General features: G+C 53.0%; 105 protein-coding genes, 1 tRNA gene, 2 pseudogenes and 1 riboswitch (1 of these 109 running past the window's edge). Of the genes and pseudogenes, 75 read left to right on the top strand and 33 right to left on the bottom strand.

Annotated features, from left to right (window positions below):
* The 6 genes from BT142_RS06335 to BT142_RS06310 all read left to right on the top strand — a co-directional run.
* A protein-coding gene (locus BT142_RS06335) for an acetyl-CoA carboxylase carboxyltransferase subunit alpha (RefSeq protein ID WP_072417369.1) crosses the window boundary here: on the top strand, positions 1 to 277 show its 3' portion. It extends 554 nt beyond the left edge of the window; 277 of the gene's 831 nt are visible here — the last part of the coding sequence; its start codon lies beyond the left edge, outside the window; the stop codon is at positions 275 to 277.
* Between the two features lie 79 nt (positions 278 to 356).
* Positions 357 to 593, top strand: a complete 237-nt coding sequence (locus tag BT142_RS06330; protein WP_072417368.1) for an acyl carrier protein — start codon at positions 357 to 359, stop codon at positions 591 to 593.
* A 127-nt stretch (positions 594 to 720) separates the two neighbouring features.
* A complete protein-coding gene (locus BT142_RS06325; RefSeq protein ID WP_072417367.1) occupies positions 721 to 1326 on the top strand; it encodes a response regulator transcription factor in 606 nt (201 codons plus the stop codon).
* Positions 1314 to 2531 carry a sensor histidine kinase gene (locus tag BT142_RS06320; RefSeq protein WP_072417366.1) on the top strand — a complete coding sequence of 406 codons (1218 nt, stop codon included), beginning with the start codon at positions 1314 to 1316 and terminating at the stop codon, positions 2529 to 2531. Before BT142_RS06325 ends, BT142_RS06320 begins: the two co-directional genes overlap by 13 nt.
* A gap of 44 nt (positions 2532 to 2575) precedes the next feature.
* A complete protein-coding gene (locus BT142_RS06315; protein WP_072417365.1) occupies positions 2576 to 3268 on the top strand; it encodes an ABC transporter ATP-binding protein in 693 nt (230 codons plus the stop codon).
* Positions 3265 to 6288 carry an ABC transporter permease gene (locus BT142_RS06310; protein ID WP_072417364.1) on the top strand — a complete coding sequence of 1008 codons (3024 nt, stop codon included), beginning with the start codon at positions 3265 to 3267 and terminating at the stop codon, positions 6286 to 6288. The genes BT142_RS06315 and BT142_RS06310 overlap by 4 nt, the downstream gene beginning before the upstream one ends.
* 46 nt (positions 6289 to 6334) lie before the next feature.
* On the opposite strand, the gene BT142_RS06305 is transcribed toward BT142_RS06310, so the two are convergent.
* The 4 genes from BT142_RS06305 to BT142_RS06290 form a co-directional block, all read right to left on the bottom strand.
* The gene (locus tag BT142_RS06305; protein ID WP_072417363.1) at positions 6335 to 7555 is read right to left on the bottom strand and encodes a HAMP domain-containing sensor histidine kinase; all 1221 of its coding nucleotides are present in this window, start codon (positions 7553 to 7555) and stop codon (positions 6335 to 6337) included.
* Positions 7552 to 8214 carry a response regulator transcription factor gene (locus BT142_RS06300; protein ID WP_072417362.1) on the bottom strand — a complete coding sequence of 221 codons (663 nt, stop codon included), beginning with the start codon at positions 8212 to 8214 and terminating at the stop codon, positions 7552 to 7554. Before BT142_RS06300 ends, BT142_RS06305 begins: the two co-directional genes overlap by 4 nt.
* Before the next feature lie 417 nt (positions 8215 to 8631).
* Positions 8632 to 8883 carry a heavy-metal-associated domain-containing protein gene (locus BT142_RS06295; protein ID WP_072417361.1) on the bottom strand — a complete coding sequence of 84 codons (252 nt, stop codon included), beginning with the start codon at positions 8881 to 8883 and terminating at the stop codon, positions 8632 to 8634.
* A 22-nt stretch (positions 8884 to 8905) separates the two neighbouring features.
* Positions 8906 to 9307, bottom strand: coding sequence for a VOC family protein (locus BT142_RS06290; protein WP_072417481.1), 402 nt, complete (start codon positions 9305 to 9307; stop codon positions 8906 to 8908).
* 257 nt (positions 9308 to 9564) lie between these two features.
* Here BT142_RS06290 and BT142_RS06285 point away from each other — a divergent pair, with 257 nt between their 5' ends.
* Positions 9565 to 11235, top strand: a complete 1671-nt coding sequence (locus BT142_RS06285; protein ID WP_084659357.1) for a GGDEF domain-containing phosphodiesterase — start codon at positions 9565 to 9567, stop codon at positions 11233 to 11235.
* 54 nt (positions 11236 to 11289) lie between these two features.
* Here the strand turns inward: BT142_RS06285 and BT142_RS06280 are convergent, their stop codons facing one another.
* Positions 11290 to 12723, bottom strand: a complete 1434-nt coding sequence (locus tag BT142_RS06280; RefSeq protein ID WP_084659356.1) for a serpin family protein — start codon at positions 12721 to 12723, stop codon at positions 11290 to 11292.
* Between the two features lie 74 nt (positions 12724 to 12797).
* Complete coding sequence (locus BT142_RS06275; RefSeq protein WP_072417358.1) at positions 12798 to 14651, bottom strand: sialate O-acetylesterase; 1854 nt, start codon at positions 14649 to 14651, stop codon at positions 12798 to 12800.
* 228 nt (positions 14652 to 14879) lie between these two features.
* Between BT142_RS06275 and BT142_RS06270 the strand changes: the two genes are divergently transcribed.
* Positions 14880 to 15746 (top strand): helix-turn-helix transcriptional regulator, encoded by an 867-nt coding sequence (locus BT142_RS06270; protein WP_072417357.1) that lies wholly within the window; start codon positions 14880 to 14882, stop codon positions 15744 to 15746.
* A gap of 403 nt (positions 15747 to 16149) precedes the next feature.
* Here the strand turns inward: BT142_RS06270 and BT142_RS06265 are convergent, their stop codons facing one another.
* A complete protein-coding gene (locus tag BT142_RS06265) occupies positions 16150 to 18087 on the bottom strand; it encodes an alpha-glucuronidase (RefSeq protein WP_072417356.1) in 1938 nt (645 codons plus the stop codon).
* Between the two features lie 547 nt (positions 18088 to 18634).
* On the opposite strand from BT142_RS06265, the gene BT142_RS06260 reads away from it, so the two are divergent.
* The 6 genes from BT142_RS06260 to BT142_RS06235 all read left to right on the top strand — a co-directional run bounded on the left by BT142_RS06260 (position 18635) and on the right by BT142_RS06235 (position 24201).
* On the top strand, positions 18635 to 20035 hold the full coding sequence (locus BT142_RS06260) for a hypothetical protein (protein ID WP_072417355.1): 1401 nt from the start codon (positions 18635 to 18637) through the stop codon (positions 20033 to 20035).
* 167 nt (positions 20036 to 20202) lie between these two features.
* Positions 20203 to 21807, top strand: coding sequence for a hypothetical protein (locus tag BT142_RS06255; protein WP_072417354.1), 1605 nt, complete (start codon positions 20203 to 20205; stop codon positions 21805 to 21807).
* 100 nt (positions 21808 to 21907) lie between these two features.
* Complete coding sequence (locus BT142_RS06250) at positions 21908 to 22312, top strand: TIGR04086 family membrane protein (RefSeq protein ID WP_072417353.1); 405 nt, start codon at positions 21908 to 21910, stop codon at positions 22310 to 22312.
* A gap of 97 nt (positions 22313 to 22409) precedes the next feature.
* Positions 22410 to 22553: a six-cysteine ranthipeptide SCIFF gene (gene scfA / locus BT142_RS06245; RefSeq protein WP_072417352.1), complete on the top strand. Its 144-nt coding sequence runs from the start codon at positions 22410 to 22412 to the stop codon at positions 22551 to 22553.
* 66 nt (positions 22554 to 22619) lie between these two features.
* The gene (gene scfB, locus BT142_RS06240) at positions 22620 to 23990 is read left to right on the top strand and encodes a thioether cross-link-forming SCIFF peptide maturase (protein WP_072417351.1); all 1371 of its coding nucleotides are present in this window, start codon (positions 22620 to 22622) and stop codon (positions 23988 to 23990) included.
* Between the two features lies 1 nt (position 23991).
* Positions 23992 to 24201, top strand: a complete 210-nt coding sequence (locus tag BT142_RS06235; RefSeq protein WP_072417350.1) for a hypothetical protein — start codon at positions 23992 to 23994, stop codon at positions 24199 to 24201.
* A 103-nt stretch (positions 24202 to 24304) separates the two neighbouring features.
* On the opposite strand, the gene BT142_RS06230 is transcribed toward BT142_RS06235, so the two are convergent.
* The 3 genes from BT142_RS06230 to BT142_RS06220 are packed head-to-tail and all read right to left on the bottom strand — an operon-like array spanning position 24305 to position 29130.
* Positions 24305 to 26944 carry a transglutaminase-like domain-containing protein gene (locus BT142_RS06230; protein WP_072417349.1) on the bottom strand — a complete coding sequence of 880 codons (2640 nt, stop codon included), beginning with the start codon at positions 26942 to 26944 and terminating at the stop codon, positions 24305 to 24307.
* A gap of 15 nt (positions 26945 to 26959) precedes the next feature.
* Positions 26960 to 28150 (bottom strand): DUF58 domain-containing protein, encoded by a 1191-nt coding sequence (locus BT142_RS06225; RefSeq protein ID WP_072417348.1) that lies wholly within the window; start codon positions 28148 to 28150, stop codon positions 26960 to 26962.
* A gap of 11 nt (positions 28151 to 28161) precedes the next feature.
* Positions 28162 to 29130 (bottom strand): AAA family ATPase, encoded by a 969-nt coding sequence (locus BT142_RS06220; RefSeq protein WP_072417347.1) that lies wholly within the window; start codon positions 29128 to 29130, stop codon positions 28162 to 28164.
* Between the two features lie 158 nt (positions 29131 to 29288).
* On the opposite strand from BT142_RS06220, the gene BT142_RS06215 reads away from it, so the two are divergent.
* The 19 genes from BT142_RS06215 to recN all read left to right on the top strand — a co-directional run bounded on the left by BT142_RS06215 (position 29289) and on the right by recN (position 43958).
* Positions 29289 to 30221 (top strand): hypothetical protein, encoded by a 933-nt coding sequence (locus tag BT142_RS06215; protein WP_072417346.1) that lies wholly within the window; start codon positions 29289 to 29291, stop codon positions 30219 to 30221.
* On the top strand, positions 30218 to 30703 hold the full coding sequence (locus tag BT142_RS06210) for a hypothetical protein (RefSeq protein WP_072417345.1): 486 nt from the start codon (positions 30218 to 30220) through the stop codon (positions 30701 to 30703). Before BT142_RS06215 ends, BT142_RS06210 begins: the two co-directional genes overlap by 4 nt.
* A gap of 13 nt (positions 30704 to 30716) precedes the next feature.
* Positions 30717 to 30911, top strand: a complete 195-nt coding sequence (spoIIIAC, locus tag BT142_RS06205; protein ID WP_072417344.1) for a stage III sporulation protein AC — start codon at positions 30717 to 30719, stop codon at positions 30909 to 30911.
* Positions 30912 to 30914: 3 nt separating this feature from the next.
* Positions 30915 to 31304: a stage III sporulation AC/AD family protein gene (locus tag BT142_RS06200; RefSeq protein ID WP_139182187.1), complete on the top strand. Its 390-nt coding sequence runs from the start codon at positions 30915 to 30917 to the stop codon at positions 31302 to 31304.
* Positions 31297 to 32427 (top strand): stage III sporulation protein AE, encoded by a 1131-nt coding sequence (locus BT142_RS06195; RefSeq protein WP_072417342.1) that lies wholly within the window; start codon positions 31297 to 31299, stop codon positions 32425 to 32427. The genes BT142_RS06200 and BT142_RS06195 overlap by 8 nt, the downstream gene beginning before the upstream one ends.
* A gap of 6 nt (positions 32428 to 32433) precedes the next feature.
* Complete coding sequence (locus BT142_RS06190; RefSeq protein WP_139182186.1) at positions 32434 to 32868, top strand: hypothetical protein; 435 nt, start codon at positions 32434 to 32436, stop codon at positions 32866 to 32868.
* The gene (locus BT142_RS06185; RefSeq protein WP_072417340.1) at positions 32865 to 33398 is read left to right on the top strand and encodes a hypothetical protein; all 534 of its coding nucleotides are present in this window, start codon (positions 32865 to 32867) and stop codon (positions 33396 to 33398) included. Before BT142_RS06190 ends, BT142_RS06185 begins: the two co-directional genes overlap by 4 nt.
* 40 nt (positions 33399 to 33438) lie before the next feature.
* Positions 33439 to 34008, top strand: coding sequence for a SpoIIIAH-like family protein (locus BT142_RS06180; RefSeq protein ID WP_072417339.1), 570 nt, complete (start codon positions 33439 to 33441; stop codon positions 34006 to 34008).
* 165 nt (positions 34009 to 34173) lie between these two features.
* Complete coding sequence (locus BT142_RS06175) at positions 34174 to 34524, top strand: Asp23/Gls24 family envelope stress response protein (protein WP_072417338.1); 351 nt, start codon at positions 34174 to 34176, stop codon at positions 34522 to 34524.
* A gap of 19 nt (positions 34525 to 34543) precedes the next feature.
* Positions 34544 to 34996, top strand: coding sequence for a transcription antitermination factor NusB (gene nusB / locus BT142_RS06170; protein ID WP_242871934.1), 453 nt, complete (start codon positions 34544 to 34546; stop codon positions 34994 to 34996).
* The gene (locus BT142_RS06165) at positions 34989 to 35933 is read left to right on the top strand and encodes a tRNA (adenosine(37)-N6)-threonylcarbamoyltransferase complex transferase subunit TsaD (RefSeq protein WP_072417337.1); all 945 of its coding nucleotides are present in this window, start codon (positions 34989 to 34991) and stop codon (positions 35931 to 35933) included. Before nusB ends, BT142_RS06165 begins: the two co-directional genes overlap by 8 nt.
* The gene (gene xseA / locus BT142_RS06160; protein ID WP_072417336.1) at positions 35933 to 37144 is read left to right on the top strand and encodes an exodeoxyribonuclease VII large subunit; all 1212 of its coding nucleotides are present in this window, start codon (positions 35933 to 35935) and stop codon (positions 37142 to 37144) included. Before BT142_RS06165 ends, xseA begins: the two co-directional genes overlap by 1 nt.
* Positions 37141 to 37347 (top strand): exodeoxyribonuclease VII small subunit, encoded by a 207-nt coding sequence (xseB, locus tag BT142_RS06155; RefSeq protein ID WP_072417335.1) that lies wholly within the window; start codon positions 37141 to 37143, stop codon positions 37345 to 37347. Before xseA ends, xseB begins: the two co-directional genes overlap by 4 nt.
* 33 nt (positions 37348 to 37380) lie before the next feature.
* Positions 37381 to 38271 (top strand): polyprenyl synthetase family protein, encoded by an 891-nt coding sequence (locus tag BT142_RS06150; RefSeq protein ID WP_072417334.1) that lies wholly within the window; start codon positions 37381 to 37383, stop codon positions 38269 to 38271.
* 23 nt (positions 38272 to 38294) lie between these two features.
* Complete coding sequence (dxs, locus tag BT142_RS06145) at positions 38295 to 40151, top strand: 1-deoxy-D-xylulose-5-phosphate synthase (RefSeq protein WP_072417333.1); 1857 nt, start codon at positions 38295 to 38297, stop codon at positions 40149 to 40151.
* Positions 40138 to 40926 carry a TlyA family RNA methyltransferase gene (locus BT142_RS06140; RefSeq protein ID WP_072417332.1) on the top strand — a complete coding sequence of 263 codons (789 nt, stop codon included), beginning with the start codon at positions 40138 to 40140 and terminating at the stop codon, positions 40924 to 40926. The genes dxs and BT142_RS06140 overlap by 14 nt, the downstream gene beginning before the upstream one ends.
* Before the next feature lie 7 nt (positions 40927 to 40933).
* On the top strand, positions 40934 to 41797 hold the full coding sequence (locus BT142_RS06135) for an NAD(+)/NADH kinase (RefSeq protein ID WP_072417331.1): 864 nt from the start codon (positions 40934 to 40936) through the stop codon (positions 41795 to 41797).
* Positions 41798 to 41807: 10 nt separating this feature from the next.
* Complete coding sequence (argR, locus tag BT142_RS06130) at positions 41808 to 42275, top strand: arginine repressor (RefSeq protein WP_072417330.1); 468 nt, start codon at positions 41808 to 41810, stop codon at positions 42273 to 42275.
* A 12-nt stretch (positions 42276 to 42287) separates the two neighbouring features.
* Positions 42288 to 43958 carry a DNA repair protein RecN gene (gene recN, locus BT142_RS06125; RefSeq protein ID WP_072417329.1) on the top strand — a complete coding sequence of 557 codons (1671 nt, stop codon included), beginning with the start codon at positions 42288 to 42290 and terminating at the stop codon, positions 43956 to 43958.
* 65 nt (positions 43959 to 44023) lie between these two features.
* Here the strand turns inward: recN and BT142_RS06120 are convergent, their stop codons facing one another.
* The gene (locus tag BT142_RS06120; protein ID WP_072417328.1) at positions 44024 to 44959 is read right to left on the bottom strand and encodes a GDSL-type esterase/lipase family protein; all 936 of its coding nucleotides are present in this window, start codon (positions 44957 to 44959) and stop codon (positions 44024 to 44026) included.
* A 19-nt stretch (positions 44960 to 44978) separates the two neighbouring features.
* Entirely contained in the window at positions 44979 to 47345 is a 2367-nt protein-coding gene (locus tag BT142_RS06115; protein ID WP_072417327.1) for an ATP-dependent helicase, read from the bottom strand.
* Positions 47346 to 47517: 172 nt separating this feature from the next.
* Here BT142_RS06115 and BT142_RS06110 point away from each other — a divergent pair, with 172 nt between their 5' ends.
* The 13 genes from BT142_RS06110 to BT142_RS06050 all read left to right on the top strand — a co-directional run bounded on the left by BT142_RS06110 (position 47518) and on the right by BT142_RS06050 (position 67474).
* Positions 47518 to 49707 carry a hypothetical protein gene (locus tag BT142_RS06110; RefSeq protein WP_072417326.1) on the top strand — a complete coding sequence of 730 codons (2190 nt, stop codon included), beginning with the start codon at positions 47518 to 47520 and terminating at the stop codon, positions 49705 to 49707.
* A 273-nt stretch (positions 49708 to 49980) separates the two neighbouring features.
* Entirely contained in the window at positions 49981 to 51903 is a 1923-nt protein-coding gene (locus BT142_RS06105) for a ribonuclease J (protein ID WP_084659353.1), read from the top strand.
* Positions 51904 to 51916: 13 nt separating this feature from the next.
* A complete protein-coding gene (locus BT142_RS06100) occupies positions 51917 to 53884 on the top strand; it encodes a DHH family phosphoesterase (RefSeq protein WP_072417325.1) in 1968 nt (655 codons plus the stop codon).
* 18 nt (positions 53885 to 53902) lie between these two features.
* Positions 53903 to 54349 (top strand): 50S ribosomal protein L9, encoded by a 447-nt coding sequence (gene rplI / locus BT142_RS06095; protein ID WP_072417324.1) that lies wholly within the window; start codon positions 53903 to 53905, stop codon positions 54347 to 54349.
* Positions 54350 to 55720 (top strand): replicative DNA helicase, encoded by a 1371-nt coding sequence (gene dnaB / locus BT142_RS06090; protein WP_072417323.1) that lies wholly within the window; start codon positions 54350 to 54352, stop codon positions 55718 to 55720.
* Positions 55720 to 57018 carry a tRNA lysidine(34) synthetase TilS gene (tilS, locus tag BT142_RS06085; protein WP_072417322.1) on the top strand — a complete coding sequence of 433 codons (1299 nt, stop codon included), beginning with the start codon at positions 55720 to 55722 and terminating at the stop codon, positions 57016 to 57018. The genes dnaB and tilS overlap by 1 nt, the downstream gene beginning before the upstream one ends.
* Positions 57019 to 57098: 80 nt before the next feature.
* Positions 57099 to 59138: an ATP-dependent zinc metalloprotease FtsH gene (gene ftsH / locus BT142_RS06080; RefSeq protein WP_072417321.1), complete on the top strand. Its 2040-nt coding sequence runs from the start codon at positions 57099 to 57101 to the stop codon at positions 59136 to 59138.
* Positions 59139 to 59261: 123 nt separating this feature from the next.
* A complete protein-coding gene (locus BT142_RS06075; RefSeq protein WP_072417320.1) occupies positions 59262 to 59750 on the top strand; it encodes an RNA polymerase sigma factor in 489 nt (162 codons plus the stop codon).
* Entirely contained in the window at positions 59743 to 61914 is a 2172-nt protein-coding gene (locus BT142_RS06070) for a hypothetical protein (protein ID WP_072417319.1), read from the top strand. Before BT142_RS06075 ends, BT142_RS06070 begins: the two co-directional genes overlap by 8 nt.
* 190 nt (positions 61915 to 62104) lie before the next feature.
* The gene (locus tag BT142_RS06065) at positions 62105 to 62560 is read left to right on the top strand and encodes a GtrA family protein (RefSeq protein WP_072417318.1); all 456 of its coding nucleotides are present in this window, start codon (positions 62105 to 62107) and stop codon (positions 62558 to 62560) included.
* 57 nt (positions 62561 to 62617) lie between these two features.
* Positions 62618 to 64177, top strand: coding sequence for an NAD(P)/FAD-dependent oxidoreductase (locus BT142_RS06060; protein ID WP_072417317.1), 1560 nt, complete (start codon positions 62618 to 62620; stop codon positions 64175 to 64177).
* The gene (locus tag BT142_RS06055) at positions 64161 to 65918 is read left to right on the top strand and encodes an ArnT family glycosyltransferase (protein ID WP_072417316.1); all 1758 of its coding nucleotides are present in this window, start codon (positions 64161 to 64163) and stop codon (positions 65916 to 65918) included. Before BT142_RS06060 ends, BT142_RS06055 begins: the two co-directional genes overlap by 17 nt.
* 23 nt (positions 65919 to 65941) lie before the next feature.
* Positions 65942 to 67474 (top strand): alpha-amylase family glycosyl hydrolase, encoded by a 1533-nt coding sequence (locus tag BT142_RS06050; protein ID WP_072417315.1) that lies wholly within the window; start codon positions 65942 to 65944, stop codon positions 67472 to 67474.
* A 57-nt stretch (positions 67475 to 67531) separates the two neighbouring features.
* On the opposite strand, the gene BT142_RS06045 is transcribed toward BT142_RS06050, so the two are convergent.
* From BT142_RS06045 to BT142_RS06030, 4 genes are all read right to left on the bottom strand, one after another.
* Complete coding sequence (locus tag BT142_RS06045; protein ID WP_072417314.1) at positions 67532 to 68035, bottom strand: hypothetical protein; 504 nt, start codon at positions 68033 to 68035, stop codon at positions 67532 to 67534.
* A 125-nt stretch (positions 68036 to 68160) separates the two neighbouring features.
* Positions 68161 to 68616, bottom strand: coding sequence for a hypothetical protein (locus BT142_RS06040; protein WP_072417313.1), 456 nt, complete (start codon positions 68614 to 68616; stop codon positions 68161 to 68163).
* Complete coding sequence (locus BT142_RS06035; RefSeq protein WP_072417312.1) at positions 68588 to 69154, bottom strand: hypothetical protein; 567 nt, start codon at positions 69152 to 69154, stop codon at positions 68588 to 68590. The genes BT142_RS06040 and BT142_RS06035 overlap by 29 nt, the downstream gene beginning before the upstream one ends.
* Entirely contained in the window at positions 69144 to 69656 is a 513-nt protein-coding gene (locus BT142_RS06030; protein ID WP_072417311.1) for a MotA/TolQ/ExbB proton channel family protein, read from the bottom strand. The genes BT142_RS06035 and BT142_RS06030 overlap by 11 nt, the downstream gene beginning before the upstream one ends.
* 244 nt (positions 69657 to 69900) lie before the next feature.
* Here BT142_RS06030 and cysK point away from each other — a divergent pair, with 244 nt between their 5' ends.
* Positions 69901 to 70833: a cysteine synthase A gene (gene cysK, locus BT142_RS06025; RefSeq protein WP_072417310.1), complete on the top strand. Its 933-nt coding sequence runs from the start codon at positions 69901 to 69903 to the stop codon at positions 70831 to 70833.
* An 83-nt stretch (positions 70834 to 70916) separates the two neighbouring features.
* Here cysK and BT142_RS19010 read toward each other — a convergent pair whose 3' ends face one another.
* From BT142_RS19010 to BT142_RS06005, 6 genes are all read right to left on the bottom strand, one after another.
* A complete protein-coding gene (locus BT142_RS19010; RefSeq protein WP_175444897.1) occupies positions 70917 to 71057 on the bottom strand; it encodes a hypothetical protein in 141 nt (46 codons plus the stop codon).
* Positions 71058 to 71144: 87 nt separating this feature from the next.
* Positions 71145 to 71315, bottom strand: a complete 171-nt coding sequence (locus BT142_RS19005) for a hypothetical protein (RefSeq protein WP_175444896.1) — start codon at positions 71313 to 71315, stop codon at positions 71145 to 71147.
* A 94-nt stretch (positions 71316 to 71409) separates the two neighbouring features.
* Positions 71410 to 72708, bottom strand: coding sequence for a M20/M25/M40 family metallo-hydrolase (locus BT142_RS06020; protein WP_072417309.1), 1299 nt, complete (start codon positions 72706 to 72708; stop codon positions 71410 to 71412).
* Complete coding sequence (locus BT142_RS06015) at positions 72705 to 73559, bottom strand: metallophosphoesterase (protein WP_072417308.1); 855 nt, start codon at positions 73557 to 73559, stop codon at positions 72705 to 72707. The genes BT142_RS06020 and BT142_RS06015 overlap by 4 nt, the downstream gene beginning before the upstream one ends.
* 49 nt (positions 73560 to 73608) lie before the next feature.
* A complete protein-coding gene (leuB, locus tag BT142_RS06010; RefSeq protein ID WP_072417307.1) occupies positions 73609 to 74691 on the bottom strand; it encodes a 3-isopropylmalate dehydrogenase in 1083 nt (360 codons plus the stop codon).
* Between the two features lie 220 nt (positions 74692 to 74911).
* The gene (locus BT142_RS06005) at positions 74912 to 75631 is read right to left on the bottom strand and encodes a GTP pyrophosphokinase (protein ID WP_242871932.1); all 720 of its coding nucleotides are present in this window, start codon (positions 75629 to 75631) and stop codon (positions 74912 to 74914) included.
* Between the two features lie 184 nt (positions 75632 to 75815).
* On the opposite strand from BT142_RS06005, the gene BT142_RS06000 reads away from it, so the two are divergent.
* Entirely contained in the window at positions 75816 to 76094 is a 279-nt protein-coding gene (locus BT142_RS06000; RefSeq protein ID WP_072417306.1) for a sporulation transcriptional regulator SpoIIID, read from the top strand.
* Positions 76095 to 76152: 58 nt separating this feature from the next.
* Here BT142_RS06000 and BT142_RS05995 read toward each other — a convergent pair whose 3' ends face one another.
* A complete protein-coding gene (locus tag BT142_RS05995; RefSeq protein ID WP_072417305.1) occupies positions 76153 to 76902 on the bottom strand; it encodes an MIP/aquaporin family protein in 750 nt (249 codons plus the stop codon).
* A 222-nt stretch (positions 76903 to 77124) separates the two neighbouring features.
* Positions 77125 to 78375: a serine hydroxymethyltransferase gene (glyA, locus tag BT142_RS05990; protein ID WP_072417304.1), complete on the bottom strand. Its 1251-nt coding sequence runs from the start codon at positions 78373 to 78375 to the stop codon at positions 77125 to 77127.
* 216 nt (positions 78376 to 78591) lie between these two features.
* A riboswitch (TPP riboswitch) is annotated at positions 78592 to 78699 on the top strand.
* A 48-nt stretch (positions 78700 to 78747) separates the two neighbouring features.
* On the opposite strand from glyA, the gene thiD reads away from it, so the two are divergent.
* The 7 genes from thiD to BT142_RS05955 all read left to right on the top strand — a co-directional run bounded on the left by thiD (position 78748) and on the right by BT142_RS05955 (position 85125).
* The gene (thiD, locus tag BT142_RS05985) at positions 78748 to 79557 is read left to right on the top strand and encodes a bifunctional hydroxymethylpyrimidine kinase/phosphomethylpyrimidine kinase (protein WP_072417303.1); all 810 of its coding nucleotides are present in this window, start codon (positions 78748 to 78750) and stop codon (positions 79555 to 79557) included.
* A gap of 1 nt (position 79558) precedes the next feature.
* The gene (gene tenA / locus BT142_RS05980; protein ID WP_072417302.1) at positions 79559 to 80233 is read left to right on the top strand and encodes a thiaminase II; all 675 of its coding nucleotides are present in this window, start codon (positions 79559 to 79561) and stop codon (positions 80231 to 80233) included.
* 196 nt (positions 80234 to 80429) lie between these two features.
* Positions 80430 to 81692: a 3-isopropylmalate dehydratase large subunit gene (leuC, locus tag BT142_RS05975; protein WP_072417301.1), complete on the top strand. Its 1263-nt coding sequence runs from the start codon at positions 80430 to 80432 to the stop codon at positions 81690 to 81692.
* Between the two features lies 1 nt (position 81693).
* Entirely contained in the window at positions 81694 to 81993 is a 300-nt protein-coding gene (locus BT142_RS05970; protein WP_072417300.1) for a Dabb family protein, read from the top strand.
* Positions 81994 to 82007: 14 nt separating this feature from the next.
* The gene (gene leuD, locus BT142_RS05965; protein ID WP_072417299.1) at positions 82008 to 82487 is read left to right on the top strand and encodes a 3-isopropylmalate dehydratase small subunit; all 480 of its coding nucleotides are present in this window, start codon (positions 82008 to 82010) and stop codon (positions 82485 to 82487) included.
* A complete protein-coding gene (locus tag BT142_RS05960) occupies positions 82487 to 83272 on the top strand; it encodes an SMI1/KNR4 family protein (RefSeq protein WP_072417298.1) in 786 nt (261 codons plus the stop codon). Before leuD ends, BT142_RS05960 begins: the two co-directional genes overlap by 1 nt.
* Before the next feature lie 155 nt (positions 83273 to 83427).
* Positions 83428 to 85125 carry a glycosyl hydrolase gene (locus tag BT142_RS05955; RefSeq protein WP_242871931.1) on the top strand — a complete coding sequence of 566 codons (1698 nt, stop codon included), beginning with the start codon at positions 83428 to 83430 and terminating at the stop codon, positions 85123 to 85125.
* Positions 85126 to 85340: 215 nt separating this feature from the next.
* Here the strand turns inward: BT142_RS05955 and BT142_RS05950 are convergent, their stop codons facing one another.
* The gene (locus tag BT142_RS05950; protein WP_092983102.1) at positions 85341 to 85970 is read right to left on the bottom strand and encodes a cytidylate kinase-like family protein; all 630 of its coding nucleotides are present in this window, start codon (positions 85968 to 85970) and stop codon (positions 85341 to 85343) included.
* Positions 85971 to 86298: 328 nt separating this feature from the next.
* Between BT142_RS05950 and BT142_RS05945 the strand changes: the two genes are divergently transcribed.
* The 3 genes from BT142_RS05945 to BT142_RS05935 all read left to right on the top strand — a co-directional run bounded on the left by BT142_RS05945 (position 86299) and on the right by BT142_RS05935 (position 91754).
* Positions 86299 to 87351 (top strand): efflux RND transporter periplasmic adaptor subunit, encoded by a 1053-nt coding sequence (locus tag BT142_RS05945; RefSeq protein ID WP_072417296.1) that lies wholly within the window; start codon positions 86299 to 86301, stop codon positions 87349 to 87351.
* 24 nt (positions 87352 to 87375) lie between these two features.
* Positions 87376 to 90354: an ABC transporter permease gene (locus BT142_RS05940; protein ID WP_072417295.1), complete on the top strand. Its 2979-nt coding sequence runs from the start codon at positions 87376 to 87378 to the stop codon at positions 90352 to 90354.
* Positions 90355 to 90761: 407 nt separating this feature from the next.
* Positions 90762 to 91754: a hypothetical protein gene (locus BT142_RS05935; protein ID WP_072417294.1), complete on the top strand. Its 993-nt coding sequence runs from the start codon at positions 90762 to 90764 to the stop codon at positions 91752 to 91754.
* Between the two features lie 113 nt (positions 91755 to 91867).
* Here BT142_RS05935 and BT142_RS05930 read toward each other — a convergent pair whose 3' ends face one another.
* The 4 genes from BT142_RS05930 to mtaB all read right to left on the bottom strand — a co-directional run bounded on the left by BT142_RS05930 (position 91868) and on the right by mtaB (position 95588).
* Positions 91868 to 92740: a DegV family protein gene (locus BT142_RS05930; protein WP_072417293.1), complete on the bottom strand. Its 873-nt coding sequence runs from the start codon at positions 92738 to 92740 to the stop codon at positions 91868 to 91870.
* Between the two features lie 10 nt (positions 92741 to 92750).
* Positions 92751 to 93254 (bottom strand): tRNA (cytidine(34)-2'-O)-methyltransferase, encoded by a 504-nt coding sequence (locus BT142_RS05925; RefSeq protein WP_072417292.1) that lies wholly within the window; start codon positions 93252 to 93254, stop codon positions 92751 to 92753.
* Between the two features lie 511 nt (positions 93255 to 93765).
* Positions 93766 to 94299, bottom strand: a complete 534-nt coding sequence (locus tag BT142_RS18425) for a hypothetical protein (protein WP_084659349.1) — start codon at positions 94297 to 94299, stop codon at positions 93766 to 93768.
* Positions 94299 to 95588, bottom strand: coding sequence for a tRNA (N(6)-L-threonylcarbamoyladenosine(37)-C(2))-methylthiotransferase MtaB (gene mtaB, locus BT142_RS05915; RefSeq protein WP_084659348.1), 1290 nt, complete (start codon positions 95586 to 95588; stop codon positions 94299 to 94301). The genes BT142_RS18425 and mtaB overlap by 1 nt, the downstream gene beginning before the upstream one ends.
* Before the next feature lie 234 nt (positions 95589 to 95822).
* Here mtaB and BT142_RS05910 point away from each other — a divergent pair, with 234 nt between their 5' ends.
* The 8 genes from BT142_RS05910 (at position 95823) to BT142_RS05875 (ending at position 103823) form a co-directional block, all read left to right on the top strand.
* On the top strand, positions 95823 to 96053 hold the full coding sequence (locus BT142_RS05910; RefSeq protein ID WP_072417290.1) for an HPr family phosphocarrier protein: 231 nt from the start codon (positions 95823 to 95825) through the stop codon (positions 96051 to 96053).
* A gap of 382 nt (positions 96054 to 96435) precedes the next feature.
* Positions 96436 to 97725, top strand: a complete 1290-nt coding sequence (locus BT142_RS05905; RefSeq protein WP_072417289.1) for an O-acetylhomoserine aminocarboxypropyltransferase/cysteine synthase family protein — start codon at positions 96436 to 96438, stop codon at positions 97723 to 97725.
* Positions 97726 to 97856: 131 nt separating this feature from the next.
* Positions 97857 to 97937: transfer RNA gene (locus tag BT142_RS05900), tRNA-Leu, on the top strand.
* A 275-nt stretch (positions 97938 to 98212) separates the two neighbouring features.
* Positions 98213 to 99718 (top strand): amino acid adenylation domain-containing protein, encoded by a 1506-nt coding sequence (locus tag BT142_RS05895; protein ID WP_072417288.1) that lies wholly within the window; start codon positions 98213 to 98215, stop codon positions 99716 to 99718.
* Positions 99719 to 99732: 14 nt separating this feature from the next.
* The gene (locus BT142_RS05890) at positions 99733 to 99963 is read left to right on the top strand and encodes an acyl carrier protein (RefSeq protein ID WP_072417287.1); all 231 of its coding nucleotides are present in this window, start codon (positions 99733 to 99735) and stop codon (positions 99961 to 99963) included.
* On the top strand, positions 99963 to 101153 hold the full coding sequence (locus BT142_RS05885) for an alanine racemase (protein WP_084659347.1): 1191 nt from the start codon (positions 99963 to 99965) through the stop codon (positions 101151 to 101153). Before BT142_RS05890 ends, BT142_RS05885 begins: the two co-directional genes overlap by 1 nt.
* A complete protein-coding gene (locus BT142_RS05880; protein WP_072417285.1) occupies positions 101150 to 102721 on the top strand; it encodes an MBOAT family O-acyltransferase in 1572 nt (523 codons plus the stop codon). Before BT142_RS05885 ends, BT142_RS05880 begins: the two co-directional genes overlap by 4 nt.
* 10 nt (positions 102722 to 102731) lie before the next feature.
* Positions 102732 to 103823, top strand: a complete 1092-nt coding sequence (locus BT142_RS05875) for a hypothetical protein (protein WP_072417284.1) — start codon at positions 102732 to 102734, stop codon at positions 103821 to 103823.
* Between the two features lie 99 nt (positions 103824 to 103922).
* On the opposite strand, the gene BT142_RS05870 is transcribed toward BT142_RS05875, so the two are convergent.
* On the bottom strand, positions 103923 to 104465 hold the full coding sequence (locus BT142_RS05870) for a GNAT family N-acetyltransferase (RefSeq protein ID WP_072417283.1): 543 nt from the start codon (positions 104463 to 104465) through the stop codon (positions 103923 to 103925).
* A gap of 446 nt (positions 104466 to 104911) precedes the next feature.
* Between BT142_RS05870 and BT142_RS05865 the strand changes: the two genes are divergently transcribed.
* The 9 genes and pseudogenes from BT142_RS05865 (at position 104912) to BT142_RS19525 (ending at position 113802) form a co-directional block, all read left to right on the top strand.
* Positions 104912 to 106075, top strand: a complete 1164-nt coding sequence (locus BT142_RS05865) for a low temperature requirement protein A (protein WP_072417282.1) — start codon at positions 104912 to 104914, stop codon at positions 106073 to 106075.
* A gap of 59 nt (positions 106076 to 106134) precedes the next feature.
* Positions 106135 to 106740: a hydrolase gene (locus BT142_RS19000; protein WP_072417281.1), complete on the top strand. Its 606-nt coding sequence runs from the start codon at positions 106135 to 106137 to the stop codon at positions 106738 to 106740.
* 3 nt (positions 106741 to 106743) lie between these two features.
* Complete coding sequence (locus BT142_RS19845) at positions 106744 to 107298, top strand: DapH/DapD/GlmU-related protein (RefSeq protein WP_072417280.1); 555 nt, start codon at positions 106744 to 106746, stop codon at positions 107296 to 107298.
* 271 nt (positions 107299 to 107569) lie between these two features.
* Positions 107570 to 109615 (top strand): McrB family protein, encoded by a 2046-nt coding sequence (locus BT142_RS05850; RefSeq protein ID WP_242871930.1) that lies wholly within the window; start codon positions 107570 to 107572, stop codon positions 109613 to 109615.
* Positions 109563 to 110918, top strand: a complete 1356-nt coding sequence (locus BT142_RS05845) for a 5-methylcytosine restriction system specificity protein McrC (RefSeq protein ID WP_242871929.1) — start codon at positions 109563 to 109565, stop codon at positions 110916 to 110918. The genes BT142_RS05850 and BT142_RS05845 overlap by 53 nt, the downstream gene beginning before the upstream one ends.
* Positions 110919 to 110944: 26 nt before the next feature.
* Positions 110945 to 111970, top strand: coding sequence for a macro domain-containing protein (locus tag BT142_RS05840; RefSeq protein WP_072417278.1), 1026 nt, complete (start codon positions 110945 to 110947; stop codon positions 111968 to 111970).
* A gap of 93 nt (positions 111971 to 112063) precedes the next feature.
* On the top strand, positions 112064 to 112504 hold the full coding sequence (locus tag BT142_RS19535) for an ADP-ribosylglycohydrolase family protein (RefSeq protein ID WP_072417277.1): 441 nt from the start codon (positions 112064 to 112066) through the stop codon (positions 112502 to 112504).
* A gap of 113 nt (positions 112505 to 112617) precedes the next feature.
* A pseudogene (locus BT142_RS19530) lies at positions 112618 to 112713 on the top strand (ADP-ribosylglycohydrolase family protein); the annotation flags it as partial.
* Between the two features lie 36 nt (positions 112714 to 112749).
* Positions 112750 to 113802, top strand: coding sequence for an SseB family protein (locus BT142_RS19525; protein WP_242940024.1), 1053 nt, complete (start codon positions 112750 to 112752; stop codon positions 113800 to 113802).
* A 104-nt stretch (positions 113803 to 113906) separates the two neighbouring features.
* Here BT142_RS19525 and BT142_RS05825 read toward each other — a convergent pair whose 3' ends face one another.
* The 3 genes and pseudogenes from BT142_RS05825 to BT142_RS05820 all read right to left on the bottom strand — a co-directional run.
* On the bottom strand, positions 113907 to 114116 hold the full coding sequence (locus BT142_RS05825; RefSeq protein WP_072417275.1) for a hypothetical protein: 210 nt from the start codon (positions 114114 to 114116) through the stop codon (positions 113907 to 113909).
* Between the two features lie 296 nt (positions 114117 to 114412).
* Positions 114413 to 114613 carry a hypothetical protein gene (locus BT142_RS19985; RefSeq protein WP_347497637.1) on the bottom strand — a complete coding sequence of 67 codons (201 nt, stop codon included), beginning with the start codon at positions 114611 to 114613 and terminating at the stop codon, positions 114413 to 114415.
* Positions 114614 to 114617: 4 nt separating this feature from the next.
* Positions 114618 to 115343 (bottom strand): annotated as a pseudogene (locus BT142_RS05820) (hypothetical protein); the annotation flags it as partial.

Raw genomic sequence — 115343 nt, 5'->3', positions numbered from 1 at the left:
CTGGAAAGACGCTTCCCGCGAGCGTGAGGCTGCCGATATCATGCATATCACCGCGCACGACCTCGTTAAGCTCAAAGTGTGCGATGAGGTCATCGAAGAGTCGGAAGGCGGTGCTCATAACGACCCCGAACAGACCGCAGAGTACATTTCCGAGTATATTTTTGCAGCTTTGCAAAGAAATTTACAAAAAGGACTTGACGAATTGCTTGAAGGGCGTTATAATAGATTCAGGGCTATCGGCGAGTTCGACGAGGGAACTGCAAAAGACCCTGAATAGCCGTACCCGCCAGAGTTAATTTTTGACACAGGCGTGAGTATAAAGCCTTATTTCAAAAAAGATAGGAGGTTGTTTTGTAATGGTATTTGAAAAGGTTCGTGATCTGATCGTAGATCAGCTCGATGCTGAAAAGGATGATGTTACAGCAGAGGCTTCGATCATCGACGATCTCGGTGCTGATTCTCTCGACGTAGTTGATCTTATCAGCTCTGTAGAGGATGAGTTTGACATTGAGATCCCCGACGAAAAGGTTGAGGGCATCAAGACCGTAGGCGACATCGTTGCTTACATCGAGAGTGCTTCCGCTGAGGAGTGATCTCCCATCTTGATATAGTATATCAGGCTTAGCCGTCCGTGTACTGCGGACGGTTTTTTGCTTTGTGGGGCGCTGCTATTGACAACAGCGCTTTTTTAATGTTATAATCAATTTCGGAGGCGAGATGATGATTAAGATACTTGTGCTTGAAGATGATGAAAATATCCGTCTGGGATTGTGCCATATACTCCGCCATGGGGGTTATGAGGTGCTGCCTGCCGAGACCCTTGCTAAGGCGAGGGAGCTTTACAACAGTGCGTCCCTCTGCCTGCTGGACGTGATGCTGCCTGACGGCAGCGGTATCGACCTCTGCCGCGAGATACGCCGCGACAGCGATGTGCCCGTGATCTTCCTCACCTGTGTGGACGACACCGCACGCATCACGAGCGCCCTTGACATCGGCGGCGATGACTATGTTATAAAGCCCTTCGAGAGCGCGGTGCTGATGTCACGGATAAATGCGGCTCTTCGTCGATGCGGCATCACCGACACCGCCGACGATATCGAGCTTACCGCCATCGAACGCGAGCTTCTCGAATATTTTCGTCTGAACCGCAACCGCATCCTCACCCGCGAGCAGATACTTTCGCGGCTGTGGGATTCCCGCGGCGAATTCGTGAACGACAACACCCTGTCCGTCCGCATCAACCGACTTCGCGTCAAGCTGGACAAGAGCGGCAGGCACGGCAGGATAATCACCGTCAAGGGGGTCGGCTACAAATGGGAGAGCTGATACGTACCCTCTGCAACCGCTCGGCGAGGGGATTTATGTGGGTGTGTCTCGCACTGACCCTGCTGACCTTCGGGGCGCAGGCGGCACTGCACCGATATGAGGACCGCTCGGCCGCCATCTGCGTCAATGAGTACCGACTTGCGCTGGCAGGAAGGCTCGCAGAAGAGGGCTTCACCGACGAACAGGCGGCAAAGCTCATCACCGACGACAACACCCCCGAACAGATACAGGCAGGGGAGCGTATCCTTTCGGGCTACGGTTACTCGGCGGACTCGCCCATCGGCAGCGAGTTCACATTCACCTCGCATACCGCGTCGGGTCTGGCTGCGGCTGCGGCGCTGCTGATATGCCTTGCGGCAGGGCTGGCGTTCTTCGGCAGCGCCTTCCGTAATGTGCGAAGGCTCACCGCCCACATCGAACACGGCGAGAAAATGCCGTCGTCTGCCGACCTCGACCTCACGCTCCTTGCCGAAGCGGCTGACGCTCTCAAAAAGCAGACGGCTCACCTTATCACCACGATAGGCGAGGAAAAGCAGTTCCTTGCCGATTACCTCGACGATTTTTCCCACCAGATAAAGACCCCCTGCACTGGTCTGATGCTCAATAATGACATCCTGTCCTCTGCGCCGATGCCTTTCGATGAACAGCTCGGCTACCTGCAGCGTGACAGGAAATGCCTTGAAAAAATATCCCTGCTTGTCCGTGAATCTCTGAAACTCGCACGGCTCGACGCGGGCGCGGTCGCCTACAGCTTCGAGGATGCGGACATAGGTGAACTGACTGCCGAGTCGGTGTCGCAGCTCGCCGCCATAGCCGAGGAGAACGACGCCGAGCTGATAAACGAAGTCGGGCAGGGAACGACCCTTCGCTGCGACCGTCTGTGGCTCTGCGAGGCGGTAACGAACCTCATCAAAAACGCCGCCGAACACACTCACGGCGGACAGGTGCGAATATATTCCGAGTGCGACCCCATTACGCTTCGGCTCATCATCGAGGACAACGGCTGCGGAATCTCCGAGGACGAGCTGCCGAAGGTCTTCCGTAGGTTCTACTCAAAGTCGCGGGCGGTCAATTCAAGCTCGGTGGGCATCGGCATGAGCGCCGCAAAGCGCATAGTCGAGGACATGAACGGACGGATATTCATCGACAGCGAGGTTGGGAAGGGCACAAAAATAATTCTCGAATTTCTGCGGACTGTAACTTAACTGTAATGTTGGCATGGTAATATATAGGGGAAGGAGGGATATTCATGGAAAAAGAGATAATAATTTCCGCACACGACCTTGTCAAGACCTTCGGTAAGGGCGCGAACAAGGTGACGGCAGTTGACGGCGTTTCGCTGGACGTGTGCAAGGGCGAGATGGTGGCAGTGACGGGTCAGTCGGGAAGCGGCAAATCCACCCTCATGAACCTGCTGGGCGGTCTCGATAAGCCCGACAGCGGCAGCATAACCGCTCTCGGCGAGGAACTGACGGCGGTGAAGGACACTCGTCTTGCCGAATACAGACGCAGAAAATCGGGTTTCGTGTTCCAGTTTTACAACCTCATCCCCGTGCTGAACGTTGAGGAGAACATCGCACTGCCGATACACCTTGACGGCAAGCGTCTCCCGAAAAAGGAGCTGGACGATGTGCTTGAGCTGCTGGGGCTTTCTGAAAGGCGCTATCACTTCGCGAACCAGCTTTCGGGCGGTCAGCAGCAGAGGGTGTCCATCGCAAGGGCGATAATCAACAAGCCGCCCTGCATCTTCGCAGACGAACCCACGGGCAACCTCGACAGCAAGAACTCCCGCGAGATAATCTCGCTGTTCAAGCGCGTCATCGCCGAGACAGGGACGGCAGTAGTGCTCGTGACCCACGACGGCAGCATAGCCGCCGAAGCCGACCGCGTGATAACCATGCAGGACGGAAAAATAATTTCGGAAAGGGTGAGGTCGTTTTGAATCAGCTCTTTACGATAATGCTCCGCTGGCTCGTCCGCGACAAGAAGCGCACCGCACTGACCCTCGCGAGCATCACTCTTTCGGTGTTCATGGTGTCATTCGTGGGCGTGTATCTCAGCTCGGCGGTAAGCGCGATGCACATGGAATATATGTACCAGTCCCCCGAACACGCCTCGATACACCTTGACTCGCTCTCGCAGGCGGAGAAGCTCGACAAGAACGCCGCATGGGATTCGCACGCGGTCGTACAGTACGACCCGATGCTGTTTTTCAGCCGTTTTATAAATGAATACGCCGATAAGGAAGGCTGCTGGTTCCCGAACGTTTACATTAACGGCAAGTCGGCGTTTTCGGCAGAAAAACCACCTGTAAGCTTCAGGGCGGAAGCGGTCGGCGGCGACTTCGAGAAGCTGCAAAGCAAGTCGAACTTCAGCTTAGCCGACGGTTCGCTCCCTCAGCACTCCCACGAAGCCGCAGTCAGCCTTGCTTTTTCACGCGAACACGGAATCGGCATCGGCGACCGCCTGAACATCCGATTCGAGGTGAGAGAGGGCAGGTTCTACTGCGCAGGAACAGATATCGCGGAAAGGATCGGAGAAAGAATATCAAAAGACACAGACGGAAATATAATATACACAGAGGACACCGACGGCAGCAGGCTGAGAGACATATATAACTTTGCTGTAGATGACGAGGATTACGGCACGGGCGTGATGCTGAAGATGCTGAATATGATGTACTCAGACGAGGAAGCGCGTAAAAACATGGGCCTCAGTTCCTATAACGGATTCACTATCATCCCTGCACGCGCCGAGCTTTCCGAAGAGGTGGCTGACAGCTTCGAGTATACGGCGGTGGTGACGGGTCTTATCGACGGCGGCTCACAAGGCAGCGCTGCGGATATGCTGTTCAGCTCCGAGGACTCCGACATCACGTCGGCGATGACGGGCAGAATCGACTACCGCGTCCGCGTCAAGGAGAACATCGACGCCGAAGAGACCGTGGCTCACGCGGCAAAGGCGATAGGCGCCTACAAAGACGGCGATAATACGGGCTACTCTATCAACGGCAGTCTTCTTGTCACCGAAGGCAGACAGCTCGAATACGTCCTGAGATCGGAAGGTATGCTGGTCATTTTCATAGTGGTGGTTGGGCTGTTCACATTTCTTGCAAGGCTCATCATCAACAACGCCTTCGAGATAGGCGCAGCCTACCGTACCGAACAGTACGGCGCCCTCAAGACCATAGGCGCGTCCGACAAGCAGATATTCACCATGATAATGTTCGAGTGCGCCATGTATATGCTGGTCGCCATGCCTGCGGGCGTGGGACTTGCCATAGGCATCGGAAAAATACTCATGACGAAAGTAAAAGCCATCGCGGTGTTCGACCCGATCTACGGCGAAGGCATCTCCGACGAGTTCTTCACCCTCGAACTTTCACCTGCGGTCATGTGGATAACCTTCGCGGTGGCGTTGTTCAGCGTGTTCTTCTCGGCGTATGCCGACGCTATGCGAGTTATGCGTCTGCCGCCGATACAGTCGGCACGCTACAGCTCCTCAAAGCGCAGGATAAGAGGCGGCAGGACGTGGATCTCGCGCCGTCTGTTCGGCTATCCCTTCGGCTTCGCAGTCAAGTGCATCTCGAAGCAGAAGGTGCGTTTTGCGGTCACACTTCTCGCGGCGGTAATGAGCGGTATCTTCATCGTCTCGATCTCGGGCATCGCGGAAGCATACGCTAAGAAGGATGATGACACTGTCCCGTTCAAATACGATCTGGAGATCTGGGATTACAACGATCACGGCTCGACCATCGAGCAGTCCTCGAAGTATCTCAACGACACCTATGAAAAACTCCGCGATACGGGCTATTTCGAGACGGTGATCCCTGAATGTATCACCAACATTCGCGGCCAAGACAGCAACATCAGCGAGCTGCTCTCGGACGAGTACGTCAGCTTTTGCAGTAAATACGAATATTCGGCTTCTGACAACAGTCTTTCTATTGTCATGATACCGCGTGAGGATTACGATAAATACATCACCTCGGACATGACCTATGACGAGTTCGCCGCGTCGGGCAAAGTGCTCCTGTGTCAGAACTTTTTCTTCTATGATGAGACCGCTGCGAAGGACGGTTCAGTGGTCAGCTCCTACAAGACAAGAGACGGCATGGTCATAACTGTACCGAACGTGAATCTCTTCAAGGACGAGAACATTGACAGTATCGAGATCACTTCAAATCACTATGACGCTGAAAAAGCTGAGGAATTCAAGATCGAAGAATCCATTCCCGTTGCAGGCTTATACAGCACCGATTTCCCCGAATATATGGGGTGCTACGGGATGACGGCGATAGCACCTATCGAAAGCAGGCTTGATTTCCTGAAACAGTCCGGGGATGAAAGGCTCGCCGAGAACAGGAACATAATGGCTGTTGTCGGCGCTTTCAAGCTCAACGCAGATAAAAGCAAGCTCGCGCAGGCAAGGGCGTTCCTGCATGATGAGTTCGAGCTTGAGAACGGCGATGCCGAGGTCATTGACTACACCGCTCAGGACGCATTTGCCGAGCGCGGCTCAAAGGCGCTGAAAATAGCAGGCTTCGGCTTCGGTGCGGCGCTTGCGGCGGTAGTGCTGCTGAACATTTTCAGCACCATGAGCGCGAACATGATAAACCGCCGCCGCGACCTCTCGATGATGCGCAGCTGCGGAATGTCCATGCGTCAGGTAACGGCTTCGGTGGTCATCGAAAGCAGTTTCTACGCGGTCATAACCTCAGTCGTCAGCACCCTCGCAGGGCGCGCACTGTCGCAGCTGATCCTCGAAATATTCGGCGATGATATGGTCAGCGCGGAGGGCGGTGTCCTGCTCTATCTGCTGAAAAACAAGACTGCATTTATGGCAGAAAGCGCGGCAGTTCTTTTCGCTGTGATAATGCTTGTCATGGCGCTGGCGTATGTTCCTGCGCTCATAATGATGAGCCGCACGAATATTGCCGAGGAAATAAGGACAGACCTGTAATACAGGACAAAACGGCTGTGCAGCAAACCGCTGTACAGCCGTAATTTCATGCAAGTTTTACCACGAGGGTGATGCAGAAGCATCCGTCTCTGATCTCGGCAAAGACCTCGCCGTTCATGAGGGTCATCAGCTTGCGGCAGATGAAGAGCCCGAGGCCGCTGCCCTGTACCTTGTCCGCATTGGAGCCGCGGTGGAAGCTGTCGAATATCTGCGTCAGCTCGGCAGCTTCGATGGTACATCCCGTGTTCGTGACGGTGATGAGCTCGCAGCCGTCAACGCAGTCGAAACCGAGCGAGATGCGTCTGCCGTCGCCGTATTTTATCGCGTTCTCGATGAGGTTTTGCAGGCATTCCGCAAGTCTGTCTGGGTCGCAGGCGAGCAGTCGGTCGGAGAATTCGCCCACATTGAGTTCGGTGTCCGTCAGCGTCAGCTGCCCGACGTAGCGCTCGCAGACGCGAGTGACCATCTCGCTCAGAAAGACCTCGCCCATGACCACCTCAAAGCTCATGAAGTCCTCACTCGCCGCCTGAGTTATCTGCGACATGAAGCCCTCGATCTCATCGGCGCGGGCGTTGATGCTCTCGGCGGCTTCGCGGCGTTTATCCTCGTCGCGGTAGAGCCCCCTCGAAAGCGCCTTTGCATTGAGCTTGATGGCTTGCAGCGGCGTCTTGATGTCGTGGGAGAGCGAGAGGAGCAGCAGCTTTTTTTCGCGCTGTAATGACAGTTCTTTCCTGCGGCTGTTCTCTATGGTCTCGCGGAGAAGGTTCACACCCCATGTGAACTTGCCGAAGAATCTGCTCTTCTCCTCGGGGATGGGCACCGCAAGATTCCCCCTCGCAAGTTCCTGCGGGACTTTGTTGAGTCTTGCGAAAGGTCGGACGATGTGCTGCCTGATGTACAGCAGTATCGCCGCCGTCAGCAGGAAAAATCCGCCGAAAAGCAGGTCGGTCACGAGCAGCAGGTCGCCGCTCTGACTGTCAGCGGTATACTCGACGCGGTAAAGCCCCTTGTCAGTCTCGACGATGACGTAGGGTTCGTTCGAGACATAGAGCCTGCCCTCGCTCTCGGAAAAAACACCCGTAAGATGCGGATAATCCGCAAGGTCGTAGCTGCCCGTGTCGTTGATGTCATCTGCCAGCCGCTTGGCTTCGTAGCGGTAGAAACCGTTCCTGCGGCTGTTATGCCCGATGATGACATAGTTTATCGCCGCGGTCATCAGCAGCACAGCCGCGAGAATTACGGCGCAGAGTCTGTAGTAGGCTTTCATACGAACTTGTACCCAACGCCCCAGACGGTCAGCAGAAGCTTTGCGTTTTTCGGGTCGTCGCCCAGTTTCTGCCGCAGATGGTTGATGTGAACGTGCAGTGTCTGAAGTTCGGAATCACTGTCACTGCCCCACACGGTGTTGAAGAGGTATTCCTTCTTCATCGTCTTGCCCCTGTTCTCGATGAGCAGCGCCAGCAGGTCGAATTCTTTTGAAGTCAGCTCGATAGGCCGCCCGTCAAGGGATGCTGTGCGGTCTGCAAGATTCAGCGTGACACCGCTCGCGGACATCATGTCCCGATGATACCGCCGCTTGAAAATGCCCTTTATCTTCGCGATGAGGATGTCGATATCGTAAGGTTTTTCGATGTAGTCGTCCGCCCCCAGCCCGAGACCGCTGAGCTTGTCGTCCTTCTCGGTGCGGCAGCTGACGATGAGTATCGGCGTGTCAGTCGTTTCGCGGAGCTTCGAGCAGACCGCAAACCCGTTGATGTCTGGAAGATTGATGTCGAGCACCACAAGCCTCGCGCCGTAGCGCTCAAACAGCTCCAACGCCCTCTCCCCCGAGTCAACAGCCGAGACCGTGTACCCCTCGTCGCGCAGAAAATCCGTCAGCAGCCCCGAAAGCTCCATGTTGTCCTCAACTATCAGTACATCTATCATAGTTTATCACCCACTATATTGTACCACATTACGCTGTGTTTGTAAAGGGTGGGGAGCGTTGCGCAGCCGTGGGAAACCTTTCTGAAGAAAGGTTCTACCCTTGCCGTGCGTAGCTAAGGCGGCCCCCATTCCAAAGACTTTTAATATGTCGATCGTTTGGTGTGGTCGGGAAGATAGATTATCACCGCTTAAAGAGAGATCATTTGAAAAATACGCTCAATGATGCGTTACGCTCTCACGAACGTCTTTTTGGCAAGTGACGCACAATTGAAGAGAAGAGCGCCGCTCTTCCCGACCTGCACAAAATCAGGAAGAAGCACCACAAGCCAAAAAGCATTAAAAGTTTTAGGAAAGGGGTTTGGGGGATAACCCTTTTCCTAAAGGGTTTCCCCCAATACACACTCCCCACGCTCAGTCTCACTTCTTCCCGAAAAGGCCTTTCTTTTCGTAAGGTGCGCACTCGGATGAGACTACCTTGTAGCCCGAGCCTTCGAGGGCATGTTCGAGCTGTGCCTGTGTGAGTTCGGTTTCTGAGATGATGATGCTCTCACCTTTTTTGTGCGAGGATTCGACCTTCTGTGCGCCGAGCTTTTCGGTCAGCGTCTTTGTTACGTGTGCCTCGCAGTGTGTACACATCATGCCTTCGATCTTTGCGGTAGTTCTGAACATAACAATTACTCCTTTTCTCTTTTTATCGTCCGAAAGGTCTGTTGAACGAGCCTATCTCGATCAGATTTCCCTCGGGGTCTGCGATGTAGCAGGTACGCTGTCCCCAGGGTTCGGTGGTGGGTTCGAGTATCGGTTCGGCGCCCATTTCCACCGTCCTGCGGAACTCTGCATCCACCTCTTCAAAAGTATCGACGTAGAGCGCTATCTCCGAATGACCGTTGACTCCGCCGAGGTACTCGTATTTCCTGTGGGTCATCTTTTCAAAATCTTCGCGGCCGTAGAGCAGGAACAGTGTGCCGTCCTTTATCAGGTAGACGTTCGAGGTGTCCTCGCTCTCGCTTATCTCAAACCCGAGGACGTCCCTGTAAAACCGTATCATCCTGCCCATGTCCCTGACCAGCAATCCGAATCCGTCCAGTCTCATCATCTCTGACCTCCGAAAAAGTTTTCTCTAATATGATACCACATCCGACCGCTTTTGTCAATTATGCCTGAAATTCTTTCGATTTCTCCGAAAATTGCGTTAATTAAGTGAAAATTTGATTTTTTTACCAAAGACTTGATTTTTTATGAAAAATATGTTATAATATGATTAGATATAGAATGAATCGATTGTAATTATCTGGCAAACACGTAAAAAAAGGGGAGCTGATCGAAGTGACTGATGATTATAATAATGATATGAGATTTAACGAATTGTTCGCCGAGCTTATCTACGAGATGTCGGGTACCGATACTCAGGAGGTCTCAAGGATAGAGCAGATACTGATAGAGATATCGCTGATGTTTCGCCTGTCAAAGGGCGTGACGAGGGTCTACCGCAATCCGCGTGAGGAAATGATGGGTGTCGGCGAGACGATGTGCTGTTTTGACCTGCACAAAGAGGATGAACTCGTTCACCATGTGCGTATCGTCAGCAGTATCATGACGATCGTCACGATGGACGTATATATGACCCCCGATACCGACCCGCTGAACGAGGACGAGCTGCGCAAGGTCGATCTCGTCATGCGCTCCACCGTCAGCTATATCAGCCGCAACAGACTGCGCAGTCTTGTTGAGGAACTGTCCTTCACCGACGACTCGGGCTACCCGAATCTTCGCAGTATCAGGCATTATCTTGACGGAAAACTCGGCGTCGGCAAGATGGACGGGATGGTGGGTCTTTACTACAACCTGCGGCATTTCGGGCTTATCAACCAGGAAATAGGCAGAGTCGCAGGCGACATGGTAATGAACAGCCATTTCGCAGGGCTGACGAAGATCATCGGCGAGGACGGCAGAACGTTCCGTCTCGGCGGCGACAATTTCATCGCTTTTTTCAGAAAGGAAAACCTCGACCCGATACTGGAGTACCTGACTGAGACAAACGTCAGGTATGAAAGTGCCGAAACGCCCGTTATCGTAAGTTCGTCGGTGGGCGTGTTCGTCATCCCCGACGGGATGGTCATCCACGACCAGGGTGAGGTGCTCGAAAAGATACTCGTGACGGGGCACTCCGCACAGAGCAGCGGCGGCGAGAATATCGTATATTTCAGCGAGGAGCTCCTTGCACGCAAGGAGCGTATCAGCCGCGTGCAGAAACTCTTCCCCGAAGCCCTCAGGAACGAGGAATTCAAGGTATTCTACCAGCCGAAGGTCAATACCGATACGGGTGAGCTCTGCGGTGCCGAAGCGCTCTGCCGATGGTTCAGGGACGGCGAGGTCATACCGCCGATGGACTTCATCCCCGCGCTCGAACAGACCATCGACATCTGCCGTCTCGACCTGTATATGCTCGAACACGTCTGCAAGGATATCCGCCGCTGGCTGGATGAGGGCAGGAAAGTCGTCCGAATCTCGGTCAACCTTTCGCGCAAGCACATGATGAACGCCGACCTGCTCGGCACCATCACCAACATTATCGACAGCGTGGGCATCCCCCACCGCTACATAGAGATCGAGCTTACCGAGACCACCACCGACATCGAGTTCAACGCGCTGAAACGTGTGGTTGGCGGCCTCCAGCAGGAAGGCGTCTACACCTCGGTGGATGATTTCGGCATCGGCTACTCGTCCCTCAACCTCATCCGCGACATCCCGTGGGACGTTCTGAAAGTTGACCGCAGTTTTCTCCCCGTCGAGAAGGACGATCCCTACAGCACCCGCAGCGTGATGTTCAAGCACGTTGTCGCAATGGCACGCGAGCTTGGGCTCGAATGTGTGGCTGAGGGCGTTGAGACGCACCGACAGCTCAAGGTCCTCCGCGAGAACAACTGCAACCTTGCACAGGGCTTCCTTTTCGACAAGCCCCTGCCCCTTGAGGAGTTCGAGTCGCGGCTCGATAACCCCGAGTATCCGTGCTATATTTGAAGAAAAAGCGTCACCCCGAAGTCTGAAACGGCTTCGGGGTGATTTTCTGTACAGTTATATCTTGTTGACCGTGCCGATGAATACGGGGAAATCTCCGTCCTCGCCGTGGTATACTATCATGTACATGAACGGTCTGTCGAACACGATGGTCTTTTTCTGGCGCACGGGCTTGATAGCCGCCCCCGCAGCCGTGACACCAACATGAGTCGCAGCAGCAGCCTTTGTGCCGTGGCGGTCGAACTCGATGTGGGTCTTTTGCAGAGAGCTGGAGATGTTCACCGTCTCGCCGTTTTCATCGCTGTATTCGAGCATCTTGTGGAAATTGCCGCTTTCAAAGGCTTCGAGACAGCCGAGCCCCATCATGCTCTCCGAAAGGGAAGTGTCGTAGTCGTATGTGAATTCGGGAATACGGTAATTCACATCTACATTATCGTTCTTTCGGTAGAGGAAATCCGCGATGCTCTCCGCCGACAGCGAGTTTATCGCCTGGTCGATGGTCACGCCCTCATACGGGAGCATGGCCGCGAAGTAGAAATCCGAGTCGGAATACTTCTTCACGAAACCCTCGAAGGTATCGTTGCTGTTGTAGCTTTTCTCGCCTCCGTGGAGCATCTGACATTTTTGCTCGCTGCCGTCCGCAGCCTTGAAGATGCCGTCGTTGACGTTCTCTTCCTCTATCTGATCCTGCCATGTGTCCTCGAAGCAGATGCAGTTTATCAGAGCCATGACCTGATCGTCGTCGAAGGAGTCGATTACGCTCGGTATCATGCCGTGGGTCTTGTCGCTGACCCAGCTGTTTATCTCATCCTTGGTCGTGTCGTTGAAAGGCTTGAAATTCACATCCGACTTGAACTTCTCCGCGCAGAAGTCAAGATAATCCTGCTTGGTCTTGAAGGTATGCTCACTGTTTATCCAGATGCCGTTGGCGGCTTTCATCACAGCGTCCTCCCCCTCAAACTTGCTCATCAGCGTTCCCGCGTTGGAGTTGAGGGTGTCGAGGTCTTTCATCCTGAGGGCGGTCAGCGTTTCTTCGAGGGTGTTGCCGTCCATGCCGTTGGCGCACATCCCGAAAGCAAGCATCGCCGAGCACCCCGAGATAAGGTCGTTCTCGCCTGCCAGCGCACCCTTTCCGACGCTTTCGCCGTAGATTGTGGTCTGTCTGTAAAGGTCGGCCGTGAACTGCGTCATGGCGGCCGCGAACTCGCCGTTCTTCATGCAGGGCTTTATTTCGGTGTAGGGGGTGATGCCGTCGGAGTCCTTTTCCTCGGGGGGCACTTCCTCGGGCTCGGTGTTTTTTGACGTTGTGGTCGTTTCGGCGGCTGTGGCTGTGGTCTCGGTTTCGGTCTCCGTCTGCGGAGCGGCCGTCGCCGCAGTGGTCGTGGTCTCGCTCTTCGACTCGCCGTTCTCCGCCACCGAACCGCAGGAGGAAGCACTCACCGCAAGTGCGCACATTATTGCCGCCAGAGCCTTGTTGTTCCTGAACATCATTCGTTCCTCCTTTGCTTTTTATGCATCTGTCGTGTGATGGTTTTTATCCATTATACAACGATTCTTTGCAGAAGTCAAGTGATGTCGAAAACAAAGGGCGCGACGGGCAGACCGTCCCTGCTGAACAGGTCGGGCTCTGAGGGGTCGTCGTTGAAAGCGTACCTGACCTGTTCGGGCTTAGCCGCGCAAGGGAGCACCACCGTGTGCGGCGAGGTCTTTTCCGCGGCGAGGGTAACAGCCTTTCCGCCGCATACCGCCTCGAAGTACAGGGCAGGGGAGTTGACGAGCTCTGTCTCGGCGCTGAACGTCAGGGTCACTTTCCCGTCCGACCACTCCGCCGAAACGCACCTGCTCTTTTCTTTCATCTTCCTGCCGTAGACCAGCTCCAGAGTCTCCCATGCAAGCCGTTCGCCGACGGTCTTTTTGTCGATGGGGTGCAGGTCGTTCGACTCGCCGCAGCCGATTGTCACCGCCATGCCGCAGTTCGGAAGTTCGGTGCATTTCTCCTGCTGTAGTCTCAGCACCGCCCAGTTCGTGCCCACCGTCCCGCCGTGACCTGCGAAGTTCGGGAGCTGTACGGTGATGATGGGCAGTTCCTTGCCGCACCTCTCACGAACCAGTTCCGTGAACCGTGCGAACAGCCCGAAGTACTTCTCGGGGTGCCATGTGTTTGTCTCACCCTGATACCACAGCATACCGCGGATGTTCACGCGGAATGCTGGCGTGGTCATCGCCGCCCACAGCGCCATCGGGAGCTCGGGGAAGAACACCGACGGGCTCAGCGTCTCTGTCCTGACGGCGGTGTACTCCCACTCGCCCGACAGGTCGATGACCTCGCCGCCGACTTTCAGGCAGTAGTCCTTGCCGCGGACGAATCCGCCGTCGCCGCCCTTGACCTCCATGCAGACGACCGCCGTGTTCTCGCCGTGTCTGAGCACCGAAGGGTCGAAGCGGTAGTATCTCGGCGGATACATATACCCCGTTTCGCCGACCTTTTCGCCGTTGATGTATGCGCGGTCGTTGTCTATGATATTTCCGAGTATCAGCTCCGCGTCCCGAAGCTCGGTGCTCTCGTGGATGACGAACTTTTTCCTCATCCACACCCGACCGCTGAACCCTTTCAGCTCATCCGTCTCGCGGAAATATAGCGGTATGTTCATCCGCCCTTCGGGAATGAAATCCTCGCCAAAGACCGTTTCCCCCACTCTGTCGAGCCTTCCGAGCGTTTCGTACCACCTGCGCATATCTGCGGCGTCGCTGTCGGCACGGTTTTTCATGAAGTCGGGGTCGGCATAGCTTCCGAGCCTGTCCTCGTAGCCGCCGATGTCCCTAAGCATCGGGGCAGGCATACGGCTCTCTATCGCGCATCCGCCTGCCGAGGTGTTCAGCAGACCGACAGGGCATTTCAGCTCGTCCATCAGCACCAGCGCAAAGTAGTAGCCAGCGCCGCTCATTCCGAGCATCTGCTCGCCCTCGGCTCTCATCCAATAGCCGCCGCGGAAGTCCTCGTCCTCATAGTCGGGCGTGAAACAGCACTCCACGGGCACTCTGAACTCGCGGATAAAGCCGCACTCGCGGTGCTCAAAAGGCTTGAAGGGATGGTAAGTCCTCCTCAGCGGAAGCTCCATGTTCGACTGCCCCGAGATGTGGAACACCTCGCCGAACAGGATGTCCGTGAAGAACAGCTGTTCGCCGCCGCTGAGAAGCTCCAGCTCATAGCTCTCAAAACCGCCCGAAACAGCAGGTATCACCGCTGTGAATCTGCCGCTGTCGTCCGCACGCGAAGTCACTTTTGCGGTCACTTTTCCGCCATGCGTCAGCGTCAGCGTGACCTCAGCCGAGGGCTCGCTGTGTCCGAACAGCTCAAAAGGCTCTCCGCACTGCAATACCGCCCCGTCTGCGATATACCTCATGACCGAAAAACTCATGTCCATCACTCCCGATATAGTCTCTTATCTCAATTATACCTCAAAGATATAGGTTTTTCTTATCGTTTGTTGCGCTTTTTTCTGGAAAAACTGCTTTTTTTACGAAAAATTCCGCTATTTTTTACAAAATTGCTTGAAATGATCGGCGTAATATGGTATAATTTAAGATGTATAGAAAAAAATCCGCGCAATAATGTATTAAATCTGAATATCGGGGGGCGATTCGTTATGATAGTACATCTTGACGGCGACTATGAAACTGTTGACTATACCGAAAACCGAAGCGTACTGATCTATGACAACATCGACTACGAAGAATATCCCGTACACTGGCACAACGCCATCGAGATCATCATGCCGCTGACCAACCATTTCTCGGCGGTCTGCGACGGAAACGAATACCTGCTGAACGAGCGTGATATCCTTATCATCCCCGCAGGTTCGCTCCACTCGATGAAAGCGCAGAAAGGCAGGCGGCTGTTCTTCCTGTTCGACAACCGAAGCATCGGCGACAATCCCGCATTGTCCGAGCTTTACGGGCTTCTGAGCACGCCCGTGCTCATCAATTCCGAATACGACAGCGAATTCCTTATCTCGCTGACAAACATCCTTGCGGACATTTACGCGCTCTATTCCGACTTCGGCGAAGTGACCGAGGTGTATATCTACATCAAGCTGCTCACGATGCTGGCGAGGATAAAAGAGTACAAACTCAGCGCCGTAAGTCTCGGCGAGGACGAGAAGTATGCCGACAAGTTCCGCATGATACTCAAGTACATCGAGAAGAACTATATGTACGACATCACGCTCGACGACCTGGCAGACCTGGCAGGCTACAGCAAATACCATTTCTCGCGCATATTCAAGAAATACAGCTCCACTACGTTCATCACCTACCTGAACCAGCGGCGCATCAAGGCTGCCGAGCTGCTGCTTCTTGACGAGGATATGTCCGTGACCGATGCGGCGATGCAGGTGGGCTTTTCCAGCCTGACTACCTTCAACCGCGTGTTCAAGGAGATAAAGGGCTGTACACCTTCCGAGTTCAGGAAGCTGTTCCGCACCGCAAACAACACTGCAAATAATACGGTTTGATGTCCGAAAATACGTACAACAGACCCGAAAGCGCCCTGACGTCTGCTTTCGGGTCTGTTTTTTACGGAACCTCAATTTCGTTATGTATTGCTGCAAATGACGATTTACCGTGCTGACTGCGTGACTTATTGGGGGAGCCCCTTTTGAAAAAGGGTCATCCCCCAAACCCCCTCCCTAAAACTTCTGATTCTTTTTGGCAGGGGGCAGCTGCTTTTCCAAAAAGATAGCAAAATGGGGATATTCGCCGCATTTTAAAAGAACGTCTGCCCCCTGCCAAAAAGAATCAGAAGTCTTTGGAAAGGGGTCTGGGGAAGAACCTTTCTTCAGAAAGGTTTTCCCCGGCAGATCACGCAGTCAGTACGGTAAATCGTCATTCGCGGCAATACACAACCGAATTGGTGATCTACGGGTATATCGTTCTGCCTTTTTCGTCGTCGATGCCTGACAGCCTGTGGAAAAAGGTGTTGACTATGTCGCGCCACTCTCTCGCGCACCTGAGCTGTTCTGTGAACCTCTCACAGCCGTTTCGGAAAGTGCGCTCGTCTATCCTGCCTTCGAGGGTCTTCCAAAGCTCCGCGAAGTGCTCCGCCTGCTCGTACCCCTCGAAATGCGCGTCGTAAATGTGCTGAATGACCGTCTTTCCGCTGTGCAGTCTGTGGTCATACGGCACCCGATGGAAAAATAGCAGCAGCTCGTCGGGACAGCTGTTCACCGAGTCGTACACCTCTGCGAGGGGCGGGTTGTACAGCGCAGCGTAGCCCGTTCCGCTGTGCGAACGGTCAACTCCGACAGCGTTTCGGTCGGCGCGGTTGTAAGTCCCCCAGCGGTCGAATTCGTAGCCCCAGGGGTCGGGACCGTAGTGGTGGTTCGGCTTGCACATCCAGCCAAGACCCAGCGGAACCGTGTAGGCTTCGTAAGCCTTGTGCGAACCGAGCAGTATCTCGGCAGTGACCCGCCGCGCAAGCTCGTCCTCGAAGGTCAGTGCGCACCACTCCGCGATGATCTTTTCGGCGGTGAGGAAACGGTCGAAAGCCAGCCGTCCGAAGCCGTAGAGGTTCGCCGCCGCAAGCTCACTGCCCGTCCAGCAGAAGTCGTCTCCCGTGTTCGAGACCGCGGAGATACCGCAGATGACATCGCCCACCGAGTCGTTTTCGGCGTCACAGCAGGTACGCGAATCGAGGAAACTGCGGAACATCGGAATCAGACAGCAGACGTGCTTCTGCTGACCCGTGTACTCCTGCGTGAGCTGAAGCTCCGCCATGAGGTTGGTTTTAGGCATCGCTCCGAACAGCGGATGCACGGGCTCACGCACCTGAAAATCCATCGGGCCGTTCTTGACCTGCAAGATGACGTTCGGCTCGAACCTGCCGTCGAGGGGCTTGAAGGTCTCGTACGCCGAGCAGGCGCGGTCGGTCTTCTCGTCCCGCCAGTCCTGCGAACAGTTGTAGACGAAGGCTCTCCAGATAACCTTTCCGCCGTAGGGCGCTATCGCCTTCGCGAGAAGGTTCGCCCCGTCGGCGTGGTCGCGTCCGTAGGCGTAGGGGCCCGGCCGACCCTCGGAATCGGCTTTGACGAGGAAACCGCCCAGTCCCTTGACGTGGCTGAACAGCTTCGCACAGTGTTCGCTCCACCAGGACTGCACCGCAGGGTCGAGTGGGTCGGCGGTGGCGATGCCGCCCACCGATATGGGTGCGGAGAAATCCACGCAGATGTAGAGCTTTATCCCGTACCGTCCGAACAGCTCGATCAGCGATGTCAGCTTTGTGTAGTACTTTTCGGTGATGAGCATTTCGGCTCCGAAACGGACGTTGACGTTGTTTATCGCGCAGGCGTTTATCCCCACCGAAGCCAGCAGACGCGCATATGTGACCGTCCTCTCGTTGATGAGAAGTTCGCCGTCCTTAAAGAAGAACGACCGCCCCGAATAACCGCGCTCGATACTGCCGTCGATATTGTCCCAGTGGTCGAGCATCCTCAGCGGCGAGGTAGGTGACCCGCACTCTTCAAACTCGCCGAATCCGTACAGCCGTATCCCTCTCAGCAGGGCGAAAACTCCGTAGAGTATCCCCACGCCCGAACCGCCCGTGACCGAAGCCGAAGTCCCGTTCGAGGTGACGGTGTAGCTCTCGGGCTCGGTGAGGGGCGCGATCGACAGCTTGATGCTGAGATCGGCGCTGCCCCTGACGAAGGAAACCTCAGGCAGAAGCTCCGAAAGCTCGTTCCTGAGCTCCCACACAGCCGCACACGCCTGTTCTACGTGCTCCTTGCAGACGATGGAGATGGTCTTGATGCTGCATCCTTTCAAAGGCTTTATCCCGAGCCATAGCTGTGAAAATTCCATTTAGGACACCTCCGTGGAACTGTGGATCTGTCGGGACATCTGTGCCGAAAACGACAGATATCTCATTCTATACTAATTATAATATTACTAAAATAAAAACGCAAACCGATTATTGCGATTGGGTGGGTGATTATTGTTACATTATGCGAATATAGCAATATTTGGGTAGCTCAGCGCAATTTTCGGCAAGCAAAATACGGAATAATGCGGTATAATCGTTTTAGTGAGACAGCAAGAGAGTTAGTTCCCCATATTTTAATACATTTTGCGTAAGGAGACCGAACGGTGATGACAATTGCCGTTCGGTCTCTTTAATAACACGGATGATCTTTTTTATGAAGAAAATATTTCTGGCTTAACGATTTGTATACAATTGTCATTGACAAAATCATGCCAAAAGGTTGCGTAATGTGTGCAATATATGCTATAATATAACAAATGATAATAAATTAATACCTAATCCCGTTTATTATTTTAATAAGCATCGGTTTTCAGATTAATAACAGAAAGCCGGGTCGGGATACTGATATGGAAGGAGCGTGAGAAAATGCTGAGTGAAAAGCTGTGTTTCCTGCTTGACCTGCTCAATACCGATAATACCGAGATCTCGCGGTGTGCAGGATGTTCACCGTCGAATATAAGCCGCCTCAAAAGCGGCGCGAGACTGCCGCCCAGAACGAGCCCTACCATAAGCAAGCTCGCGGACGGTATATGTGCCTTTGCCGATTCCAGCGGCACTATCGAACTGCTCTGTCTTGTCGTGGGAACGGGAAACAGTGCGGACATAAAAAAACAGCTCATCGAGTGGCTGTTCGACGACCGTCCTCCCCAGCTCCCGAGAGAGCTTTCTTCGATAGTCAAACGCGATAAGGCTGCCGTGTTCGGCAAAAAGCTGGATGCCCTGATGAAGCTCGCCGATGTCACCAACAGCCGCCTGAGCAAGGCGCTGAGCATCGACGCGTCGTATATCAGCCGCTTCCGCAGGGGAGAGCGCGTGCCTAAGGCAGGCTCGAAGCTGATGTTCAATATCAGCAGCGCCCTCGCTTCAAAACTCATCGAACAGAACAAGCTGGGCTGGCTGGGCGAGCTCCTGTCCTTCGGGGAGCCGATAACCGAGCAGAATGCCGCCTCGCAGATCGTCAGATGGCTCAGCAGCGGCATTGATTCCGATGTGCTTGCGGTGCGTCAGCTCATCGAGTGCATAAAGGTCTGCCCGAGCGATTTTGAGGGTCAGATACCCGAGTTTGAGGACATTGTGACCGAAAACGTGCTAAACGACGTGCGAGAGGTCTACAAGGGCTCCGAGGGACTGCGCAACGCTATGGTGAAATTCATCGGAACTGCTGTCCGCAGCGGCAGCAGGGAACTCTGGATGTACTCCGACAGAGACCTCCAGTGGCTGTCGGGCGAGTACCGTCCCATCTGGCTGTCGCTCATAAATCAGTGCGTCAAGAGCGGCATCAAACTCAAGCTGATACACAACTGCGAGATTAAGGCTTCGGAGCTGCTGTCCGCGATAAACAGCTGGCTTCCTCTGTACATCTCGGGACTTATCGAGCCGTACTACTGCATCAAAAAAGGCGGCGACAGATTCGTCCACACCATCTTCATCGACCCCGACAGAGGATGCGTCGTGTCCTGCTGCGTCAAGGGCTTCGAGGATATGTGCAACTACTACTACCTAACCGATGATGCGTCCATCAGCTTCCACCAGAGCTCATTCGCCATGCTGCTTGCCGAGAGCCGCAGCATCATGAACTACACCCTCGACCAGTCCCGTCCCGACAATATCCTGAGCGCCTATACCCTCGACGATTCCGAGCTCATCATCTGCGAGGACAGGGTGGTCCTTAACACGCTGATAGAACCGAAAGCGAGTTTCGTGTTCACGCAGCCCCAGATTTGCAGGGCTTTCCGCGAATACGCCGAAGAAATACTCGATAAATGATCTTCATATGCGTCCCGTTTTGTTTTGGCGGGACGCTATTCTTTATGATATGTTAATAATTGCAGCGCTTCGGTTATTGACAATCGGGACAAATTGTGGTAAAATGCCAATATATAAACGTTTGCGAACGACATTCGCATTCAGGCTCAAGAAAGGAAAAAACGAACATGAAAACTGTAAAAAGGATCATCGCAGGTCTTTCGGCAGCTGCTCTCGCTTCGGGCATGGCTCTTTCCGCCAACGCTCTGCCATATGACTTTGACCTTGCTGATTACGACAAGAATACCGAGGGCTACTCTTACTTCGGTAAGAAGGATTTTCAGGTAAATAAGCCTTACCTCAACATCACTTCCGACACAGGCGATTATGACCTTTCGGACGTGACCTTCTCTCTGAAAAAGAACGGCGAAACTGTTGCGACCTGGAATGGCGGCGCAAAAAATTTCGCTTCAATAGCCATTAAGGATGCCATTGATATCTCAAGCTATACCGATGACAGCTGGTACCAATATTCGACCCTCAGCACTGTTGCCGACCCCATCGATCTCTCAAAGGAGTTCGATTTCGGAAAATACCCCTCTGTCAATGAGTTAGGTAATAAGTCGTACACCTACGTATACGATGCCGAGAACGACAAGGCATACTATAATAAGCTCATCTGCGGACTCAACAGTTCGTACTTAGTCAGCGACGACTCCTTGCTTCCCTACGATGTCGTGGACGAGATGGTCGTTCCCGCAGGCAAGGTCGTTGTATATGTAGATGAAAGCTACGCAGGCAAGAATGACACTTATTCCTGGGCCAGTCTCGATAATGCTGAGGCTTACCCCGGTCTTAAAATTGGAGGCGAGCTCAAAAAAGGTGTGGTTTTCGGTAAGCACGTCGGCGAGACGCTTACCTTCGATGTCGACCCGGGTGTGTACAAAGTATGGCATATGGGCTGTTCCAATGTATACAGCGAGGAAATCTTCGTTTCCGATAAGGACGAGACTTACGTAAAGATCAAAGTTCCCGCAAAGTATGCTCTGAGCTACCTTGGTATTGATGATGATTTCAATTTGACATATTACGATAAAAACTATAATCTCAAAACCACCGTTCCCGATTCCGTAACAGGTGAGGACAACATCTTCTCCTACTGCTTCGAGAACAACGCTGTCATCAGCGCCTGCATTCCCGATGACGAAGGCAACTTCTATATCTGGGCTAAGAAGGATGCGCCTTTCAGATGCGGATTCCGCTACATGAACTGTACCTCGGGCAGTATCAATGCAAAGCAGGCAGGTTACCGAATTGACACTCACATGGAATACAGCACCGAGGGTCTGACTCTTTACAACATCCCCGCGGGCGATTACACTGTTGAGATAGACAGTAATGAGTACGAGCTGGTGGGCGATACAGGTCTTACCGTTACCGACACCAAGGATATGCAGAAGCTTGCTCTCAAGGTGAAGAAGGTCAGCAAAGACGACAGTTCTTCCGAAACCGATAGCTCTTCCGTGGCTGACAGTTCTTCCGTGGCTGACAGTTCTTCTGTAGCAGACAGCAGCTCCGTTGCCGACAGCTCTTCCGCTGCCGACAGCAGCTCGCAGGCTGACAGCAGTTCAACTTCTTCCGCGACAAGCTCGGTTTCTTCGAGCAGCACAAGCTCCACCTCAAGCGTGACGACAGGCACAGGCGTTGCTAACACGGGCAGCGCGGCAGGCATCGGCGGTGCGATGATGGTAGTTGCAGCAAGCGTATTCGTTGTTGCAAGAAAGAGAAAGTAAGCCGTTCACGGCACACATAGAGCGTTCCCGTTGGCTTTGCGGGGACGCTTTTTTGCATATTCTCCGCTCACGCCGCATATTATCCTATGAGGTGATAGCGATGAGAAAAAGACGCAGCAGGGCAGCGGAAAATCTTCTTACGGCGGTGCTCTCGGCAGCGGCAGGGTCGGCGGCTCTGTTCGCGGTGATACTGCTTATCGGGTTCGTGATAACGAAGGTCGATGTGGGCGACAGGGTGCTCTCGGTGCTGACCTCGGCGGCGCTTGCGGTGGGCGCATACGTCGGAGGATACGTGGCTTCCCGCAGACGCCGTCAGAACGGTCTGCTCATGGGTCTGCTCTGCGGACTCGGGGTGTTCGGGGTGATATTTGTCTGTTCCTACGTTTTTGCAGGTGCGGCAGGCGGATTCTCGGCGACCACAAAGCTGGTCATATCGCTCGTTTCGGCGGGGATGGGCGGCATCGTCGGAGTGAATTCTGGCGGCACGCGGTTCAGGCTGAAATGAATCGAAAAAGAAGATTTATACAGCGTTCACAAAATATTAATATGATACTGCCCGAAATATGGTATAATAGAGAAAATAAACATTGGAGGTATGAACCATGAAGCATATCAAGACCATCAATAAGGCTAACCTCAAGCAGAGCGCTGCAAAGGGCGGCTGCGGTAACTGCCAGGCTTCCTGCCAGTCGGCTTGCAAGACTTCCTGCACTGTTGCTAACCAGAAGTGCGCTAAGGAAGACTAAGCAGCAAAACAGAACAGCCGATGTGACATTCCTTGAATGTCACATTTTTTTTCTATGGAGGTTTTTATGATACATAAATTTATACAGAACGGGATGTATTTCGTTCTTGATGTCAACAGCGGCGGCGTTCACGTTATCGACGAGCTGACCTACGACCTGCTCGACTATGTGACCGAGCCCCTCACCGACGAATGTCCCGAGGCGGCAGTCAGGGAGCTTTTGGGCAAGTACCCTGAGGAGGATATCCGCGAGGTCTACGCCGAGCTGAAGTCCCTTGCCGACGATAAGATACTCTTCTCAGAGGACGACTACGAGAAGTACGCTCAGACGTCGGTGGCGTCCCCTGTCAAGGCGCTCTGCCTGCTCATCTCGCAGGACTGCAATATGCGCTGCGACTACTGCTTCGCAAGCAAGGGCGACTACGGCAAGGGCAGGATGCTCATGAGCTTCGAGACGGGCAAGAAGGCGATAGACTTCCTTATCGAGAAGTCCGCTAACCGCAAGGCACTCGAAATAGACTTTTTCGGCGGCGAACCGCTGATGAACTTTGAGGTCGTAAAGCAGGTGGTCGAGTACGCCCGCGAGCAGGAAAAGCTCCACGACAAGAACATCAAGTTCACCCTCACCACCAACGGCATCCTTCTCAACGACGAGATAACCGAGTTCCTTAACAAGGAGATGTACAACGTCGTTCTTTCGGTTGACGGCAGACGCGAGATAAACGACCGCGTGAGAAAGACCGTCAACGGCAAGGGCACCTACGACATCTTCATCGACAAGTACAAGAAGCTGGTCGCAGGACGCGGCGACAAGGACTGGTATGTCCGCGGCACCTTCACCAAGTACAACCTCGATTTCGCCGAGGACGTGATGAGCCTTTACAACGAGGGCTTCGAGCAGATCAGCGTTGAGCCCGTAATGTCCCCCGAGACCGAGCCCTATGCTATCACCGCTGCCGACCTGCCCCGCATCTTCGAGGAGTATGACCGCCTTGCCAACAAGATCCGCGAGATCACCGCTCAGGGTAAGTTCATCAACTTCTTCCACTTCATGATGGATCTCGATCAGGGACCCTGCGTCATCAAGCGTCTCAAGGGTTGCGGCTGCGGAAATGAGTATGTGGCTATCTCTCCCGACGGCGACATCTACCCCTGCCACCAGTTCGTCGGCATCGACGATTATAAGATGGGCAACGTCCACGACGGCAGCTTTGACACCGCCATGAAGAACGACTTCGCCAGCGCCCACGTTTACTCCAAGCCTGCCTGCCGCGACTGCTGGGCTAAGTTCTACTGCTCGGGCGGCTGCAACGCGAACAACTACCTCTACAAGGGCGACATCCGCACTTCTCACGAGCTTTCCTGCGAGATCGAGCGCCACAGAGTTGAGTGCGCGATAGCCCTCAAGGCTGAGAAGCTGCTCGATTCGGCAGAATGACATGAGCCTGTTCAGAAAGGACAAGCCGCGCAAGCCGCCCGCCGACTGCGAGGGTCTTGAAGTCCGCATCGAGTCGAGCACCTGCACGGGCGAAAAGACCATCGGTTTCTTCGACCCGAACACCCGAAAGCTGAAATACACCGAACTTGTACGTGCACAGGACGATATCGACGCTTTCTGCGAAAAATACGGCGTCACCATAAAGAAATAAACAAATACCCGTGAGGATCTTTTCCTCACGGGTATCTTTTTTGCTGTTGCCTGCTGTTATTCTTGGGGTGACCTCGGTAAACTCGGGATCAACTGTACAAAAATCAGTACAGTCCGCAGAGCCATTTGGCGTTGAGTTTTTTGGAAGTGGTCAGCATATCGTAGATTTCGGTGCGGGCGTTTTTGAGGGCTGTGCGTGACCTTGCCGCCTCCTCTTCGGTGGCGGGGGCGCTGCTCATGTAGGCGATGATGGCAGGTTCGGAGACTTCCATGAACTTGCTGCTGAGCCCGGGAGACCACTTTTCGAGGTCGCCGCTGAGCCGTTTGGAGAGCTGCACGTCGGTGAGGTTGTCCCCCATGTCGATGCCGAGCAGTGCGATGTATTCGAGAAATGCGGTGTAGCAGCTGATGACCGAAGTGGTGCTGTTCCTGCTGTTGACCGCCCGTTCGAGCTTTTCGAGCTTGCTCTTGCGGCGCACCACGATGCACACCAGAGCCGCCAGTATAACGAAGCCCATCGCGCCGATGTATACCGCCTGCGTCCTGCTGATTGTGAAGGGCGAACCCTCTTCCGTGCCGGGGCCGTGACCGTTGCCGTTTCCGCCCGTGCCCGAGGACTTCGGCTTCTGGTTCATATCCTTGACAGAGGACGGCGAAGCGGAAATATCCGCCATCGAAGAACTGCTGTCCTTCGGCTTGTTCACAGCGGGTTTCGAGCTGCTGTCGTTCTTCTTCTCGGGCTTGCTGGAGCTTTCGTCCTTGACGATATTGCGTTCCCTGTCGGTGAGGTTAGGGTTGTAGTTGTCCACGTAGCTGTTGGTGAACTCCATGGGATACCAGCCGTACCCCGGGATGAATATCTCGCACCACGCATGAGCGCAGCGGTCGGTGACACCTATGCGGAGATTGTCGGGATTGAACTGCTCGGGTTCGATAACATAGCCCTCTACGTATCTCGCAGGGACTCCCAGCTCACGCATCAGCATAACGCCTGCCGAAGCGAAGTAGGTGCAGTAGCCCTTCTTCTGTTCGGTGAGGAAGTACTTTATGAAGTCCTCGTTCTCGGGTGTGACGCCCGGCGCAGTATCGTAGGTGAAGTTGTACCTGAAATACTCGCAGATCTTCTCGTGCTTGGTCAGCACTGAGTCGTTTGCAGGGTCGATGCCGATCTCATTGATGATCGCGTCGAGGGTGGGTCTCAGCGATTCGGGAACGTTCAGGTAGGCTTCCGAACTCTTGTCGTACACGAAGCTGTCGTAGAAAGTGTTGGCGTCGTTGTAGTAACCGCCCACCGCATAGTCAATGAGCTGAGAGATACACTCATCCCAGCTGTCGAAAGAGGGCTGAGCGTATATGGTCTCGTAGCGTTTCTTGTTTTTCTCGGGCGAGATCATTCCGTCGAAGTCCTGTTCCTTCGCCACCGTCGTGCCCGTGTAGTAGGTGCTGTAGGGGGCGTAGATGAGGTCATCGTTGGCGTTCACGCAGGTGATCTTCAGGCTGTTTGAATCGCTGAACTTGCCCGAATCGACCTTTGGCGAACCCTTGTATTGCAGGTAGCCGTAGTCAAGGATGGTATTGCTGTTGACCTTGAACTTCGCAAGAACGTCCTTGTCGGCCTTGAGGGGATCCCAGCAGTTGTCGCGGTATTTTTCGCCGCAGTAGCCGCGCAGATACATCGGCTTTGTGAAAGGCCCGTCCACAGTGACTCCGAGGGCGGTCGTGCCCTTGAACTGTATCTCGTTGTACAGTCCGAGCTTGCCGCCGTTGGTGCCGCCCACCGCCTTGCTGCGTCCGGGTATCTCCAGACCGCCGTTCTCGATCTTCTCCGATACGTTGTTGGTGAAGTCCCTGAATCCCAGCGATAGATTTCGCCTCAGTTCCCTGAAGCTGTCGGGGCGGTAGTTGTCGGTTACCGAAGCGAACACTGCCGTAACGGTGAACACCAGCGCCATGACGATGACCGTGAAGGTCGAGGCCGACGTGAAGAACCGCCGTTTGAGGTCGTCGTTCGTCAGGTAGTAGGTCTTTTTCCGCAGGTAGACCGCGAAAGTGCTGCCGCTGTTCTTGCGTCGGGTGGTGTGGTTGATGAGACTGAGCGAGAGCACGATGACCCAGCAGCCGACCATGCCGACAGTAGTCCATATGTAAGGCTCCCAGCCCCAGAAAGTACCCAGCTCGAACATCGGGAAAGTCTCGATGAACAGCAGCGGGAAGTTGATGAAGTAAATGCAGGAGGTGGAGATGGTGAGCGTCACCAGAAATGCCGCCGCCAGGAAGAACATTTCAAGGTCGGCCTGTGTCACATGGGTTATCTCATGTGCGAACAGCGGCGTCGAAAAGCTCGCCCTCTTGCTGTAGAGATAGGCGGTCATCATGAATCCCCTGACCGCCGATGATATGTTGTAGGTGATATATCCCGCGTTCACAGCCAGTACCGCGACTCCCAGCACCTTGAAGAACCTCTGCTGCATAGTCGAGATGACGGCAGCCGAAGCTGTGATGAATATCGCCATGCTGACGGCGGTCGTGTTGGATATGAAGTATCTGCCGCTCTCGCCGTTAAGGAAGCTCTCCAGCATGAACAGTACCGAGAACGCCGATACCGCAGTAACTGCGAACTGTATCAGCGCAAAGAACGACGTAGGTCTGCCGTTCAGTCTGAAGCTTATGTCTCCCTTCAGCGAGATACCGTTTTTGCATTGTATCCTGCCGTCGGAAGCAGCCTTTTTTTTCTTTCTTCTCATTCCTTCTATTTCTCCTTACAGGCTGAGCTCGGAAATGCACTGCTCGGCACTGTCGTGTTCTACTATGTATGTCTCGCATTCGGTATCGGGGAGCGTCACCCTGTCCCTGTCAGAAGTGCAGACAAGGATGGTGTATCTTCCCGCTATGCCCGAGGTGGTGAGCGATTCCGCGGCCGCGTCCGAACATGAAGCGCATATCAGCACCGCGTGTCCGAACCTTGCCTGCCCGAATTCCTCGGAAGTCAGTGTGATGACCGTCAGGTCGCCCCTGTCGGGCGTGCCGCATTTGAGCAGCATCGAAGCCGAAGCTATCATCGAGTTGTCGTCGCTGACCTGCAATTCCTCAAGCTGTTCGGTAACAGTGCTGTAGCCTGCCACTCGGTGGCGTATCTCGTTGCTGTTCAGCAGAGCCGATAGTGAGACCGTCATTTGTATGATGGTGTCGTATATGTCCGAGCCCTTCGGCATATCGTTCGGGATGTAGGTGTCCGCCAACAGCAGACAGGAATCCGCAAGGGGCAGCGAGTAGTCCTTCACCATGAGGGTGTCGGTCTTTGCAGTCAGTTTCCAGTGTATGCGTGAGAGCTTGTCGCCGTCGGCGTACTCTCTCAGCGCGAATATCTCCGAGGGGTCGTCGCCCGGTTTGTCCTGCGAGTAAACGTCGCTGTCGAGCCCCGAATCCGAGTAGTCGTGGACGGGGTTCGCAAGCTCCAGTGTCTCGGGGAGTATCATTATCTCGTTGTTGGTGCAGGCTATCTGTTTTTTCGAGAGCTTCATTCTCGTCAGCCTGAGTATATCGAATATCTTTATCTTCTCGACCTTCACCACAACGCTGCCGAGGTGTGCCGAGCTGAACGTCGTTTCAAGCCGCTGTGTGTTCTTCGGGAAGATGGGGGTGCTTATCTTTACCTTTTCCCTGCTGCCCGAGGACGAGATTATGTAGCTGAGAGTTATCTCGGCGCAGGGCACGGGGATAATGCTGTGGTTGGTGATGTTCACGTTCACGGGTATGTTCTGACCCGCGCTGCCCGAGTTCAGCGGAAGTGCGAGCTCGGCTCTGATGCCCGACTTTGCGGCAAGACCGCAGATGATGAGCACCGTCGGCAGCAGCACCAGAAAGCACAGCAGCATAAGGGAGATGACTCCCTCATAGAGTATATAGAAAAACACCGAAATGATGAGCAGAAGAATGTATACGAATACCATGCCCTCGCTCCTTACGCCCTTACCTTAGGAACGGGAACGGAGTTTATCACTTCGCCGAGGACGTAGCTCACATCCGCACCGCTGAGCTTTGCTTTGGAGTTGAGGAGTATCCTGTGTCCGCAGACCTCGTTGAAAGCGTAGAGGGTGTCGTCGGGCAGCGCGAAGTCTCTGCCGTTGAGAAGAGCTGTCGCCTTTGTCATCTTGAGCAGTGCGATGGTACCTCTCGGCGAAAGACCGAGCTTTATGAACGGGTGCTTTCTCGTAGCGGCTGCAAGCTGTGCGATGTATTCGAACACGGGGTCGGAAACGTAAACCTCGTCGGTGACCCTGACCGCCTTTGCGAGCGCGGCGGCGGAAGCCACGGGCATTACCTCGTCGGTGGAGACCTGACGCTGCTTGGATTTGAGCATATCTATCTCATTTTGCAGCGAGGGGTAGCCCATCGTAAGTCTGACGATGAATCTGTCCATCTGCGACTCGGGGAGCATCTGCGTACCGATTGAACCGATGGGGTTCTGTGTTGCGATGACTATGTACGGGTCGGGGAGGTCGTATGTAGTGCCGTCCACCGTTACCCTGCCTTCTTCCATTATCTCAAGAAGCGCCGACTGCGTTTTCGAGGAGGTACGGTTGATCTCGTCAGCAAGGAAGAGGTTGGTGATAGCCGCGCCCTTCTTGTACTCGAATTTGTTTGTCTCACGGTTGAGGGTCATGAATCCCGTGATGTCGGTCGGCAGTACGTCGGGGGTGAACTGCACTCGCTTGTAGTCGAGGGAAAGCGCCTTTGACAGCGCGATGGCGAGTGTGGTCTTTCCGACTCCGGGGATATCCTCGATAAGGACGTGACCGCCTGCGAGTATCGAAAGCAGCACCTTGATGATGATGTCGTCCTTGCCGATGATGACCTTCTTGATCTCCCGTATCACCTTGTGGCAGGTGTCGAGGACCTGTTTCTGTTCTGTTGTCAGCTCATTCTGCATGATAATATCTCCTTTATATAAAAAAATAACATACAAAAATATTATAACACATATCAAGAGAAATTTCAAGTGATTTGGTGCGAAAAGTATCGTGAATTTGCAGTAATATCTTTCAGCCTGTCCGCATATATTCTACTATGCGAAAGGAAGTGGGCTGGATGGTAAAAACAAACACGGCTTCGGCACAGGTCTGCGAGCTTCTCCCCGAGCGTCTTCGGGACGCGGTGATGAGCGTGGCGGCTGCCGAACGCGGCAAAATGACCGAGATACGGCTCCGCTCGGGGCGGTATCTTTCGGCGGTGCTTTACGGGAAGGAGTACTTCATAACCTCCGACGGCAGACTGATGAACTCCGCCGAAAGCGCCGTGAGCGTTTCGCCCGAGGAAGTCAGAGAGGTGTTCACGGCGGCGTTCAGGGGTTCGGTACACGCTCATCCGCGGGAGGCGGCACAGGGCTGGATAACCGTTTCGGGCGGAAGCAGAGCAGGCTTCTGCGGGACCGCTGTCTGCGACCCTTCAGGCAGGGAACTCACCTCGGTGAAGAACATATCCTCGGTGGTGCTGCGTATCGCAAAGCAGGTGACGGGGTGTTCGGACAAGCTGTATGAGCAGGCTTTTTCCGAGGGTGCGGCATCCCTCATCATCGCGTCGCCCCCCTCGGGCGGAAAGACGACGATGCTCCGCGACCTCTGCCGCAGGCTGGGCGAAAGATACCGCGTCTGCGTCATCGACGAGCGCGGCGAGCTCGCCTGTATGAGCGGCAGTGTCCCTCAGAATGACATCGGCGCAAGATGCGACGTTTTCGACGGCTACCCGAAAGCCGACGCAGTTATGACGGCGGTGCGGACTCTCTCCCCCGAGATAGTGGTCTGCGACGAGATAGGCTCGAAAGAGGACATAGCCGCCCTCGAATACGCGGTGAATTCTGGCGTGAAGCTGGTCTGTACCGCTCACGCTCCCGACCTCGAATCGCTTAAACGCCGCAGAGCGTCGGGCAGGCTCATAAAGGAGCGCGTGTTCGATTATGCGGCGATACTCGGGACGGGAAGTATGTGCGGCAGGGTAGTCTCATTCAGCCGCCTGAAAGAATGAAGCTGATAGGTATGCTCATGCTGATAGTGTGCGGCGCGGTCACGGGGGAAGCCTTTGCGGCGGCGTTCATGGGCGGCGTAAGACTGCTGGATATAACCGCCGACCTGCTGTTGCAGCTGGAGCTGATAATGGAACACGAAGCCCCCGACGTGAGGGATATGCTGGACGAGCTGCGCCGAACCTCGGACAAGCTGCCCATTTTTCTGGACAGCTTGCCCGAAGGCTCCGGAGCGTCCGACACCCTCTCACAGCTTGCCGACAACACCGACGGCTACACATCCGCCGACCTGGAACGTCTGAAAATGTACTTTTCGCAGGTGGGTTCGGCGGACAGGCTGTCGGAGCTGAAACGGCTGAAGGCGGTGAGAGCCTATTTCGAGCGCAGGCGTGAGACCGAGCGCCCGACAGCCGAAAAGAAAGCGTCACTATCCCGCAGACTGGGCGTGCTGTGCGGTATTCTTTTCGCGGTGATGCTGATATAAGGAGTGCGTAAAAATGGAGCTGGAGCTGATATTCAAAATAGCGGCGGTCGGCATAATCGTTGCGGTGCTGGTACAGCTTCTCAAGCGTGCCGAGCGCGACGAGCAGGCGATGATGACGGCGCTGGCAGGGCTCATAGTGGTGCTGATGATGATAATCGAGCGCATCGCCGAACTGTTCGACACGGTGCGCACGTTGTTCGGGTTCTGAAAAGTGGAGATAGTAAAGCTGGTATTGTTCTGCATATCTTCGGCGCTGGTCATGCGGGTCCTGTCTGAGGCATCGCCGCCGATAAAGGCGGTCTGTGCGGTGGCAGCCGCCTGCATGGTTGGGGCGCGTTTCGCCGCCGACTTCCGCAGCCTCTGCGACGCCGCCGAACGGCTGGTGGAAGGTGCGGCGGTCGGCGGCGGATATCTGCTGACCGTGTTCAAATGTCTCGGGATATGCTTCGTGACACAGCTCGGCTGCGATATCTGCCGTGACTGCGGCGAGAACGCCCTCGCTTCTCAGCTGGAGCTTGCAGGCAGGGCTGCGGTGCTTATCTCGGCTCTGCCGCTGTTCACGGCGGCTGCGGAAACAGTGAGGTTGCTGCTTGATGTGTAGACTGAAAAAGATAGTGATACTTCTGACGGCGGCTCTGCTGACAGCCGTGACCTGCCCCGTCGCCGCCTCGGCTGATGAGGACACCTCGGCGTTCGCAGAGGAGATGACCGAACGCCTTTCGGAAGCGATAGACAGCGAGACCGCAGAGGATATGCGCTCCGCATCTCCCGACGGCGCATCGGCAGGCACGGGTTCGCTCGACCCTCAGTCCCTGATAAGCGGCTTTAAGAACGCCTTTGTGGATTCGTTAAAGTCGCCGCTGAAAATATTCGGCAGTATAGCGGCGGTGCTGATAGTCTCCTCTGCGGTGCAGAGCATGGCGGCAGGCGGCGAGACAGCGTCGGCGGTCGGGACGGTGAGCGTTCTCGGCTGTGTGACACTCATCTACTCCGCAGTCTGCGAAGCATTCACGGGGGTGTGCGTTTTCCTGCGGCGTCTGAGCGAATTCATGCTGTCCTACATACCCATATACGCGTCGGTGACGGCGGCTTCGGGCGGTGTGAAAACGGGCGGCAGCTACTATGCGGCGATGCTTGGCGTGACCGAGCTGATAGGTTTCGTCGCCGAACGCGCCGTGATGCCTTTTCTCAGCGTGTTCATGGCGCTGAGCTTCACGGCGGCGGTCAACCCGACCCTGAAACTCTCCAACGCGGCGGCTTCGGTGGGCAGCGGCGTGCGGATAACCCTGACCGCACTGATGACGGTATTCGGCGGCTCGGCTGCGATACAGAGCATTTCCTCGGCAGCGGCTGATACGGCGGCTGCGAGGGCGGTGCGTTTCGGGGCGGCGAGCTTCGTGCCGATAATCGGCGGCTCGGTCTCGGAAGCCTATTCGACCGTCTGCGCAGGGGTGGGGATGCTGCGTTCGGGGGTCGGCACGGTGGGGATAGCGGCGGTGGCGTTCATGCTGATACGACCGCTTGTTACCCTCATCTGCCTGCGGATAATGCTCGGACTTTCAAAGGTGACAGCCGACCTTCTCGGCGCGGGAGCGGCTTCGGAGCTGCTGTCGGGGACGGGCTACGCAGTCTCGGCGGCAATAAGCACGGTGCTCTGCTTCGGGATGATGTTCATACTTTCGACCGCTGTGGTGACGGCTGCGGCGGCAGGGATACAGAGGTGAGGAAAAATGTTTCGGAGCGTGATATTCACGGTGTGTATGTGTGCGGTGATCTCGGCGGCGGTGCAGCTTGTCACCCCTGCGAAGATGAAGCGTGAGCTTGCGCTCGTCTGCACACTTCTGCTGATAGCGTCGGCAGCAGCGGCGTTCAGGGGCGGCATATCGGGACTGCCCCATTTTGAGAGCAGACAGACGCTGACAGCCGAATTCGAGCGCGACCTTCTCGAACAGACGCGCAAGAGCCTTGAAGACAAAGCCCTCTCGTCGCTTCACGATGCAGGCATCTTTCCCGAGTGGCTTGTCATAGACTGTTCGCTGGATGAATATAATTATGTCAGAGCCGACAAGGTGACGGTCTATCTTTCGGAGGAGCAGGACGAAGCCGCCGCAGAGCGTGCAGTCCGCGGCTCGGTCGGCGAGTGTGAGATAGAGGTGGTAAAATGACGGCACAGATAAAAAAACTGCTCCGCAGCCGTGACAAGCGTCTGAAACTCGTGTTCGTGCTGGGGATGGCAGGCATCCTGCTGATACTCATTTCGGATATTCTTCCGAAGAAGTCCGCGGCTGACGAAACGCCGTCCGAACAGCTCACCCTCGACGAGACCGAGCTCTACAAACAGGACATCGAACGTCAGCTCACCGAGGTCATCTCACACGTCAGCGGCGCTGGCAGGACGCGGGTCATGATAAGCGTCACGGGCACGAAAGAGTACGTCTACGCCGAAAAAAGCGACCTCGACCGCCGCACCGAAGGCACGGGCGAGAGCTACCGTTCGCAGGGGGAAATAGTGCTTGCCGACGGCGGCGGTGAAAAACAGCCCGTCCTTCGCAAGATATCCGCTCCGCAGATAGGCGGCGTCGCCGTCATCTGTGAGGGCGCATCCGACCCGCAGGTAAGAGAGCGTGTGATGAACGTGGTCTCGGCAGTCCTCGGTCTGCCGCCCGGCCGCATCAGCGTCCAGCCCTCGGCATGAATCGCATATCAAAAACCTAACATAACAGGAGGAAACGAACATGGAAAAACAGAAGAGACCCAGACTCAGCGTCATCATCGGGAAAAGGCAGATACTTCTCGCAGGGATGACCCTCGTCCTCGGTACGGCGGTGTATGTCAACTATGCGCTGTCCGCATCCTCGGGCGGTCTGAAGACCACGGGCAAGGTGGACAGCAAGAGCATCAGCTACGGCGACGCACAGCTGGTCAGCGCCGACAAAAAAGCCTCTGACGACTACTTCGCGAAGGCACGCCTCGACCGCGCCGAATCCCGCGACAAAGCCGCCGAGACCCTCGCCCGCATCATGAACGGCGGCGACAGCTCCCCCGAGGAACAGCAGGCAGCAGCCGCCGAAGCCGCCGCCATGACAGGGCTCATCGAGAAGGAGAGCAAGGTCGAGAACCTTATCCGTGCGGCAGGCTTCACCGACTGCGTCGTCTATCTCGACGGCGAGAATGCCAACGTAGTGGTGCAGACCGACAGCGGACTCATCCAGACCGAAGCCGCCCAGATAAAGGACATCCTTCTCAGCGAGGTGAGCGTCCCTGCCGAGAAGATACGCATCTTCGATGTAGACGAAAAAGCATGACATAACAGACTGTCCGATACCCTTCGTATCGGACAGTCTTTCTTTGTGTATAAAGAATGAACAAATAGAAAATTAACGCAAAAGTAATTGTATAATCGGCTGATTTATGCTATAATCAAATAAAGTATGCACAAATGCGAATCTGCAAGAAAGGAAGATTGTACTATGGATAAGGATAAGATCAGCAAGAGCATTGACGGCAGCCTGTATGTCAGCGAGGACGTTATCGCAAAGGTCATCGAAAAGGCTGTTTCGGGAGTTGACGGCGTGGTGGGCATCGCAAGCTCGGCACACAATCCTCTGAGACTTCTTTTCGCCAAGGAGAATCACGGCAAGGTCAAGTTCAGACTTGACGGCGATGTGCTGTCCGTAGCAGTGGGCATTGTCCTGCGCCAGGACGCGTCTGCAAAGGATACATCGGAAAAGGTACAGGAGAGCATCAAAGAGCAGGTACAGAACGTGCTCGGCATCACGGTTGCCAGAGTAAATGTGAACGTTCTGGATATGGCGGTCTGAAACGTCGGAGAGGAAGAATATGGGAAATAATAAAGCAAACGCAGAAAAGGAATACATGGCATCAAAGCGCGAACTCAGAGAGGGTGCGTTCATCCTCTATTTTGAAAAGCAGTTCCGCGACGACAGCCTTGAGGATATTTTTGAGGTGACTCAGGAAGCAGAGGGTGCGGACGACAATCTCCGCATCAGCGAAGGTTCGTTCAGGCTCGCGTCGAAGGTATGGGAAAAGCGCGATGAGCTCGATAAGATAATCTCGGGCTACTCGAAGAAGAGAAGCGTTGACCGTATCGCGAAGATCAACATAGCCATCCTTCACCTTGCGCTGTACGAGGCTGTTTACGAGGAGAAAGTCCCCGTGAACGTTGCGATAAGCGAGGCTGTTATCCTTGCGCAGAAGTTCGCGCAGGAGCCCGATATCGCGTTCATCAACGGCGTGCTCGGAGCATTCGCACGCGAACACGGCGATGAGTGATAAGGCTGTCTTAGGCATCGACACCTCGAACTACACGACTTCCTGCGCGTATTTCGATGCACAGACGGGTCAGCTCCGTCAGGCGAAGAAGCTGCTGCCCGTAAAGTCGGGCGACAAGGGCATCCGTCAGAGCGACGCGGTGTTCCATCACACGGTGCAGCTGCCCGAACTCATCGGACAGCTCGGTGAGATAAGCGATGTCTGCGCAGTCGGCGTCAGCGACCGCCCCTCCTGCCGCGAGGGGTCGTATATGCCCTGCTTTCTCGTGGGCGTTTCGGCGGCGAGGACTGCGGCTGCGGCAAAGGGCGTGCCCTGCTTCACCACCACTCATCAGATAGGTCACATCCTCGCAGCGCTCTACTCGGCTGACAGGCTCGGCCGAGTGAAGAACGGCGAGCGTTTCATATCGTTCCACGTCAGCGGCGGCACCACCGATGTGCTGCTGTGCGAACCTTCCGACGAGGAATTCCTGTCGGTGCGCAGGATAGGCGGATCAAACGACCTCAAGGCGGGTCAGGCGATAGACCGCTGCGGCGTGATGCTGGGGCTCGATTTCCCCTGTGGAATGGAGCTCGAACGTCTGGCGCTCTCCTGCAAGGAAAAGGTGAACTACAAGCCCGTGATGAAGGGCTGCGAATGTTCGCTTTCTGGCATCGAGAACAAGTGCCGCAAACTCATGGATGATGGCGCGGACAGGGCGTTCATCGCAAGGTTCTGTCTTACGGCTGTGGGCAGGTCGATACGCGCACTCACAAAGGCGGCGCTCGCTGAGTACGGCGCAATGCCCGTGATGTACGCAGGCGGAGTCATGAGCGACAAGCTCATCGCGGATATGCTTCGCGACATACCCGACACCGATTTTGCCGAACCGCAGCTTTCCTGCGACAACGCCGCAGGCACGGCGATATACGCAGCATTTATGAAAGGACTGGTCTGATGCCGTCTGTTATCAGCGTCTCACAGCTCACAAATTACATTACCCACCGCCTGAAAGACGACATTCGCCTGAAGTCGGTGATGGTCAAGGGCGAGATATCCGAATATAAGCGCAACGCATCGTCGGGACACGTCTATTTCTCGCTGAGAGAGGGGGACGCGCTGCTCAAATGCGTGATGTGGAAAGCCCGCGCCGATAAGCTCGGCTTCACGCCGCAGACAGGCACGACGGTCATCTGTACGGGCGAGATAGCCGTGTACAGGGCGGGGGGCTATTATCAGCTTTCGGCGACCGAGATAGTGCCCGTGGGCGAAGGCGTCCGCGCCATGCAGCAGAAGGAGCTGAAAGAAAAGCTCACAAAGCTCGGCATCTTCAAGCCCGAGCGCAAAAAGCCGATACCTGCCCTGCCGAAGAGGATAGCCCTCGTGACCTCGGCGGACGGCGCGGCTATACATGATGTGGTCAAGACGCTTCGCAGACGTTACCCAGTAGGTGAGGTTTTCTTTTTTTCCGCACAGGTGCAGGGCGAGACCGCACATCTGACCATCGCTGACACCATCAGAAAAGCCGACGGCTTCGGCTGCGATGTCATCATCGTGACCCGAGGCGGCGGTGCTTACGATACACTGTCCGCGTTCAATACCGAGGAGGTCGCCATGGCGATAGCCGACTGCGTGACCCCCGTGATAAGCGCGGTCGGACACGAGATAGATACCACGCTCGCGGACTATGCCGCCGACAGGCGCGAATCGACGCCTACTGCCGCGGCGGAGGTCTGCGCTCCCGATATTTCGGTGCTGACAGCTGCCGCCGATGCAGAGCTTGCAAGGCTCGGCGCGGCATTTGAGAAGCAGCTCGAAAGCCGCAGGGCAGAGCTTGAACGGCTCAGCTACAGGCTCGCAAGCGCGGGTCCATACCACTCCCTGGAGAAGTCGAAGACGGCTCTTGAAGGGCTCAGCGCACGGCTCGGCAGGGCGTATTCGGCCGAGCTTATGAAGAGAAACGCCCGCCTTGAAAACGTCACGGGAAAGCTCATGGCACTGAGCCCCTTCAACGTTCTTGAACGCGGATACACGATAACCCTGAAAAGCGGCGTGCCTGTCACCCGTCCCGAACAGCTTTCGGAAGGGGATACGGTGGAGATACGGTTCTCGGGCTTTACCGCCGAGGCCGTTATCAGAGGCATACATACAAAGGAGAATGGACTATGAACGGAGCGGCAAGCTTTGAAGAGTCGATGAAGCGGCTCGAAGAGATAGTAAAGATACTCGAAAGCGGCAATCTGTCGCTTGAGGAGTCGATATCACTTTACAGTGAGGGCGTGAAGCTCGGCGAGAGCTGCAAGGAAGCCCTTGCGTCGGCGGAGCTGACTGTTAAAAAACTCGCACCCGATAACCGTACCGCATCGGAATAAACCATCTGAACAAATAAAGGAAGATGAATCATAATGACCGAAAATTCACATATCACCCTCGGGGTGTACTGCGATAAGATAAATGAAGCACTGAAACGTCTGACCGCTGACAAGCCCTACCTGCGCGAGAATATCTGCGAAGCCATGGAGTATTCGCTGCTCGCAGGCGGAAAGCGCCTCAGACCCGTGCTGATGCTGGAATTCTGCCGTATGTGCGGCGGCGACGCCGACAAATTCGCGGATGTTGCCTGCTCGATAGAGTGCATCCACACCTTCTCGCTCATACACGACGACCTGCCCTGCATGGACGACGACGATTTCCGCAGGGGCAGACCCAGCTGCCACAAGCAGTTCGGCGAAGCGACTGCACTGCTCGCAGGCGACGCGCTCAATACCCTCGCTTTCGAGATAATTGCCGACGCGGCTATGAGCGAGATCATCCCTGCACAGACCGCAGTAATGCTCACTTCCGTACTGTCCAAGGCAGTCGGCGTCAGCGGCATGATAGGCGGACAGATAATCGACCTTGCCGCCGAGAACAGAGAGATCTCCATCGAGGAGCTCGACCTTTTGCAGCGCCACAAGACGGGTGCGCTGATCGAAGCCGCCTGCGTCATGGGCGTTATCCTTGCGGGGAGATACGATATGATACCTGCCGCAGCTCAGTATGCCGACGCTCTCGGCAGAGCTTTCCAGATCGTCGATGACATCCTCGACGTTACGGGTACTTTTGAAGAACTCGGCAAGCCTATCGGCAGCGACAGCGAACAGAACAAGAGCACCTATGTCACCGCACTCGGTATCGAGGGCGCACAGAAGGAAGCCGACCGACTGACCGAGCAGGCGCTTATCGTGCTCAAACAGTTCGAGGATTGTGAGTTCCTTGCCGACCTCACCGACAGCCTGCTTCACAGAAGAAGCTGACAGGCAAAACATGGATTGATAACATGAAGAGAAAAGCATACGATCTGAACGCCATGAAACTGCCCGAAGACCTCAAAGCCCTCAGCTGTGAGGAATGTTCGGCTCTGGCGGCTCAGATAAGAGAAGTGCTCATTAAGACCGTCTCGAAAAACGGCGGACATCTGTCCTCAAACCTCGGAACGGTCGAGCTTACTATCTCTATACACAGGGTCTTTGACTCTCCGAAGGATAAGATCGTCTGGGATGTAGGGCATCAGTCCTACACCCACAAGCTGCTCACGGGCAGAGCGTCCGAATTCTCCACCATCCGCACCGAGGATGGTCTCAGCGGTTTCCCGCGCCCCGACGAGAGCGTTCATGATGCCTTTGTCAGCGGTCACAGCTCGACCTCTGTTTCGGCGGCGCTCGGCATCGCGACAGCCATGAAGCTCAGGGGCGACAAGCACCACACTGTAGCCGTTATCGGCGACGGCGCATTCACGGGCGGCGAAGCGTTCGAGGGTCTGAACAACGCAGGCAAGAGCGGCACGAACCTTATCATCATTCTCAACTACAACGAGATGAGCATCTCGAAAAACGTCGGAGCGACCGCGAAATACCTGGCGACCCTCCGCACTACCGAGAGCTATCACAAGACAAAGACCGCCGTCGAGCGCGTGCTGGATAACACGCCTATCGTCGGTGCGCCCATAAAAAAAGTAGTCCGCGGCTCGAAGAACGTTCTGAAAGATATGATAATCCACAGCACGATGTTCGAGGATCTGGGCTTTGAGTTTGTCGGCCCTATCGACGGACATAATATCGAGGAGCTTGACGAGGGTCTTGCGGCGGCAAAGGCGCTGAACGCTCCCACCGTAGTGCTCGTCAACACACAGAAGGGTCACGGCTATCCCCCTGCCGAAGCTAACCCCGGGGGTTATCACGGCGTGGGTGCTTTCGACCTCTCCACGGGCAATCCCGATGTGGTCAGTGAGGACAGCTACTCGGCTGTTTTCGGCAGAAAGCTTCTGTCCCTCGCCTATTCCGACAGCAGGATATGCGCCGTTACCGCGGCGATGAAGTTCGGTACGGGTCTGCAATATTTCCATAAAGCTCTGCCACAGCGCTTCTTTGACGTGGGCATCGCCGAACAGCACGCTGTTACCTTCTCCGCAGGACTTGCGGCGAACGGTATGATACCCGTGTTCGCGGTGTATTCGACGTTCCTGCAAAGGTCATACGACCAGCTCGTCCACGACCTTGCGATAATGAACACCCACGCGGTCATCGGCGTTGACAGGGCAGGTATCGTCGGCGAGGACGGCGAGACCCATCAGGGCATATTCGACATCCCGTTCCTCACCACCATCCCGAACGTTACGATATATTCTCCATGCGATTATTCCGAGCTTGAGGTCTGTCTTGAGCAGGCAGTGCTTCACGATGAGGGTGTCTGCGCGGTGCGCTACCCGAGAGGCAAACAGCCTGCCGACCGTAAAAAGAACGGCGCTCCGACTTCGGATATCGTCCGCGAAGTCAGCGGAAACAGGGTCTGCGCCGTGACCTACGGTAGGCTCGGCAACGACCTTCTCGCCGCGAGGGAGAAAGTCCGCAGTCAGGGCTTCGACTTCGATATCATCCGCCCCGTCCGCGTATTCCCTATAGAAAAGAGCCTTACCGAAGAGCTCAGCCGCTATGAGCGTGTGTTCGTGTTCGAAGAGTGCTACAAGTACGGCTCCATAGGTGAGAAATATGCCGCATCGGGGGTCAGCTGTGACATCACGTCACTCGACGGCTTTGTCAAGCACGGCAGTGTGAAGTCCCTGCTGGATGAGAACGGTCTTTCCGCGGAAAAGATGGCTGAAAGGATACTCGGGTACTTGAAACATGATGAGACTTGACGCATACATGGCGGCAAACGGGCTCGCACCCAGCCGCGAAAAGGCGAAAAGGCTGATTGCCGAGGGAAGGGTCAGCATCAACGGTGCGGTCGTGACCAAGGCTTCCCACTCGGTGAACGAGGGGGATACGGTGACGGCTGAACAGGGCGACGGCTATGTTGGCAGAGGTGCCTATAAGCTGATAGGCGCTCTTGACAGCTTCGGTATTTCGCTTGACGGGAAGGTCTGCGCCGATATCGGCGCTTCCACGGGCGGCTTCACACAGGTGATGCTGAAACGGGGCGCTGAGAAAGTGTTCGCAGTGGATGTGGGACACGGTCAGCTTGACCCGCTGCTTCTGAACGACAGCCGCGTGGTCAACTGCGAGGGCGTGAACGTCCGCTCGATACAGCCCGATTTCTTCGGCGGCGAGGTCAGCTTTGCCGCCTGCGACCTGTCCTTTATCTCGCTGAGGACGGTCTTGCCCGCGGTCTTTGCGGCACTGTCGGACAGCGCCGAGCTTGTGACCCTTATCAAGCCGCAGTTTGAAGCGGGCAGGGAAGCCATCGGCAAGAACGGTCTTGTGCGCTCGAAGTCGGATCATATCCGCGTTCTTGCAGAGATGTGCGAGTTCTTTTCTGCCGAAGGCGTGACCCTTCTCGGGCTGATACCCTCACCAATCAAGGGCGGCGACGGCAACGCCGAGTACCTTGCACATATCTCAAAGGCAAAGTCCGAAGGGTGCATTCCCGATATCGGCGGCATCGTAAAGTCAGCATTGGAAAACAGGCGGTGAACCTACAATGAAGGTCTTATTATATCCGAATCTCAGCAAACCCAACAGCAGACGCTGCACCGAGGAAGCGTGCGGAGTCCTCAGGGGGGAGAATGCGGAGATTTTCATGGAAGAACAGTATAAGGGTACTTTCGGCAGCGGCAGCGGCGTGACGTTCGCACCGCTGAACGAGTGTGTGCAGAGCTGCGATGTCATCGTCGTGACAGGCGGCGACGGCACTATACTCAGCTGTTCGGGAGCGGCTTCAAAGTATGATAAGCCGATACTCGGCGTCAACTGCGGCACCCTCGGCTTCATGGCGACCCTCGAAAGCAGCGAGATACAAAGGCTCACACAGCTTTGCAGGGGCGAGTACACCATAAGTGAGAGGATGATGCTCTCGGTGACGGTGCGCTACTCGAACGGCAACGTCATCACTGCCGACGCCCTCAACGACGCGGTGCTCGCTCACGGCGAAGCCAGCAGGATAGCCGATTTCGAGGTCTCGAAGTCGGGGAGCATCGTTTCTTCCCTCAGAGCTGACGGAGTCATTTTCTCGACTGCGACGGGTGCTTCGGCTTATTCGCTGTCGGCAGGCGGCCCGATAATCGAGCCTGATATGCAGTGCATCGAATTCTCACAGGTCTGTGCTCATTCGCTGTTCTCGCGCCCGATAATCTTCACTCCCGACTCGGTTCTGTCGGTGAGCTGTCATTGTACGGAGGGCGGCTACGTGGTGCTTTCGGTGGACGGCACGCTGCTCGCACGCATCCGAAAGGGCGATACGGTGGAGCTGAAACGCTCGGAGCTCAAGACCCGCCTGATAGACCTGACGGGGGGCAGCTTTTTCCCCACCATAAATCAGAAGCTGATGAAACCGCTCAAGCAATAGGAGGCAGCTGATGAAAAACAAACGACAGGAAATGATAGTCAAGCTCGTGAGCGAGCAGCCTATCGAAACGCAGGAGACCCTGTGCAGGCTGCTGACCGAGGCGGGCTATAAGGTCACGCAGGCGACGGTATCACGCGATATAAAGGAGCTTGCGCTGATAAAGACGCAGAACGGCGAAGGCGTCAGCATCTACGCGCTGCCCGTGCTGAAACGTGAAGCTATGGCTTCGCAGGGCAGCATGATATATTCGATGATAGCTGACAGCGTCCGCAGCGTCGATTACGCGATGAACACGGCGGTAATACGCTGTGCGTCGGGCATGGCTCAGGCCATATGCGCAAAGCTCGATACGACGGAGATACCCTCGGTCGTGGGAACGCTTGCGGGTGATGACACCATCTTCATTCTCATGCGCACTGAGCGTGACGCGGAGCGGCTCGTCAAGGAACTGCGGTTCATTATCGAAAATAAGGCATAACGGGGTGTAACTGTGCTTGAAGAGATATTCATAGAAAACCTTGCGGTCATCGAAAAGGCATCGGTCGGCTTCACGGAAGGCCTGAACGTGTTCACGGGCGAGACGGGCGCAGGTAAATCCATACTGATAAACGGCATCAACGCTCTGCTCGGTCAGCGCGTGACGAAGGATATCGTCCGCACGGGCGAGAAAAAAGCCGTTATCTCGGGCTGCTTTTCGGGGCTGAACGCCGATTGCCTTGCAAAACTCGAAGAGCTCGGGCTGGAGACTGAGGACGGAAAGCTGTACCTCTCCCGCGAGATACGTTCCGACGGCGGCAGCACCGCACGCATCAACTCGCGCAGCATCAACGTCTCCGCGCTCCGCGAGATAGGCTCCATGCTGGTGACGATACACGGTCAGCACGACAATCAGATACTCATGTCCCCCGAACGCCACATCGACATCCTCGACAGCTATTCCGATGCTCAGCCGCTGCTGGACGAGTACGGTGAGCTTTTCCGCCGCCTACAGGAACTTTCACGCGAGATAAACCGCAGGAAGAAAGAACAGGCAGGCAAGGCTCAGCGGCTGGTACAGCTGAAAGAGATCATCGAAGAACTGACCGAGCTTGACCCGAAGCCCGATGAGGACACCGAGATCGACCGTGAGCTCGAAGTCTCGAAAAACGCTGTGTTCCTTACCGAGGCGGCGTTTGCTGCCGAACGTCTGCTCGCAGGCGACGAGGATACCGACGGCGCGGATTCGCTGTTGGGTATGGCTGAAAAACAGCTGCTCGGCGGCTCAGACATCATGCCCGAGTTCTCGCAGCTTTACGACAGACTGACCTCTGCGAAGATCGAGATAGCGGACATCGCATCCGAACTGGACAGGCTGGTGGACAAGCTGGGCGCCGACCCTCAGCGGTTTGAATGGCTCAACAGCCGTTCCCGCGATCTCGACAAGGCGAAGATGAAGTACGGCCCGACCCTCGACGATGTGATAATGACCCTCGAAAAAGCGCAGTTCGAGTTCGATGAGCTGAACGGCGGCGAGGAGAGCCTTGAGGGACTTGCCGAACAGCAGCGCGAACTGCTGAAAGAGACCTCGCTCAAAGCGGCGGAGCTGTCGGCGTTCCGAAAGAAGAGCGCCGAGCGGTTCGTGAAGCAGGTGACCGAGGAGCTCGAATTCCTCAATATGCCGAAGGTGCGCATCGTTGTGGACATCAGGCAGGGAAAGCTGACACACAGCGGCATGGATACGGTGGAGTTCCTTATTTCTGCAAACGTCGGCGAAGAGCCGAGACCGATCGCGAAGATAGCCTCTGGCGGTGAGCTTTCGAGGATAATGCTGGCACTTAAAAGCGTTATAGCCGACAAGGACGGCATCGGCACGCTGATCTTCGATGAGATCGACACGGGCGTCAGCGGCAGAGCGGCGCAGAAGATCGGAATGAAGCTCAAAAGCCTGTCGAAATGCTCACAGGTCATCTGCGTGACGCATCTTTCGCAGATGGCTGTGATGGCGGATACGCACCTGTTGATCGAAAAGAAGGTGGTCGATGACCGCACTCGGACGACTATCCGCCCCCTCGACCTCGAAGAGCGGAAGTTCGAGATTGCGCGTATAATCGGCGGCGACACCATAACCGAACTCACCCTGCAAAACGCGGAAGAGCTTATCCGCGAGAGCAGCAAGCTCTGATACAGTACAAAAAAACGGACGCTTCTGATCTGGAAACGTCCGTTGTATTTTTATTCGATGGTCTGTCAGGGATCCTGTCCCGTGAGTCTCTTGTAACGCTTGCGGAGCTTTACCATGCGGCTTTCGAGATTCGCCTTTTTCGAGCTCTTTTCGAGCTTCGCAATCTCCTTGTCAGCCTGCGGCATAGCGGCTTTCGCAAAGGCGTACTGTTTGTTGTTGATCTTCTGGCTGATGGTGTCAACGTACTTGGTCGCGACGCGCTCCTTCACCATGAGGTCATCGGTGTAGGCCGTGAGGGTCTTCATCCAGCTGGCGTAGCCCTTGTTGTTGATGTGAACATAGCCGTCCGAACTGTACTCGTTCTTCAGACCACCGTTCGCGTTCTTCAGTGGAGTATTGACGTCAACGAACCACATATCCTTCTGTCCCTTGCAGTAGGATTTCATCAGCGAATTGAGCTTGTTGATGTTTGCATTGTTGAGCACCGACATCTGCGAGCTGTTGACCATCGGAGGAGTAGCCTCAATGAATATCAGCACGTCGGGGTTCACACTGCGGATCTTTTTAAGGTACTTGACGTAATTGTCGTAGGTATTCTGTGCCGAGACCAGCAGGTCGTTTGTGCCCATGTTGATGAACACTTTCTTTCTGCCCGAGACCTTGATGGCATCCCAGGCGTGGTAGGTCACGCCGTTGTAGGTCAGCATATAGGGCTTGTTGTTCCCGAAATCGTTGTGGAAAGCGTAGCAGCCCTTAACGAGAAACAGCGGATTTCCGAGATACCCCTTCTTCTGCGTCCTGAAATACGTCTGCTGATGCACGCCTATGGAACTGCCGATGAATGCCGAATTCTTGTAGTAACTGTTGCGCTGTTCTTCGGTGATCTTTCTGTCAACGAATACCCTGACGGTCAGTGCGGACGATGCTATCGGCATCAGTGCGGTCACAGCCACGCAGAGCATGACTATGAATGCCGTCAGCCGTCTGAGAGTTTTTTTCACAGTACCATCTCCCTGTCGGTCAGACCTTTTTGAGTCTGACGAAATTTGACATGATCTTTTTAGTTCCGCAGCTTTCAAAAGCTATCTCCAGCATAGTGTCGCCGCCCATCGGCTCGACTTTGAGGATGGTGCCCCTGCCGAACTTCGGGTTCGGGTGGATGACAACCTCACCGGGGGAGTATGTAGCGTTCGAGCCTGTCTGTGCAAGACTGTTTCTTCTGCGCTCCAGCACGGTATCCGCTTCGCGGGAGTAGTCGGGCTTCTGCGGTCTGCGCACGGGTGTGAATCCTGCGGGTGGTTCTTCCTTGATATGGTTTATCTGCTCGTCGGGAAGCTCGGCGAGGAACCTCGACGGACGGTTAGCGGTAGTCCTGCCGTAGAGCATTCTTGCGGAAGAATGCAGCAGCCACAGTCTGCGCTTTGCACGGGTCATCGCCACGTAAGCGAGCCTGCGCTCCTCTTCGAGCTCTTCGGGAGTGTCGGAGCTTCTCGAAGACGGGAACACGTTCTCTTCCATTCCGGGCACGAACACGTAGTCGAATTCAAGTCCCTTGGCCGAGTGGATGGTCATCATGGCCACATAGTCGGCGGAGGGGTCGTACTTGTCGATATCGGTATAGAGCGCTATCTCCTCAAGGAAACCTTCCAGCGAAGGCTCGTCGGAGTTCTTTTCGTAGTTGAGCATGGTGGATTTCAGCTCGGCGATGTTGTCAAGGCGCATCCTGCCCTCTTCGCCGTGAGCGTTGAGCATATCGGAATAGCCCGTGATGACGAGGGTCTCGTCCAGCAGTTCGGACGGCAGCAGCTTCTTCGACAGCGCGGTGAGCTTATCGAATATCTCCGAGACAGCCATCAGCGACTTTGCCTTCTTTGCGATAGGCGCGTAGCTCTGGCACTCGCGGAGCACGGACAGCGGGTCTTCGCCCAGCTGATTCGCTATCTCTTCCACAGCCTGAACGGTGGATTCGCCGATACCGCGCTTTGGCTCGTTGATGATGCGGCGGAGCCTCAGTATGTCCGAGGGGTTGTTGATGACCTGCAAATATGCGATAACGTCCTTTATCTCCTTGCGGTCATAGAATTTCTGTCCGCCGAATATGATATACGGGATACCCTCACGAATGAAAGTCTGCTCGATGACGTTTGACTGAGCGTTCATGCGGTAGAGTATCGCGTGCTGACGGTAATCGTGACCCGCCTCGACGCTTTCCTTGATGGTCTTAGCGATGTACTTGGCTTCGCTTCTCTCGTTGAAAGCCTGATACTCGGTGACGGTCTCGCCGTCGCCTCTGTCAGTCCAGAGGTTCTTGCCCTTTCTGCCGACATTGTGCTCAATGAGCTTGTTGGCGGCGGTAAGGATATTCTGTGTCGAGCGGTAATTCTGTTCGAGCTTGATGACGTCGGTCTCGGGGTCGCATCCGAAGGTCTCCTCGAAGTCGAGGATATTGCGGATGGTCGCACCTCTGAAACGGTAGATGCTCTGGTCGTCGTCGCCCACAACGCAGAGGTTGCCGTACTTGCGGGAGAGCATCTCGATGAGCTTGAACTGCACCGTGTTGGTATCCTGATACTCGTCCACGAGTATGTATTTGTAGAGGTTCTGATAGTGGTCGAGCACGTCGGGGAAATCCCTGAAAAGTCTGACCGTGTTCACCAGCAGGTCGTCGAAATCCATAGCGTTGGATTCCTTGAGACGGGTGTCGTACATCTTGTACACACGGGCGATCTCTCTTTCACGGATGTCGTTCTTGTTCTGCTCGAAGTATTCTTCCGCCGAGACCATAGCGTTCTTCTGCGCGGAGATGACCGCCATTATCAGCTTTGGCGGGAAAATCTTGTCGGAGATGTCAAGCTCCTTCAGCGAGCTCTTTATTATCCTCAGGCAGTCGTCGGTGTCGTATATGGTGAACCCGGGCTTGTAGCCGAGGTTCGGGCATTCGGCCCTGAGTATGCGTGCGCAGGCGGAATGGAAAGTCGCCGCCTTGACAGCAGCACCCCTGTCCCCCAGCATCTTCGAGAGCCTGTCTTTGAGCTCGTTTGCAGCCTTGTTCGTGAAGGTGATAGCCAGCACGTTCCACGGCTCAACGGCAGCGTGAGCCACCAGCCCCGCAAGTCTCTGTATGTCGGTGTCGGCGCCCTCAGCGAAGGCTTTGAGGAAAGCCTCGTCCTCAGCGGAGAGGGTGCGGTCGTCCTCGTACTCGTAGGCGTCACCGAAGAATATCATATTAGCGATACGATTTATCAGCACCGTGGTCTTGCCGCTCCCCGCACCTGCGAGAATGAGCAGGCAGCCGTGAGTTTTAAAGACAGCCTTGCGCTGCATGGGGTTCAGGTCTTTGAAGCAGCGTTCGAGAGCTTTGCGTTTCAGTGCGTCAAATTCAGTCATTTTCCATGTACTCCGTTTCAATAGTTTATATACTATTATATTATACCACTCAGGCGAATAAAATTAAAGCAAAAAATTGTTAATTTTTCTGAATAAATACCGTTCATCCGACGATAATAAGGTCATCACCGCCTGCATTCGGGGCGGAAAAATGTATCTGTGAGGTAACTCTATGAAGGCTGTTGTTTTTTGCTCGGTGTATCGTGAAACGCTCCTGCCCGTCAACGAGAACGTCCCCGACTGTCTGACGGACATCTGCGGCGAAACTCCCCTCGGTATCTGCGAACGCGCTCTTTCGGCGGTGACCGATGAACTGCCTGCCCTCATAGTCGGCAGGGGCTCGGCGCACGTTTCTTTGTCTCTCGAAAGACCCCATCGGCTCATAGTCTCCCCCGAAGACCTTGGCGGCACCCTCGCAGAGCTTGCAGGCGGAGAGAGCCTTCTGCTTGCGGAAGCCGACTCTGCCGAAGCTCCAGACTTTGCCGCTCTGCTGAGAGGCGCGTCTTCCCTCGTGAGCGGATGTGCCGTCCTCGTCAGCCGAACGGGCAACGGTCTCCCTCTGCGCACCGCCGACGGGAAACTTACGGAACTGTCGTCTGATTTCCTGTCCGAAAATACGGACTGCAACGGTTTCCTCACAGGCGCGGCTCTCCTGTCCGCGGAACTTGCCGCAAGGCTCGGCTCCTTCGATTTCTCGGACCTCCCCGAACTGCTGTCGGCGCTTCTTGCGGAGGATGAGCGCATCTCGGCAGTCTACACCGACTTGCCCTGCCGAAAACTGCTCACACCCGAGGACTACAGGCTCGCGTGTCTGTCGGCGGCAGGCGACAGCGCCCCCGTGATAGGCGGCGTGACGGTGGTACCGCCCGTGTCTGTCGGCAGAGGTTCGGTGGTGGGCGAGGGGAGCGTCCTCGACGGCTGTGTCATCGGCGAGAACGTGAGTGTCGGCAGGAGATGCGTGCTGAAAAACTGCGTTATCAGCGAATCGTCACAGCTGTCGGCAGGCACATCTGTGAGCAGCTCGGTCATCGGCTCCGCCTGCGAGATTGGCGCGAACGTCAGTATCGGCGAGGGCTGTGCGGTGGGTTCGCGGACTCACATCGGCTGCGGCAGCGAGGTCGAAGCGGCCACGAAACTGCCCTCGTCTTCGCGCATCGGCGAGCTGAACTGCGTGGGCAGACACGGCGCTGTCGGCGTTCTTCTTGATGAGAGCGGCGCGTTTACATCGGGAAACAGCTCCGCCGCCGAGTGCGCCGTCAGGTTTGCTTCGGCAGTCGCTTCTCAGCTGGAAGCAGGGAACTGTGTCGTTCTCGGTCACGGCGAAGGCGAAGCCGCCCGCACATTCGCGTCGGCGGCCGCAGGCGGACTGTCCTCATCGGGAGTCATGCCGCTGGACGTCGGCGAGTGTCCGCAGACCGCCGTGACCTACCTCATAACCCGTCTCGGTGCGGCGGCAGGCTGTTACGTCACTGCCGAGGGACAGCTTCGCATCAGCGTCATCTCGAAGGGCGGACTGCCCCTCACTGAAAAGACGCGCTGCGGCATCGGCAGGGCTTACGCCTTCGGGATGACCCGTACCGTGCCACTGACCGAACAGCCTGCACTCCGCTGTATGTTCGGCGCTATCGAGCTGTACCGCAGCTATCTGCGCCACCTGCTCCCCGAACGCCTGCACGGCGTGAACCCCTCGGTCAGGTGCGCTTTCTCGGGGGTGGAAAGGCTTGCCGACAGCCTGCTGAAAGACCGCCGCGACCTTTCGGCGGAGCGCACGGTCTTCGACATCTCGAATGACGGCACGGCCTGCACGGCTTTCTCGTCCGCAACGGGGCTGCTGACCCACGAACAGCTCATCCTCATCGCGTCGGCAGCCTGCTTTTCGCGTGAACAGGCGGTCTCGCTGCCGAGCACCTTCCCAACCGCTGCCGACACCGTAGCCGAGCGCTTCGGGGGGACGCTGTACCGTTACTCTTCCTCCCGCGGAACGTCCGACACCGCCCGTGAGACTGCACAGCGCCCCGATAATTTCTTCGTCCGCGACGCTCTTGCCCTCGTCTGCATGATATGCGCTCACCTTTCGCAGAGCGGTACGACCCTCGCCCGCGCAGCCGGATCCCTGCCCGAATTCGCCACCGTCCGCAGGTTCGTCCCCACGGACATGACCGCCGCCGAGATGTACGCCCTCCTCGGTGCTGAACGTGAGGATGGCTGCGGCGTCGTGACGGCGATGGGCGGCAGAGCGGCGCTGACTCCCTCGGCCGACAGGAGCGGACTGATGATATTCGCCGAAGCCGCGTCCTCGGAGACAGCTTCGGCACTGTGCGAGGATATCATCAGGCGGCTCAGCTCACAAACGTTTCCGTAATGCTTGACATTCAGGGGAAAATAGTATATAATAGATATAGATATTTTATGTTCGTGCCGTTCGGCGTTCCCTGCCGGACACCTTTTTTACACGCCTTTATCGGCGTAGATGCGCTTTTTTTGCTCAAAAAATCAGTCATTTCACTATGAGCGCATTTTTTGAAAAGCTCTTGTTCTGAGCACCGTTTATGTACGTTAAACAGAATATCATATCATTACGAAAGGAGTGTGCCATGTCCGTCTGAGTACGGGCATGGCAGAATGTAGTATTTCTATGGCTTTTAAGACCAAAAATGTAAAAAAATACCGTGCAAGCAGCCGAAAGCCTCAGGGCGGTGAATCAAAGTCCGCTCAGAAGTCCGCAAAACAGCCGAAAAAGGAGAATATCCTGCTGTCACAGCTGACAGGCGGACCGAAGAAACAGACCAGGACTGCTCCGCTGACCGTCAAGGGCAGAGCAGTATCATCGGAACAGCGCCGCAGACCTCAGCCTCAGCAGGCGAACAGGGGCAGCGAACGCGGCAGTCAGCGCAGGACCCCCGTCAAGATAATCCCTCTCGGAGGTCTCAACGAGATAGGCAAGAACTTCACCGTTATCGAGTGCTCGAACGATATGTTCGTCATCGACTGCGGACTTGCGTTCCCCGACAGCGAGATGCTGGGCGTTGACATAGTTATCCCCGATTTTACTTACATCGAACAGAACCGCGATAAACTGCGCGGTGTAGCCATAACTCACGGTCACGAGGACCACATCGGCGCTCTGCCGTATTTTCTGAAGAAATTCAACGTGCCAGTTTACGGCACAAGGCTCACTCTCGGTCTTATCGAGGGCAAGCTCAAGGAACACGGCATCCTTGAACAGACGAAGCTCATACCCGTCGAGCCGAGAAAGACCGTGCGCTTCGGATGCATGGCGGTGGAGTTCATCCGAGTGAACCACTCCATCCCCGACGCTGTGGGAATGGCAGTCCATACCCCTGCGGGCGTGATAATCCATACGGGCGATTTCAAGGTCGATTATACCCCTATCGAGGGTTCGGTCATTGACCTTGCCCGTTTCGCAGAGCTCGGAAGCAAGGGTGTGCTGGCGCTGATGGCGGATTCCACCAACTCCGAGCGTCCCGGCTATACCATGAGCGAGCGCAAGGTCGGCGAGAGCTTCGAGAAGCTGTTCGCAAAGGCCGAGGGCAAGCGTGTTATAATCGCGACCTTCGCTTCAAACGTTCACCGCATCCAGCAGGTGGTCAACATCGCCGCAAGGACGGGCAGAAAGGTCGCCGTTTCGGGACGAAGCATGGTGAACGTTATCACAAAGAGCATCGAGCTCGGCTATCTCAAGATACCCGACGGTCTGCTGGTGGATATGGAGCTTGTCTCGCGCTATCCGTCGGACAAGATGTGCATCATCACCACGGGCAGCCAGGGCGAGGCTATGAGCGCTCTTACCCGAATGGCGAGGGGCGAACACCGCAACGTCACCATCACGCCGAACGATTTCATCATCATCTCAGCAAACCCCATCCCGGGCAACGAAAAATTCGTCACCAAGGTAGTCAACGACCTGCTCAAACAGGGTGCTGACGTTGTATACGAATCCATGTACGAGGTACACGTTTCGGGTCACGCCTGTCAGGAAGAACAGAAGCTGATACTCTCTCTGACCAGACCCAAGTACTTCATCCCCGTACACGGCGAGTACAAACACCTCATGAAGCACGCCGCGACTGCGGTCTCGGTGGGCGTTCCGGAGGAGAATATCATAATCGCGAGCATCGGCTCGGTGATCGAGACGGACGGCGTCGATATGCGCGTGACGGGAACAGCTCCCGCAGGCAATATCCTCGTTGACGGTCTCGGCGTCGGAGATGTAGGCTCTATCGTCCTGCGCGACAGAAAACACCTTGCCGAGGACGGACTTATCATCTGCTTCGCTACGGTGGACAGAAAATCGGGCGAGATACTTGCAGGCCCCGATATCGTGTCGAGAGGTTTCGTGTATGTCCGTGAGAGCGAGGAACTCATGGAGACATCGAAGAAACTGCTGACCGAGACTCTTCAGGACTGTCTCGACAGGGATATGCACGAATGGAATGCTATCAAGACTAAAATGAAAGACGCTTTGAGCGACTATATCTACCAGAAAACAAAGCGCAATCCGATGATACTCCCGATAATGATGGAGATCAACGATTGAAAGGAAAAGTGAAATGAAGGGAACAAAGGGCGTTCAGCTTCTTATCAAGCTCACTACAGCTATAGCGGCTGTATGCTCGATAGCAGCGGCAAGACTGCTGCTTCGATCCCCTAAGACCGAGACGCAGGGAAAGCTCCTGCTCATAATATCGGTCATCGTGTGTGTGATGTTGATACTCGAATATGTGTTCTTCGGCAGCAATACGCGGAAGATGATCGCAAGAAGTGCGGCTCTGCTGAACGATACCGAGCAGGATTCGCTTCTCAATTTCCCCGCTCCTGCTGTGATCGTTGACGCCGAGGGCAGCATAGTCTGGTATAACAAGCTGTTCGGTCAGAAGGTCTCGGCAGGCATCGAGCCTTACGGGATACAGGTGTCGGAGATGTTCAAGCTCGATATGGAAAAGATCTATTCGAGCGAGGGCGACACCGTCTGCCATAACGGTCATTTCTATACCGTTAAGGCGATACATACCGAACACGAACAGGAAGGTATGTCGATGCTCTACTTTGCGGACAAGACCGAGCTTGTGGAACTCAACTACGAGTGCAGCCAGTCGAAGCAGAGCGTCATCATCATCATGATCGACTACTACGAGGAGCTTATCTCGAATATCCGAGAGAGCGAAAAGGCTCACATCCTCGTCAGCATCGAACAGCTGATCGAGAACTTTATCGACGGTACTACGGGTATCTCAAGACGCGCGGGAAACGACAGGTTCTATGTCATCCTCGAAGAGAGATACCTGAAGCCCATCATCGAGAAACGCTTCGAGATACTTGAACAGGCAAGAAAGATAAGCTGCGGCGACCGCCGCAATCTCACCCTTTCCATAGGCGTGGGTCACGATGCGGAGAACCTTGCCGAGAGCGAAAAGTACGCAAAGCAGGCGCTGGATATGTGCCTCGGACGCGGCGGAGATCAGGCGGCTGTGCGTACCGTTAACGGCTACGAGTTCTACGGCGGTCTGTCAAAGGGCATGGCGAAGAACACCCGCGTGAAGTCGAGGATGGCGGCAAAGGCTATCATCGATATCATCAATCTCCATGAGCAGGTCATGGTCATGGGACACAGCTTTGCAGACCTTGACGCGGTGGGCGCGGCAACGGGTATGTGCGAAGCCATAAAGTGCATGGGCAAGGACAGCTACGTTGTAGTCGATCCGAACAAGAACCTCTCGAAACTGCTTATCAGCTACGTTGAGGATAACAGCATCAAGCGCTACTATATCACCCCCGAAGAAGCACTCGCAAAATCCGACCCGAATACGCTGGTCATCGTTTGCGATACCCATAATCCCGACCTCGTCGAGTCGAAGGAACTGCTTGCAAAGTGCAGACATACCATCGTCATCGATCACCACAGACTTCTCGTCAAGGCGATAGAACCTGCCGAGCTGTTCTACCACGAACCGTCGGCATCGTCGGCGTGCGAGATGGTGGCGGAGCTGCTTGAATACTTCCCCGACCTGAAGCTCACCGAGCCTATCGCGGAAGCGGTCATGGCAGGCATCATGCTCGATACCAAGAATTTCGTCATGAATACGGGCGTGCGGACTTTTGAAGCGGCGGCGTACCTGAGAAAACAGGGAGCAGATACCGTCGCGGTAAAGAGACTGTTCGCTAATCCCCTCGACACCTATGTGAACAAGGCGGATATAATCAACAGCACGGAGATCTACAGAAAGTGCGCCATAGCCTCGGCTAAGGAGACTTTCGACAATATCCGTGTCGCATCCTCGAAGGCTGCCGACGAGATGCTCGAAATAGCAGGCGTGAACGCGTCGTTCGTGCTTTACGAGCTTGACGGCAGGACGAATATCTCGGCAAGGAGCATGGGCAAATTCAATGTGCAGATCATCATGGAAGCCCTCGGAGGGGGCGGTCATCATACGATGGCAGCCTGCCAGATGCAGGCGACCAAGGATGAAGCAATGTCGAAGCTCAAAGAGGCTATCGACGAATATATAAGACACAATTAACGAAAGGCGGTACATAATATGAAAGTTATTTTAGTTAAGGACGTTAAGGGCTCGGGCAAGGCAGGAGATACCATAAACGCTGCTGACGGATATGCAAGAAACTTCCTGCTCAAGAACGGTCTCGCAGTTGAAGCCAACAACAAGAACCTGAATGAGCTTGCAGGCAAGAAGGCTTCGGCTCAGCACAAGCTCGACGTTGAAAAGGCTGACAACGAGAAGATCGCGGCTCAGCTTGACGGCAAGAGCGTTACTGTAAAGGCTAAGGCGGGACAGGGCGGCAAGCTGTTCGGCGCTGTAAAGGCTGCCGATGTTGCCGAATCCATCAAGTCGGAGTTCGGCGTTGAAGTGGACAAGAAGAAGATCAACCTCAACAGCGAGATCAAGAGCTTCGGAGATTTCTCGGCAGTCATCAAGATGACTCAGGGCGTTTCCTGCAAGATCGACATTAAGGTGGTTGAGGAATAAATGGCTGACAACAGATTCGATCAGCTGTCGCAGATGGCGCTCGAAAAGCCTGTATTTTCAGCTTATGCCGAGCAGACGATAATCGGTTCGATGCTGCTCGACGCCGACGCTTTCTCGATAGTTTCGATGCACCTGAAATCTGACAGCTTCTACAATCAGATAAACGCAGGGCTTTTCCAGCTGCTGCTCGAAATGTCCGACGGGACCGTTCCCGACATCGTAAAGGTCGTTGAGAACAGCGTCCACAAGGGCATCTTCAAGGACGCCGAAACTGCTAAATCGTATCTGATGAATATCCGCAACGAGATGCCGACTACCGCCAAGGGAGTCGGCAATCTTGAAGATTATTGCAGGATAGTCGAAGAAAAATATCAGATGCGCCTGCTTATCGACGCGGCAAAGAGCATTCTTGAAAAGGCTACGGACAGCACGACTGAAGCGTCCGAGATACTCGATCAGGCGGAACAGTCCATCTATGACATACGCAAGGGCGAGGTGCAGGGTCTCACAAGGATCGATAATGTTATCATCTCGGCTTTCGACCACTTGCAGGAGATCACGGGCGACGAGGCGGAGAAGCATCAGTCGCTGAAAACAGGTTTCTCACAGCTGGATAAGGTCACAAACGGTCTGAACAATTCCGACCTTATCATACTTGCGGCGCGTCCTGCTATGGGTAAGTCGGCGTTCGCGCTGAACATCGCGGTCAATATGTGCAAGCGCAGTATGAAGGACGTGGCGATATTCTCCCTTGAGATGGGCAGCGAACAGCTCGTAACGAGAATGCTCGCGTCGGAAGCCCTTGTCAACAACAATAACCTGCGTTCGGGCGAACTTACCCGTGAGGACTGGGAAAAACTCGTTGCAGCCACCGACCAGCTGGCAAGACTGCCGATATACATGGACGATAAGGCATCGGGTATCACCGTTCCTCAGATGAAGGCGAAGCTCAGAAGACTGAAAAACCTCGGTCTCGTGGTCATCGACTACTTACAGCTGATGGAGTCGCCGAACCACCATTCGAGCCGTGTTAACGAAGTTTCGGAGATAACCCGTCAGCTGAAGCTGATGGCGAAGGAACTGAACGTTCCCGTTATCGCGCTGTCACAGCTCTCACGTAACTCGGAAAAGCGCGACGACAAGCGGCCGATGCTCTCCGACCTGCGTGAGTCGGGTTCTATCGAGCAGGACGCTGATATTATCATGTTCCTCTACCGTGAGGCATACTATGACGAAAATACCGAGAACCGCACCATCACCGAGTGCAACGTAGCAAAGAACCGTCACGGCAAGACCGAGGTGGTGAAGCTGTCGTTCATCGGCGAGTATACGCTGTTCCGCGGTCTGGATATGAGGAGAGACGAGCAGTGATGCTTGAAAAAGCGGCAGAAACCATCGCAAAATACAATATGGCTGAAAAGAGTGAGAGCCTGCTGTGCTGCCTTTCGGGCGGAGCTGACAGCGTGGCTCTCCTTTTGTCACTGACGGAGCTGGGCTATAAGGTCAGGGCGTGCCACATCAACCATCAGCTCCGCGGAGAAGAGAGCGACAGGGATGAACGTTTCTGCGTTGACCTGTGCGGACGGCTCGGCGTGCCGATAGAGGTACACCGCATCGACGTTCACGCTTACTGCGCCGAGCACGGCGTTTCGGTGGAGCAGGGCGCAAGGGAGCTTCGCTACGGGATATTCGCGGAGTGCGGATGCGATAAGATAGCGACGGCTCACACCCTTTCCGACTGCATTGAGACAGCGGTGTTCAACCTCGCGAGAGGAACAGGGCTGACGGGACTCGCTTCGGTGCCCCCTGTGAGGGATAACGTTATCCGTCCGCTGATCGAGTGCTCACGCGCAGAGATTGAAGCCTTCCTGAACGAACGGGGGCAGACGTGGGTGACCGATTCTACAAATCTGACCGATGAATACACCCGAAACCGCATCCGTCACGGCATCGTCCCTAAGCTGAGGGAAATAAACCCCTCCCTCGAAAAGACGATGGCAGGCACTCTCGAAAATCTCCGCGAGGATAATGCTCTCATCAGACGGCTGACCGACGAGCTCTACGAGCGCATCTCACGGGACGGCGGACTTGACGCTGTGGAACTTCTCTCGGCGGACAGGGCGCTTTCGGGCAGGGCGATACGCAGACTTCTCGGCGAGAACGGCGCCGAATGCTCCCGCGAGACCGCCCTCAGAGTGAGACAGCTCTGCGAAAAAGGCGGCAGACTGACCCTCGGGTACGGCAGATACGCCGCCCTTCGGAACGGGCTGCTCGTGGTCGAAAGAGAGCGTGAGGAGATACCCGATACCGAGCTGACAGCCGCGATTGGCGGCGAAATCTGCTTTCTTGGGAAAAATATCCGCTTAACATTGGAAAATGACTGCATTGTTCAAAAAAAGTTAACAAATTTTTGCGCAGATTATGATAAAATTAAAGGTGTTATTGTTATAAGAAATAAACGGAACGGAGACAGACTCAGATTGTGCGGCAGAAACTTCACATCTGAGGTGAAAAAACTGCTTCAGGCGAAGTTCTCTCCCGAAGAACGCAGAAGGGCTGTTATCCTCTGCGACAGTGAGGGAGTCATCTTCGTTGAGGGTTACGGCTTTGCCGAGCGCGTAAAAGCGGATCAGACAACAAAAACCGTTTTGCTCTGTAAAATATCATAATGCTGTCACAATCAGGGTATAATATGATTGGATAGGATGAGTAACGCTTTATCTGTGAGCGAAAGAAAGGTAGTGTACGATTGAAAAATAATTCCAAGTCGATATTGATATACTTTATCGTAGCGGTAATACTTATCGGAGGAATGGTTTATGCCCTGTCGAGCCTCGGCAAGGAAAAGGATAAGACCGAGTACTCGAAGATTATGCGCTATTTTGACGAACTGCAGGTCAGTGAGTTCACCTTCGACCTCAACACGGGCGAGCTGAACTACAAGCTCAAGGATTCGGATAAGGAAGATCCCGAGACCTATAAAGTGCCGAATGTTAGTCTGTTCGTGAACGAAGTGCTGGGAAGCGAGGACGGCGAGAACTACCGTAAACGGTTCGACGCCGAAAATCCCGATTCGCCTCTGAAATACGACCTTGTGCCGATATCCGACAATACGTTCTGGCTGAACATGATACCGACTATCCTAATGCTCGGTGTGATAATCTTCTTCTTCGTGTGGATGATGAAGAACGCGGGCGCAGGCAAGGTATCGGGCTTCGGCAAGACCAGCGCGAAGAAAGCACCCGACTCAAAGAAGGCTACTTTCTCGGATGTTGCAGGCTGCGACGAGGAGAAGGAAGAGCTCCAGGAGGTCGTTGACTTCCTCAAGAACAATAAGAAATATAACGAACTCGGTGCCCGCATCCCCAAGGGCGTTCTGCTGATGGGCCCTCCCGGAACAGGTAAGACGCTGCTTGCAAGAGCTGTTGCAGGCGAGGCAGGCGTTGACTTTTTCTCCATTTCGGGTTCGGATTTCGTTGAGATGTTCGTCGGCGTCGGCGCATCGAGAGTCCGTGACCTGTTCGATCAGGCTAAGAAGAGCGCACCTGCTATCATCTTCATCGATGAGATCGACGCTGTCGGCAGACAGAGAGGTGCAGGTCTCGGCGGCGGTCACGACGAACGTGAGCAGACCCTGAACCAGCTCCTCGTTGAGATGGACGGCTTTGAGGATAATGAGAGCATCATCGTCATGGCTGCCACCAACAGAAGCGATATCCTTGACCCCGCACTGCTTCGTCCGGGTCGTTTCGACAGACAGATACTCGTAAGCTACCCCGATGTAAAGGGAAGAGAAGAGATACTGAAAGTCCACACTCGCAATAAGCCGCTCGCTCCCGATGTGAGCCTCAAGACCATCGCGCAGACTACGGTCGGCTTCACGGGCGCCGAGCTCGAGAACCTCGTCAACGAGGCTTCGCTGCTGGCGGCTCGCAAGAACAAGAAGGCTATTACAAAGGCAGATCTTGAAGAGGCTGCTATCAAGGTAGTTGCAGGCCCCGAGAAGAAGTCGAGGGTCGTTACCGAGCAGGAGAAGCGTCTCACCGCTTACCACGAGGGCGGCCACGCACTCTGCCACTACTACTGCCCGACTCAGGACAATGTACACCACGTTACCATCATCCCGAGAGGTCAGGCAGGAGGTTTTACAATGAGCCTGCCCGAGAAGGATAAGTCCTACGTCAGCAAGCGCGAGATGTACGAGAATATCATAGTACTTCTCGGCGGACGTGTTGCTGAAAAGCTGATCCTTGACGACATCTCGACAGGTGCATCCAATGACCTTGAACGCGCTACCGCTACCGCAAGGAACATGGTCACCCGCTACGGTTTCAGCGACAATCTCGGTCCCGTCGTTTACGGCAGGGGAGAGCACGAGGTGTTCCTCGGACGTGACTACAGCAGCACTCCGAGCTACTCCGAGAACGTTGCGGCTGAGATCGACAACGAGATCAGAAGCATCATCGAGACCGCATTTGACGACTGCGAGAAGCTCATCAGCCAGCACATCGACAAGCTGCACCTCATCGCGGCTTACCTCATGAAGCATGAGAAGATCGACGGCAAACAGTTTGAGAAGCTGATGAACGGCGAACTCGACGAGTCTGCGTTCATGGACAAGGAAGAGACCAGACCTACTGAGGAAACAGCACCTTCCGAGACCGAGAGCGCCGCTCCAACTGAGACCGCTTCGGCTGACGCTTTCGATCAGAGATTCAGCTACAAGCCGCTTATCGACCATCACGAAGATGCCGAAAGCGAAGGCAGCAGCGACGAGACCGAAGAATAAACAAATTCAAGCACCGCAGAATGCACAAGCTCGGCGGTGCTTTTTTGTGCTTTTATACAAATCTGAAAAAGTAATGTCACAAATATAGCTCCTGCTCGGAGTTATAGCAGGGAGGTGGATAAGATGAATGATTTGAGTACTCAGACGGAAAAAACGGAAAGAGCTATAGAACAGTATTCGCAGCTCATATATGGTATCGCTGTGTCGCAGCTGAAGACGCGTTCGGAGGCTGACGATGTTTATCAGGAGGTCTTTCTGACTCACTTTGAGAAGGAAATGGATTTCGCCGACAGCGAGCATGAGAAAGCATGGCTTATCCGCACGGCTGTGACACTGTGCCGAAGATACAATTTTTCGCCATGGAGACAGCGCACGGTCCCGCTTGAGGAGGCAGCATTCGTTCCCGAAACACAGGAAGAAAAAGATGTCTGGAAAGCGGTATGTGAGCTGAAATCAAAACTTCGGCTGCCGATATATCTGTTCTATTTCGAGGGCATGAGCGCCGAGCTTATCGCAAGCTCGCTGGGAGAATCGCCCTCGGCAGTGAGAAAGCAGCTTCAGCGCGGACGCGAGCTGCTCAGGGATAGATTGGAGGGAGATTACTTTGAATAAGACGATCAGAAGCATACATTCACAGATCGGACCCGATAAGGAAGTCAAAGCCGCTCTGATAGATCAGATCAGACACGGCAGACAGAGCGAGTTCAGATCACATTCAAGACAGCTGCTGGTAACCGCAAGTGTTGCGGTCATGATGCTGATCGCAGGCATCGCAGGCGTGCTGACGCTCAGCGGCAGGATGCAGACGGCTGAAACGATCTCAGCCGCGGACGAGATAGGCGATTTCAACCTGAAGCTGCTGGGCTACAGGGAAGAGCCTCAGTCGCTTTACAAGACACCCGATGAAGATGTGGAACAGGAGATCTGGATAAATAATCCCGAAATAAAGTTCATTGGTATGAAATATAAAAAAGATCAGTCCGAGAGTATCGCTGAACTTGTTTCTTCAAAGGGCATTACCGATGACAATGTTATCGGACAGGGTACTGTACAGGCGTTCGGTATTTCTTACCGTGTGCTCGTTACATCCATAACCGACCATTCTAAGAATGAGATGGTGGCGTTATGGCTCAGTACGGATTCTTTCAGGGTCTATACTAACCCTGATTACGACGCAGAAGCACTCGAACAGGTCAAGATAAGGCTTCGCCCCGTCAAATTCGATGATTCGGTAGAGTTCCCGAGGGATGACCACGAATATGAAACGATAATGAATATTATCAGTAATAACTATGAGATAGAGTATGAAGGCGAAACATACCAGGTGAAGCTTGGTGTAGACGGTCAACCCGATCATGATAACATCATAGGATGGGGAAGCTCGGATATAGGCGATAAACGTTACAACATCGTTGTGACCACGCTTACCCCGTATGATCTCCCCGAATCCTATACAAAAGAAGATTACATCGCTCTTTTCTTCTCGGATACATTCTGGATCCCTTATCAGAAGAAAAAGCTCGAAGATATCAAAGGGGTACCGATAGAGCAGATCTATGTAGAGGCTGAGACTACAGTAGATGAAAATGACATCTTCAATATCGATCCAAACTACTTTGATGACACTGCTTTCTCAAAAGAGCAGATAGTCGAACATCTGACAGATACGCTGGGTGTTTCATTTGTGAGGATCGACGGTACATTGGTAAACTACCTGTTTGACTGCGAGACTGACAAAGAGGTCAGCGGCAAGCCTTACGCAGCGGGTCTTCTTTACATCTATGTACCTGATAATGTGACAGATGTCGGCATATGTGTACCTGTACGTATCTATAAGGATATGACCGATGATACGATGATAATGCTTATGCAGGACGGCACAAAGCTGCTGCTGTATTCCTCTGGATTTTTCGACACCGATCCGTATATTAAGCGTGGAAGCTTTATCCACGGAAAATTAAATGACAATAACGGCTATACGTCATATCCTACGAGACATATCGGATTTTGGTATCGTAACCCGAGTTTATCTGATTTTATGGATGATCTGTATAAAAAACTGCCTGAATACCGCACAGATGCACCGCTTCTTGAACGCGGATATGTGTTCAACTACAATGATATTATTTTCGGAGTGGCAGATTGCAGACTGGATCTTAGTGCGTTTAAGGACGGAGAAATGAAAGGCATTTACGAGAAGGAAGGCGATTTTGCGAACTTTACGGTCTACGGCAAGAATTATCGTATCCCCGATGAAGCGGCAAACTACATTTGCAGAATAATGTATTCGAGCGAGTGCGAATATGAACTTATGATGAATAAAAACTCCCGAGAGGATGAAAGCGTCACAGTGGTGCTTTCAAACGGATACAAGATCGGCGGTCTGGATGTCGTAAAGGGAATGGATCTGAACACTAACGAAGCTTACAGGACTTGGGTAAGTAAGATCATGAGCTCGGACGATAAGCTTGCTGCAACACTGTCTACAGAAGACTGCCCCGACTTTACGTGGGGTACGCGCACGATACTTCTCAGAAACAACGGTAAAGGATGGCTGACTGCTAAGCTCGCGGTCGATGAAAAAGACATCGCAGAGATAACCTTGAGCAGCCGCAAGGACGGCGTTAAGAAATACAATCTCATTGTCAACACAGGCAATGATGTAAAGCTCTATAAGGTCGGCAAAGAGGAGATAGCCGAGCTTCAGTCGCTCATAGAGGGTCACTCCAAGTATATCGAGAACCTGAAAAAAGAGACCGAAGGGCTCGAATATTAATGAAACTCTGCAAAACCGATGACAAAAACTTCCCGACGGGAAAATAACTGATTTGCAGTATTCTGCCGCCTTTCGGGACGGCAGAGCTTTTTTTTGAAAAAAATTGCCCAAAATATCTTAAAACTATTGCAATCGGCGTAATATTGTGATATAATAAAGGATATATGGAAAGAGGCAAGGAGAATATAAAATGGATCTGAAAAAACTTTTCACTGAAAAGACCGACAACACGTTCATACAATTTTTTCGCTATGTGTTCGTGGGCGGTGCGGCAACGGTCGTTGACTGGGGAAGCTCGACTCTGTTCTTTCATCTGATATTCCACCAGAATTACGCGACCGCTTCAAACGTTATCGGATTTATCCTCGGGCTTATCACAAACTATATCATAAGCACCGTGTGGGTGTTCGACAGCTCAAAGGTGAAGAACCGCGTTGCGGAATTCCTGAGCTTTGCAGCGATAGGTCTGGTCGGACTGCTCATCACTATCGGCATCACGAAACTGTTCGAGCATACTCTTGCCGATAAGACGAGCCTCTATCAGTTCATCGCGAAGGTCGTATCCACGGGAGTGTCTTTCTTCTGGAATTTCTTCGCAAGAAAGTACCTTATCTACAACAAGTCCGAAAAAGCGGACAAAAACTAAGTGATCATTACAGTGCAAAAAAAATGGACTGTTATATAAAACGAAAGGATTGACATTATGAAGAATGTAGTTATCATCGGCGGAGGTCCCGCAGGTCTTACCGCTGCTTATGAGCTGTTGAAGGACGGCGGAAATGAGGAGTTCAGCGTTACCGTGCTTGAGGAGTCGGGCGTGCTCGGCGGTATCTCGCAGACTGTACGCTATAAGGGCAACAGAATGGATATAGGCGGTCACCGCTTCTTCTCCAAGGACGACACCATCATGAAGTGGTGGGCTGACATGATGCCTATTCAGGGCAAGCCCTCCTACGATGACAAGGTCCTCGGCAGAGTAAAGCCCTTCGAGCAGGGCGGCCCCGACCCTGAGAATACCGACGTTGTAATGCTTCTCCGTGACCGCGTGAGCCGCATCTACTACAAGAAGGCGTTCTTCGATTATCCCGTTCAGATGAACTGGAACACTATCAAGAACATGGGTCTGCTGACCACTATGGAGGCAGGCTTCAGCTACCTCGGTTCATGCGTTCACAAGCTCCCCGAGACCAATCTCGAAAACTTCTATATCAACCGCTTCGGCAAGGTGCTCTACTCGATGTTCTTCGAGGGTTACACCGAAAAGCTCTGGGGCAGACACCCCCGCGAGATCAGCGCAGACTGGGGCGCACAGAGAGTAAAGGGTCTGTCTATCCTCGCTATCCTCAAGGATATGGCTTCCAAGCTGATGGGCACCAAGAACAACGAAAACGCTGAGACATCCCTCATCGAGCAGTACTGGTATCCTAAGTACGGTCCCGGTCAGCTGTGGGAGCTGGTTGGTTCCAAGGTCGAGGAGCTCGGCGGTAAGATCAAGTACGGTCACTCCGTAAAGAGCATCAGAACTTCCAACGGCAGGATCACTTCCGTTGTCTGCGAGACCAAGCACGGCGAGCGCGAGATACTCGGTGACGTGTTCATCTCCTCCATGCCCGTTAAGGATCTCGTATGCGGCCTCGACGGCGTTGACTGCGATGAAGAGCGCAGGATCGCGGCTGGTCTGCCTTACAGAGATTTCGTTACCGTTGGTCTGCTGGTCAACAAGCTCGAACTTGAGAACAAGACCAACAAGCGCACCCTCGGCAACATCGTTCCCGACTGCTGGATCTACGTTCAGGATAAGGGCGTTAAACTCGGAAGGATCCAGATCTTCAACAACTGGTCGCCTTACATGGTGGCTGACCCTGCTGAGACTGTATGGATCGGCCTTGAGTACTTCTGCGCAGAGGGAGACGACTTCTGGAATATGTCCGATAAGGACTGCATCAACTTCGCTATCCGCGAGCTGAGAAAGATGGGCGTTATCAAGAAGGGCGCAGTCCTCGACGCTCACCGCGAGAAGGTAAAGAAGGCATATCCCGCTTACTTTGACACTTATAAGGATTTCGACCAGCTCAAGAGCTTCCTCGACGGCTTCGGAAACCTCTTCTGCGTCGGCAGAAACGGTCAGCACCGCTACAACAATATGGATCATTCGATGCTCACCGCTATCAACGCTGCTAAGGCTATCAAGGCAGGCAGCGAGGATAAGTCCGACATCTGGAACGTAAATACGGAGAAGGAGTATCATGAGCAGAAATCCTGATCGTGAACCTCTCGGAATAAAACCGTCAGTTACCGACAAGCTCATACGTGCAGTTGCAGCGCACCCTTATCTGTGTGCGCTGCTGCTGTGTCTGGGGCTTAACCCATTCTACCTCGGTGCCGCCGAGAACGTTCCGCAGAACGCGCTCTACGCCGAGGTGCTGATGGTGCTCACCGCAGGCTTCGGCTGTATCACCTACGTGTGCAGAAAAAGGGAAGTGATAAAGCCGATACAGTATTCGCTGTACGTGCTGTTTTTCCTCGTCATCTGTGTCACGACAAGGATGTATGCTCAGTCGGAGTCGAAGGGGATATGGATGTTCGTGGCAGGCTTCGCTCTGCTGCTGATGTTCTATTCGTTCGCGATGACAAAGCGGTTCAAGGAACAGCTTCTGTCCCTTCTGATAATCGGCACGGGCTTCCTGCTGAAATTTTACTATGTCTACTACTCGTCCTGCTACACCCGTCAGAACGATGTTCACAGGTTCGGCGGCGATAACGGCCATGCAGGCTACATGGAGTACCTTCTGTTCAACAAGAAACTCCCCGATTTCGACGTGCGTGAGGTATGGCAGTTCTGCCATCCGCCTCTGCACCACTTTATCTGCGCACTCTGGATAGGCGTGAATGAGAACGTGCTTGGCGTGGGTCACAATCCTGCCCGCGAGTCGCTCCAGACTCTCTCGCTGTTCTACACGACGGTCATCATGATAACCGCCTACAAGATATTCAGGCACTTCAAGCTGAAGGGTCTTGCGATGTACGTTCCTCTTGCGGTCGTGTCCTTCCACCCCTGCTTCGTGCTGATGTCGGGCGCGATAAACAACGACGTGCTTTCGGTGGCGTTCGCGATGTTCGCTTTCTACCAGACGCTGAAATGGTACGAAGACCCGAAAATGTCCACCATCATGAAAATAGCGGTCTGCGTCGGCTGCGCTATGATGACAAAGCTCAACGCCGCACTTGTCGCACCGTCCATCGCTATCGTGTTCCTCGTGGTGTTCATCAGGAACTTCAAGGAGAAAGGCGCTAAGCTCTTCGGGCAGTTCGCAGCGTTCGGCGCGGTATGCATCCCGCTGGGTCTGTGGTTCGAGATAAAGAACTACATCAAGTTCAAAGTCCCGATAATGTACGTTCAGGAAATGTCCGTGAACTCGCGCCAGTACATCGGCGACCAGCCTTTCTTAAAGCGCATCACCGACTTTTCAAAATACCAGTTTGACAGCGTTTACGAACAGTGGCTCGGCGAGAACGGCGAGAGCTACAACGAGTTCAATCCGCTGGTCACCCTGCTGAAAAACTCGCTCTTCACCGAGTCGATAAGCGATAACACCCTCGGCAACAGCCCGCTTTATCACAAGCTCGCGGTCATATTCTTCTGGCTGGCGGCGCTTATAGCGGCGGCCTGCTTCGTCATGATGGTCTATAACCTCTTCACGAAAAGCGGACTTGACCTGACGATGAAGGCGATGTGGGGCAGTTACTACGCACTCATGATGCTCAACTTCTACAAAATGTCGGCTGATTATCCCTTCACCTGCACGATGAATTTCAGATACATCACTCCGACAGTCATCATCGGCGCTTTCTTCATGGGCATCACGCTGAAACGCCTTGAGGAAAAGCGCGAAAACAAGGCGGCAGAAGCGGCGGCTGATGTTATGGCTGCTGCCGCGGTAGTGTTCTGCCTGCTTTCTGTCATAATCTATTTACAGGTTTGTGTTCCTAAGACGGCTGCCTGAGTGCGGCAAGGGAGGTACAGCTTATGCCCGAATGGTTAAAGAACGCGGTTTTCTACGAGATATATCCCCAGTCGTTCTGCGATTCTAACGGCGACGGTATCGGCGACATACAGGGCATCATCGCGAAGCTCGGGCATATCGCGTCCCTCGGCTGCAACGCGATATGGCTGAATCCCTGCTTTGAATCGCCGTTCATGGACGCTGGCTACGACGTTTCCTGCTACAAACGCTGCGCCCAGAGGTACGGTACCAATGCAGACCTTGAGACCCTGTTCCACAAGGCTCACGAGCTGGATATGCACGTTCTGCTCGACCTTGTCCCTGGGCACACTTCCATCGAACACAAGTGGTTCGTCCGTTCCTGTCAGCCCGAGGAGAATGAGTACTCCGACCGCTATATCTGGACGGACAGCGTGTGGACTTCCCCTGAGGGCATGGGCTGCATACGCGGCTTCTGCGACAGGGACGGCAGCTGTGCGGTGAACTTCTTCTCACACCAGCCTGCGCTGAACTATGGTTTCGCAAAACAGACCGAGAAATGGCAGCAGCCGCCCGACGCACCCGGTCCGATGGCGACCAGGGAAGCCATCAAGAACGTTATGCGGTTCTGGCTGTCGAAAGGCTGCGACGGTTTCCGCGTTGACATGGCAGGGACTCTAGTGAAAAACGACCCAGACGGTTCTGCGAACATCGCGCTGTGGCAGGATTTCCGCGCGTTTCTTGACGAGGAATTCCCCGAAGCGGCGCTCATCTCCGAATGGGGCGAGCCTGACAAGTCGCTGATGGGCGGTTTCCACATGGATTTTCTTCTGCACTTCGGACCATCGCATTACAACGACCTGTTCCGCTGCGTTGAACCGTATTTCTCGCGGAGAGGAAAGGGCAGCGCCGACCTGTTCGTGCGCACCTATCTGAAAAACTACAAGAAAACTGGCGGCAGGGGTCTTATCTGCATCCCCTCGGGAAACCACGATATGGACAGGCTTGCACGCAGGCTCGACGAAGATGAGATGAAACTGGCGTTCGCGTTCCTGCTGTCGATGCCGGGCGCTCCGTTCATCTATTACGGCGACGAGATCGGCATGAACTATGTGGAGGGTCTTAACTCGAAGGAGGGCGGCTACGGCAGAACGGGCTCACGCACACCGATGCAGTGGGACGATTCGCCGAACGCGGGCTTCTCGGAAGCCGAGGAATACGACCTCTATCTCCCACTCGACCCGTCGGCAGACCGTCCGACCGTTGAAGGACAGCTCCTGCGGAAAGGTTCGCTGATGCGTGAGGTCAAGCGGCTCATCGCGCTGAGACATGAACATTCCGCACTGCGAAACGATGCGAAGATCATCTTTGTGTCGTCGGGCTACCCGCTGATCTATCGGCGCACCGACCCTTCCGAGATCATCCTCGTGATAATCAACCCGTCGCAGACCAAGTACAGTCTGCCCATCGACATCACGGGAGAGACCATCTATTCGACAGGCAAAGGCGAACCCGACATCATGCGCGGAAGCATCATCATGCCGCCCGAATCCGCGGCGTACATAAAGCTGAAATAACAAAAAAGCTGTGCGGCTCACTGCTGCACAGCTTTTTCGTGCTTATTTACTTATCGGTCATACGGCTTTTTCTTTGTCCTCCGCCGAATCTTTCGCCGAGACCTCGGCATCTTCCGAAGCGGTCTCCTCGGACGTGCTGCCGCCTTCGACTATGGTCATGCCTGCCGAGCGCATCGCGGTCTTGACGCTCGAAAGAAACGCCGCGTCTGCATCCTCTTCAACGATGGTGACTTCGGGCTTGCTGATCTTTGCAAGCTCTGCCATCAGACCGCTGAGATCGTACTCGGTGAGTTCGTAAACGAGGGTCTGACCTTTGACGGTGACTTCAACAGCGGTAGGATCAGCCTCATAGGAGTCGGGCAGGTCGCCTGCCGCAACGAACTTTCCGCCGCTGGGAGTCGGAGCCGTGTAGTTTCCCGATGATTTTTCGCTGATTATGTCCGATGCCTTTTCACGTCCGCCGCCCACAAAATACATGATGGCCGCACCCGCGAGGGTGATTATCGCGAGAATAATGAGTACCAGTCCGAGATTTGAACTGCCTCTGAGATTCTTTTTCATACTGTACCTCCGAAATGATCTTACCTTCCTATTATATACCATATCATGCCGAAAATCAAGGCTTTTTACAGCTGTTTCACCTTTTCCACAAAAAAATCCCGGGTTGTGTCCCGGGATATGTATGCTTATTCCTCTGACTGTGCGGCAGTGTTATCGGTGTAGCTTATCCCCTCGGTGCGGAGTCTTTCGATAAGCTGGTCGAGGTTTTCGGCAAGTCCGTTTTCCTCACTGATGGCAACATTCGGGTTCTCGTAGCTCTTGATTTTTGCGATGACCCCTTCGAGGTCGTACTCGCTGCCGTCCATCAGATACTTGTCACCGCTGATGACGACCGAAAGCTCGGTGAATTCGGCGGTAGCAGGTTCGGCGTTGTTCTTGTCGGCGGACTCGGTGCTGTCGGTGACCGAAACGCTCTCGGTCGCCTTGCCCTCGCCCTCAGCCTTTCCGCTGCCCTTGCCGAGTCCGAAACCTCCGTGCAGTGCAAGCCAGATAACGACGACCGCCGCGGCTATCAGCAGCAGAAGGATAAGTACTCCGACGACGGACGCGCCTTCAAGGTTTTTCCTGAATCTGATCTTCATTTTTGTTTTCCTCCCTGTGAGTGTTTGCGGAGGATATAAAGACCCTTCCGCTGTATTTTTCTGTCACGGCGTCGAACATCGGGCTGATGCTGTTTCGCGCCGAGATAAGATATTCACTTGAATCGTATGCAAAATTGATGAGCAGGCAGCTGTCGTCGCCGTAGCCTTCGTCCTCAAGAAGGGTGAGCATCCCGTTTGTGACGTCGCTGTTCTGGTCAAAAGTCGATAATGTTTCGTCGCCGCGCTTTACGCTCAGCTCCCAGCCGCTTTCTGTGCGGGTGTAGATGAAGCTAAGGTTGCTGCCGCTGCCGAATTCCTCCAGAGCCTTTGCAAGGGCTGCCTTGTCGCTGTCAGCCGCTTCAAGAGCCGCCATCCTGTCGTCAGCCTGCTGTTTCAGAGCCTCTGCGTCCGAACGCATCTTCTCCGCCTCGGCGACGTTGTGGCTGCCGATGTTGCTGAACAGAATGAAGTAGAAAAGTATTATCAGCGTCACATCAAGCAGGGGAGTGAAATCGAGGTGTATCTCTTTAATTTTCATTTTCGGCCTCAGACTCCTGCGTCTCGGTCTGCTTTGCGGCAAGACCGCCTTGTATCTCCTTGTCGAGCTCGGAGCGTCTGTCCTCGATACCCGGAGCGATCGCCGAACCGAAGATCTTGAAGACCACTGCCCAGATAATTCCCCAGGCGGTCGAGGTGAGCGCCGTGAAGAAACTGCCCTGAACAGCAGTAATATCTCCCGAAGTCAGCGAGGGCAGGTCGAGAAGGCTCTTGACTGTGCCGAACATTCCGAGCAGCGGGAACACCGATGTGATGCCCGAATAAAGCGAGTAGGAAATGTTCAGGCATTTTCTCATGCTCCTTGCCCAGCCGATATTCTGTGACAGTTCAAAGGTCTCCTTATCGGTCTTGCTTCTGCGCTTCTCCTTTTTTTCGGCAACGCAGCAGTAATAAATCACAGCAAGTATCGCGGCATTCAGGAAAACAAACAGGAAAATATAGCTGTCTCCGACAAGATTTTCTTGAATTCTCTCTTTCCACATATTTATCTGCCTCCAACGACAATTATAACACATAATGCGCTATATTGCAAGTATTTTCGTCAAAAAAACGTTGAATCATCTAACTCCTATGTGAAAAGTAGGAATAAAACTTCCAAAATGAACGCTTAGATTTGTGAAAACCTACAAAAAAGCTCAGACCCTATTGACATATCGTTGGAATAAGCGTATAATATAGTAAGCAGATAGGAATTATAACCTAATCAATTTCAAGGAGGAATACATTATGTCAAAGGTTTATAAGGGCGCAGCCGAGCTTATCGGCAACACACCACTTGTTGAGGCTGTTAATATCGAAAAGAGCGAGGGTCTTGAGGCAAAGATACTTCTCAAGCTCGAGTACTTCAATCCCGCAGGAAGCGTTAAGGACAGGATCGCTAAGTCGATGATCGAGGATGCCGAGAAGGCAGGCAAGCTCACTCCCGACAGCGTTATCATCGAGCCGACTTCGGGCAACACAGGTATCGGACTTGCTTCTCTCGCAGCTTCCAAGGGCTACAGAGTTATCCTCACCATGCCCGAGACGATGAGCGTTGAGCGCCGCAACATCCTGAAGGCTTACGGTGCAGAGATCGTTCTGACCGAGGGCTCCAAGGGCATGAAGGGCGCTATCGCAAAGGCTGAGGAGTTGGCTAAGGAGATCAAGGGCGGCTTCATCCCCGCACAGTTCGAGAACCCCGCTAACCCCAAGGCTCACCGTGAGACCACAGGTCCCGAGATCTGGAACGATACCGACGGCGCTGTTGACATCTTCGTTGCAGGCGTCGGCACAGGCGGAACCATCACAGGTACCGGCGAGTTCCTCAAGGCTCAGAAGCCCGATGTCAAAGTCGTAGCTGTAGAGCCTTCCGATTCTCCTGTACTCAGCGAGGGCAGAGCGGGCGGCCACAAGATCCAGGGTATCGGCGCAGGATTCGTTCCCGATACGCTCAACACCAAGGTTTACGATGAGGTCATCGCTGTTGAAGGCGACGATGCTTTCGAGGCTGCAAAGCTCATTGCTAAGCGTGAGGGTGTGCTCGTAGGTATCTCCTCGGGTGCTGCTCTCCATGCTGCACTCGTGCTTGCAAAGCGTCCCGAGAACAAGGGCAAGACCATTGTGGCTCTTCTCCCCGACAGCGGCGACCGCTACTACTCCACTCCTCTTTTCGCTAACTGAACTTTGAACTACCGAAAGTGATATATCCATAAAAAATCAGCTGTACAGTAAAATGTACAGCTGATTTTGCTATTGTACGATATTCATTTGTGTAGATTCCCGTAAACGTGGGTGAAGTGAACGGCAGTAAAGACCGCTCCCGTCAGAGTAAGCGGAAGATTTTCGCGCCACAGCCCGATAAATACGTAGAACAGCGGCGGCATAAGCACGATGAAAAACATCATGACGAAAACGCTCCTGTTTCCCGAGTAGTATATCCCCCATCCGACGAAGTTGAGCAGAAGTACCGCAGCAGAAAGCCCAAAGAAAATCTAACACTTGAAATCATGGGGTAAGAACAGCTCTGTCCTGTCGCTGACTATGAATGTCATAAGCGCGATGCACGCCGAGCCGAGTATCTTTTCGGCGATGCCGAGCGCCTGTGAGGACTCCTGCATATTCATTATCGGGTTCGGGTCGAGCTTTATTAGCGGCATTATCATGTAGGGTATTTCCTATACCGCGAAGAGAACCAGCCCGAAAAGTCAGAACCCGAGGTAATGATGTCCGAACAGCTTGCAAAATCTGAACATGGCGTTATCGGCAGATACGCGCAATAGCGTTGGCGTACATATTCAGATTGTATCTGAACGTTTCAAGGGTTATGTGCTCATCTATGCCGTGCATATTGTTGTTCTCCCAGGGGAACTCCGCACCGAAAGCAACGCCGCCGGGGGTGTTGTGGACGTAAGTCACGCCGCCCTCTGCAACAGGCTCGCCCTTTTCGCCCTTGACATCCTCGTAAACCTCAAGAAGTGTCCGAACAAACGGACTGTCAGCAGGCACATAGTGCGGCTCGCCGCCAGTGAAGCTGTCGAGCGAAAAGCCCGCGTTTTCAAGTGCGAGAACGATAATTCCGCGGATCTCCGCAAGCGTGCGGTCGATAGGGAAGCGGATGTCGATGCCGCAGGTGAGCTTTTCGCCCTCAAGGTTCAGGCAGGTCAGCGCACAGGTCATTTTTCCCGAAATACTGTCCTCGAATCCGAGACCGACGGTTGCACCGTCATACTCTCCGTGAGGGAACATCTTCGCGAGCGCGTTCAGCAGACTGCTGCCGCCCTTGTAATCCGCAAGGAACTTTGTCACAGCGTTGTCACCGTTCTCCGGACGGGAAGCGTGTGCAGGTTTGCCCGTGTAGAGCTTTTCCTCGCCGCCGATCTTCACCGCGCACTTGTCGGGGATGGCGTTGATGGTCTTGTTGCTCACAAGGGATGTGACGTCATCGCTGTCAAAAGGCGCCTCAAAAGTCATGTGCATCATGCCCTTTTCGCAGTTGAGCACGGGGAAAGAACCATCGGGGGTGAAGACCATCGGCGGAAATGCTTCGAGCTTCTCGTAGTAAGCGATGTCCTCGCAGCCCTGCTCCTCGTTTCCACCGAAGATGATGCGGTAATTTTTTGTCATCGGCACATTCAGCTCCTGCAAAGCCCTGACTGCCCACAGCACCGCCACAGACGGCCCTTTGTCGTCGATAGTTCCGCGTCCGAAGATGGTGTCGCCGTCAACAGTTGCCGCGAAAGGCGGATGCGACCAGCCCTCGTCGGTGGCAGGCACGGTGTCGAGGTGGCTGAGTATGCCCAGCACGGGGTCAGCGCCGCTCGACATCGAGATAGCGTAATTGTCGAAATTCTTCACTTCGAGCCCGAGAGCCTTGCCTTTTTCGGCGCCCCATGCCAGCGCCTTCGCCGAACCCTCGCCGAAAGGCTTGCCCTCGCTCGGCTCACCGAAAGCCGAGTTTATCGAGCATATGTCATTGAGGTCGGCGAGTATCTCGTCCATATGTTCGTTAAAATATTTTTCCAGCTTCTCTTTGAGCTGTCTGTCGTTTTCAGTCATTTTTCCGTTCTCCTTAAAATGCATATTGATAGTGTCGGAGGATTGTTTATCCTGAATTTCCCGAGCCCTGCGCTTACCTCCATGCTGCTGAACCCCTGCGGCGTCCTGATGCGGTAGAGGTGTTTGGTGTACTTCGGGAAGAATTTGCGCTCGGGGGAGAATATCCCCACTTCCCCGATGCGCGAGATGCCGCCGTGAACGTGTCCCGACAGGGTCAGGTCTGCGCCCCACGCCGCGTAAGCGTGAAACGGCAGGGGAGTGTGCGCAAGCAGCAGGTTGAAAACGCTTCTGTCCGCTCTTCCCGCAAGCTCGTTTAACAGCGGCGGCGTGACTTTTTTCAGACCGAAGTAGCTCCCGTTCGGCAGTCGGTAGCACTCACGGGGCAGTTCGAGACCCATTACTTTTATCGCGCTCCCGCCGCGGAAAAAATCTTCCTGCTGATTTCTCAGCACATGGATGCCGAGCTTTCTCAGCTCCGTTTCAAAGGGCTCTGCAATTTCGGGACGGTCGTTTTCGTGATTGCCCCGAACGTAAAAAGTCGGTGCAGTCTCCGCCAGCGAACCCATAAAATCCAGCTTGTCCATGACCGCCGAAAACTCCTCGTTCCTGCTGAACGAATCCCCCGTAAAGCAGATGATATCGGGTCTGAGCGACGCGCAGGCAGCAGCAAGCCCCATGTTCCTCCTGCCGAATTTCTTCGCGTGAAGGTCTGACAGGTGCAGCACCCTCACTCCATCGAAAGCTGCGGGCAGCTTCGCCGAAAACACCTCGTAAGTGCAGAATTCAAGTTTCAGCCTTCCGCTGTCCGTCATGATGGCAGCAGGTCCGCTTGCGATTGGCAGGATGCTCATATTGTCCTCCGTTCAAGCCAAAAGGGGCTGTAAAAAGCCCCTCATGTGTTCAGATATTGTTTGCGATAACTGTACCCATCTCGGCACATCCGACTCTCTTGCAGCCGTCGGACATGATGTCGCCCGTGCGGTAGCCGTCGTTGAGAGCCTTCTCTACGGCAGCCTCAACAGCGTCAGCCTCAGCGGTCATGTCGAACGAGTAGCGGAGCATCATTGCCGCCGAAAGGATGGTTGCGATGGGGTTTGCGAGGTCCTTGCCCGCGATGTCGGGAGCAGAACCGCCGCTGGGCTCATAGAGACCGAACTTGGTGTCGTTCATGCTGCCCGAGGGGAGCATACCGATAGAACCCGTTATCATCGAAGCCTCGTCGGAGAGGATGTCGCCAAACATATTCTCGGTCACCATAACGTCGAACTGTGCGGGATCCTTGACCAGCTGCATAGCCGAGTTGTCAACGAGCATATGCTCAACGGTAACTTCGGGATAGTCATTTGCGACCTCGTTAACGACCTTTCTCCACAGACGCGAAGAATCGAGAACGTTCGCCTTGTCAACGCTTGTGACCTTCTTGCGGCGCTTCATAGCCACCTCGAAAGCCTTGATGGCGATGCGGCGGATCTCCTTCTCGTTGTAGCTGAGGGTGTCCACAGCGGTCATAACGCCGTCAACTTCCTCGGTCTTGCGTGCGCCGAAGTAAAGACCTCCGGTCAGCTCACGCATGATGAGCATATCGAAGCCCTTAGCCGCGATCTCTTCCTTGAGAGGGCACGCACCCGAAAGCTGCGGATAGAGCAGGCAGGGGCGCAGGTTCGCGAACAGACCGAGAGCTTTTCTTATTCCGAGCAGTCCTGCTTCGGGGCGAAGGTTAGCGGGCAACTTGTACCAGGGCGAGGTATTGGTGTCGCCGCCGATGCTTCCCATGAGGACAGCGTCGGAAGCCTTGCATATCTCGACCGTCTCGTCGGTCAGCGGAACGCCGTTCGCGTCGATGGAAGCGCCGCCCATCAGCACCTGAGTGTACTCAAAGCTGTGACCGAACTTCTCGGCTACCTTATCGAGCACCTTCATCGCTTCGGTAACGATCTCGGGACCGATGCCGTCACCCTTGATGACTGCTATTTTCTTATTCATTGGTTATCAGTTCCTTTCGGTGATAATATTACATAGACTATTATATCATGAAGCCGGGCGTGCTTGTTTGCAAGGGCTCCGAGGCGAAATGATACAATAAAGCTGCGGAAGCCGGTCCGCAGGCGGCACATAACGTGACGCAGACCATGCACAGCATGGTCTTTAGCTTTATTATATCACATAGTTCCCGAAAAATCAAGTGCAAAATTGCACGGCTGCGTCAAAGCTCCCCGTTTTCGATTGGACGGTCGCCAAGCACAGAGCGGCGGAGCCTGTCCATTCTTGCGTCGAGGTTAGCGCTTATCTCGGCGCAGAGGTAGAGCTCGTTCGCCATTTCCTCGTTGTACTCATAGCTTTTCTTGTATTTGAGCTGATGTTCGAGAGCCGCCCAGAAGTCCATCGCGATGGTGCGTATCTGTATCTCGACCTTGACGTACTGTTTTTCGGCGGGCAGGAATATCGGCACGATGACGATAAGATGCAGACTGCGGTAGCCGTTGGGCTTCGGGTTCTTTATGTAGTCCTTGGCTTCGAGCAGGGTTATATCGTCCTGATTCAGCAGCGCACCTGCCAGCAGATAAACGTCCTCGATGAACGGGCAGGTAACGCGGATCCCTGCGATGTCGTTGAGGTTTGCTTCGATGGCGTTCATGGACATCTTGCAGCCCTTTTTCTCCAGCTTTGCGCGGATGCTCTCGGGGCTTTTCAGTCGGCAGTGAACGCTGTTGATGGGGTTCCTGTCGAGGGTGTGTGAGAACGCCTCGTTGAGCACGTTGAACTTTGTCTCTATCTCCATCATGGCGCACTTATAGTATGTCATCATGCGGTTGAACTGCTCAAAGAACAGTCTCGTCCTTTCAAACTCTTCATTCTGAAAGACCATCAGCGGATATTCAGCGGTCTCGGTCTCTTCGGTAAGTATTTCATTTTCTGTCTGCAAAGCATTTCACCTCTCGGGTCATTCACCGCAAAAATAAAGACGGTGATATTATTCTTATCATGATAACATATCCATGTATTTGATATTTGAGCATAATGTGAAATACTTGAAAAAATGCACACAGTCATAATACCCGCCCCGACGGCATATAGATTAATACCAATCTATTATCAGAGGTGAGATGATGAACCTTTCAGACAAACCGAGACCAGTAGAGCTTGGCGAGTACATGGTGATGAGCAGAACGACGGTGAGAGCCGCCGCTGTACATTTCGGTATCTCGAAATCCACCGTGCATAAGGACCTGCGGACAAAACTTCCGAAGCTCGACCCCGCGCTTTACAGCCGTGTGGAGGAACTGCTTGAACTCAACAAGCAGGAACGTCATATCAGGGGAGGTCTTGCCACCAAGCGCAAATACGAGCAGATAGCATCGGATAATAATAATGATAGAATTTCATAAAAAGAAAAAATCGGTATTGCGGACAATACCGATTTTTTTATGTTGCCGTTTAAGCTGTTCAGCCCTTTTTCTTGATGAGGGCGGTGTTGATGAACGCCGCACAGAACGCGCCTGCAAGCGGAGCCACGATGAATACAAGACCCTCAAGCAGGTAGTTGATGTCGCCCTTGCAGATGGTAGCGAAGAGCGCGGGAGCGATGCTTCTTGCGGGGTTTACGGAAGTGCCTGTCAGCGGGATGCCCATCAGGTGTACGAATACGAGAGCCGCACCGATGAACAGACCTGCGTGCTTCTTTGTGCCCTCGTCCTCGGACTGAGTTACAGCAAGGATAACGAGAACGAAGATGCAGGTGAGGATGACCTCAACGAGGATAGCACCCACGATGTTGAGAGCGCTGTTTCCCGTCTCGCCGAAAGCGTTTGCACCGAAGGAGATCTCGTCAAGACTTGCCTTGACATACTCAGCATCGCCGTCGTCGTACTCAACGGTAGTGATGAGACCGCAGAGGGCGAGGATGAGATGCATCAGCGATGCGCAGAAAGCGCCGACGGTCTGTGCTATCGAGTAGCTGATGGCCTCAGCGAGGGTCATCCTGCCGTCGAAGAACATCGCGAAGGATACCGCAGGGTTGAGGTGCGCGCCGCTGATGCCGCCGATGGTGTAGGCAGCTACCAGTATCGACAGACCGAATGCCAGCGATGTAGCAACGACATTCGCGCCTGTTACCATTGCCGTTCCGCAGCCGAAGAACACGAGAACGAAAGTTCCGAACGCTTCAGCGCAGAGCTTCTGAGTTTTGGAATACATATCACATTTCTCCTTTGCAATAGATTTTGTCCTTCATCTTTCATAGATCGGACAAGAAAAAATTGATACTACGATTATTATAGCGCATTAAATTGTATTTGTAAAGTGTTTATCGTTTTAAATGAAATCTTTGTGACAAATTACAAATCTCCGATAAATATTTTAGCAAAAAAGCCGCCGCCCAAAGATGGACAGCGGCTCAAAAACAACGTTATTCAGCGATTATTCATAAAGCGGATACTTAGCGCAGATAGCGTTTACCTTAGCGCGGACTTCATCGGCGGTGCCTGCGAAATCCTTAGCGGTCAGGTAGATGCACTCAGCGATAACGTCCATATCCTCTTCAACAAGACCGCGGGTGGTAACTGCGGGAGTGCCGATACGAACGCCGCTGGTAACGAACGGCGACTCGGGGTCGTTCGGGATAGCGTTCTTGTTGACGGTGATATAAACCTCGTCAAGGTCGTGCTGGAGCTGCTTTCCTGTGATGCCGAAGGGTCTGAGGTCTGCGAGCATCAGGTGGTTGTCGGTGCCGCCCGAAACGAGATCGAAGCCGCGTTCAACAAGTCCCTTGGCGAGTGCCTGAGCGTTCTTCACGATCTGCTCACCGTAAGCCTTGAACTCGGGCTTGAGAGCCTCACCGAAGCATACAGCCTTGCCTGCGATAACGTGCATGAGCGGGCCGCCCTGAGTTCCTGGGAAGATAGCCGAGTTGATCTTCTTTGCAAGAGCCTCGTCGTTAGTGAGGATAAGACCGCCTCTCGGACCTCTGAGGGTCTTGTGAGTGGTAGTGGTGGTGATGTCTGCGTAAGGAACAGGGGAAACGTGCTGACCTGCCGCAACAAGACCTGCGATGTGAGCCATATCCACCATGAAGAAAGCGTCGATGGACTTGGCGATCTTCGAGATGCGCTCGAAGTCGATAGCACGGGGATAAGCCGAAGCGCCTGCAACGATCAGCTTGGGCTTAACCTCCTGAGCCTGCTTCTCGAGAGCGTCGTAGTCGATGAAACCGTTGTCGTCAACGCCGTAGGGAACGAAGTTGAAGTACTTGCCCGAGATGTTTACGGGCGAACCGTGAGTAAGGTGACCGCCGTTGTCAAGGCTCATACCCATAACGGTGTCGCCGGGCTTGAGCAGCGCGAAGTAAACAGCGGTGTTAGCCTGAGCACCCGAGTGGGGCTGAACGTTCGCGAACTTTGCGCCGAACAGCTTGCAGGCTCTGTCGATAGCGATCTGCTCAACGACGTCAACGCACTCGCAGCCGCCGTAGTAGCGCTTAGCGGGGTAGCCCTCAGCGTACTTATTGGTGAGCACGCTTCCCATAGCTGCCATAACAGCGGGGGAAACGATGTTCTCGCTTGCGATAAGCTCAAGGTTGCGGCGCTGACGTGCCAGCTCGTCCTGCATAGCCTTGCCGACCTCGGGGTCAACGTTCTGAACAAATCCGATAGTGTCTAACATTTTTGCCATTGGTAAAATCTCCTTGTCATTCAAATTCCGAGCGTGTTCGCTCAAACATAATTATATTATACAATATTTTTCGGAGGATTGCAAGGGGGTTTGTAAAATATTTTGCATAACTTTCTCAAATATTGAATTTATTTATAGTATGCCGATGACTGTTTATTGCTTTGATTCATGTTCCTGTCACCGCGTTTTCACAAGATGCACACTCTCTGCGGCTATAATTGATTTTCGGGGAGCTTGCGTGAAGCAGGCTGAGAGGGAGCTGTTCGCTCCGACCCGTGACCTGATTTGGATAATGCCAACGTAGGGAGCAAGCAGGATCTTTGTGCGGACGTGCCCCCGTGGTATGTCCGTATTTTTTATGAGGTGATCATTATGAAAACTGCTTTGACTATAGCAGGCAGCGATTCGAGCGGCGGCGCAGGCATCCAGGCGGACATCAAGACCATGACCGCAAACGGCGTGTTCGCCATGTCAGCCGTTACCGCGCTCACAGCGCAGAACACGACGGGCGTTTCGGACATCATGGAAGTGACTCCCGAATTTCTCGCGGCACAGCTCGACCGCGTGTTCGAGGATATTTTCCCAGACGCTGTAAAGATAGGTATGGTAGCTTCCTGCGGTCTTATCGAGACCATCGCAGCCAAGCTGAAGCAATACAAGGCGAAGAACATCGTCCTCGATCCCGTGATGGTGGCGACCAGCGGCGCTAAGCTCATCAGCGACGACGCCATCGAAACGCTCGCAAGATGTCTTATGCCCCTTGCCGACATTATCACGCCGAACATCCCGGAGGCTGAGGTGCTTTTCGGCAAAAAGATAACGACCGCAGAGGAAATGGAAGAGGCTGCAAAGAGTATCTCGCAGAAGTACGGCTGTGCAGTTCTCTGCAAGGGCGGCCATTCGCTCAACGATGCGAACGATTACCTCTACAGCGCCGATGGCGGCGTGTGGATAAAGGGCGAGCGCATCAACAACCCGAACACTCACGGCACGGGCTGCACCCTTTCGAGCGCTATCGCTTCCAACCTCGCCAAAGGCTTCACTCTCGGCGAGTCGGTCGAAAGAGCAAAGAAGTATATCTCGGGTGCCCTTGCGGCACAGCTTGACCTCGGCAAGGGTTCGGGTCCGATGGCTCACGCATTCGCAATAAACAATGAATTTACCGCCGAAAAGGAGAATTGACATGAAGGTTTCCGAAAGAATCTACAAAGCCGCTATGCCCATCTGGGAGACATACTACGATCACCCTTTTGTCAAGGGCATCGCAGACGGCACCCTCGACAAGGACAAGTTCGCATACTATATGGTACAGGATCACAAGTACCTGATGCAGTACGCGAAGGTGTTTGCACTGGGCGTTATCCGCGCGTCAAAGGAGTCAGACATGAGAATGTTCGGCAGCCTTATCTCCGCGACCCTCGACACCGAGAACGCCGTTCATCAGAGCTATCTTGCAAAGTTCGGCATCGACCATGATGTTATCGAAAACACCCCGATGGCACTCAACAACGAGTCCTACACCAACTACATGATCTCCATCGGCTTCAAGGGCGGTCTTGCAGAGATCGCGGCGGCAGTCCTTGCCTGCTCCTGGAGCTACGAGCTGATCGGCGAATACATCGAGAAGAACTACCCGAACGCGAAGGACAACGAGTTCTACGGCAACTGGGTAAACACCTACACATCCGAGGGCTACCGCGCCTGCAACGATGAGATGATCGAGATGTGCGACCGCTTCTCCGAGGGTCTCAGCGAGGAGCAGATAGTCGAGCTTGAGAATATCGTGAAGATATGCAGCAAGTACGAGTATCAGTTCTGGGATATGGCATGGAGCAAGGGCGATACCTACACCCCGTAACAGACAGAATACCTGACACCGGCGCCTAAAAAAGTGTCGGTGTTTTTTGCGCTCATGCTATCACGGTAAATTGTTAACAGATAACCATTGACTAAATCGCTTTAATGTGATATAATAAACTTTAGAGCTTTTTCGGCTTTGTGTGAAAATAATAAAGCATTGTTCTAAAATATTTTTTTGAAAGGACAGAATTAATATGGGAATGACAATGACACAGAAGATCCTTGCGGCTCACGCAGGACTTGATGAAGTCAAGGCAGGACAGCTCATCATGGCTGACCTCGATTTCGTGCTCGGTAATGACATCACCTCGCCTGTTGCTATCAACGAGTTCAACAAGGCAGGCTTTACCGAGGTGTTCGACAAGGAAAAGGTCACGATGGTAATGGACCACTTCGCACCTAACAAGGACATCAAGGCTGCTACCCAGTGCAAGCAGTGCCGCGACTTCTGCGGTGCGCAGAGCATCACTCACTTCTATGACGTGGGCAGAATGGGTATCGAGCACGCGCTTCTCCCCGAGCAGGGTCTCGTAGGCCCGGGAGACTGCATCATCGGTGCTGACAGCCACACCTGTACATACGGCGCTCTCGGCGCATTCTCGACGGGCGTAGGATCCACCGATATGTGCGCAGGCATGGCAAAGGGCAAGGCATGGTTCAAGGTGCCTTCCGCCATCAAGTTCAATATCGTTGGCAAGCTCCCCAAGTACAGCGCAGCTAAGGACGTTATCCTGCACATCATCGGCATGATCGGCGTTGACGGTGCGCTCTACCGCTCGATGGAGTTCATGGGCGAGGGTCTGAAGAACCTGACTATGGAGGACAGGCTCTGCATGGCTAACATGGCTATCGAGGCAGGCGCAAAGAACGGTATCTTCGCAGTTGACGAGGTAACGCTCGCTTATGTCAAGGACAGATTCAAGAGGGAAGTCCGCGTATTCGAGGCTGACGCTGACGCAGAGTACGACGAGGAATACACCATCGACCTGTCCAAGATCAAGCCCACCGTTGCATTCCCCCATCTCCCCGAGAACGCAAAGACCTTCGACGAGATCGGCGAGGTAAAGATCGACCAGTCTGTCATCGGTTCATGTACCAACGGACGCATCGAGGATCTGAGAGCTGCCGCTGAGGTACTCAAGGGCAAGAAGATCGCCGACAGCGTTCGCTGCATCGTTATCCCCGCAACACAGGACATCTATATGCAGGCTATGGAAGAGGGTCTGCTGAAAATATTCATCGAGGCAGGCTGTGCAGTTTCCACTCCGACCTGCGGACCGTGTCTCGGCGGTTACATGGGCATCCTCGCAAAGGGCGAGCGCTCGGTAGCGACCACAAACCGCAACTTCGTCGGCAGAATGGGTCACCCCGAGAGCGAAGTATACCTTGCTTCTCCGTATGTTGCTGCTGCTTCGGCTATCACAGGCAAGCTCAGCCAGCCGAGTGAGGTAATGTAAGATGGTAAGACACGTAATAATCTGGGACTTGAAGGACGAGCTGACCGCAGAGCAGAAGCGCGAAGCCGCCGCAAAGATCAAGTCGGGACTTGAAGCGCTCAAGGGCGTTGTCGAGGGGCTGAAAGAGATCAGTGTTGTGACCAAAATTCTGGACACTTCCAACGGAAGCCTCATGCTCGACAGCGTGTTCGAGGATGAAAAGGCACTTGCTTACTACGCCGACCATCCCGAGCACGTCAAGGTAAAGAATTACGTTGCGACCGTCGTAAAGAGCCGCAAATGCGTTGATTACAAAATCTGAAAGGATGAATAGAAATGAAAGCTAAGGGCATCGTACACAAGTACGGGGACAACGTTGATACCGACGTAATTATCCCTGCAAGATATCTGAACACCGCCGACCACAAGGAACTCGCTTCCCACTGCATGGAGGACATCGACATCGACTTCGTGAAGAAGGTCAAGACAGGCGACATCATGGTTGCGCACGAGAATTTCGGATGCGGTTCTTCCCGTGAGCACGCTCCCATCGCGATCAAGGCGAGCGGCATCTCCTGCGTTATCGCTGCGACCTTTGCGCGTATCTTCTACCGTAACGCCATCAATATCGGTCTGCCGATCATCGAGTGCCGCGAGGCGAGCGAGAAGATCGAGGCAGGCGACGAGGTCGAGATCGACTTCGAGAGCGGCGTCATCACCAACGTCACCAAGGGCGAGAGCTATCAGGGACAGGCATTCCCCGAGTTCCTCATCAACATCATCAACAAGGGTGGCCTGCTCAACTCGCTGAAGTAATGGGCATTCTCAGCGCGATACATGACTTGATCTTCGGCAGTCCCGAGCGGAATGACGCTGTTGACCGTACCTCGACAGTCGAACGTCCCATGACCGCCGAGCGTCCGCCCGTGACAAAACCGCCCGTCAACACCGAAAATGAGCAGATCGTTATCGACTCTCTGCGGATAGAGGGCTATGACGCGGCGTGGGCTGACGACTACCGTACAGTCATCGAACAGCTGAAACAGTCGGGTGAAGTCGGCAAAGCTAACAGCGGCGACCTTGATAAACTGTACAAATTTTCGGACAAAAGACTTCCCGCCGAGGTGCTGTGGTTCTTTCGGTTCTGCAATATTCCTGCGGGTAAGGGACTGTATTTCGGCGATGTGCGCTTTCTCGGCATCGAGGACGTTATCAGGGCAAACACTGACGCTGTCCCGGGGTACTGCGTCTTTCCGCAGGGGTTCATGACCATCGCAGAGACCTCTATCGGCGACGCGCTGTGCATCGACCTCGATCACAAAAGCGAGGATGGTCTCGAAGAGGTTTACGAGGATTACGTGGCGAACAAGCCGATATACCAGATACCCCACGAGCTTGTGGGGGAGGACGGCGTGATGACGCTTGACGGTCCTCAGCCGCTTACGCGAGAGAACATCGTTGCTATGTCCTTCAAGGTAGGGCTTGACTTTTCCGATTTCATGCTCATCATGGCAAGAGATGATATTCAGTTGCTCGAAGCCGACCTGCTGCAAAAACAGTTCGACGGCAAAAAGAAACGCATGGAAAACGCATATAATTGATCTGAGCCGAACGTTCATCGTGAGCGTTCGGCTTTTTGTAATTTGTAAAAAGAAAAAATATTTTTTGTAAACGTTTAAGTCAGTTGACAATGGATAAATTATATGTTAAAATTATATTACAAGTATCGAAAATGTGTTTACCGAAAGGACATCTCATGAGAAGAATTAAGAGGTTAGTCTGCGGACTTTCTGCGGCTGTTATGGCTGTGACCGCGGCATCCTGCGCAAAGGGCGGCTCTGACAGCGGAGAATCCTCCCAGCAGGACACCGCATCCGAAAACGGCGCTGTGACCACAGCGAGAGAGATCATCACCTCACGCGAAAGGGAGGTCGTGGAGACCGAGCCTGTCGTTGAGACGATGGGGAATTTTGACATCGGCGGCGCATCCTCCGAAAGCGCAGTCCCCGAGGATTTTAAGGTCGAGCTTGAAGGCGAAAAAGGAACGCTCAACGGCGCTTCGGTGCTGGATAAGTCTTTTGTCGGCGAGTTTTCGGGCGACGGATTTGCTGTCGTGACCGAGGACACTTCGGTGGAGTTTGAGGTGGAGTTCCCAGCGGAGGGCAGCTACGATCTCAACGTGGTCTCTGCTGCCGATCAGGAGGGCACAAAGGCATCGATCACCATTGACGGCAATGCTTTCACGAGCTTTGACATCAACTCCCTCAAGTTCGATAACAACAGCGCATTAAAGGTGCTTATCGGCGAGGGCAAGCATACCATCGGCTTCAAGACCCAGTCCGTGCCGATCTATATCGACAAGATCACGATAACTGCGGCTCAGAAGATCGACATGGCAGACTACGAGGTCAACCGCACGCTCTGCAACCCGAACGCGTCGGAAGAGACAAGGCGGCTGTATAATTTCCTCTGCGACAGCTACGGAAATTACATAATCTCGGGTCAGTACGCTGCCGACAACAACGGTCTTGACTCCCGCGAGTTCATCGATATCAACCAGAAACTCGGCGACTATCCCGCGATAATGGGTCTCGACATGATCGAGCTGTCGCCGTCCCGCGTGCTGAACAATTCGGCAGGCGGCTACAAGGCGATACAGAATGCCAAGGACTGGTACCTCAACCACAACGGCATCGTAACGATGTGCTGGCACTGGAACGCTCCCGAACCGTACATCGGCGGCGACCTCGGCGCATGGTGGGAGGGCTTCTACAAGGAGCACACGAACATCAGTCTGACCAAGATACTCAACGGCGATGACCCCGAAGGCTACGACCTGCTCATCCGCGACATCGACTCCATCGCTTGCTATTTGCAGGAGCTTGATGACTATCATGTGCCGATACTCTGGAGACCTCTCCACGAGGGCGGCGGAGACCCGAAGTGGAACAACCCCTGGTTCTGGTGGGGCAGTTCGGGCGCGGATTCCTACAAGGAACTCTGGAAGCTCATGTACGACCGCATCACCAACTATCACGGCGTGAACAACCTGATCTGGGTTTGGAACGGTCAGAACGCGGCTTACTATCCGGGCGACGAGTACGTTGACATCATCGGCTACGACGTTTACGGCGAGAAAGAGGACTATTCCTCGAAGAAGTGGTACTACGACTACACCAAATCCTGCGCAGGCGAGAACAAGATCTGCGCCATGACCGAGAACGGTATTCTCTTCGACCCCGACGCTGCGATGGCAGACGGCACACGCTGGGCATGGTTCGCGACCTGGAACGGCGAGTTCACCATCAAGGATATGGAGCTTCCGGGCGAGTACACCTCGATGGAAATGTGGGAGAAGATCTACTCCAGCGACAAGGTGCTGACTCTCAGCGAGCTTCCCGACCTGAAGAGCTATCCGCTCGACACGGAGAAGTACCTCGCAGAGAATAAATAACGAACGTTTTCACCTCCTTTCTAAAAAGTGAACAGTTAAGGCTGAGCCCGACATCTGCTTGTGATAGCACCTGCCGCGCCTGTCTTGACTGTTCACTTTCGTCTTTTGCCCTAAAAATAGCCACGACCGAAAACAGACGACCCCGCAAGCGTCAACCTGCGAGGTCATCTGTTGATAGGAAAAGTAAGGAAAGTAAAATGAAAAAGTAGAAAAGATCATGTATCGGATGTCGCAGATTCTTTCATCGCGACAAATTCGGAAATGAGCTTCACGGCGCCTTCGATACCGATGATAGACGAATTGACCGTCACATCGTAGTTGGTAGCCATGCCCCATTTGTTATCCGTGTAGTATTCGTAATAGTTTGCACGCCGCTTATCGGTCTTTCTGATGAAGTCCTCGATCTTCGGCTTTTCGATGTCGTAGCGTTCCGCGATGCGGCGTTTTTTCTCGAACATATTGCCCGTGATGAACACCGATATGCGGTTTTTGTTTTCCTGCAAAACATAGTCGGCGCATCTTCCGACGATAACGCAGGGTTTTTCCCCGAGCTTGCGTATCGTTTCAAACTGTGCCAAAAATATCCTGTGATTCAGCGGCATTTCCGGATTCATCCTTCCGTCCGCACTCATCGGATACGTACCCATAACGAGCGAGTACAGAAAACTGTTTGTCATGCTTTCGTCATGTCTTACGAACAAGTCCTCACAGATGCCGCTTTGTTTCGCGGACTCCTCGAGCAGCTTTTTGTCGTAGAATGGGATACCGTAAAGTTCCGCGAGCCGCTTGCCGATCTCTCTGCCGCCGCTGCCGAACTCACGACCTATGGTGATAACGCTTCTCATGGTCTGTGATCTCCTTGGGTTCGCCTGTGTCATGTTTTGCTTTCATTTTTTCGTTGTATATATTATAGCACATATTTTGTATTTTGTATACAATTTTTCTTAAAAAAGTTGCACGAATTTTAGACAATACAGTTGGTAATTATGACGATATTGTCAAATATAGATAATTTGCTGCCGTTAAAATGATGATTTATTTCGCGAAAACGTTCAAAGACATTGAATGTTCATGAAAAAGTGTATGAATGTATATGGAATTGACGATAAAAATTTGATACAATTGAACTAATAATACGCTCTTGGACTATATATTATATCGGAGAATACAATCATGAGAATTTCGTATTTTTATAAAACCGCTGTGTCGGCACTGATCTGTTCGGCTGTTGTCGGCATGATGAGCGGATGCTACCTGCTTCCCGACGAGGAAGAGGTGCTGCCTGCCCCCACCGTCAAGGCGAGTGAGGTCAGCTATACCACTGTTACCGCAAAGCGCAAGACTCTTGAGAAAAAGATCGTCAACAGCGGCACGGTCATGAGTGAGCAGCAGTACAACATCGCCTACGAAAAAGAGGGCGGCACTATCAGCGAATTCTACGTCCGCGCAGGCGATAAGGTCGCAAAGGGCGACAAGATCTGCGAGCTCGACACTACCGACATCGACTACCAGATACAGCTGAAAGAGCTCGACCGCAAGCGTGCGTATCTCTATACCGAGGTGCTCTACGAAAAGGGCTGCACCCAGTCGGAGTACGACCGCGCCTACGTGGATGTGGAGCTCCTCGACATCGCGCTGAAAAAACTGTACAAACAGCGTGACAACGCCGTGCTGACTTCTCCGACCGACGGGACTATCTGCGCACTTGCGGACGTCCGCGTGGGGGATTACGCATCGCCCGGACAGACCATCGCCACCATCATGCAGACCGACAAGCTCTACATAGCCATCAAGCCCAACGATCTGACCGCTTTCCCTCTCGGTCAGAAGGTGCAGATACGCATCGGCGAGGACTATTACGACGGCGAGGTGTTCATGAACCCGACCGAGCTTGCCGAGTACAAGCGCGAAGAATCCGAGAGCCATGACAAGAAGGAAGAGGGCGGAATCGAGTACGAAGCCGATATGATATACATCCGCTTCGCAGGCGAAGCCCCCCCCGACGCGGTGGGTCAGCTTGCGGACAGCATACTCGTTCAGGAGCGTGCGGAGAACGTTATCGTTGTGTCAAACAACCTCATCAAGACCGTTGACGGTGAGCAGGTGGTATATGTCCTGCGTGAGGGTCAGAAGGTCGCCGTACCTGTCGAGATAGGTCTGAAAACTGGTTCCCAGTCCGAGATCAAGTCGGGTCTGAACGAGGGCGACGAGATAATCATTAGATAAAGCGCAGCGCAAAGGAGTTAAAGAATGTTCACACTGCTCATGCGCAAGATGCGCAACACCAAATGGATGGTGTTCTGCCTGCTGATAGGCTTCATCATGGCGGCCGCCATGACAAGCACCATCCCAATATATATGAATGCGTCCCTGCAGAGGATGCTCGTCAAGGATATGGAGAATTTCCAGACATCGGAGGGTGTGTATCCCGGCACTTACGCGACCACCCACTCCGTTACCCTTGACACGGACACCGCCACACAGAAGGCGGAGATAAAGAAGATACAGGGCATCGTCAAGGACGGCTACGATTCACTCGACTGCCCCGCGAGTTTTGAGAAAACATACATCGCTGACGAGTTCCTGTACGTCACTTCCATAGCGATAACCGACGGCAGTTCAGCCGCAAGACTTACTCTGGGCGGTATGACGGGTCTTGAAGATGCCGTTGAAGTCGTCCGCGGCAGGATGTATCAGAAGGGTCAGCGGAGCGACGGCGTTTACGAGTGCGTCACCACAGAACGTGCGCTCAAAGTCTCCGAGCTTGCCACCGATACTGTGTACGAGATAGGCAACATTTTCGGCGCGGACAAGACGGTCAAGATAGAGATAGTCGGCGTTATCGACGTCAAGGACGGGTACGAGGCTTACTGGGCAGAGGGGCTTGGCGAATACCTCAACACTATGTTCGCCGATTACGACACCCTCTTCGGCGAGATAATGGACACGGGCGCAGTCAATATAACAAGCATGGCTGTCCGCTACGCCATCGACTACCCGAAGATGAACATGAACATCCTCGGTCTTGTGAACGACCGCATCGAGCAGCAGCGCAGGACATACGAGGACAACGACATCAGCTTCAAGATACCAGCTGCCGACATCTTCGTTGACTACGCCGACCGCGCTTCTCAGCTCAGAGAAACGCTGTGGCTGCTACAGATCCCCGTTATCCTCATGATACTGGTCTATCTGTTCATGGTCTCGCAGCTCAATGTCGAGCAGGAGAAGAACGAGATAGCCGTGTTCAAGAGCAGAGGAGCGTCACGCGGTCAGATAATCCGCATCTACGCCCTCGAATCCATGTTCCTCGGGGTCATGACGGCGGTCGTCGCACCGTTTGTTGGCATGGGGCTGTGCAGGATGCTGGGCGCTTCCAACGGATTCCTTGAATTTGTCAACCGCAAGTCGCTGCCAATAACCCTCGCGAAGGATGCGTTCATTTACGCGGGTGCGGCGGTCATCGTGTTCTTCCTCACCACAATGGCACCGATCATCCCCTCTACCAAGACCACCATCGTCGAGCACAAGCAGTCGAAGGCGAAGAAGCGCAAGCTGCCTCTCTGGGAAAAGCTCTGCGTGGACTTCGTGCTGATAGGCGGCTCGCTCACGTGGCTGTACTACTACACAAAAAAACAGGCAGATCTCACCGCCGACGGTATCACCGACCGTGAGGCAGCCATCAACCCGATGATGTTCATAGCATCGGCGGCGTTCATCGTCGGCTGCGGACTGTTCATCATCCGCATACATCCGCTTATAATCCGCATCTTCTCGAAGCTGCTGGGAAGAGTGCTTTCGCCTGCGGCCTACGTTTCCTTCAACAATATCGGACGTTCCGCGGCAGGCAAGGAGCGCTTCCTGATGATATTCCTCATCCTGACGGTCTCGCTGGGTCTGTACTTCGCGAATACCGCCCGCGCCCTCAACCGCAACGCGGAAGAACGCGTCACCTACGACGTCGGCGCCGATGTGGTGATGAAAGAGGAGTGGTCGAACACTTCCGGTGAGCTCCGCGCCGCGAGTGCGAAGGAATCGGGCGACGCTGCGAAAAACGCGGGCAGCAACGGTCAGCAGATAAGCAGCGAGGAGCAGGAGATAGAGGTCGATGAGGATGAGGTGGAGTACTCCGAACCGCCCATCGAACGCTTTGAACAGCTTGCAGGCGTCAAGTCGGTGGCGAGGGTCTATATCCGTAACTCCATCAACGTCAAGAGCAGCCGCATGAAGGTCCCGAAGGTGTCCAAGGTCAAGGACGAAGCTCAGCGCAAGGAACTCGCGGCAGCTAATGCCGACAGCTCGCGCACGGCCGACAACACCGACAATGTGAACCTCATGGCGATAAGCCCGGGGGAGTTCTCGAAGGTGTGCAACTTCTACGACAGACTTCTGCCGTACCATATCAATGAGTACCTCAACGCTCTCAGCGACTATCCGCAGGGCATCCTGCTGTCGAACGCATTCATGGAGACCTACGGGCTCAAAACAGGCGACACCGTGACGGTGAGCTGGGGCGGCAACGACGCCTTTGAAGCGACCGTTCTGGCGTTCGTGGACTTCTGGCCCTCGATGAATCCCTACCTTACGGCGAAGGACGGTTCATATATGAACTTCGCGATCATGAACCTCGACTACGTGAAGATCATGTCGAAGATCGAGCCCTATCAGGTGTGGATTAGGCTGGAGGACGGCGCACTTACCGAGGATCTCTACAAGTCCATCGAGAAGTCGGACATCGAGCCGACCCTGCTCCGTGTGGCAGGTCAGGAGATCATCACGCAGAAGAACGACCCGATGCTCCAGGGAATGAACGGCGCTCTGACTCTCGGTTTCATCGTCATCATGATAATGTGCATAATCGGCTTCCTGATGTACTGGATACTTTCCATCAAGAGTCGCACGCTGCAATTCGGCATACTCCGTGCGATGGGCATGAAGTACCACGAGATAATCGCGATGATACTCTACGAGCAGCTGCTGACATCGGGCGCGGCGATACTTTCGGCGATATTCATCGGCGGCATCGCAAGTGAACTTTACGTGCCGCTCTTCCAGTACCTCTTCACCACCGCCGAGCAGGTGCCGGGCTTTGTGGTCATCCCCCAGAGAGCCGACTATCTCAAGGTCTACACGATCATTCTTGCCATGCTGCTGATATGCTTCCTCGTGCTCGGCAGTCTCATCCGCAAGATAAATATTTCAAAGGCGTTGAAACTCGGCGAAGACTGATTATTGCGCTTTTTGATGGTCGTTAATAAAAAATTTACAAGCCGCGTGTTCTGCAAAGCCTGCAAAATGCGCGGTTTTTATTAAAATATGGTAACAGAGGAATGTTCATAAATTGCGATGATGGAAAATTCTCGGATAGAATTTTTAGCATTTGTAACAATAGTAAATCGCACGGTTAAAATCCTTATATTTCTTGCTTAACCGTTTTGTAAACAAATAAAAACCTGTACGGATATGCTAAAAATATTCCACACTTTTTGTGCAAAAGGTATATTGCAAAAGTGAAGAAAATTTAGTATGATAAGTATAACGATACGGGCTCGGCTGTTGAAAATCGCGTTTTCCGCCGCGCGTATCGTCAAAAGCACAAGCAATTAAGAATATATTTCTATTTGGAGGAATCAAATATGGACAAGATCAAAAGATTTTCCGCAGCTGTTATCGCTATGTCTCTCGCCTGCACCATGATGGCTTCATGCGGCGGCTCAGACGACAGCAGCAGCTCAAACGGCGGCAGTGCTTCCAAGGCTGACACTTCCAGCGCAGCAGCTGAGAGCAAAGAGGACGCTTCTTCCGCAGAAGACACAGCAGCTTCCGAAGGCGGCGAAGAAAGCGGCGATACGAGCGAGGATGCTTCCGCAAGCGTTGACGCAGCTGACATCACTCCCGACCCCAACTATGTACACAACTACAACTTCCAGGGCTACGACGCATTCCTGATGTTCGCAGACCGCTCGGGCTGGTTCTGGAGAAACATGATGCACGAAGGTTCGGTATACGATACCGAGAACTTCGATGTTACCGACGGTGAGACCTACGGCTACGGCGTTGATGCTGATATCGTAGGCGACGGCGAGTACACCGTTTCCATCACCAAGGACTCTATCGCACAGAACAACGGCGTTCTCAATCCTCAGGCACTCATCAACGAGGATGACGGCACTATCTTTGCAGCTGAGGGCTGCTGCGTATTCTGTGTAGATATCGTTGGTATCTGCAACGGCGACTTCGGCTCGGGCAAGAACGAGGAAACAGGCGAGTGGGAGATGGATCAGGAGCTCAAGACCAATCCTCTCGACGACAAGCTCGACAATCACTGGAACATCGACGCTAAGGGCGACTACAAGCCAAGTGACCTCAAGGTAAAGGTCACCTCGATCAAGTGCGACGGCGTTGAGATCGACTTCGATGAGAGCAAGTTCTTCTATGGCAACATCGAGGCTACCAACAACCGTTATCGTATCGAGATCTACAACGACTACGGCTTCACCGCTACCGATCCGGGCGTTGATCCTATGGGTCTGACCTTCAACAAGTCGCTTGAAGTTACCTTCACTATCGAAGGTCTCGGCGAAGTTAAGACATTCCCCGAGGTAACTCCTTTCACCCCCGGAGCTTGATAAAAAACCGAACTAACAATAAAGACCTGTACGGCAAGAGCTGTGCAGGTCTTGTTTTTTTGCAGAAAAAAATCTCGGCTCACAAACAGTGAACCGAGATCGGGGAGATCATATTATTTACCGTTTCTCTTGAAGATCGCGCCTACGACCTTGGGACCTGCGTTGATAGCGATAGCAGCGCCGATCTGATAGAACTCAACAGGCGGATATCCAATCTTTTTCGTGAGGATAGCCGCCAGCTCATCGGCAGGCTCTCTGTCCGAGCCGTACACGATGCTGTAGGGTGTCTGCGGTATCATCTCTTCGAGTGTGAGCTTCACGATCTCGGGGATGATGTTCTTGTCGCCGCGTACCTTGCAGTTTGTGACGATCTGATTGTCCTGTATGCGCATGATGGGGCGAAGTCCCATCAGCTCACCTGCGAACGCCGCCGCAGAGGGGATGCGTCCCGACTTGCGTGCGTATTTGAGGGTATACATCGCAAAGAATATTGTACAATTTTTCACCCAGTCCTCAACAAAATCCACGATCTCAGCGGCGCTTTCGCCCTTCTGAGCCTTGATTGCCGCCTGCTCGACCGCATAGCCGTATGCGCCCGTGTAGGTCACGCCGTCGATGGTGTAGATGCGGAACTTGCCTTTGCGTTCGGGATGCTCCTCGAAGAACTGCTCGGTCGCAAGGATCGAGTTTGAGTTGGTCGAGCTTCCGTCCTTATTGATCGTGATGTTGATGACATCGGTATAGCCTTCGTCAAACAGGCGCTCGAATATCTCGGTGTACTCGAATGCGGTTATCTGCGAGTGAGTCGGTGTCTCGTCAGCCTCGTCAAGGATCTTGTAGAACTCCTCGTTGGTGAAATCCACGCGGCTCGTAAGGCTCTTTCCGCCGACCTCGATCTTGAAAGGCACAACGAGTATGTCAAGCTCCTTTTCGCTCTTTTCGCTGATGTCCGATGCCGAGTCGGTCATTATCTTTATCTTTGCCATAGTTTTCTCCTTATTCCCATGTATATTGTGTCAGTCTGCCCTCTCTGCCGAGGTCGGGATAATCCCATTGTCTCAGCACTTCATACACGGCTATCGCGACCGAGTTTGAAAGGTTCAGACTGCGCAGTGTCGGTCTCATAGGTATCCTGACGCAGCAGTCGGGATTGTCATAAAGCAGCTTTTCGGGAAGCCCCTTGTCCTCGCGCCCGAAGACGATGTAAACGGGTCTGTCCTGCTGGTACTGTGCTTCGCTGTGGACTTTTCTGCCCTTAGTGGTGAAGAAGTAGAACTCACCGTCGTTTTTCTCAAAGAACTCCTCAAGCGAATCGTATTCATATCTTTCCAGTTTGTCCCAGTAATCGAGCCCCGCGCGTTTCAGCTGTTTGTCGGTTATCGTGAAGCCGTAGGGCTTTATCATGTGCAAAGCCGCGCCCGTAACAGCGCAGGTGCGTGAAATATTGCCGGTGTTCTGCGGTATCTGCGGCTCGACCAGCACGATGTTCAGCTTGTTCAAATCATTACCCTCGTTACAAAAGTTTTCCTGCCATAGATTTTGGAGCTGCCTGCGGGTTTGATTGGGGGAGACCCTTTTGAAAAAGGGTCTTCCCCCAAACCCCCTCACTAAAACTTTTAATACTTTTTGGCAAGGGAAAGTTATTCTTCCTTGCGTTGTATTGGTGGGAAAGTTTGTAGTTCTTTTACTAAATAGTCTGCCCCTTGCCAAAAAGACATTCAATTACGTATAACACCTCATCGTGCGTTGATCGTTCGGATGTCGCTTTTGAAATGGCGAGAGGCAAACGTAGCCCATACATCAATCTGCCAACAATATTAAAAGTCTTTGGAAGGGGGTCTGGGGGAGAACCTTTCTTCAGAAAGGTTTCCCCCGGTAAAACCCGCAGACAGTCATGCAGGATCACAAGAATACAACTTATTATATCATACTATTCACGAAAAATCAAGACTTTTTTTGGTGAAAAATAAAATCGAGACAAGAAGCGGGGGCTGCATCTTGTCTCGGTCTGTCACTGTCTGTCGAAATACGCCTTGCCGCCCGAGGGGTTGAAGTAGGTGCGGATGTACCCGTCTGTCGAGAGTATTACGAACTCGTTCGTAGCCTCGATGTAGTACACTCCGTCGCCGTCCTCGGCTTCGGTCTTGAACAGCGCGTCTGGGGAGTTTATAACGTCGGAAGCGGCTGCCTCATATTCGGCAGCGGACGCAAAGCCCATATCGACACCGTGCTTCTCGTAATGCTGTTCGAGCTGTTTCTTGGTGCGGAATCTGTATGCGGTATTTTTCTTCTCATCCGCGGAACTCGTTTCAGCCGAGGTCGTCTGTCCTTCGGTCTCGGTCGGGGTCATTTCAACGCTCTCATCGGCAGCAGGCTCGGTCTCGATGCTTTCCTGAGAGACCGCCGCAACGGTAGTCGTCACGGTCTCGGCTGAACTTATGCTGTCCGAGTCTGCATCATCCGACGGCGCCGTCACGAACGCTATCAGCATTCCGATTATGAGCGCAAGGACTCCGCCAAGTGAAGCTGTTGTTTTTTTGCTCATTACTGTCCCTCCTTGACTTCAACGCCGACGCAGTGGTCGGTGAAAGATTCGGTTATCGTGATGCGCTTTGTCTGCTTGTGCCATGAGCCTTCGCCTGCGACCCACACCAGCAGATATTCGCGGGAGTGTCCGCGGTGAAACCCGTCGCCGCGCTCCCGCTCGAACAGCACTTCCACCGTTTTGCCGACAAATCCGCGGGTGTATTCTGCAGCAGTCTCCTTGCAGACGGCGGTTATCTCACGAGCCCTGCGAGCCTTCGTGCCGCCGTCGAGCCGTCCGTCCATCTCGGCTGCTTTGGTGCCGCTTCGCTCCGAGTAGGGGAAAACGTGCGCCTGCGCAAAGCCTATCCGCCGAATGAACGCCATAGTCTCGGCGTGCTCCTCTTCGGTCTCGGTTGGGAAGCCTGCCATGATGTCGGTGGTTATCGCGCAGTCTGGGAACGCCTTCCTCAGTTTCCCGACGAGAGCCGCGTACTCAGCCGTGTCGTAGTGACGGTTCATGGCTCTGAGCACCCTGTCGCAGCCGCTCTGCATCGACAGATGAAAGTGCGGACAGAGCTTGTCCAGCGCCGCCAGCCTTGCGATATCCTCGTCCGAAAGCATCTCGGGCTCTATCGAGCTGAGCCGCACCCGATGCCCCTCTCCTGCCGCGCAGGCGGCTTCGACTGCGTCCACCAGCCGCAGTCCCATCTCGCGCCCGTAGCAGCAAAGGTTTATGCCCGTCAGCACTATCTCGCGGTGTCCCGAGCTCACCAGTCCGTTGACCTCGCGGCGGATGTCCTCAAGCGGTTTCGAGCGGATATGCCCCCTTGCGTAAGGTATCACGCAGTAGGTGCAGAACATATCACAGCCGTCCTGTATCTTTACGAAAGCGCGTGTACGTGAACCGTGAGAGAGCGTCATTGGCTCGAATGAACGCGGCACTTCGCCGACCGATATCTGCCGCTCGCTTGACATGAGATATTCGTACACCATGTCGGGCAGGGAAGTCTTCTGACCCGAACCGCTGATTATATCGGCCGACAGCTCTGCGGCTTTTTCGGGGAAAGCCTGCGGAAAACATCCCGTTAGCGCAATAAGGCACTGCGGATTCTCGCGCCTGACCGACGAGATGAACTCCCTGAGCTTTGCGTCTGCCTGCGCGGTCACGGTGCAGGAATTGATGACGCAGACCTGCGCCTGCCCCACCGATGCGGCGCGTGTGTCTCCGCGCTTTTCAAATGTCTGTTCGATGACTTCCGTCTCGTAGCGGTTGACTTTGCATCCGAAAGATGCGTAATATATCTTCAAAAAAGTATCACTCCCGATGATTTCGTGAACGCCTTGTGTCTGTTGCATAAAAAACGATAGGCTGTATTGTGCAAATAGTACAATAGAACCTCCTGCTACAGACAATTATACTATATTTTATGAGAAATTGCAACTATCCCCCTTGACAAATCGCGAAAAAAGATTATAATTATATGTAGAGGACGGGAAAAACACAGTATACCGTCTCAAACCCAAAATCAGGAGGTAATAAATATGAAAAAGGTAAAGATCAATCTTAACTCCATCACTGCCGTAAAAGAATTTGTTAGCATCGTTATGATGTATGATTTCGACGTTGACCTCGTTTCGGGCAGATACGCTGTAGACGCTAAGTCCATCATGGGTATCTTCAGCCTTGACCTCGCAAACAGCATCCAGCTCGTTGCTCACACCGAGGATGTAGGCGATTTCTTTGACAAGATCAAGGATTTCATCGTTGACTGATCTTAACAGATAAGTTTTTATCGGCGGGGGACTTGTTCCTCCGCTTTTCTTTTGTCTGATGATATAGGAAACCCCTATATATGAGCCTTTGGTGATAACGAATTCTTATTGCTCGAAATTTTCATCGGATATTTGCGGAAAATGGTCTGCCGTAATCCGAAAAAGCCTGTATTTACCGAAGTGATAACGTTGTCGCATAACGCGTCCGAGCATTATCCGACAGCCTCGGGAACAGCCGTTTTACACCGTTTTTTCTGCCGCTGACCCATGAGCGCAGCACAGCCGCTGACAACGTTATCGCGTTTTATTCTTGACCTTTCGCATGATTTCGTGTAAACTGGATACATCGAAAACAATACATGACACGAAAGGAACGATCACCATGGCAGAACTCAGATTTGACACCAAGAAAATAAAGGCAGGCTACAGTCCGCTCGACAACAATCTTGCGATCTCGCCCCCTATCTATCAGACCACCGCATACGATTTCAAGAGCACCGAGCACGCTCGCAACCTCTTTACATATAAGGAAGCTGGCTACCTCTACACCCGCGTCGGAAACCCCACAGTCACCTACTTCTCCGAGCGCGTAAAGGCGCTTGACGGCGCTAAGAACGCAGTTGCGGTAGGTTCGGGAATGGCGGCTATCTCCTACACCCTGCTGAACCTTGCGGCAAAGGGCGGCACCATCCTTGCGTCCCCGTTCCTGTACGGCGGCACTATTGACGCTTTCGACAGACTTTTCCCCGAGTTCGGCGTTAAGATCAAGCTGACCGACGCAGTCCTCGACCCCGAAAAGCTCGAAGCTGAGATCACCGACGACGTAAAGGGAATCTATGTTGAGTCCATCAGCAACCCGAACGCATACCTGCTCGACATCGACGCTATCTCCGAAGTTGCTCACAGACACGGCGTTCCCATAGTCGTTGACAATACACTTGCTACTCCTTACCTCTACAGACCGCTTGAGCACGGTGCGGACATCGTTGTTTACTCCGCAACAAAGGCGTTGACAGGTCACGGCAACATCATCGCAGGTCTTATCCTCGACAACGGCGACATGAGCCTTTACACCAAGGAGAAGTATCCTCAGTTCTACGAGAATATCGTAATGCTCGGCGGCAAGTCGCCAGCGGATATCTTCCCCGACAACTTCTTCATCTTCCGTGCGACTCTCGTATATCTGAACCTGCTTGGTGCGGCACTTTCTCCGCAGGACGCTTACCTCGGCATAATCGGTCTTGAGACTCTTTCCGAGCGTGTGGCAAAGCAGTCGAAGAACGCGGCGAAGATTGCGGCATACCTCGAAAGCTCGCCCGCTGTAGAGTGGGTACGTCACCCCAGCCTTGCGAGCTACAAGTTCAAGGAGCTTGCCGACAAGCATCTTACAAACGGCGGCGGCGGTGTCCTCTCCTTCGGCATCAAGGCAACTCCCGAGCAGGAAGCTGAGTTCCTGAACAATATCAAGCTGTTCCACTACCACGTAAACCTCGGCGATGCACGTTCGCTCATCGTTGACTCGCCGAATACCACCCACTCCGAGCTGAATGAGGAAGAATTCAAGCTCGCAGACATCCCCTCGAACCTCATCCGTATCTCGGCAGGTCTTGAGGACGCAGACGACCTTATCGCAGACCTCGAACAGGCGTTCAAGGCGGCAGGTCTCATCTGACGGAAATTATTACAGCCCATGCACTTCCGTGTGGGCTGTATTTTCTTTCCATAGGCACTTGACAAAAACGCGGCGGTGTGGTATAATAATCTGTGTCGTGCAAAAAACAGGCTCAGTCCGACGACAAATATGCGGGTATGGCGGAATTGGCAGACGCGCCAGATTTAGGTTCTGGTGGCAAAACCGTGCAGGTTCAAGTCCTGTTACCCGCACTATCGACAAGCTGAACAAAAAGAACTCACACCTTAACACGATGTGGGTTATTTTTGTTTGTTATGCGATGTGTCCGCCCGAAGCGGACATGGCAAAAAAATCCGACAGTTTTTACCATGCTGTCATCTTTTTATCATCGTTTATGTATACAGTATATATGACCCGCCTTGGAAAAATTGAGATCACAAAAAAATACCTCAATGGATATTCAAGGTGCGGGACAGAGATTCAGAAATGAAAAAACAGATATTGTTCTGAAAGTGTGGGCAAAGAAATGATTACAGATATTATCGGACAGCTTGAAGCGACCGCTGCCGCGTACCCCGATAAGCCGATGTATTCGGACAGCGAACGCAGCCTGACATTCGGTCAGGTGGTCGATAAGGCGAGAAGGCTCGGCAGCGCCCTCACCTCGCTTGTGGAAGTCAGAAGCCCTGTGGCTGTCATGTGCGGCAGGAACGTCTTTACCCCTGCGGTCTTTCTCGGGGTCGTGTACGCAGGCTGCTTTTACGCGCCGATGGACGCCGCACAGCCCGAAGCAAGGCTGAAAAGCATCCTCGGACTGCTTAAACCTGCGATACTCCTTGCAGACAGCGACTCTATAGAGCGCGCCCGTTCGCTGGGGTATGAGGGCAGGATACTCTGCACCGATGAGCTTTTTGAAGGCGATCCCGATGTAGCCGCCCTTGAAAAAGTCCGCGAGAACACCTGTATCGACGACCCGCTGTACGTTATCTTCACCTCGGGCTCGACAGGTACGCCAAAGGGCGTTATAACGAGCAGACTCTCGCTCTGCTGCTATATCAACGCTTACCGCAGCGTCATGGGGATAGATGAGACAGACATCCTAGGCAACCAGTCGCCCCTCGATTACATCGCGGCGATACGTGATATTTATCTGCCCGTGTTCACAGGCGCGTCCACGTTCATCATCCCGAAGCAGTGCTTTGTGATGCCCGCCGAGCTTTTCAAGACCCTTAACGAGCGGAAAATAACAGCCGTCGGCTGGAGCGTTTCGGTGTTCACCATCGCGGTAAAGGTCGGCGCATTCGGCGGCGAAGTCCCGAAGTACCTGAAAAAAATATGCTTCTCTGGCTCGGAGATGCCCTGTTCTGTGCTGAAGGTATGGCAGGAGAACCTTCCCGACGCGAAGTTCGTGAATCAGTACGGTCCCACCGAATGCACCGCTTCATGCACCTACTACGAGGTCACAGAGCGTGTCAGCGACGGTGATGTGCTGCCGATCGGCAGACCCTACAGCAACTACCGTGTCTTTCTGCTGGACGAGGAGGGCAGGGAAGTTCCGCAGGGCGAGATCGGCGAGATCTGCGTCGGCGGTGTGGCTGTGGCGCTGGGATACTACAACGCCCCCGAACTTACCGCAAAGTCCTTTGTCAGCGATCCGCTTTCCGTCGGCTACTTCGGCAGGATCTACAAGACAGGCGACTACGGCATGATGCGTGAGGACGGCGTGCTGCTTTTCAAAGGCAGAAAGGACAGGCAGATTAAGCATCTCGGTCACCGCGTTGAACTGTCGGAGATCGAGAGGGCGGCACTTGCGGCAGGCGGCGTGGACGACTGCTGCGCAATGTATCAGAAGGAAAAGGAACTGATATATCTGTTCTACGCGGGAAACACCGATGTCAAGACCCTCGCGACAGAGCTTCGGCGCGTTCTTCCTGGATTCATGGTGCCGAGAAAGCTCGTACAGCTCGATGAACTTCCGCGCCTTTCAAACGGCAAAACAGATATGCAGGAACTAAAGAGATCATTCAGATAATGGAGGAAACAAAAATGAAAGAACAGCTTATGGAGATACTCGGGGATCTCAGACCCGACGTTGATTTTGAGAACGAAAAACAGCTTATCACCGACGGCGTGCTCGACAGCTTCGACGTTGTTTCGATGGTCGGTGCGCTGAACGATGAATTTGATATCGAGATCGGTGTTGCAGACCTTGTGCCCGATAATTTCAACAGCGTTGACAGCATCATCGCACTGATCGAAAGACTTCAGGATGAGTGATGATGAACGGCGGAAACATGGATTTTCTGAGCAAGGCGGCTGTCGGCTTCGGCACGCCCTGCTACATTTTTGATACCGATGTCTTCGCGGATCGCGTAAGGAAAGTTAGGCAGGCTTTCGGCGAAAAGGTCGGGCTCTGCTATTCCATCAAGGCTAATCCCTTCCTGACCGCATCCCTTCCCGAGGAGATCGGCTACATCGAGGTCTGCTCGCCGGGCGAGCTCTCTGTCTGTGAGAGTGTCGGTGCGGACATGAGCCGCATCATCTTCTCGGGCGTGAACAAGACCTTCGGGGACACCGAACGCGCTTTCACCGACGGTGCGGCGATATTCACCGCCGAGAGCAGCCGTCATCTCAGTCTGATAAACTCGGTCGCCGAAAAACACGGCAGTACCGCGGATGTCATCCTGCGGCTCTCCCACGGCAATCAGTTCGGCATCGACGAGCAGGAGCTCTGCGAGCTCATCGCGGACAGGGACAGCTATAAAAACCTGCGCTTCATCGGACTGCACTACTTTACAGGCACACAGAAGTCAAAGCCGAAGGTCATCGCAAACGAATTGACCCGCCTTGACGAACTGCTCTGCCGACTGAAAGAGGACTACGGCTTCCTGCCGTCGCATATCGAGTACGGCACGGGTCTTGCAGTCGAATACTTCAAGGACTTCACCGACGACACCGATCTTTCACTGCTCGGTGAAACGGCAGAGCATATCCGCGCATTTGCTGAGAAATATCCTCTCACCGTTGAGATGGGCAGATTTTTCGCCGCCCCCTGCGGATATTATCTCACGGGCGTAAACGACATCAAGACGACCAACGGTGTCAGCTATGTTATCTGCGACGGCGGCATCAATCACCTTAACTACTATGGTCAGAACATGGCGATGAAAGTGCCCCCGATAGCGAAGCTCGGCTCGCAGGAGGGAGAGACCGCGGACTACTGCCTGTGCGGAAGCCTCTGTACGGGCGCTGACATACTTGTGCGCAAGGTCACACTCCCGAAACTCGCAGTGGACGACACACTCGTCTTCTCGAAGTGCGGAGCGTATTCTGTCTGTGAGGGACTGTCGGTCTTTCTGTCGCGCAGTCTCCCTGCTGTCTGTGCCTACAGCCGCTCGGGCGGTCTCGTGCAGCTTCGCGGACACGCCGAGACCTATCCACTCAATTGCGGAGGTGCCGATAAGTGACATACACCTCTGTCAGCTTTCTGCTGTTCACGGCGTTCTGTCTTGGGGCGTACTACATCATGCCGAAAAAGTATCGGTGGTGCGTTCTGCTGGCGGCGAGTATCGGATTTTACGCGATAGTATGCCTGAAATATATCGTATTTCTGCTGCTCACATCCCTCACCACCTACGCAGGCGGCATACTTATCGGCAACTACACCGACAAGACAGACAGACTGCTAAAAGAGAACAAGAAAACATGGGACAAGTCACAGCGCGACAGCTTCAAACAGTCAGTCGGCAAGCGCAGGAAACTGATGCTTTCGGCGGTGCTGGTCGTGAACTTCGGCATACTGGCTTTTCTCAAATATTTCAATATGCTGGCGGTCACATTCGGCGGCAAGGGTCTTGCACTTTTCCTGCCGCTGGGTATCTCATTCTACACTTTCCAGTCGATGGGATACGTGATCGACGTTTACCGAAAAAAATTCCCTGCCGAAAAAAATCCGCTGAGACTGCTGCTTTTCGTCAGCTTCTTCCCGCAGATAGTGCAGGGCCCCATCAGCTTTTATTCCGACCTCGCCTCGCAGCTTTACGAGGGTCACGAGTTCCGCTTTGACAGCATAAAGCAGGGCGCTATGCTTATCGCATGGGGCTTTTTCAAGAAGCTGGTCATAGCCGACACCCTTGTCGGCGGGATTAACGCCGTCGCAAATGACAGCGCTTCCCACTCGGGCACGCTGATACTCTCGGCGGCGCTTCTCTATGCGCTCCAGCTGTACACCGATTTCTCGGGCGGCGTGGATATCTCACGCGGAGTGTCGCAGATGTTCGGTATCGACCTTGCGGAGAATTTCAGGCGTCCGTATTTTTCGAGGAGCATCTCCGAATACTGGCGCAGATGGCATATCACCCTCGGCGCGTGGCTGAAAGAGTACCTCTTTTACCCCATCGCGATGTCGAAAGCCTTCATGAACCTGTCGAAGCAGCTGAGAAAGCGTTTCGGCGCACAGGCGGCGAAAGTCCTGCCCGTGAGCATCGCGTCGCTGATAACCTTTATCATAATCGGTATCTGGCACGGCGCCAACTGGAAATACCTTGCGTTCGGCGTGTTCAACGGCGGCATCATCATGATCTCCACACTGCTTGCAGAGCGTTTCACGAAGCTGAAGACCTCGCTGAAGATCTCCGACAGCAGCAGACCGTTCATCGCATTCCAGATGCTGAGAACTTTCCTGATCATGCTTGTGGGCTACTATTTTGACATCGCGACTGACTTTTCGGCGGCGATGGATATGATGGCAAGGAGCATCACCGACCTGCATATCTCGGAGCTGTTCACGCAGAGCTACTTCGAGACCCTGATGATACAGCCGCAGGATCTTATAATGGTCGCGGCCGCGACTGTCGTTCTGCTCATCGTTTCCATAATACAGGAACGCAGCGAAAAAACACTTCGCGAACAGATCTGCTCGAAGGGCTTTGCCGCCGAGAGCATCGTGTTCGCCCTGCTGGTGTTCAGCGTGCTGGTGTTCGGACACTACGGCCCGGGAAATAACCCGGCAGATTTCTACTATATGCAGTTCTGAGGAGGTATAAATGACTACACGCCGTAAAAGAGCATTAAAGATCATCTCGCTTCTGACCGCCATGCTGTTCGTTTATGCCTTTCTCTCGTGGTTCCTGGTCCGCACATCGACCACCTCTGAAATGCACATAAAAGAGTTCTATAAGGAGCCGAAAAACTCCATGGACATAGCGATCATCGGCGCGAGCGAGATGTACGCAGATTATTCTCCGCCCCTTGCCTACAAGAAGTACGGCTTCACAGGCTACAACTACTGTATGGAAGGCACCGCAGGACAGCTGTATGTGCCCATGCTTGAGACCTATTTCAGCAGGCAGTCCCCTCAGCTGGTCGTGATCGAGGTGAACGGATTCTTCTATTCGGAAGAATACTGCAAGCGTGAAGCAAACAGCCGCCGTCTGTTCGATAACATCCCCCTGACCGCAGGCAGGTTCGGACTGGTGAACAAGTACGTCGAGGGCGACAAGATGAGCTACTATCTTCCGCTCATCAAACACCACTCGAACTGGCACGACCTCAGTTATCAGTTCGTGAGAGCGAAAAGGCTCGTTCTGAGCGATTTCCGCGGTGTCTCTCCGACCAAGAGTCTAGGAACGCGTACAACTACCGATTCACAGATAAAGAAGTACGCGAAAGTGAAGAATCCTACCCTCGGACAGATCGGCAAGGATAATCTCAGAGGAACGATAGATTTCCTGAAAGACAGCGGCGTCAAGCAGGTGCTGTTTATCAGAGCGCCCCATATGGGCAGGATGACCGAGGATAGCGCAAAGGAGTTGGAGGAGATAATCACCGACAACGGCTACGATTTTCTAGACTGCGACCTGATAGCGCAGGATGTCATCGGTCTGGATGAAAAAACGGATTACTACAACTGTGAGCATCTGAACGCTTTCGGCTGTGAAAAATTCACAGATTTTCTCGGAAAATATATCACCGAGCATTATCAGCTGGATAAGACTCACACCGAAGATGTCGAACGTCAGTGGCAGGAAAGCGCCGACTTTACCGAGAAGGTCTTCGTAAAGCTGAAAGAGCGGACGCTTTTTGACGAGGACAAAGAATACTACGAAAGCAATGTTTACAATCTTGTTGATTTTTGAACAGCATATGTGAATAAAGGCACTTTTGTCGGATGGATGACAAAAGTGCCTTTTCTGTTATTTTTCGCGGGAGTCGATGCAGGAAGTCCGCATCCGCACTCAGAACATGACCTTTTCAAACCTGAACATCCCGTCAAAATCCTCGCCATCGGGTTCGTGACTGTGCGGATCGGGGTGTCGGGCATTGAAGAACTCCACGATGTGGAAACCGCATCTGTTGACGTAGAAATGGATGTTTCTCTTCTCGAAGTATGGCGTGCAGGTCTCCCAGACCCGTATCTCGGGGTGCAGCTTTTCGACCTCACACAAGGCGGCATAACCGATGCCCTTGCTGTGAACGTCGGGCGAAACGAACAGCAGTTCAAGGTCGCCGCGCTCAGCGGTTTTGTCAACGTTCAGCACAAGCCCCCCGACCTTTTCTCCGTCAAGTATGATGCGGTACGCCTCAGCGCCCTCACGGCCGATAGATTCCTTGATGGTGTCAGCCGAGATTATCTCGCCCTCTTCCTCAAAATGCTCATCCCGCACCCCGAATTCCCGAGTCGCACCGTACAGAAACGCATACTGATTGTCCTTGATGAAACAGTCGCGGTCGTCGTCTTCAAGCGGTCTGAGGGTCACGTTCACATCTGCTTTTTTCATATGTTACACTCCTTTGGTTTCGTTTTTTAGTGTTTCTGCGGGTTTTCTCGGGGGAAACCTTTCTGAAGAAAGGTTCTCCCCCAGCCCCCCTTCCAAAGACTTTTAATACTTTTTGGCAAGTGGTGTGTTTCTTCCTTACTTTGTATTGGTCGGGAGGATTGTAGTTCTTCTGTTATATTGTTTGCCACTTGCCAAAAAGATGTTCTTGAGTGCAGAAAAGGGGTGGGGGCTTTCTTCACGAACACATTGTAAAATGGCGGTCTGTTATTTTCTGACAGAATAGCTTGTTTATTACAGTATATCACTCTATCTCGTATCCTGCGAGAAACTTGTGTGATATAAAAATGAAAAAACCTTGCTTTGAGCCACTTTTCGTTCCTTGACTATTCATCCGCGGTGTGATATAATAAAACTGACAAAAACATCCGGACCGAAAGGAGCATTGTATGAAAGAAATGCTGACAAAAGCCGAGAAAAAGGTCGAATATCTCGAACTTATATACGACCTGATATTCGTCTACATCATCGGGCGGAACAACTCGCTTCTCCACCACACCGCCGAAGGCAGGATACAGCCTGCGATGTTTCTGACCTACATCCTCTGCACCCTCGCGGTGATTCAGATATGGAACTTTTCTGCTTACTACATCAACCTGTTCGGTCGGAACGGTCTGAGGGAACACATTTTCCTCTTCTCGAATATGTTCCTGCTGTACTTCATCGGTGAGGGCACTCACGAACACTGGCACAGCTTTCACACCCAGTACCACATCGCGTGGGCACTGATACTCTTCAACATCGTGGCTCAGTACGTCATCGAATACCGCCGCCACACCGACGACGCCCCGCTTCTCAAAAACATTCGACAGATCATTTTCACCCTCGCGGCGGAAGGCGTTTTGGTGCTTGCCGTCATTCCTGTTTACAGGCTGACGGGCACAGAAGTCTCGTACCTGCCGATACTTTTCGGAATGATCGTGACGATGCTTTCAGGCAGGGGCGGCGGCGAGACGAACGTCGATTTTGCGCACCTCTCCGAAAGGGCGATGCTTTACGTGGTGTTCACCTTCGGCGAGATGGTCATCGCCATATCGGGTTATTTCAAGGGCGAACTGAGCTTCAACAGCATCTACTTCGCGCTCTCGGCGTTCCTGATAGTCGTCGGACTGTTCCTGAGTTACGGCACCTTCTACGACCACATCATCGACCGCGAACAACCCACCAACGGGCTTGTCTATATGCTGATACACATTTTCATTATCTTCGCGCTGAACAACATCACCACCTCACTGGAATTCATGCGTGAGGAAGAGATCGAGCTTTTGCCGAAGATAGTGTTCCTCATCGCGTCATTCCTGACATTTTTCGTGTTCCTGTTCCTGACAAGGCGCTTTGCAAAAAAGACCTGCCGACCGCCCCTTTCTTTCTATCTGAAAATGTCGGGGCTCGCACTTGGCTTCACCGCGCTGATGCTGATATTCCGCGAGAATATGCGGGTGAACATCGCGGTGAGCGTCATTGGCGTATACGCCGCCTATGCCGAGATATACAGGTTCGGCAGGCTGAACCGTGAACATCACTGCGATAACGTTATCAATTCCGAACCTTGACTGCCGCGGTCTGATGTGATATAATTTAGGTATCATTTTTTAGGAAAGGTGAGGTAAATATGATAACAAGAAACGAAGCATATGAACTGCTCAGAAAGTACAACAAGGACAGTTTTCACATCCAGCACGCGCTGACGGTGGAAGCGGTCATGAAGTGGTACGCAGATGAGCTCGGATACGGCGACAAGTCGGAGTACTGGGGCATCGTTGGTCTCCTGCACGACATCGACTTCGAGATATACCCCGAAGAACATTGCCTTAAAGCTCCCGAACTGCTGAGAGAGGGCGGCGTAAGTGAGGACATCATCCACGGTGTATGCTCTCACGGTTACGGCATCACCGTCGGCTGCGGCGTGACGATAGATGTCGAGCCCGTACACGAGATGGAGAAAGTGCTTTTCGCGGCGGACGAGCTTACAGGTCTTATCGGCGCGGCGGCACTTATGCGTCCCTCGAAGAGCACGAAGGATATGGAGCTCAAGTCGCTGAAAAAGAAGTACAAGAGCAAGGGCTTTGCGGCAGGCTGCTCGCGCGAGGTCATCGAACGCGGCGCATCACAGCTGGGCTGGGAGCTTGACAAACTGTTGACCATGACTCTTCAGGCTATGGCTGCCACCGAGGATACCCTCAACGAAGAGCTGAAAGAAGTAAATACGGAGGTCTGACCAATGGAAACTGCCGAGATCAGGACGAATATGTACGAGCACACCTCGATGGAGCTTGAAAAGAACAGGCGCACCCTCGAACTGCTGTTCAGGATAAACCACACAATGCCGCTGACGGACGAATACAGCGCCCTGCTGAAAGAGCTCCTCGGCGACGGTCTCGGTGAGGGGAGCGTTCTTATGCCGCCGATACAGATGACCGCCCCCGAAATGGTGAAGCTCGGGAAGAACGTGCTTATAAACGGCAACTCGCTGTTCATGGCGATGGGCGGCGTGACCCTTGAAGACGATGTAATGGTCGCCGCAAACGTTCAGTTCCTGACCAACAACCACGACCTCTACGACAGACAGCAGCTCACCTGCAAGCCCATCCTTGTCAGAAAAGGCGCGTGGATAGGCGCGGGCGCATCCATCATGCCAGGAGTCTGCATCGGCAGGTACGCAGTGGTGGGAGCGGCAGCGGTCGTGACGAAGGACGTGCCCGACTACGCGGTCGTGATCGGCTGCCCCGCAAAGGTAGTCAGGGAACTTGACCCGAAGCGTTTTGAAGACATCTGATAACAGAACAAGGGACTGCGCTAAAGACTGCGCTAATACAGAAGTTTTTATCACAACAATTATAAACAAGACCTTTACAGCAGGCTAACAGAAAAGGCATACAGATACTCAGATGGTATTTGTATGCCTTTTTCTATTAAGATGTAGAATCGAATCGTCATTCTGATTGACTAATTGTGCAATTTATGCTATAATATAAGTTGAAAAAACTATAGGAGGCGAAACTTTTATTGCTATTCTAAAACTAACAAAGCAAGATATTATAAAAGCTTTGAATTATATTGATGAAAATGGTATTCCACCACATAATCAAAGTACAAAGTATAATCTTGTTACAAAAGATGGTAAGAAATATCCACCCATATATGTTTTATCTATTGCAGATCAACTTATTAATGGCGATAAAAAATCTAAGCCTTATATTTATGGTTTGGAAGGAAAAGAGTTTTTGAAAAAACTTGGATTTAGAATTGACGACAATCTTGAAAAATATACATTAACCATAACTGCTGATAATGTTATCTCAACTGATGAACGTTTTTCTATAGATGATTTAGGACAAGGCGATAATTATAAGCCTCTTGATGTTCACTTTACAAAGGCTAATGGTGCTATAATTCAGCGTAATTATTCAAAAGGCGAACGCAGACATTCCAATCAAACTATGGCTCGAATTGCTTTTCACGTATTTGAAAAAGAGATTTCTGCCATGTCTGTTGAGCAAAAAGAATCATTCCCCATTTGCAAATATAATCCAAGCAGCGACGCTATCTGTGGCATTTTCCCCAGCGTAGATGAATTCAAACAACATCGTAATACTATTGAATATCTGACGTATAGCTATGGAGAAGGCAGACAGTTCGTTATTTATTGTTGGAATATATTTAGTACCATTATATTTGTACAGGAATGCCTGAAACGATTTGGTGAATCAGGCGATGCGTTTGTACTTACCTATCGTGAAAAAGACGAAAAAGAAGCAGAACAGGATACAGTCGAAGCTGCCGCACAGGAAGAATTGGTGCAGCAATTTAAAGGCTACAGAAATCCGTATTCCTCTATGCTAATCGAATCCAAGAATATTATTTTTCGTGGCGCACCCGGCACTGGTAAATCTTATCTCGCAAAAGAGATCGCAGCAGATATCATCAGTAACGGCTATTTTGATGACTATACTCTCTTGACTGATGAACAGAAAAAACAAGTGGAATTTGTTCAGTTCCATCCAAGCTATGATTACTCAGATTTCGTAGAGGGACTGCGCCCACAAGTGAACGCCGACGGCTCTATGAGCTTTACATTACAAGACGGCGTACTCAAGAAGTTTGTTGCCCGTGCAAGAAAGAACTACGAAGATTCGCAGAAGTCTATGGAAGCAATAGAAAAAGAAATGTCTGTGCAGGATGCAATGACGGACTTCTTTGCCGGAATAGAATTTGGAGTAGACAAGTTCCAGACAATAAACGGAAATGAGTTTACAGTTACAAGTGCCGATGATCAGCACATTTATATCTTTATCCCGAATAATTCAGAAGTGAAGAAGTTATGTCTGAGTGCTGATGAGATTCGACAGATGTTGGAATCAGGTGAAACATTCTCCAAAATCAAGGACATCACTCGATTCTTTGGAAAACAGTATGCAACTCAAGGCTATTCTTATTACTTTGCACTTTATAATGCGATCAAAGCAAAAATGAATTGTTCTTCAAAGGTTACAGCAAAACCAGAAGAACTGAAAAAGTACATATTCATCATTGATGAGATCAACCGTGGTGAGATATCTAAAATTTTCGGAGAGTTGTTCTTTGCAATTGATCCCGGTTATCGCGGCAAATCAGGTGAAGTCTCCACGCAGTATGCGAATCTGCATACCAATCCCGATGAAAAATTCTTTATTCCGGAGAATGTATATATCATCGGAACGATGAATGATATTGACCGTTCCGTTGATTGCTTTGACTTTGCGATGCGCCGCAGATTTCGTTTTATTGAGATCAAGGCTGACGCACAGCTTGAAATGCTCGCTTCACTTGATGATGAGATCCTTGAAGCAGAGGCAATCAGACGCATGACAGCGCTGAATAACGAGATCGTAAAAGTTGATGAATTGAATGAGAACTATCAAATCGGTGCGGCATATTTCCTGAAACTGAAAACGCTGACATTCGACCAGTTGTGGACGGATTATCTCCAGCCGCTGCTTCAGGATTATGTACAGGGGACGTATGATGAAGCGTCAATCATGAGCAGATTTGCAAAAGCATATGGCTATCAGAAGCCTGAAAACGAAAATGATGATGAAACAGCTCAGAGTTAGGGATAACTCTCAATATGATAAGGAATATTTCTCAGATATTCCAAGATTGACACGAAAAATCGATAGTAAAACGCTTGAACAGCTTGAGCATGAGGGGGTATTTGTATTTCCGGAGCTTGTGGCTGATGCGGAGGATATTACAAAAGATCAGATGATCTTACAGCGTAACGGTGACAATTACCGGACTCAGAATGTGATGGGTTTTATCGGATACGGTGACGAAAGGCTTGCTCTTACCTCAAGATTTGCAGATGAGAACAGCGATTATTTCCTACAGTATATGCTGGAACAGGTACTTGACTTTCCAAATATCGTTGATCTCAGCACAAGCGCCAATCAGGATGACCGGCTTTTCCATATGCTGTTATTCCTGTTCCCGTATTATTTGGAGCAGGCAGTTAGAAAAGGGTTGTTTAAGACATATATCCGCAGGAAATATAACGACAGCAATATCATGGGCGTTATTGATATTCCCCGTCACATCGACAAGAACACACCGTTTGTAGGAAAAGTTGCATACAATCAGAGGGAATACTCCTATGACAATTACCTCATGGAGTTGATACGGCATACAATAGAGTTTATCAAGAAGAAACCATACGGAAAAAAGATTCTTGCAAGGATAAAAGACGAAGTTCAGCTTGTTGTAGACGTCACACAGGATTATGCACCTTTTGATAAGCACTCAATTATTGAGAAAAATACCCGTAATGTTGTCCGAAACGCTTACTATCGGGAATACCGTTCTTTACAGCGCCTTTGCATGTTGATACTACAACAGCAAAAACACCAGATCGGTTCCGGTGCGAGACAGATTTACGGCATTTTATTTGACGGTGCGTGGCTGTGGGAAGAATATGTCAATAAGCTTATATCTGACAAATTCTATCATCCGCGCAACAAAGGCGGAGAGGGCGCACAAAGACTGTTTGCAGGCGGTATCGGGCTGATTTATCCTGATTTTATCGGTCGGGAACATTCTCCTCGCCTGATTGCAGATGCAAAATACAAGCCTACAGATAATATCGGAGGCAAAGATTATTTGCAGCTATTAGCGTATATGCTTCGGTTCGAGGCAAAGACGGGGTATTACCTGTATCCGGATTCTCAGTCAACCGGTGATATGAAACTGATGCTGAACAAAGGTGTGAAATACGAAAACAACGTCAAAGCTCGTGACGATATTTGTGTGATTAAACATGGGCTTTGCATACCTGATACTGCAAATAGCTATGATGATTTTGTTATTGCTATCAAAAAGAGTGAAAGCACATTCAGGGAGCTTTTTCACAGTGCTACATAAATATTGTTTTGAAGGGCGGTGCTATCATGCCGTTTCAAATAATCCGCAATGATATAACAAAGGTAAAAGCCGATATCATTGTAAATACAGCGAATCCGCAGCCAGTTATCGGTAGCGGTACTGACAGTGCAATATACAATGCAGCCGGTGCCAATGAGCTTTTAGCAGAACGTAAGAAGATTGGAAACATTAAGCCGGGTGAAGCAGCTTTAACACCTGCTTTCGGCTTGTCAGCAAAATACCTCATTCACACAGTCGGTCCAGCTTGGGAAGACGGCAAACACGGCGAGAAGGATATATTGCGTTCCTGCTATGAGAATTCGCTGAAACTTGCGGCTGAACAAAATGCACAAAGCATCGCTTTTCCGCTTATCGCAACAGGCGTGTACGGGTTCCCGAAAGATGCCGCTCTCGATATTGCATTGTCGGAAATTGGAAAATTCCTGCTGATGCATGAAATGACTATTATACTCGTTGTGTTTGGGAGAGAGTCCTTTGTCCTTTCGGAAAAAATAGTCGGTTCAATTGATGCATATCTGGATGAACACCAGATTCAGGTGTTGGAGAGTGAGGAATACAAATGCGGTAAAGAGCTTGAAATCGCCCGCAGACGCCGCGCAGCACAGCAATATCACGCAGGTAATATGCCTTCTGATGGCGCTGCATCATATCCGGCAGCCGTGAAACCGCTTGATCAGATTCTCAAGGTTACTGGCGATACATTTCAGCAGCGGTTGTTCAAGCTGATTGACGCAAGTGGTATGGATGATGTAACTGTATACAAAAAAGCCAATATCGACAGAAAGGTGTTTTCCAGCATCAAATGTAAACCGAACTATAAGCCAAGTAAGAAAACAGCCATTGCATTTGCAATCGCACTTCAGCTTGATTTGAAGACAATGACTGAGCTACTGCAATGTGCAGGAATTGCTTTTTCACCGAGTGACCCTTTTGATCTCATCATTTCTTATTGTTCGCAGAATGGTATCTACGATATTTTCGAGATAAACGCTATCTTATTCAAATATGGACAGCCGATTCTCGGTGAATAACTCAGGAAGTGGTTCATTTGTCGTTTGACAAACGACCACTTCTTCTCTTATATGTGGTATACTGGGATCATCAAAGGAAAGGAGGTCTTCGATATGATCGGAGCATTATTAGGTGATATGATTGGCGCACCCTATGAGTTTGATAGAGGTGCAAAAACGAAGGACTTTCCACTTTTCGGCAAGCATTCCGAATTCACGGACGATTCCGTTATGACGATTGCAGTCGCCGAAGCGATGCTCGATACCCTCGGACAGCCCGATGAGGAAATCACATCAGCACTGGTTGCATCTATGCAGAAGTGGGGCAAGAAATATCCGAATGCCGGATACGGCGGTATGTTCATCCGCTGGCTGCACGAAAAGAATCCTAAGCCCTATGGCAGCTTCGGCAACGGCTCAGCGATGAGAGTATCTCCGGCAGGCTGGCTCTTTGACGATATTGAAACGACAAGGCACACATGGCTGCGCTTACCGCTGCGGTATCGCACAATCATCCGGAAGGCATCAAGGGTGCAGAGGCAGTCGCCAGTGTGATCTTTCTTGCAAGGACCGGCAGTGGCAAAGATGATATCATGGACTACATTATAAATAAGTTCGGTTATGACCTCTCTTGAACCTGCGATGAAATCAGACCGGGATACCATCATGTGGAGACCTGTCAGGAAACGGTGCCTGAAGCAATTACTGCTTTTCTCGAAGGACAGGACTTTGAGGACGTCATTCGTACAGCAGTATCCCTTGGAGGCGACTGTGATACGCTCACTTGCATCGCTGGCAGTATGGCAGAGGCATTATTTGGCGTTCCTGATGAGATAGCCGCAGAATGTAGAAAACGACTGCCAGATGATATAAACGCAGTACTTGACCGTTTCAATGAACTGAGAATACCTGCCATACCGCCATTTCACGATGAGTTTCTTGACGGAAATACGCTGATAGAACAGGCGATTGCCGATTATTATGCCGACGACAGCAAGGAAAAACTGCTTGCTGTTCTGGAGGCAATTCGCCAGTGTATGCACGCCGACCGTCATTTTATCATTCTGGTGATCGTAAATGAAGAAGATGATAATACGGTTGCCTTTCGCACGCTCCAGACAAATGATGGCAAACTTTGGCACGTTGTATTCACATCTCAAGAGGAATACGAGAAAGGAAAAAATAGCGCAGTTATCTCGCACTTCATTGACAGCACCCTGCAGTCCTGCCTGAAAACCGAAGCAACCGGTTATATCATCAATCCGTGGGGACAGTCGTTCATGCTGACAAAAGAGCTGATCCAAATGATTTATGAAGCTGACGGTGGTGTGGAATACACGGTATTTGATGAGCCGATAACTGAAGAATTGTTGGAGGATGGCTCTTTTCTCAAAAAAGCCATTGAAATCTGTAACAGAAATCGCACGAAGCTCAACCTGATAAAGCTGGCAAGAATACTGCGAGACAGCTATGTATGGATTCCTTGTAATGCCATTTTAAGTGATGAAGATTATGAGATTTGGTCTAAGGCTGTATTAGATGCAGCGGATAATGGCGATATGGGCTCCTTAATAGGACGTGAGTTTACTTCACACGATAACATCCGTATGGTTCCGGATATTCTTCAGAATGACGATAACTTCTTCTTCCCTGTGTTCACATCCGATGAGGAAATGGGAGAATACGGAGAGCATTTTTCAAAAATACAGCATCATTTCCTTGAAGCTATGAATTTAGCACGAAACAACGAGAAAAACGTCTGCGGAATCGTAGTAAATGCCTTCTCGGAGTCGTTTGTCATTCCGATAGAATTGTTCGATATCATTGCTGATATGGATTCAAGCATTGAATAATGGGCTATTCAGTTAATGTCTTTGTAATAATTTTATAAAATAGAAATGTGGTATTTCAGGGAATTACATAACCTGAAATACCACATTTTCTTTCTCAGCGTTTTCTAATCCTCGTCCGAACACTCATCAAGCCCGTGCAGGAGCTGGATGTAAACGCACTCTGCTCGGTCATGTTCTTCGCCGTCAGTGGACATCATAAGTTCAAGGAAATATGCCTTTGCTTCTTCGTAATCCTTCCAAACCTCACGCCTGCCGTTACAGACGGTCGTGACCTTTCGTGTTCTCGGCATTGCCAGTTCAGGTGTTTTTAACATTGCTTTGTACCTCCAGAAGTTTTATTGTGAATCAATTATAGCTGATAATTATTCCGGAGTCCAGCATATCGGGATAATTGTAATAATCTTTGTGAAAGGCGCAGCAATATCACAATTATCCCCGGTGCAATGCGCTGTATCATTCAAGTACATTCTGCCTTCGTTTTCTCTGCTGATCTCGACTCTGCTCCTGACGTAGATATTGTTCGATCTCTCTTGCCTTCTGATCGACAGCTTTGTATTCAATATTCTTCTGAACTTGTCAATCCCACTTGACACATTTTATTCGAACAGTTTTAAGCAGCAAGGCTTAAGCTGTCATAGTAGAGAGCTCTCTTGACAGCAGGCGGCAGTCCGCCGTTAGCGGTGCATATTCTCCGGTTAGCCCAGTAGCTCATGTAGTATCTCCAGATCATGGTTTTGAGTTCCTCAATCGTGTAGTTTTCGGACTTGTCGTTCCTGCTGTAGAACAGCTCTTCCTTCATTCTTGCCCACATACTTTCACATCTGGCGTTGTCGTGGCATCTTCCGCCTGCACTGTTCATACTTTGAATTATCCCATACTTCTTTATTACTGTCCGATATTCTGCACTTGTGTACTGGCTGCCTCTGTCGGAATGTATTGATGTCAGGATACGCATTCTTCGCATTTTCAACGGTATGAACACAGAGCGAAGCCCTCATATTATCCTCAATGGCAAGCCCCAGCGGCATAAGATCAAAGCAGTCAAATATTGCTGAAACATAGACTTTTCCATCCTTTGCTTTGAGCTCGCTGATGTCGGTCACGGCTTTTTCAAGCGGCTTATCCGCATGAAAATCACGCTTTAAAAGGTCGTCCGACTTGCGTGCTTCACTGTCGGCTTTGGTGATGCCGTTGGGCTTTCGCTGAGGCTTATGGATAAGCCCTATCTGTGCCATTACCTTGCGGACTGTGGCTTCACAAGGGATATCGATAGCTATTTCTCCGGCTCTCTTTTTCAACAGCAAAGCCATATACATACGCTGTCTGCCGTAGGTATCGTTATACTTGTCATCGTTGTGGATCTTCATCATTTCGTTGGCGAGAGCCTGGTATTTCCAAGGCTTATTCTTGCGGTCAAGATAGTCATAAAACGCCTGTCTTGTTACCTCTAAAGCCTTACAGTAAAAGTTGATCCTGCCCTTGACCTTACCGTCATCGGTCTTTATGGCAATGAACTTTAGCCGTTCTTCTTTCCCGACTTC

Source organism: Ruminococcus sp. YE71 (assembly GCF_900119155.1).
Lineage (GTDB): Bacteria > Bacillota > Clostridia > Oscillospirales > Ruminococcaceae > YE71.
The sequence above is the reverse complement of the archived record's forward strand: the minus strand, read 5'-3'. Positions and strand labels throughout refer to the sequence as shown.

What these genes read in the sequence shown, in the direction of transcription:
- BT142_RS06330 (WP_072417368.1), top strand. Translation starts at nt 357, where the DNA reads ATGGTATTTGAAAAGGTTCGTGATCTGATCGTAGATCAGCTCGATGCT.
- BT142_RS06325 (WP_072417367.1), top strand. Translation starts at nt 721, where the DNA reads ATGATTAAGATACTTGTGCTTGAAGATGATGAAAATATCCGTCTGGGA.
- BT142_RS06320 (WP_072417366.1), top strand. Translation starts at nt 1,314, where the DNA reads ATGGGAGAGCTGATACGTACCCTCTGCAACCGCTCGGCGAGGGGATTT.
- BT142_RS06315 (WP_072417365.1), top strand. Translation starts at nt 2,576, where the DNA reads ATGGAAAAAGAGATAATAATTTCCGCACACGACCTTGTCAAGACCTTC.
- BT142_RS06305 (WP_072417363.1), bottom strand. Translation starts at nt 7,555, where the DNA reads ATGAAAGCCTACTACAGACTCTGCGCCGTAATTCTCGCGGCTGTGCTG.
- BT142_RS06300 (WP_072417362.1), bottom strand. Translation starts at nt 8,214, where the DNA reads ATGATAGATGTACTGATAGTTGAGGACAACATGGAGCTTTCGGGGCTG.
- BT142_RS06295 (WP_072417361.1), bottom strand. Translation starts at nt 8,883, where the DNA reads ATGTTCAGAACTACCGCAAAGATCGAAGGCATGATGTGTACACACTGC.
- BT142_RS06290 (WP_072417481.1), bottom strand. Translation starts at nt 9,307, where the DNA reads ATGAGACTGGACGGATTCGGATTGCTGGTCAGGGACATGGGCAGGATG.
- BT142_RS06285 (WP_084659357.1), top strand. Translation starts at nt 9,565, where the DNA reads ATGAGATTTAACGAATTGTTCGCCGAGCTTATCTACGAGATGTCGGGT.
- BT142_RS06280 (WP_084659356.1), bottom strand. Translation starts at nt 12,723, where the DNA reads ATGATGTTCAGGAACAACAAGGCTCTGGCGGCAATAATGTGCGCACTT.
- BT142_RS06275 (WP_072417358.1), bottom strand. Translation starts at nt 14,651, where the DNA reads ATGAGTTTTTCGGTCATGAGGTATATCGCAGACGGGGCGGTATTGCAG.
- BT142_RS06270 (WP_072417357.1), top strand. Translation starts at nt 14,880, where the DNA reads ATGATAGTACATCTTGACGGCGACTATGAAACTGTTGACTATACCGAA.
- BT142_RS06265 (WP_072417356.1), bottom strand. Translation starts at nt 18,087, where the DNA reads ATGGAATTTTCACAGCTATGGCTCGGGATAAAGCCTTTGAAAGGATGC.
- BT142_RS06260 (WP_072417355.1), top strand. Translation starts at nt 18,635, where the DNA reads ATGCTGAGTGAAAAGCTGTGTTTCCTGCTTGACCTGCTCAATACCGAT.
- BT142_RS06255 (WP_072417354.1), top strand. Translation starts at nt 20,203, where the DNA reads ATGAAAACTGTAAAAAGGATCATCGCAGGTCTTTCGGCAGCTGCTCTC.
- BT142_RS06250 (WP_072417353.1), top strand. Translation starts at nt 21,908, where the DNA reads ATGAGAAAAAGACGCAGCAGGGCAGCGGAAAATCTTCTTACGGCGGTG.
- scfA (WP_072417352.1), top strand. Translation starts at nt 22,410, where the DNA reads ATGAAGCATATCAAGACCATCAATAAGGCTAACCTCAAGCAGAGCGCT.
- scfB (WP_072417351.1), top strand. Translation starts at nt 22,620, where the DNA reads ATGATACATAAATTTATACAGAACGGGATGTATTTCGTTCTTGATGTC.
- BT142_RS06235 (WP_072417350.1), top strand. Translation starts at nt 23,992, where the DNA reads ATGAGCCTGTTCAGAAAGGACAAGCCGCGCAAGCCGCCCGCCGACTGC.
- BT142_RS06230 (WP_072417349.1), bottom strand. Translation starts at nt 26,944, where the DNA reads ATGAGAAGAAAGAAAAAAAAGGCTGCTTCCGACGGCAGGATACAATGC.
- BT142_RS06225 (WP_072417348.1), bottom strand. Translation starts at nt 28,150, where the DNA reads ATGGTATTCGTATACATTCTTCTGCTCATCATTTCGGTGTTTTTCTAT.
- BT142_RS06220 (WP_072417347.1), bottom strand. Translation starts at nt 29,130, where the DNA reads ATGCAGAATGAGCTGACAACAGAACAGAAACAGGTCCTCGACACCTGC.
- BT142_RS06215 (WP_072417346.1), top strand. Translation starts at nt 29,289, where the DNA reads ATGGTAAAAACAAACACGGCTTCGGCACAGGTCTGCGAGCTTCTCCCC.
- BT142_RS06210 (WP_072417345.1), top strand. Translation starts at nt 30,218, where the DNA reads ATGAAGCTGATAGGTATGCTCATGCTGATAGTGTGCGGCGCGGTCACG.
- spoIIIAC (WP_072417344.1), top strand. Translation starts at nt 30,717, where the DNA reads ATGGAGCTGGAGCTGATATTCAAAATAGCGGCGGTCGGCATAATCGTT.
- BT142_RS06195 (WP_072417342.1), top strand. Translation starts at nt 31,297, where the DNA reads ATGTGTAGACTGAAAAAGATAGTGATACTTCTGACGGCGGCTCTGCTG.
- BT142_RS06190 (WP_139182186.1), top strand. Translation starts at nt 32,434, where the DNA reads ATGTTTCGGAGCGTGATATTCACGGTGTGTATGTGTGCGGTGATCTCG.
- BT142_RS06185 (WP_072417340.1), top strand. Translation starts at nt 32,865, where the DNA reads ATGACGGCACAGATAAAAAAACTGCTCCGCAGCCGTGACAAGCGTCTG.
- BT142_RS06180 (WP_072417339.1), top strand. Translation starts at nt 33,439, where the DNA reads ATGGAAAAACAGAAGAGACCCAGACTCAGCGTCATCATCGGGAAAAGG.
- BT142_RS06175 (WP_072417338.1), top strand. Translation starts at nt 34,174, where the DNA reads ATGGATAAGGATAAGATCAGCAAGAGCATTGACGGCAGCCTGTATGTC.
- nusB (WP_242871934.1), top strand. Translation starts at nt 34,544, where the DNA reads ATGGGAAATAATAAAGCAAACGCAGAAAAGGAATACATGGCATCAAAG.
- BT142_RS06165 (WP_072417337.1), top strand. Translation starts at nt 34,989, where the DNA reads ATGAGTGATAAGGCTGTCTTAGGCATCGACACCTCGAACTACACGACT.
- xseA (WP_072417336.1), top strand. Translation starts at nt 35,933, where the DNA reads ATGCCGTCTGTTATCAGCGTCTCACAGCTCACAAATTACATTACCCAC.
- xseB (WP_072417335.1), top strand. Translation starts at nt 37,141, where the DNA reads ATGAACGGAGCGGCAAGCTTTGAAGAGTCGATGAAGCGGCTCGAAGAG.
- BT142_RS06150 (WP_072417334.1), top strand. Translation starts at nt 37,381, where the DNA reads ATGACCGAAAATTCACATATCACCCTCGGGGTGTACTGCGATAAGATA.
- dxs (WP_072417333.1), top strand. Translation starts at nt 38,295, where the DNA reads ATGAAGAGAAAAGCATACGATCTGAACGCCATGAAACTGCCCGAAGAC.
- BT142_RS06140 (WP_072417332.1), top strand. Translation starts at nt 40,138, where the DNA reads ATGATGAGACTTGACGCATACATGGCGGCAAACGGGCTCGCACCCAGC.
- BT142_RS06135 (WP_072417331.1), top strand. Translation starts at nt 40,934, where the DNA reads ATGAAGGTCTTATTATATCCGAATCTCAGCAAACCCAACAGCAGACGC.
- argR (WP_072417330.1), top strand. Translation starts at nt 41,808, where the DNA reads ATGAAAAACAAACGACAGGAAATGATAGTCAAGCTCGTGAGCGAGCAG.
- BT142_RS06115 (WP_072417327.1), bottom strand. Translation starts at nt 47,345, where the DNA reads ATGACTGAATTTGACGCACTGAAACGCAAAGCTCTCGAACGCTGCTTC.
- BT142_RS06110 (WP_072417326.1), top strand. Translation starts at nt 47,518, where the DNA reads ATGAAGGCTGTTGTTTTTTGCTCGGTGTATCGTGAAACGCTCCTGCCC.
- BT142_RS06105 (WP_084659353.1), top strand. Translation starts at nt 49,981, where the DNA reads ATGGCTTTTAAGACCAAAAATGTAAAAAAATACCGTGCAAGCAGCCGA.
- BT142_RS06100 (WP_072417325.1), top strand. Translation starts at nt 51,917, where the DNA reads ATGAAGGGAACAAAGGGCGTTCAGCTTCTTATCAAGCTCACTACAGCT.
- rplI (WP_072417324.1), top strand. Translation starts at nt 53,903, where the DNA reads ATGAAAGTTATTTTAGTTAAGGACGTTAAGGGCTCGGGCAAGGCAGGA.
- dnaB (WP_072417323.1), top strand. Translation starts at nt 54,350, where the DNA reads ATGGCTGACAACAGATTCGATCAGCTGTCGCAGATGGCGCTCGAAAAG.
- tilS (WP_072417322.1), top strand. Translation starts at nt 55,720, where the DNA reads ATGCTTGAAAAAGCGGCAGAAACCATCGCAAAATACAATATGGCTGAA.
- BT142_RS06075 (WP_072417320.1), top strand. Translation starts at nt 59,262, where the DNA reads ATGAATGATTTGAGTACTCAGACGGAAAAAACGGAAAGAGCTATAGAA.
- BT142_RS06065 (WP_072417318.1), top strand. Translation starts at nt 62,105, where the DNA reads ATGGATCTGAAAAAACTTTTCACTGAAAAGACCGACAACACGTTCATA.
- BT142_RS06060 (WP_072417317.1), top strand. Translation starts at nt 62,618, where the DNA reads ATGAAGAATGTAGTTATCATCGGCGGAGGTCCCGCAGGTCTTACCGCT.
- BT142_RS06055 (WP_072417316.1), top strand. Translation starts at nt 64,161, where the DNA reads ATGAGCAGAAATCCTGATCGTGAACCTCTCGGAATAAAACCGTCAGTT.
- BT142_RS06050 (WP_072417315.1), top strand. Translation starts at nt 65,942, where the DNA reads ATGCCCGAATGGTTAAAGAACGCGGTTTTCTACGAGATATATCCCCAG.
- BT142_RS06045 (WP_072417314.1), bottom strand. Translation starts at nt 68,035, where the DNA reads ATGAAAAAGAATCTCAGAGGCAGTTCAAATCTCGGACTGGTACTCATT.
- BT142_RS06040 (WP_072417313.1), bottom strand. Translation starts at nt 68,616, where the DNA reads ATGAAGATCAGATTCAGGAAAAACCTTGAAGGCGCGTCCGTCGTCGGA.
- BT142_RS06035 (WP_072417312.1), bottom strand. Translation starts at nt 69,154, where the DNA reads ATGAAAATTAAAGAGATACACCTCGATTTCACTCCCCTGCTTGATGTG.
- BT142_RS06030 (WP_072417311.1), bottom strand. Translation starts at nt 69,656, where the DNA reads ATGTGGAAAGAGAGAATTCAAGAAAATCTTGTCGGAGACAGCTATATT.
- cysK (WP_072417310.1), top strand. Translation starts at nt 69,901, where the DNA reads ATGTCAAAGGTTTATAAGGGCGCAGCCGAGCTTATCGGCAACACACCA.
- BT142_RS19010 (WP_175444897.1), bottom strand. Translation starts at nt 71,057, where the DNA reads ATGATGTTTTTCATCGTGCTTATGCCGCCGCTGTTCTACGTATTTATC.
- BT142_RS19005 (WP_175444896.1), bottom strand. Translation starts at nt 71,315, where the DNA reads ATGATAATGCCGCTAATAAAGCTCGACCCGAACCCGATAATGAATATG.
- BT142_RS06020 (WP_072417309.1), bottom strand. Translation starts at nt 72,708, where the DNA reads ATGACTGAAAACGACAGACAGCTCAAAGAGAAGCTGGAAAAATATTTT.
- BT142_RS06015 (WP_072417308.1), bottom strand. Translation starts at nt 73,559, where the DNA reads ATGAGCATCCTGCCAATCGCAAGCGGACCTGCTGCCATCATGACGGAC.
- leuB (WP_072417307.1), bottom strand. Translation starts at nt 74,691, where the DNA reads ATGAATAAGAAAATAGCAGTCATCAAGGGTGACGGCATCGGTCCCGAG.
- BT142_RS06000 (WP_072417306.1), top strand. Translation starts at nt 75,816, where the DNA reads ATGAACCTTTCAGACAAACCGAGACCAGTAGAGCTTGGCGAGTACATG.
- BT142_RS05995 (WP_072417305.1), bottom strand. Translation starts at nt 76,902, where the DNA reads ATGTATTCCAAAACTCAGAAGCTCTGCGCTGAAGCGTTCGGAACTTTC.
- glyA (WP_072417304.1), bottom strand. Translation starts at nt 78,375, where the DNA reads ATGGCAAAAATGTTAGACACTATCGGATTTGTTCAGAACGTTGACCCC.
- thiD (WP_072417303.1), top strand. Translation starts at nt 78,748, where the DNA reads ATGAAAACTGCTTTGACTATAGCAGGCAGCGATTCGAGCGGCGGCGCA.
- tenA (WP_072417302.1), top strand. Translation starts at nt 79,559, where the DNA reads ATGAAGGTTTCCGAAAGAATCTACAAAGCCGCTATGCCCATCTGGGAG.
- leuC (WP_072417301.1), top strand. Translation starts at nt 80,430, where the DNA reads ATGGGAATGACAATGACACAGAAGATCCTTGCGGCTCACGCAGGACTT.
- BT142_RS05970 (WP_072417300.1), top strand. Translation starts at nt 81,694, where the DNA reads ATGGTAAGACACGTAATAATCTGGGACTTGAAGGACGAGCTGACCGCA.
- leuD (WP_072417299.1), top strand. Translation starts at nt 82,008, where the DNA reads ATGAAAGCTAAGGGCATCGTACACAAGTACGGGGACAACGTTGATACC.
- BT142_RS05960 (WP_072417298.1), top strand. Translation starts at nt 82,487, where the DNA reads ATGGGCATTCTCAGCGCGATACATGACTTGATCTTCGGCAGTCCCGAG.
- BT142_RS05955 (WP_242871931.1), top strand. Translation starts at nt 83,428, where the DNA reads ATGAGAAGAATTAAGAGGTTAGTCTGCGGACTTTCTGCGGCTGTTATG.
- BT142_RS05950 (WP_092983102.1), bottom strand. Translation starts at nt 85,970, where the DNA reads ATGAGAAGCGTTATCACCATAGGTCGTGAGTTCGGCAGCGGCGGCAGA.
- BT142_RS05945 (WP_072417296.1), top strand. Translation starts at nt 86,299, where the DNA reads ATGAGAATTTCGTATTTTTATAAAACCGCTGTGTCGGCACTGATCTGT.
- BT142_RS05940 (WP_072417295.1), top strand. Translation starts at nt 87,376, where the DNA reads ATGTTCACACTGCTCATGCGCAAGATGCGCAACACCAAATGGATGGTG.
- BT142_RS05935 (WP_072417294.1), top strand. Translation starts at nt 90,762, where the DNA reads ATGGACAAGATCAAAAGATTTTCCGCAGCTGTTATCGCTATGTCTCTC.
- BT142_RS05930 (WP_072417293.1), bottom strand. Translation starts at nt 92,740, where the DNA reads ATGGCAAAGATAAAGATAATGACCGACTCGGCATCGGACATCAGCGAA.
- BT142_RS18425 (WP_084659349.1), bottom strand. Translation starts at nt 94,299, where the DNA reads ATGAGCAAAAAAACAACAGCTTCACTTGGCGGAGTCCTTGCGCTCATA.
- BT142_RS05910 (WP_072417290.1), top strand. Translation starts at nt 95,823, where the DNA reads ATGAAAAAGGTAAAGATCAATCTTAACTCCATCACTGCCGTAAAAGAA.
- BT142_RS05905 (WP_072417289.1), top strand. Translation starts at nt 96,436, where the DNA reads ATGGCAGAACTCAGATTTGACACCAAGAAAATAAAGGCAGGCTACAGT.
- BT142_RS05895 (WP_072417288.1), top strand. Translation starts at nt 98,213, where the DNA reads ATGATTACAGATATTATCGGACAGCTTGAAGCGACCGCTGCCGCGTAC.
- BT142_RS05890 (WP_072417287.1), top strand. Translation starts at nt 99,733, where the DNA reads ATGAAAGAACAGCTTATGGAGATACTCGGGGATCTCAGACCCGACGTT.
- BT142_RS05885 (WP_084659347.1), top strand. Translation starts at nt 99,963, where the DNA reads ATGATGAACGGCGGAAACATGGATTTTCTGAGCAAGGCGGCTGTCGGC.
- BT142_RS05875 (WP_072417284.1), top strand. Translation starts at nt 102,732, where the DNA reads ATGACTACACGCCGTAAAAGAGCATTAAAGATCATCTCGCTTCTGACC.
- BT142_RS05870 (WP_072417283.1), bottom strand. Translation starts at nt 104,465, where the DNA reads ATGAAAAAAGCAGATGTGAACGTGACCCTCAGACCGCTTGAAGACGAC.
- BT142_RS05865 (WP_072417282.1), top strand. Translation starts at nt 104,912, where the DNA reads ATGAAAGAAATGCTGACAAAAGCCGAGAAAAAGGTCGAATATCTCGAA.
- BT142_RS19000 (WP_072417281.1), top strand. Translation starts at nt 106,135, where the DNA reads ATGATAACAAGAAACGAAGCATATGAACTGCTCAGAAAGTACAACAAG.
- BT142_RS19845 (WP_072417280.1), top strand. Translation starts at nt 106,744, where the DNA reads ATGGAAACTGCCGAGATCAGGACGAATATGTACGAGCACACCTCGATG.
- BT142_RS05845 (WP_242871929.1), top strand. Translation starts at nt 109,563, where the DNA reads ATGGCTATCAGAAGCCTGAAAACGAAAATGATGATGAAACAGCTCAGA.
- BT142_RS05840 (WP_072417278.1), top strand. Translation starts at nt 110,945, where the DNA reads ATGCCGTTTCAAATAATCCGCAATGATATAACAAAGGTAAAAGCCGAT.
- BT142_RS19535 (WP_072417277.1), top strand. Translation starts at nt 112,064, where the DNA reads ATGATCGGAGCATTATTAGGTGATATGATTGGCGCACCCTATGAGTTT.
- BT142_RS19525 (WP_242940024.1), top strand. Translation starts at nt 112,750, where the DNA reads ATGGCAGAGGCATTATTTGGCGTTCCTGATGAGATAGCCGCAGAATGT.
- BT142_RS05825 (WP_072417275.1), bottom strand. Translation starts at nt 114,116, where the DNA reads ATGTTAAAAACACCTGAACTGGCAATGCCGAGAACACGAAAGGTCACG.
- BT142_RS19985 (WP_347497637.1), bottom strand. Translation starts at nt 114,613, where the DNA reads ATGTGGGCAAGAATGAAGGAAGAGCTGTTCTACAGCAGGAACGACAAG.